The following is a 114,684-nucleotide window of genomic DNA, read 5'->3' on the forward strand; positions in this document are numbered from 1 at the left end:
GCATGGGTCAACGCGCGCGAGGGCCATTGACGGTCAGTCAGATCAACGAGTGGGAACGGACGATATTTCTGTGAGGGATCAGTCAGCATGGAAGGTGCTCTTGTTGGCGTAAGTGTCACCCGATCCCCTGGCAAGAATGCTGACTGTGGTCGGGGTCAGGGGAATCAGGATGGGTCACTACGCAAGCAAATGCGTACTGACCCCGACCGGAGGTCAGGCGTACTAGCCGGTATGAGTAAATGAGTGGCGACATCTGCTGAATGAGCCCTGAACGTAAAGAACGCCCATATTAGCCTTGCACGCAGTGTCCATCTCAATAAAAATAGACATTAACTTTATCAATAAGGACAGAATAGCCGATATGGGCTATGCCTCCCCCGCAGATGGCGGCCATCATCTTGACCTGGGTAGTACGCCGACCGCCGAGCTGGCGGTCAGCGGTGTTGCCGTCTGCTATCCGCAAGGCCATGTCGTTCCCACGCACCAGCACTGCAGCGGACACCTGATCTACGCAGATCAAGGGCTGCTGCGGGTCGAAGCCGAGACCGGCCAGTGGCTGGTGCCTCCCACCTCTGCCGTGTGGCTGCGCCCACAGGTGCCACACCGGCTAGTGGTCCCAGTCGCGTTGCAAGCCCATGGGATTTTCGTGCGCGAGGATGTCTGCGCCAACTTGCCGCTGACGGACTGTGTTATGCAAGTGTCCGGATTGGCCCGGGAACTCATTGTGAAGCTAACGTCCTTGGACGCCGCAGCGCCATTCTCGCGCCATGCTTATCTGCTGGGAGAGTTGCTGATTGAAGAACTGCGCGCGACGCCGCCGCGGCCCTTTCATCTACCCTGGCCCGAGCACCCGCAGATACGGGACGTCTGCCAACGACTGACAGATGACCCGGGGCATATCGGCACAACCGAAGACTGGGCCAACAGGCTAGCCATCAGCGCAAAGACCTTCCAACGCCGCTTTCTGAAGAGTACCGGCATGACCTTCGGCAGATGGCGCCAACAACTGCGCCTGATGTCGTCACTGAGCTTGCTGATACAAGGTACGCCCATCACACAAGTTGCTTTGGCAAGCGGTTACGACAGCCACAGCGCTTATACGACGGCGTTCAGGAGGCAATTCGGTCAGTCGCCCTCTGCCTTTCTGAGCAGCAGCGCCCAAGCCAAGTGAGCGCGAGCCAGTCCGGAAAGAGTCAAGAAGTAACTAGATTTGGATACCGCAGTAGGCAAGGGGGAATGCAAGCACTCCAGCGACAGAATGCTTCCACCTCCTTCACAGATCAGCCCTTGGGCTTCATCGCCTCCAGCATCCGCCCCATGGCCGCATGAATGGCGTTGACCGCTTTCAACGGCCGCACCATGACCTTGAAGTCGATGATCTGCCCGGCGTCGTTCCACTGAATCATGTCGACGCCGTTGATGATGATGCCGTCGATTTCGGTCTGAAACTCCAGCACCGCGTTGTTGCCGTCGATCACTTCGCGCAGGTATTTGAAGTGGCCGGGCGCGTTCAGCGTTTGCATGGCGGCGGCCAGATAGAGTTTGGTGATGTGCTTGCCCACCTGCGGGGTGTGCACTACGGGCGAGTGGAACACCACATCCTCAGCCAGCAGTTTGTCCAGCCCGTTGGCGTCCAGATTCTCGACGATGTGGTGCCACTGTTCGATTACGCTACTCATGCCGTGCTCCTGTCTGGTCTTGTTGTTCTGAGTCTGGCTCATTCTTGAGCCTGTTCGGCCTGACGGGCAAGGGAGATTCAGCGGCTGAATCAGGCGTCAAGCGGATCAGACTGTTCGCCGTATGGGTCTGCACGTTGCTGATCGGCCCACAAGCGGGCGTAGGCGCCGTTGTGCATAAGCAGCTCAGCGTGGGTGCCCTGCTCCACCACCCTGCCCTGATCCAGCACCAGAATGCGCTCGGCGTGTACGATGGTCGAGAGCCGATGGGCAATCGCCAAGGTGGTGCGCTTGCTGGCAACCAGGTTCAGGGCATCGAGGATGCGCCTTTCGGCGTAGCTGTCGAGCGACGAGGTCGCCTCGTCCAGGATCAGGATAGGCGGGTCCTTGAGCAGCACGCGGGCGATGGCGATGCGCTGTTTCTCACCACCGGAAAGTTTCAGGCCGCGCTCGCCGACCGGCGTCTCCAACTGTTGTGGCAGACCGCGTACAAAGTCTTCCAGCTGCGCCAACCGCAATACTCGCCAGATATCCTCTTCGCTCGCGCCCGGCGCCCCATAAGCCACGTTGTAACCGATACTGGCGTTGAACAGCACGGTATCTTGCGGAACCACACCTATGGCCTGGCGCAGGCTGTGCTGGGTCAGGGTGCGCACATCCTGGCCGTCGATTTGGATGCTGCCTGCCGCCACGTCGTAGAAGCGAAACAGCAAACGCGCCAGGGTGGACTTGCCGGCGCCGCTGGGTCCGACCACGGCCAGCGTATGCCCGGCGGGAATACTGAAACTGACGTCCTGCAGTATGGGCCGCGCGGGATCATAGGCATGCGCCACCTGCTTGAACGCCACGCCACCACCGTTCAGTTGCAGCGGCACGGCATCAGCGGCGTCCACAACCTTGGCTGGCGCATCCAACAGGCCGAACAGCCGCTCGATATTGGTCAGCGCCTCGCGGATTTCACGGTAAATGAAACCCAGAAAATTCAGCGGCACAAACAGCTGGATCATGTAGGCGTTGATCATCACCAGTTCGCCTACCGTCATGCTGCCAGCACTCACTTCCCCTGCGGCCATGAACATCAGCAGCGTTACCGCAGCCGCGATAATCAGCGCCTGGCCGGAGTTGAGCGCAACCAGCGACAGACGGTTTTTCATCCGCGCCGCTTCCCAGCTTTGCAGGTTGCTGTCGTATTGCTGCGCTTCAAAACCCTCGTTACCGAAATACTTGACCGTCTCGAAGTTGAGCAAGCTATCGATGGCGCGGGTATTGGACAGGTTGTCCAACTGATTGCTTTCGCGCACAAAGCGGTTGCGCCACTCGGTACACCAGATGGAAAACCCGCAATACAACACCACAGCGCCCAGCACCGCCAGCGCGTACCAGACGCTGAAGTTGACCAGCAGAATGACGGTGATCAGACCAATTTCAATCAGCGTCGGCAGTATGTTGAACACCATGAAGCGCAGCAGAAAACTGATGCCCGTAGTGCCCCGCTCAATGTCCCGCGCCAGCCCGCCGGTACGCCGCGACAGGTGGAAGCCCAGATCAAGCCGGTGCAGATGCTCGAATACGCGCAGGGAAATGCGCCGCATGGCGCGCTCGGCCACGCGGGCAAATACGGCATCGCGCAGCTCACCAAAAAAGACGGAGGAAAAACGCACTATGCCGTAAGCCGCCAGCAACGCCACGGGCACCAGTATCAGGGCGTCGGTAGCCGAATCGAAGTGATCCACGATCAGCTTCAGCAACCATGGCACCGTGACGCCAGCCAGCTTGGCCACCATCATGCACAGCATGGCCAGCAGCACCCGGCCGCGAAACTCGGTCAGGTAAGGCAAGAGGCTGAGGATGATTCGCCAGTTGGTGGGGCCGGAGGCGTATTGGTTATCGGAACGGGGGCGCATGATTAGCGGACTCGGCTGGAAGCTGGAAGCTGGAAGCTGGAAGCTGGAAGCTGGAAGCTGGAAGCTGGAAGCTCGGCAGTGTGGTTACGCCGGATACCCTGGTCAAGTATCCCGGCGCATTACTGACTATATTCCAGCACTCGTTTTCAACCTCCAGCCGCCGTGAAGCGGCTTTAGTCCTCGTGCGGTATTGGGTCGCTGTTGCGATCCCAGCCCACCATCAGCACTGTGGCGACAACACCCAACGCCAGACCGGTCCAGGGATCGAAGAAGGCCAGGCCCGCACCGATCAGCAGCACGGTACCGCGCGAGGTGTTGTTGCGCGGGATCGACATGGCCACATAGGCGCAGGCAAAGGCCGTGAGCATCAACGTAAGTGCCAGCGCGACGTACAGCAAAGGTTGCAGCCCGGTGAGCAGCGGCTTGAGGAAAAACAACAGCGGGATGCCCATCATGTAGTAGCTGATCAAACCGCTGTGCAGGCTGTCCATGCTGGCTTTGCCCTGCGCCCAGCGCTGCACGATGATCACCTGCACACCGGTCCACATGGCGCCCTGGGTCGGGAAGAAGGGCGCGAACATGCCCAGCAGGCCGTTGCGGATGCCCACCGACAGATGCGTGCGGGTAGGGTTGATGTCAATGTGCTCGTCGTTGCGCTTGGTCATGCCGTCACGAATCACCTCGTTACCGGTGACGATATCGCCAAACAGGATAACGTAGGTAATCACGGCCAGAGGAATGGCCTGCACAAACATCTCTACGCTGGGCCAGCCAATGGCAAAGGGCGACATCTTGGCGAAGGCGTCTGCCACCGGCGGAAACAGAATGCCCCACTGCAGGTTGTAGTCGATCTCGCCGACGAGGGGGCCAACCAGCGCGGCGACAAAGAAGCCCGGCAACAGGCCAAGCGCAGCAATGAGTGCGATCGCCCTGGATTTTTCCTTGAGCTTTTGCAGCGGGAGCGAGAACGAAAAAATCAGACACACGCCACAAGCCAGAATGATGCTGACCGGCTGGTGCGAGATGATCGAGGGGCTACTTTCATCGCCCACAAATACCCGGTAGACCGCGGCGATGGCCGCCCCGAGAATGATGCCGGCTTTCAGCGTATCGGGTAGCCAGATGACAAACTTTTTCCCCAGGCCGGTAATGCCCAGCAAGATGAGCAACACCGCAAAGTTCAGCGATAGTGCCGTCATGGCCTGGAACCGACTGACCGGGTCTTCATAGCCGGTGAGCACGAAGGTCAGTACCAGCGGCAGCGCCGGCGTGATCCAGCCCGGGGCGTAGGGTTCGCCGAAAAAGATCAGCGCCGAGCCAATCAGAATGGAGTGAATCATCGACACGGCGATGGCTTCTTCAAAGCTCAAGCCAAAAGCGCCGGTCATGATGGGAACCAGGGCCAGACCGGTAGCAGCCGCTACAAAGAAACCCTGCAGCGCTTCCTGCCAGTGGAAGCGGGTGTGATAAAAGGGCAACCGAAAGGTAAAGGGGCCCCAGCGCCAGCCGGGCTGTTCAGGTCGAGACATTGCATTCTCCGGGTCGATGATTGTTGTTTTTGTTATTGGCAGTCGGGCCGCCTGTGTAACGCATTATGCCGGTGTAAAACCCTCTACGTCAGGCATTTGCACGGCTATCACTCAAAACTATGGCGCCTGTGCCGGCATACTTATGACGTTGCGCTAGACTGGCTCAGTCGGCGCGTGAATGGCTACCCTGCTCTGCCGCCAAGCGCTGGGCAGTGGCCTGGGGTGAGCCGGTACCGCGGGCCAGAAAACTGTATAAAACCGGGATCACGAACAACGTCAGCAACATCGACATGCTCACACCCGAGATCACCACAATACCGATCACGGCGCGGGTTTCTGCGCCAGCGCCAAATGCCAGTACCAGGGGTATCGCACCCGCTACCGTAGTTACGCCAGTCATCAGAATCGGGCGCAGGCGCAGCACGCTGGCCTCGGTCAACGCCAGATCAAAGTCCATGCCTTCATCTCGCAACTGGTTGGCAAATTCGACAATCAGGATGCCGTTCTTGGCGGCCAGGCCAATCAGCATCACCAGTCCGATCTGACTGTAGAGATTAAGGCTGTTGCCGGTCACCCAAAGTCCCAGTAACGCTCCGCCAATAGCCATGGGCACACCCAGCATGATGATAAAGGGATGCACAAAACTTTCGAACTGGCCGGCCAGCACCAGAAATACCACCAGCAGACCCAGAATAAAGATAAACAGCATGGAGCTGCCGGCGTTGCGCAGATCCAGTGAGTCGCCCTTGTAATCGAGCACCAGCGTTTCCGGCAACAGTTCCCGCGCCATCTGTTCGACCTTCTCGAGCGCGGCGCCGAGCGGGACACCGTCCACCAGAGAAGCGCTGATGGTAATGGCGCGGGCGCGGTTGTAACGGTTCAGCGTAGTGGAGCCAGCCTGATCACGTAGACTGATAAGGTTGGACAGAGGGATAAGTTCGCTACTGGTATCGGAGCGTACGTAAATGTTCTCCAGCGCAGCAGGACTACGCTGACTGGCACGCTCGCCCTCCAGAATAACGTCATATTCTTCACCGTCGTCGATGTAGGTAGTGACGCGTCTGGAGCCAAACATGGTTTCCAGCGTACGACCCACCACGCTGACGTTGACGCCCAGGTCTGCAGCGCGGTCGTAGTCGATATCAACCTGCAGTTGTGGCTGGTTTTCCTTGTAGTCGGTATCGATGTTTTCCAGCCCCGGATTGTCCTGCTGGATGCGTGCGAGCAGCAGGTCTCGCCATTGGGCCAGTTCGTCATAACTTCCTGCCCCACCGATAACCAACTGAAACGGTTGCAACTGCTGCCCGCCAAACCCCTGCCGCATGATGGGAATGACTCGCACACCGGTCAGATCGGCCATGTCAGCCTGCACGTTCTGCATGATTTCCCAACCGGAGCGGCGCCGCTCCCAGTCATCCAGTACCACTATCACCATGCCGGTATTGAAGGTGGTTACCCCGCCGAAGGAGCGTGGCGCGCGTACCAGCATGCGGGTGACCTCACCCTGGTCGACATAGCGGGCCATGCGCGCTTCAATTTCGCTCATGTAGTGGTTCATGTATTCAAAGGTCGCGCCCTCGGGACCATTGACGATGATGAAGAACGCACCGCGGTCTTCACGCGGGGTATATTCGGTCGGCAGCGTCTGAAACAGCCAGCCGGTGCCGCCAGCCAGCAGTATAAAGACCACCAGCGCCACCCAGCGCAGACGCAGGACAGCCGACAGCATGCGGCGATAGATCTTCCGGCTGAGCTGCAGCACGTGCTCCACCAGACGGCTGAGCCGACCTTCGTCATGCGGTTTGAGCACCTTGGCTGCCAGCACGGGCGACAAGGTCAGCGCTACGAAACTGGAGAAGGCCACCGCTGCGGCCATGGTCAGCGCGAACTCGGAGAACAGGCGACCCACGTCGCCCTTCAAAAAAGCGATGGGGACAAACACGGCAATCAGTACCAGGGTGGTCGACACCACCGCGAACGCCACCTGCCGGGTACCGTAAAACGCTGCTACCAAGGGCGTTTCACCCAGCTCGTCGATTCGCCTGCGCACGTTTTCCAGCACGATAATGGCATCGTCCACCACCAGACCTATCGCCAGCACCAGTGCCAGCAGGGTAAGCAGGTTGACGGTGAAGCCGAACAGCGACAAGGCGATAAAAGTAGCCATGATCGACACCGGCAGCGTCACCGCCGGGACCAGGATTGCCCGCGGACTGCCGAGAAAGATAAAAATCGCGACCACCACCAGTATCAGCGCTATAACCAAGGTGCTGTAGACCTCCTTGACCGCGCCTTCGATAAAGACGGCGCTGTCATAGCTGGGGAGAATCTCCATGCCTTCGGGCAATGTCGGGTTGAGTTCCGCCACCAGTTGCTTGGACGCGCGCGACACCTCCAGCGTGTTGGCGGTAGATTGCCGCGTCAGGCCAACACCCACCATGGGCACGCCATTGCCGCGGAATAAGTTGCGACTCTCCTCCGTGCCGCGCTCAACCCGCGCGACCTCGCCCAGGCGCACCAGGTAATTGTTGTCGCCACGCGCCACGACCAGACGATTGAACTGCTCGGCATTGCTGAAGGCGCGCGTTACCCGCACGGTGAATTGTCGGTTGATTGACTCAACCGAGCCAGCCGGCAACTCTACGTTCTCGCGGCGCAGCGCCTGCTCCACGTCCTCGGTGGTCAGATTGCGCGCCGCCAATGCCTCAGCATCCAGCCACACACGCATGGCGAAGCGTTGTGAGCCGCCCACCCGTACCCGCGCCACGCCGTCGAGAGTCGAGAAGCGATCCACCAGATAGCGCTCGGCGTAGTCGGTCAGTTCGGGCAGGGACAAGCGATCACTGGTCAGATTCCACCAGACGATGACATCTTCGTTGGCGTCGAGCTTTTGTACCTCGGGGGGCTCGGCTTCGACAGGCAGATTGCCAGCGGCGCTGGAGACGCGATCACGTATGTCATTGGCGGCTTCATTGATATCCTTGTCGATGGCAAAGCGCACGGTGATCTGCGAGCGACCGTCTTCGCTTTGTGCCTCGATAAACTCGATGCCTTCGATACCCGCTATGCGCTCCTCGATCACCTGGGTGATCTGCGAATCAACCACACTCGATGAAGCGCCAACATAGTTGGTTTCAATAGTCACAACCGGGGGATCGATGTCCGGGTACTCGCGCAGCGGCAGCTCGTTAAACGCGACCAGACCAAAGACCACCAGTAAAACGGAAAGAACCGTCGCAAATACCGGACGCAGCACTGCCGTGTCGGAAAGAATCATCGCTCGCGCCTCAAGGTGACGCAGGCGCGCTGAGCGCCGAACGAACCGGGTCGCCCGCCGCCACTTCGGCTTTTATCCGCACCGCCTGACCGGAAGCGATGCGAAAGCCGCCATGGGTCACCACGCGGTCACCCAGTTGCAGTCCGGAGACGATTTCAACTACGCCCGGCAGCCGCTCACCGATTTCCACCCGCACACGTTGTGCATGGGGAGCTTCGACGGGCCCTTCCAGACGCATGACAAACTGCTTGTCAGCCGAGGGCAACAGCGCTTCTTCGGGAATGACCAGCGTCTGGCGCGGCGCACTGGCCACATTGACGCTCATCAGCATGCCGGAGCGCAGGATACGCCCCGGGTTGTCCAGGTGCGCCCGCACCAGGATGGCACGGGTGACAGGGTCCACTCGATTGTCCAGCGACACTACGGCGCCGCTGAAGGTCTGCCCAGGAAACGCGCTGGCCGTTGCCAGTACGCCCAGACCGGGCCGCAGTTGCCCCATGCGCGTTTCCGGGATACTGAAATCCAGCTTCATCAGGCTGTCATCCAGCAGCGTGGCCACCGGTGTGCCCGGCGACAACAAGCTACCCACGCTCACCTGCCGCAGCCCCACCACGCCGGCAAAGGGTGCCTTGATCAGACGGTCTGCCAGGCGCGCTTCCACCGCACCCAGCCTGGCCTGCGCCAATTCGAATTCGCGCTGACGCAGATCAAGCTCCTGAGACGAAACAAAGCCTTTGTCGACCAGTTGCCTGGACCGCTGTAACTGGCGCTCGGCATCATCCTGAGCAACTCTGGCCTCGTCCAGTTCAGCCAGTTGTTCATTGTTAGTGAGCTCAACCAGCACCTGCCCGGCCTGGACCCGCTGACCATCATCGAAATTAATGCGCGAAATGATTGCTGAAATCGGGCTTGCCAGTTGCGCCGTTTCCTTGGCCTGCAACGTGCCCAGGGCGTGGATGTCACTGTTGAGGGTTCGCTCTTCGACTGACGCCACTATGACCGGAAAACGGGCTTCCTGCGCCGCAACCAGCGTAGGAAGCAGGCTTATTACCAGCGCCGCCAAAAATCCTTTCTCTTTTACAAACATCAAGTTACCCACCGGCGTTCATGTCATCCCTGAATTGATGGCGCTGTCACGCTATTCAATCAGGGCTTGAGCACCTCATTGAAAAACTGCCGCATGGCGCCAAAGGCCCGTTTCGCCACCACCGGGTGATACTCGGCCTTGCCTGCCATTTTGGCGTAGGGATCGGAGAACGAGTGCACCGCCCCGCCATAGCTGATCAGTTGCCAGTCGACGTCGGCCGTGCGCATTTCTTCTTCAAAGGCGCTGACCTGCTCGGGGGGTACAAAAGGATCATCGGCGCCGTGCAGTACCAGCACCGGCATCTTGATAGCCTGGGCGTCTTTCGGGTCTGGCGTATCAAGGTTGCCGTGGAAGGAGACCACGCCCTGAATCTCGGTACCCGAACGAGCCAGTTCCAGCACGGTGCCTCCGCCAAAGCAGAAACCAATGGCAACCAGATTGTCGGTCTGCAAGGGCATCTTGGCGGCTTGTTGGCGCAGCACATCCAAGGCCGCATTGACGCGGTGGCGCATCAGCGGCCGGTCTGAGCGAACCTTGGTTGCTGCCGCGCCGGCCTCATCGGCATTGGCCGGACGAATATCCTTGCCATACATGTCGGCGACAAAGACCACATAATCAGAGCCGGCTACCTTGGCGGCTTTCTCTGCGGCCTGCTCGGTAACGCCCATCCAGTTGGGTACCATGAGCACGCCAGGGCGAGGTTCGGCGATGCTGTCATCAAATACCAGCATCCCTTCATAGGCTTCGCCGTCGATCTCATAGGCCACACTCTGCACGGTCATCTCGGCCTGCGCCATGCTGGCCAGCCCGGTCATTACCAGTGTGCTCAGGGTCTTTTTCATCTGCCATCTCCTTTCAGCATCCGCGAGAAAGACCCAAGCATAACCCCATACGCATAAAAAATGCCTGCTTACGCAGGCATCATTCGTAACATTGTCTGTGGCAACTGGCGGCTACCCGCCAGTTGCCTTTCAGCCGCTTAGCGGCTGAGCTCAACCAGCAAGCTGTTGAGCCGGCGCACATAGGCAGCCGGGTCCTGAAGGGACTCCCCTGCGGCCAGTGCGGCCTGATCGAACAGAATCCGGCTGAGGTCGCCAAAGCGCGCCTCGTCCTGCTCGGCGTCCAGCTTGTCGAGCAGCGGATGGCTGGTATTGATCTCCAGAATCGGCTTGCTCTCCGGTGCCTTCTGGCCGGTGGCTTCCAGAATCTTGCGCATCTGCAGGCCCATATCATCTTCATTGATCACCAGCACGGCCGGCGAGTCGGTCAGACGGTGGGAAACGCGCACTTCCTGCAGTTCATCCTTGAGCACATCCTGAATGCGCTTGACCAGATCGGCCTTGGCTTCGGCCTGCTTTTCCTGCTCCTGCTTGTCTTCTTCGCCCTCAAGCTTGCCCAGATCCAGATCGCCGCGGGCGATATCGACAAACTGCTTGCCGTTATATTCCGTCAGATGGCTCATCAGCCACTCGTCGATACGGTCGGTCAGCAGCAGTACTTCGATGCCCTTCTTGCGGAAAATTTCCAGGTGCGGGCTGTTCTTGACCTGGTTGTAACGCTCACCGGTGAGGTAGTAGATCTTGTCCTGACCTTCAACCATGCGCTCGAGGTAGGCATCCAGGCTGACCACTTCACTGTCATCGTTCTGCTGGGTGGAGGCAAAGCGCAGCAGGCTAGCGATCTTCTCGCGATTGGCGAAATCTTCAGCCGGCCCTTCCTTCAAGACGCTGCCGAAGGCCTTCCAGAAGGTGGCGTACTGCTCCGGCTCGTTTTTGGCCAGTTTGCCCAGCATGTCGAGCGTGCGCTTGGTCAGCGCCGATTTCATGCTGTCGATCGCCGGATCTTTCTGCAGGATCTCACGCGAGACGTTGAGCGACAGGTCGTTTGAGTCCACGACGCCCTTGATGAAGCGCAGGTAGAGCGGCAGGAACTGCTCGGCGTCGTCCATGATGAACACGCGCTGCACATACAGCTTGAGGCCACGCGGCGCTTCACGCTGATACAAATCAAAGGGCGCACGGCCCGGCACGTACAGCAGACTGGTGTATTCCAGCTTGCCTTCGACCTTGTTGTGGCTCCAGCTCAGCGGGTTCTCGAAGTCATGTGCCACATGCTTGTAGAACTCCTGGTACTCCTCGTCCTTGACCTCGGTACGCGAACGGGTCCAGAGCGCGCTGGCGCGGTTGACGCTTTCCCACTCGGGCTCGGTGGGCTTGTCGGCCTCATCTCCGTGGTGCTGCTTGGGCAGTTCGATGGGCAGGGAAATGTGGTCGGAATACTTGGTGATAACGTTGCGCAGGCGGAAGCCATCGGCAAACTCGGATTCAGCACTCTTGAGGTGCAGCACAATGCGGGTGCCACGCTCAGGCTTTTCGACATTTGCGATGCTGAACTCGCCCTCGCCCGCCGATTCCCAATGGACGCCTTCGGCAGCGCTCAGACCGGCGCGACGGGTAAACACCTCAACCTTGTCGGCAACGATAAAGGCACTGTAGAAGCCCACGCCGAACTGGCCGATCAGGCTGGCGTCTTTCTTCTGGTCGCCGGTCAGCTGCTGCATGAAGGCAGCGGTGCCGGATTTGGCGATGGTACCCAGGTGGTCGATCACTTCCTGACGCGACATGCCGATGCCGTTGTCTTCGATGGTCAGGGTGTTGGCCTTCTCATCGGAGCTGATGCGAATGCGCAGGTCGGGCTGATCTTCCAGCAACTCGGGGTTGGCGATCGCTTCAAAACGCAGTTTATCTGATGCGTCGGATGCGTTGGAAACCAGCTCGCGGAGGAAGATCTCCTTGTTCGAATACATCGAATGGATCATGAGATGCAGCAGTTGCTTCACCTCAGTCTGGAACCCGAGCGTTTCCTTTTGGCTTTCCACGGTCATGTCGAATTGTCTCCATAGCGTTCGATTGAAACGTGGCCCTACCGAATAGATAGGACCGGCAATGGAGAGGATTTGGGGGCGGTGATTTTTTTTTCAAGGTCTGCACCAGCGCGGAGCATAAATTGATCGCTACGCTGGACGCGCAAGCCAAACTGGCCACCACAGTCCAGCGGCTACCCACCGCTCAAACAGAGTAAGGCTTGCGTCTGCATCCGATCACTGACGAGGACGCGCTTGCAGCCGTTGTATGTCCACCGGATGAAACTGGAAGTCGACCTGATTGGCGCCCTGCGGCAGTGCCAGCACCACGCGTTTGTCATCAGTAACGGCAGTGAGAGTGCCGGCAAACTCCTTGCCTGAGGTCGTTGTCAGTCGCACGGCCTGCCCCACATACATCTGCGGCTCATCCAGCAGCGCCAGTATGCTGACTTCCTGCCAGGTGCGGGAAGGCTCCGGCGCGGGTGCCGGTTCAGGCGCAGGCCGTGGTTCAGGTACCGCAGCGGATTTCCCCAACCACTGCGGTTGGCCGTCGATCACCACCACGCCAGTCAGACGGGTACCGAATTCTGACGGCAGATGCAGATGCACCACCATTTCGGTTTGCCCTGGTCCTTGAGCTGCCAGCGCCAGGCTCATACTGTAGCCGCCATCGAGTCGGCGCAAGCCAGGTTGCTCAAGAGCGCCGGTGTACCATTGCAGGACCAACTCAGGCCAGGGACCCGTATCGCCGGGCAAAAGATCTATGGCGGTGCCCTGCAGCAAGGCTTCAGCACGGTCGAATTTAACTACCAGAGAACGGCGTATACGCTCCCCCGCCTTCTCTGCAAAAATCAGATGTTTACCCTGCCAACGCACATCATTGGGCACAAAGGGTTGCTGCATGAGTGTACCGCTCAAGGCGCTGTCGCTCGGCTGCGTGACCCAACTACCGGAGATCAACTGATCGAACTGCTCTGGCTGCTCCCGATACAACAGGGCTACACCTGCTGCGCTAATCAAAATTCCTGTGAGCAGTAGCAGGCGAGCCGGCCGCGAGTAACCCTTTCTCCGCAACAGCAGGGTAAGCATCGGCAACGCGAGCGCCACTACAAAAAGCCCCACGGGCAACCGGCGGCTGGTGACTGCCAACCATACCCAGGCGCACAGAAAAACGACCGCGCCACCCAGTATCAACAAGGCCTCCATGTCTTTGCACTACTCCCGTTGGCTGCTAATCGAGCTTGAAATGCGCCCTGGCGGTGGCTATCGGCTCCTTGGAGCGCGTTTGCCAGGCCGTGATCGCCACATTGCCCACGCGCCGGCCCTGGCGCCAGACCTGGCAAGTGGCATAGGTATCACGGTACAGCCCGGCCCGCAGGTAATCTACCGAGAAGTCGATGATTTTGGGAAATACCGCACTGTTCATGAAAATCATCAGATGCAGCATGGCCGATTGTTCCATGAAACCGGCAATCACGCCGCCGTGCAAGGCAGGCAATACCGGGTTGCCGATATTGTCTTCCGACTTGGGCAGGCGGAATACGGCCTCATCACCCAGGCGGGTCACTTCCATGCCGATCATGCTGGCGTAGGGGATCAACTCGACCAGCGGGCTGTAATCTCCGCTCTGGTGCGAGCTGGCCACCACCTGCTGAACTTTCAGTTCATCCAGGCTCATGGCTGTGAGTTCGTTCGGACTCATGGCTGGCCTCCATCGACCTTGCCGCTCAACTCGCTCTGCTTTGCCGGCTTGCCCATGCGCATGAAGGTACCCACCACATGCGCTATGGGTTGCTCACGGTCATCCTGATAGGCAATACCCCGGGTAAAGATCACCGTAGGGGTAACCCGATAACACTCGGCAAATCCGAAGATGGGCTGACCGGGCTTGGCGGGCCGCATGTAGTCGATGCGCAGATCAAGAGTGGGGCATATCTCGAAACTCGGCAGATAACAGACGGTAGAAATGCCGCAGCAGGTGTCCATCAGGGTAGTGATGGCGCCACCATGAATCAGTCCGGTTACCGGGTTGCCCACTATCTTGTCACTGTACGGCAACTTGATGATCAGCCCATTCTCATCAGCCTGTTCAACGCTCATGCCAAGGTGTTGGCAATGCCGCAGCACCGATAGGAAATTCTGCGCTCGCTCTAGAATACCGCTCATCTGTTCTTCCGCATCCATACCGCCCGTGGCAGCCTGTATTTATAAGAAGAGCATAGTACCCAGATCACAGTTTCGACTCCAGAACACAGAATCAACGGAACTTCGGTTAACCGCGGTGGCCTATATGCCTGACATTCAATCATCTGTATGGAGAATTACGATGAAGAAATTAGCCGCAGCAGCTATCTTGATGGCGGGCATGGGTTTGTTGGCAGGTTGCCAGGATGAGCCGGAAGACAAGATGGAAGACGCAGCAGACTCCATGTCTGACGCCGTAGACAACTTGGGTGAGGCTACCGAGGACACCGGTGAAGCCATCGAACAGAAAGCCCAAGAAGCGCAGTAATCGATAAAAACCATTATAAAGATGAGCCTGTTTTCATCTTCAAGGAGATTCAGATGAAAAAACTGTTTGCAGCTGCGATGCTGGTCAGTGCCGTAGGCCTGGTAGCAGGTTGTCAGGACGAGCCGGAAGACAAGATGGAGCGCGCCGAAGAAAACGTCTCCGAAGCGGTCGATAATCTGGGCGAAGCCGCGGAAGAAGCTGGCGCTGCCACCGAGCAGAAAGCTCGTGAAATGACCAACAATGAGCAGACCACTGGCGAAGTGATGGAAGAGAAGATGGACGCCGCTGGCGAGAACATCGAAGACGCCTACGACACTTCAGCTGACTACGTCGAAGACAAAAGCGAAGCCGTCAAGGACGCTGCCGTAGAATCCAAGGAAGATCTGGAACGCGCTATGGAAGAGTAATTGATTGATCGACCGGGGGCACGCCATTGGCGTGCCCTTTCCTTGCACAACATTCCTTGCATAATCCCGCTACGATTGACCTCGCAGGCCTCTTCAGACTATTGGTCCCGCGCTCAGCAATCGCCTTACCCCGCCCTACTCCGAACCTGCGCTACCGCCACTGTTCAACGCAGCGCCGGCAGCACCAGCATGATCAGACAACTGACAAAGCCTATACCCCATACCAGACTGCGCAGGGTTGAGCGATCAGCCAGATACAACAAGGTATAGAGCACCCGCGCAACAATAAATACCGCAGCCAGCACGTTGGCCAGCATGCCGATGCTTCCAGACACCTGTACCACCAGCACGGCTGCGGCAAACAGGGGGAACGCCTCGAACATGTTAGCGTGCGCCGCCATCGCCCGCGCGCCCCATCCAGTCAACGCGTTCTGCTGGGCACGCGGATGGGAATTGTCGTAGCCCTTCTCGTCACTGCGGGCCATTGCAATGGCAACCGGCACCTTGGTGAAAACCAGCAGCAGGGCCGCGAAAAACAGACACCATAGGGGAAAACTCATTCAACCTTCTCCTGATTCACTGCAGTGGGCACCGGCGCCGGGCTGAACATCATGATATTCAGCACATCCGAACGAAACTCGCGTCGGTACAGTACCACCACCACTCCGGCCGTGGTGATGATAAACAACAGCGGATTGATGAACCAGGTCAGGGTACCCAGCGCAAAGTAATACGCCCGCAACCCCAGGTTGAACTCATTACCCGCCATGGAAATGACCCGCGCCATGCGCTCGGCGTACGCATTCTTCTCCGCCTCGGTTACGTTTTTTTCACCTAACAGCGGAGCCGAGCCAAGTAGTACCGAGGCAAAATTGTACTGCCGCAGACCCCAGGAGAAGGTGAAAAAGGCATAAACGAAGATGGTGATCAGCACCAGCAACTTGAGCTCGGAGATTTCCCGGCTGACATGCGCCACGAAGGGCAACTCGTGCAACAGGTTCTGGGCCCGGTCGGTAGCGCCCAGCACAGTAATCAAGCCAGCCAGAATCAGCAACGTGCTGGAGGCGAAGAAAGACGTGTTGCGCTCGAGGTTACCGATCACACTGGCATCTGACATGCGTTGCTCACGCAGCAGCAGACGGTTCATCCAGTCACGTCGATACAAGTGCAGGACACTGGCCAGGCAGGCGGTATCGCGCCCCTTATGCTGTGCGTAATAGGTATAGCCTACCCAGCAAAACAGAAACCAGCTGATGGCCAGCAAGTTGACCCAAAGACTACCCGCATCCGGAAAAGACAGCATTTATTCTCCCTGCGTTCATTGAAAAAATCGGTCTTTGCAACGCACCGCGGTATCATTCTGCGCTGCGCCTTAAACGTCCATGGCGCAGATACTCCACCAGTATAGCCAGCATAAGCGTGATCAAGACCGGCATCAGCCAGCCAAGGCTCTGATCTGCCAGCGGCAAGGCATCCAGCCAGCCACCCTCTGTGGCCATAAAGCCCGCAGCCTTGAGGCCGTCGACCACACCGAATACCAGCGTGACCAGCATCACCGGTCGCAGAACATTCTGCGGTCTGGCCCAGCTGTGGCCCACCAGACTCAGGCATACCAGCACAATCGCCAGCGGGTACAAGCCAACCAGTACCGGAATGGACACCTGAATCAGCGAATCGAGCCCCTGATTGGCCACCAGCATGCTGAACCCGCCCAGCAACCAAACCACCTGAGCGTAACGCACCGGTAGCAGCTTGCTGAAGAACTCTCCGCAGGCGGTCAACAACCCTACTGCCGTGGTCATGCAGGCAAGAATGATGACGACCGCCAACAAGAGGCTACCGGCGGTGCCAAAACGGAACTGCACATAGGCTGCCAGTATGTCGCCGCCATTGGCCTGCGCGTCTACCAGCTCGCTGCTGGTGGACCCAAGATAGAACAGCGCCAGATAAACCAGCGACAGCCCCAGCGCCGCAATCAGGGCCGCCACTACCGTATATCTGGTAATCAGACGCTCGGTACTGATGCCGCGGTCACGAATGGCTGTGGTGATCACGATGCCGAACACCAGAGCGCCCAATGTATCCATGGTCAGATAGCCCTGCACAAAGCCCTTGAGCATTGCGCCCTCGCGGTAGGCCGCACTGGCAGCGGCCATCTCGCCGGCCGGAAACAGCACCGCTGCCGCCCCCAGCAGCGCCAGCCCAAGCAGCAGGATTGGCGTTATGAACATACCCACACGTTGCACCAACTGACCCGGTTTCAGCGCCAGAAAGATCACCGCAGCGAAATACAGCACGCTGTAGCAAAGCAGCGTTTGCCAGCTGTCTTGCACGAAGGGCACGACACCCAGCTCGTAAGACACCACCGTCGTGCGCGGCGTGGCAAACAAGGGCCCGATGGCCAGATACACAGCTACGCTCAACAACAGGCCAGGCCAACGCCCCAGTGGCGTGGTCAATTCAGCCAGGCCACCACCGACCCGCGCGAGCGCGATCAGCGTCAACAACGGCAAGCCAACCGCCGTCAGCATGAAGCCCAGGGCGGTTGGCAACATGTGCTCACCTGCGGCCAGACCGGCACTCGGCGGGAAGATGACGTTACCCGCGCCGAGGAACAGCGCAAAAGTCATAAAGCCAAGGGCCAGCAGGTCAAACGCTTTCAATGTTTTCATCAGTTTTCAGTTACCTGTTCGCTGCACGAGTACCACGTCCATGCGCCTCGAACGCATTCATTATTACCGGCTCAGTCGCAGTCAGTCTGTTCCCAGAGCACGGTGGTGATTCGTCTGCCGTTTATCGACAGATCTTTGCGCGCCTTCGGCACCAGTTCGATCTCACCGGCAACCACCGCGTCAAACAGCGTAGCGGCATCCAGCCCCGCAGCACCGCAGTCGCCACCCAAATCGATATTGCCGGCCTGTCGCCAATCGCCATTGACCGAGCCTTGCCACAACATGCCATGTGGGTAGGCCGCAGCATTGCGACTGAGCAGTAGATAGCGCATCGGCCCGTTGTCGCTGAGCTGCAGTTGCCAAATCAGGCAGGCATTGCCGGCGTTTGGATCAGCAACGCAACCAGCCAGGTCAGGAGTTTCGGCCAAGGTTTCCAGCAACCCGGACGGTGCGACAACGCCAGCAGGAAATACCGGCAAGCTACTGATGATGGCCAATAGGGCCTCACCGGGAGAGTCGTCGGCACGCTCCAGCGCGTCGCGCGCGAGGGCGGCGCGTACCGCCGCAGCACTGCCCGGATCGTCGGTCTGCTTGGCCAGCCGGAGCAGCGCCGCGGTGCCAAAGCGACCGCCGTCACGGGCCAGAAAACGCACCAGCCCCGCGTTGTCCAGCTCAGGCTCCGCCAGGCGTGCCATCTGACCGGCAACGCTGATGCGCCGCGGATCAAGCGGACCGCCGAGCATCAGCAGGATGCCAAGCACCACCACCCCAGCGGCGCAGGCACTGGTTACCCGCAACCAGGGAGATGTAGCGCCGCGCGCCGACTTCAGTGCATGCAGCAGATAACCCATCACCATGACCGCCAACACCAGATTGACGAACATGGCCCAGATACGGGCCGGCGTGAGCCCATACTGCTCCACCCGCAGCCCCAGCGCGTAGCCCGCGACAGCCACCATTGGCAGCAATGCCAGTGCGCCGGCGAGCATCATCCAGCCAACCCAGCGAGGCGGCGCAGTGTCATCAGCCGCCTGCACGCTGAGAATCAGCAACAACAGATTCAGCGTCACAAACCACAACAGCAGGTTGGCAGCGTGCCCGGTCGCCAGCAGCGTAGTCACGCCCTGCAGCAGCCAACTGAGTACGAAACCCACGCTCAGCGCCACCGCGAGCGGATAGAGCCAGCCGCACAAACGTCCCGCATGCGCAGTGAGATAATCAGAAACACTGTGACTGCGTACCGCCAGCGATACGCCGTGCGAGAACACCAGCACACTGAGCGGAATCGAAAACCAACTGCGCTCGATCAACTCCTGGAGGAACACCAGACCGATCAAGTCAAATAGCGCCGAGGCCGACAGCAACACCGCCCAGAACAGCCCCAGCACCAGCGCTGCCTGCATCAGCAACTGGGCGTTCTGCTGCAGCGCTTGCATCCACTGCGGGTATTCCATGCGCACTCCACGCCGATACAGCGCCAGCGCCGGGACCAGCAGGAATAACGCCAGGCCGAGGATCAGCGCCGGCATCAGATAATCGCCCGGATGGTCCGGAGACCAGTCCGCGCCCAGTACCGCGCCATTGACGGCCAGGCCGCTGACGGTCAAGCCCTGATACAGGCCGATCGCCGAGGCCAGCAAGGCAACGGCAAAGCTGATCAACCAGCGCCGTACCGTGAGCGCGCGGCTGGCACAGTAAAATCCGAAGGGAAAAAACAGCATGAGCATGAACAGCGGTATGAAGGCAGCAGCGTGCGTTGCCGGCCACACAGCTCGGTCAGCCGCCTCATACAAACCGTAGGCAAGCACTGCCTGAAAACCGCCTACCATCAGATGCAGGCTGTTGATGCGGTCAAACCCCGGCATCATTGGATCCTTATGGGTTGCTTTGCCGTGGCAAACAATGGGTGTTTGCTGGTTATAGCTCAGTTGGCGTCAGGCTGCCCTGCCGCCGAAATAGGATACGGGAAAAACAAAACCCCGCCTTGGCGGGGTTTTGCTCAGCATCTGACGGAATCAGATGTTTACTTCATGGCCCAACCGGTCAGCTCGGACAGTGCCTTGCCGATGTCGGCCAGCGAACGCACGGTCTTCACACCGGCGTCTTCCAGCGCGGCAAACTTCTCGTCGGCAGTACCCTTGCCGCCGGAGATGATCGCGCCCGCGTGGCCCATGCGTTTGCCTGCCGGAGCAGTCACACCCGCAATGTAGGACACAACCGGCTTGCTGACGTTGGCCTTGATGTAGGCAGCGGCTTCTTCTTCCGCGCTACCGCCGATCTCGCCGATCATGACGATGGCTTCGGTCGCCGGATCCTTCTCGAACATTTCCAGAATGTCGATGAAGTTGGAACCCGGAATCGGGTCACCGCCGATACCAACACAGGAAGACTGACCAAAACCGGCGTCAGTGGTCTGCTTGACCGCTTCATAGGTCAGGGTGCCGGAACGGGAAACGATACCGACCTTGCCTGGCAGGTGAATGTGACCGGGCATGATGCCGATCTTGCACTCGCCGGGGGTGATTACGCCGGGGCAGTTGGGGCCGATCAGGCGTACGCCCAGCTCGTCGCAACGTACCTTGGCGTCCAGCATGTCCAGGGTAGGAATGCCTTCGGTGATGCACACGATCAGCTTGATGCCGCCGTTGGCTGCTTCCAGGATGGAATCCTTGCAGAACGGCGCGGGCACGTAGATCACGCTGGCGTCAGCGCCAGTGGCTTCTACCGCTTCACGTACGGTGTTGAAAACCGGCAGGCCCAGGTGCGTGGTGCCACCTTTGCCCGGGGTAACGCCGCCGACCATCTTGGTGCCGTAGGCGATAGCCTGTTCGGAGTGCATGGTGCCCTGCGAGCCGGTGAAGCCTTGGCAGATTACCTTGGTGTCTTTGTTGATCAGGATGCTCATTATTTACCCTCCGCGGCCTTGACGACTTGCTGGGCAGCGTCGGTCAGACTGGTTGCAGCGATGATGTTCAGGCCACTTTCGGCCAGTACCTTGGCGCCGAGATCGGCGTTGTTGCCTTCAAGGCGAACGACCACAGGGACTTTGACGCCCACTTCCTTCACCGCGCCGATGATGCCTTCGGCAATCATGTCGCAGCGAACGATACCACCGAAGATGTTGACCAGAACCGCAGCGACGTTGGAGTCGGACAGAATGATCTTGAAGGCTTCGGTCACGCGCTCTTTGGTCGCGCCGCCGCCCACATCCAGGAAGTTGGCAGGCTTGCCACCGTTCAGGTTGACGATGTCCATGGTACCCATGGCCAGACCGGCACCGTTGACCATGCAACCGATGTTGCCTTCAAGGGCAACGTAGTTCAGTTCGAACTTGGCAGCGTGGGCTTCACGCGGGTCATCCTGAGACGGGTCGTGCATGGCGCGCAGCTTGGGCTGGCGGTACATGGCGTTGCCGTCGATGTTGATCTTGGCATCCAGGCAGTGCAGGTTGCCGTCTTCCTTGATCACCAGCGGGTTGATTTCCAGCAGTGCCAGATCGTAGTCGGCAAACAGCTTGCCCAGGCCTACGAAGATGTTGGTGAACTGCTTGATCTGATCGCCCTTCAAACCCAACTGGAAAGCCAGATCGCGGCCCTGGTATGGCTGCGGGCCAACCAGCGGATCGATAGTTGCCTTGAGGATCTTCTCGGGCGTTTCTTCAGCCACTTTCTCGATTTCAACACCGCCTTCGGTGGAGGCCATGAAAACGATGCGACGAGTGGAGCGATCGACTACGGCGCCCAGATACAGCTCTTGAGCGATATCAGTGCAGGATTCAACCAGAATCTTGCTGACCGGCTGACCGCTGGCATCAGTTTGGTAAGTTACCAAACGCTGACCCAGCCACTTCTCGGCGAAGGCTTTGGCTTCTTCCTTGCTCTTGATCAGCTTTACGCCACCAGCCTTGCCGCGACCGCCCGCGTGAACCTGCGCCTTGACGACCCACATGTCGCCGCCAATCTTGTCACAGGCTTCTGCCGCTTCTTCCGGAGTGTCAACAGCAAAGCCCTTGGATACTGGAAGACCGTATTCAGCGAACAGCTGCTTCCCCTGATATTCGTGAAGATTCATGCTTATCTACCGTTTTGATCGTGTAGGAATTACTTTCTAGCCGCCACTCTGCGAGTTGCCGCCACCGATGCCGTCCTGCCGGAAGCCTGTCAGCCCGAACATGGTAAACACTGCTTACCACTCTAGGGTTACATTTTGTAACCGCTGGCGCCCTGAGGGCCTCGGGAACACCTGTTTCCAGCCAGGTTGGCTGACCACCTCGTTGTGGCCTGACCGATCACTCGGTCAAAGTTGTTCTTTGCGCAAGACCGGAGGGTCACTGCGTAACCGTCCGGTCTCTGGGTCGCTATATTAACGCTTCTTGCGGTTGGCGATGTGAATCGCGTGACCATTGACCGCCAAAGCAGCTTCGTGAAGCGCTTCGGAAAGCGTGGGGTGAGAGAACACCATCATGCCCAGGTCTTCAGCACTGGTGCCGAATTCCATGGCAATCGCGCCCTGCTGCACCAGTTCGGCTGCGCTTGGCCCGATAACGTGAACGCCCAACACGCGGTCGGTCTTGGCGTCGGCAATCATCTTGACCATGCCGCCGGTATCGTTGGCGGCCACAGCACGGCCGCTGGCCGCGAACGGAAACACACCCACGTTGTACTCGACGCCTTCGGCCTTGAGCTGCTTCTCGTTCTTGCCGACCCAGGCGATTTCCGGATGGGTGTAAATCACCGAGGGGACCAGGTCGTAGTTCATCGCCGCCTTGTGGCCGGCGATGCGCTCGGCAACCATCACGCCCTCTTCCGAGGACTTGTGGGCCAGCATTGGGCCACGCACCATGTCGCCCACAGCATAAACGCCGGGTACGCTGGTAGCGCAGTAATCATCAACAAACACCATGCCGCGCTCGTCCAGATCGACACCGCAATCGGAGGCCAGCAGATTTTCGGTGTAAGGACGACGGCCAACCGCGACAATCAGCTTGTCAAAGGTCAGCTGCTGCTCGCCTTCAGAGTCGGAGAAGGAAACCACCACCTGCTTGCGCTTGATTTCGGTGCCGGTGACGCGGGCGCCCAGACGCACCTGCAGACCCTGCTTGGTGAAGGTCTTGAGCGCTTCCTTGGCCACCTGCTCGTCGGCCAGGCCGAGGAAGGTATCAAGGGCTTCAAAAACCACGACTTCAGCCCCCAGACGACGCCATACCGAACCCAGCTCCAAGCCAATCACACCCGCGCCGATAACGCCCAGCTTCTTGGGTACGGCGGTGAAGTCGAGCGCGCCGGTAGAATCAACGATAATGTCGTCGGTCAGGGGTGCTGGCGGAATGTTGATCGGCACAGAGCCCGAAGCGAGAATGACATTCTCTGCATCGATGACGCTGGTAGAGCCATCCGGTGCCGTCACTTCCACCTTCTTGCCGGCCAGCAACTTGCCGTGACCTTCAATGCTGGTCACGCCGTTGGCCTTGAACAGAGTGGAAACACCGCCGGTAAACTGCTTGACGATCTTGTCCTTGCGCTCGACCATCGCCGGAACATCCATATTGATGCCCTTAATGTCGATGCCATGAATCTTGAAGCCCTCTTTGGCTTCGTGATACTTCCAGGTGCTGTCCAGCAGGGCCTTGGAAGGAATACAACCGACGTTGAGGCAAGTGCCGCCGAGCGCCTGCTTGCCATCCTTGCCTACATACTTTTCGATACAGGCGGTTTTCAAACCCAGCTGCGCAGCGCGGATAGCCGCGACATAGCCGCCGGGACCTGCACCAATAACTACCACATCGTATTTCTGACTCATAACCAAATCCTCTGTTGGCAGCAATAATCCGAAGGCTGCTCAACACACCGGAGGTGTCGAGCAGCGTCTAGTGTTGCCGCTGAAAGCGTGCAGCCGTATCAGACGTCCAGAATCAGGCGCGCCGGATCTTCCAGCAATTCCTTGATGGCGACCAGGAAGCTCACCGCTTCCTTGCCGTCGATCAGGCGGTGATCGTAGGACAGCGCCAGGTACATCATCGGCAGAATCACCACCTGGCCGTTCTCGGCCATCGGGCGCTCCTGGATCTTGTGCATGCCAAGAATGGCGGCCTGCGGCGGATTGACAATGGGAGAAGACAACAGGGAGCCGAAAACGCCGCCGTTGGAAATGGTGAAGGTACCACCGGTCATTTCTTCCATGGTCAACTTGCCGTCGCGCGCCTTGCGTCCGTAGTCGGCAATGGTGCCTTCGATCTGGGCCAGACCCATGTGCTCGGTGTTGCGCAGAATCGGCACAACCAGACCACGATCGCTGGATACCGCTACACCGATGTCCTGATAGCCGTGATAAACAACGTCGTTGCCATCGATCGAAGCGTTGACCGCCGGGTAGCGCTTGAGCGCTTCGGTAGCCGCCTTGACGAAGAAGGACATGAAGCCCAGACGCACGCCGTCGTGCTTCTTCTCGAACAGGTCCTTGTACTTCTTGCGCAGATCCATGATCGGTTTCATGTTGACTTCATTGAAGGTAGTCAACATCGCCATGCTGGACTGAGCATCCACCAGACGCTCGGCGATACGGGCGCGCAGACGGGTCATGGGAACGCGTTTCTCGACGCGATCACCCTCGCCCAGCGCCACGCTCGCAGCCGGAGCAGCAGCGGCCGGCTTGGCAGCGGGCGCAGCGGCAGGTGCATTCTTCTTGGCTTCTACGGCGTTGAGTACATCTTCCTTGGTGACGCGACCGCCCTTGCCGGTACCGGTAATGTCGGCAGCAGCCAGACCGTTCTCTTCAGCCAGCTTGCGCGCAGCGGGAGACAGCATGGGCTCTTCGGCAGACTCAGTGGCAGCAGGTGCAGCCTCGGCCTTGGCTTCAGCGGGTTTGGCAGCTGGTGCCGAAGCCGAAGCGGCTTCTCCGTCTTTCAGACTACCCAGCACTTCACCACTGAGTACGGTGTCGCCTTCGGCCTTGGCGATATCGCCCATCACGCCGTCAGCTTCGGCCAATACTTCCAGCACCACCTTGTCGGTTTCGATGTCGACGAGCAGGTCGTCACGCTTTACCGCATCGCCCGGTTGCTTGTGCCAGGTAGCGACGGTGCCGTCGGCAACCGATTCCGGAAAAGTAGGGGCCTTGATTTCAATAGCCATTGTCGATCCTTATAAATTCTCTGTTGTCGCCGTTGCTCAGGCAGTAAAAGCGTCTTGCAGGAGCTTTTCCTGCTGTTCCGCGTGCATGGAAGGATGGCCGCAGGCCGGCGCGGCAGAAGCCTCTCGTCCAGCGTAGTCCAGATACAGATTTTTGGTCTTGTGTTCAGCAAGTACCCGACGCATGTGATGCTGGCTGCAATACCAGGCACCCTGGTTCATCGGCTCTTCCTGACACCAGATCACTTTTTTCAGGTTCTTGTAGGGGGCCAGCACTTCGCCCAGGTCATCCTCGGGGAAGGGATAGAGCTGCTCGATACGCACGATGGCAATATTCTCGAGCTCTTCCTTGCGCCGTTTTTCAAGCAGGTCGTAGTAGACCTTGCCGCTGCACATGACCACGCGGTCAACCTTCTTCGGATCAATCGCATCGACCTCGGGGATGACGGTCTGGAACGAGCCTTCTGCCAGATCTTCCAGCGTTGAGGTCGCCAGCTTGTGACGCAGCAGCGACTTGGGCGTAAGCGCGATGAGCGGCTTGCGCAGCGGGCGTATCACCTGACGACGCAGCATGTGATAAACCTGCGCCGGCGTGGACGGTACACAAACCTGGATGTTGTGTTCCGCAGACAGTTGCAGGAAGCGCTCCAGACGAGCCGAGGAATGCTCAGGCCCCTGCCCTTCATAACCGTGCGGCAGCAGCATGGTCAGACCGCAAAGACGGCCCCACTTGTGCTCGCCGCTAGTGATGAACTGGTCAACCACCACCTGTGCGCCATTGAAGAAGTCACCAAACTGGGCTTCCCAGATGACCAGCGCATTGGGCGTGGTGGTCGCGTAACCATACTCGAAGGCCAGTACTGCTTCTTCGGACAGCAACGAATCATAGATGTCGAAACGTGGCTGGTTGTCGCTCAGCTTACGCAAGGGTACGTAGGCTCGGCCATCGTTCTGACTGTGCAGAACCGCGTGGCGATGCGAGAAGGTTCCACGGCCCACATCCTGACCGGTGATGCGAATTGGGTGCCCTTCATGCAGCAAGGTGGCGTACGCCATGGTTTCGGCAAAACCCCAGTTCAGCGCGAGCGCGCCGGCGGCCATTTTGCGACGGTCTTCGACGATCTTGCTGACCTGACGCTGCAGTACCAGGCCATCCGGCAGGTCAGTCAGCTTGTTGGCCAACTCCTGCAGGGTCTTGAGGTCGAAGCTGGTATCGTGACGCGCGGTCCACTTGTGGTTCAGGTAGGGAGCCCAATCGACGAAAGAGCTGCTATCGGGCTCCTTGACCAGACTCTTGACTACGTGATCACCATTGTCCAACGCGTTGCGGTACTCCTCGAAGTACTCCTGAACCTCATCCTTGGTCAGGATGCCTTCGCTTACCAGACGGTCAGCGTAGATCTCGCGAGTGGTGGGGTGTTTGGTGATGATGTCGTACATCAGCGGCTGGGTGCCGGACGGCTCATCCGCTTCGTTGTGACCGCGACGACGGTAGCAGACCAGGTCGATCACCACATCGCGCTTGAACTGCATGCGGTAATCGACCGCCAGCTGGGTAACGAACAGCACGGCTTCCGGATCATCGCCGTTGACGTGAAAAATCGGCGCCTGAATCATCTTGGCCACGTCGGTGCAGTACTCGGTAGAGCGCGCATCGTCCTGGCGGCTGGTGGTGAAGCCTACCTGGTTGTTGACCACAATGTGGATGGTGCCGCCGGTCTTGTAGGCCCGGGTCTGTGACATCTGGAAGGTTTCCATGACCACACCCTGACCAGCAAATGCCGCATCGCCATGGATGCTGATCGGCAACACCTTGTCGCCGGTGGTATCCAGACGACGGTCCTGACGGGCACGCACCGAACCCTCGACTACCGGAGAAACGATCTCCAGGTGAGATGGGTTGAATGCCAGCGCCAGATGCACTTCGCCGCCAGAGGTCATGACGTTGGAGGAGAAGCCCTGGTGGTACTTGACGTCACCCGAGCCCATGTCCACTTTCTTCTTGCCTTCGAACTCGTCGAACAGCTCGCGCGGGTTCTTGCCAAGGGTGTTGACCAGCACGTTAAGGCGACCGCGGTGGGCCATGCCCAACACGACTTCCTGGTTGCCGTAGGAGCCTGAACGCTGAATGATCTCGTCGAGCATGGGGATCAGGCTTTCACCGCCTTCCACACCAAAGCGCTTGGTACCGGGGTACTTGGTACCCAGATACTTTTCCAGCCCTTCTGCGGCGGTCAGGCGCTCCAGGAGATGGCGCTTGGTGTCGGCGCCCAACTGCGGACGACCGCGCACACTTTCCATGCGCTGCTGAAACCAGCGACGCTGGCTGGAATCAACGATGTGCATGTACTCGGCGCCAAAGGTCGAGCAGTAGGTGGTCTTCAGACCTTCGAGGGTGTCACGCAGGCTTGCTTCACCCGTTCCGAACTGCAGTTCACCGGTACGGAACACGGTGTCCAGATCAGCTTCGGTCAGGTCGTAGTCAGACAGCGTAAGGTCAGCAATCTCTTCGCGCTTCCACAAGCCCAGGGGGTCGAGCTTGGCAGCCTGGTGGCCACGCATGCGGTAGGAGTGGATCAGGCGGAGGACGTCGACCTGCTTTTTCTCGTGCTCGCTGCTGACCTGGCCAGCGGTGGCCTGCGGACGTCGATTGCCCTTGGAAAGCGAGAGAAAATGGTCGCGAATAACGGAATGAGGAACATCGGATCCGGCATGACCGTTGACTTGCGGCAGCTTCTGGAAATAGCCGCGCCACTCTTCGGCAACACTGTTCGGATCTTGCAGGTAGAGCTCATAAAGCTCTTCAACATAGGAGGCATTCCCACCGGATATGTGAGACGTGCTCCACAGCTGCTGCATTTCGCTGTCTGGCATGCTTGGTCACCCTTTTATCGGGGACACCATCTGGCGCAAAGACCATTAATTGGCAAGTAACGCTCTGCCATCCGCGCAGAAATATGTGTTGTGGTCGCGGGGGCAGTGTCGCTGCCTCCTGCCTTGCTGCCACATATTCCGTCGTACGGAAAATTGCCGGCCCCGACAGATAGTTCGGGTGTTACCCGATTGCCCCTGTTGGTTTAGGTACATACAAACCGCGGCTTTTTGGGCTAGCGGTCCGTCTTAAAACTGTCCGACTCCTTGTAGCAGGAGTCGGCTCAGGCCAACTTAATGCAATTACAGCCGATCAGGTACCGCTTTGCAGCAACATGTTGCGAATATGTCCAATGGCCCGCGTCGGGTTGAGACCCTTGGGGCAGACATTGACGCAGTTCATGATGCCACGGCAGCGAAATACGCTGAACGGATCATCCAGGGATGCCAAACGTTCATCAGTCTTCTCGTCACGGCTATCCGCGAGGAAGCGGTAAGCCTGCAACAGACCAGCGGGACCAATGAACTTGTCCGGATTCCACCAGAAAGAAGGACAGGAGGTGGAACAGCAGGCACAGAGAATGCACTCGTACAGGCCATCCAGCTTTTCCCGCTCTTCGGGAGACTGCAGACGCTCGATAGCCGGCGCCGGCGTGTCATTTTGCAGATACGGCTGAACTTTTTCGTACTGCTTGTAGAAGATGCTCATATCTACAACCAAGTCACGAATTACCGGCAAACCGGGCAAAGGACGCAGTACCAGCTTGTTTTTCTTCACTACAGCAGACAGTGGCGTGATGCAGGCCAGACCGTTCTTGCCGTTGATGTTCATGCCATCGGAGCCGCAAACGCCCTCGCGGCAGGAGCGGCGATAGGCCATGCCCACGTCCTGCTCCTTGATCAGCGCCAGTACGTCCAGAACCATGACATCCTTGCCACCGGTGTCGACCTGGAAGTCCTGCATGAACGGAGCGCTGTCGGTTTCGGGGTTATAACGATAAACACTTACTTGCAACATATCGGTCACCCTTAGTAGGTACGCACTTTAGGTTCAAAGGCAGGCACTGTCTTCGGCGAGAAGTTGACTCCACGCTTCTCCAGCTGCTTGGTCTCGGGCATGTACAGGCTGTGGCACAACCAGTTCACGTCGTCGCGATCTTCGTAATCTTCACGCGCATGCGCACCGCGGCTTTCGGTGCGGGCCTCCGCGGCGATCGCAGTGGCCTCAGCCACTTCCAGCAGATTCTGCAGTTCCAGCGCTTCGATACGCGCAGTGTTGAATGCCTGACTCTTGTCGTCGATCTTGACGGTAGCAATGCGCTCACGCAAATCGGCCAACTGAGAGATACCCTTCTGCATGAACTCGCCGGTACGGAACACACCGAAGTAGTTCTGCATGCAGTTCTGCAGCTCTTTACGCAGTGGCGCAACCTCTTCACCGGCGCTACGCTCGTTCAGGCCAGCGAGGCGGGCCATGGAAGCGTCGATATCCGATGCAGAAGCGGCACGGTAGTCGATACCTTCTTTCAGTGCGCTTTCCAGATGCAGGCCGGTCGCACGACCAAATACCACCAGATCAAGCAGCGAGTTGCCGCCCAGACGGTTGGCACCGTGCACCGATACGCAAGCCACTTCACCTACCGCGAACAGGCCTTCGACGATCTTGTCGTTGCCGGCGGCGTCGCGGGTAATCGCTTGACCATGGATATTGGTAGCGACACCACCCATCATGTAGTGACAGGTCGGAACCACCGGAATGGGGGCCACAACAGGGTCAACGTGGGCAAAGGTCTTGGACAGCTCACAGATGCCCGGCAGGCGGCTGTGCAGCACTTCTTCACCCAGGTGATCCAGTTTCAGCATCACGTGGTCGCCATCCGGGCCACAGCCGTTACCGGCGAGAATTTCCTTGACCATGGAACGGGCAACCACGTCACGACCGGCAAGATCCTTGGCGTTGGGCGCGTAGCGCTCCATGAATCGCTCGCCATCCTTGTTGATCAGGTAACCACCTTCACCACGGCAACCTTCGGTCACCAGGGTGCCGGCGCCAGCAATGCCGGTGGGGTGGAACTGCCACATTTCGATATCCTGCACCGGCACACCAGCGCGCAGCGCCATGCCAATACCGTCGCCCGTGTTGATCAGGGCATTGGTAGTAGAGGCGTAGATACGGCCCGCACCACCGGTGGCCAATACAGTGGCCTTGGAGCGAATGTAGGCAGTCTCGCCGGTTTCGATGCAGATCGCGATCACACCGACGATGGCGCCGTCCTGGTTCTTGACCAGATCGACCGCATACCATTCGTTGAGGAAGGTCGTGTTGTGCTTGACGTTGTTCTGATACAGCGTGTGCAGCAGCGCGTGACCGGTACGGTCAGCAGCGGCGCAGGTACGGGCAGCCTGGGTAGGATTGTCCGGCCCCTTGGACTGACCACCGAACGGACGCTGATAGATGCGGCCCTGCTCGGTACGCGAGAACGGCAGACCCATGTGCTCAAGCTCGAATACCGCTTCCGGACCAACGGAGCACATGTATTCGATAGCGTCCTGGTCACCGATGTAATCGGAACCCTTGACGGTATCGTACATGTGCCAGCGCCAGTCATCGTTCGGATCGGCAGAAGCGATGGCGCAGGTAATGCCGCCCTGGGCGGATACGGTGTGCGAGCGCGTCGGGAACACCTTGGTTACCACGGCCGTCTTGTGACCGCCCTGAGCCAGTTGCAGCGCTGCGCGCATGCCGGCACCGCCACCACCAATGATGATGGCATCAAAAGTCAAAGTACGCATGTTAGACATTTATTGAATTCCCCACAGGATCTGCACGCCCCAGACAAACAATACAAACATGGCAAGACCACAGGCCGCCTGGAACAGGAAGCGGACTACGGTGGCAGATTTGCCCAAGGCCATGGGAGTCAGGTAGTCGGTGGAAATGGTCCACATGCCGACCCAGGAGTGAACACTGAGGGCAACCAGGGTGAGCAGACTGAAGATGCGCATCCAGTTCTGGCTGAACAACCCCTGCCAGTCGGCGTAGGTCAGGTTGGGATGAGCAATCAGATAACCGAGCAGAAAAAGCACATAGGCGGCGAGCAGAACGGCAGACACGCGCTGTGCCATCCAGTCATACAAACCACTGCGCGACAGGTTGGTGACGCTGGTTACCATATCCACACCCCCACAAGAACAATCAGAATGACAGAAACAACGAGCACTATCTTCGAGCCGAGGATGCCGCTCTCGAGCCCTTCACCTACGCCAGCGTCCATTATCAAATGGCGCACACCGGCGACCAGGTGATAGAGCAGCGCAGAGAGAATGCCCCAAATGACCAGCTTGGCCAGGGGGTGCTGAAGACAATCCTGTACCTGTTCAAAACCGCTTTCAGAACTCAGGGAAACATCCAGCATCCACAGCAGAATCGCAATGGAAAGAAACAGGATGATGCCCGAGACGCGGTGAAGAAATGAGGTAACGCCTGTGACAGGAAGTTTGATTGTCCTGAGGTCTAGGTTGACGGGTCTTTTGCTATTCACGGCTATATTCACACTCATGGCCCTGTGGGCAGGGCTGGATTATAGGAAGGTGTGCAACCCTGCACTGCAGCCACTGTTCAGAGGCCCTGCGAGTCACTTTGCCGGTCAAGGAGTATAGAGACTTGGGTCATTGATTACAATGCAACAGCTTGTTGCAGAGCGCTTAGAATCGCCGATACCCGCTATCTGCCAAAACACATTTACAAGTCCATTAAAAGCTTTTAATTGGGCTTATTTCCTTTCACTATCGGTACAATTGACAAACCGATTTATCACCTTATAGTGATGCGGGCCCTGCGTGGGGGGTCACCTTTTCGATACAGCAAAACAGGAGGCCATCAATGGCTGACAAAAAAGCGCAATTGATCATCGAGGGCGCTGCCCCCATTGACCTACCGGTCTATTCAGGGACCATGGGTCCCGATGTTGTGGACGTTCGCGGCCTCACTGCAGAAGGCGTATTCACTTTCGACCCTGGCTTTATGGCCACTTCGTCCTGTGAATCCAAAATCACCTATATCGACGGCGAGAAGGGCATACTTCTGCACCGCGGCTATCCTATTGATCAGCTTGCAGAAAAAGCCGACTTCCTGGAAACCTGCTTCCTGCTGCTCAAGGGCGAACTCCCCACCGACGAAGAAAAAGCCAAATTCGACAGCACCATCAAGAATCACACCATGGTGCACGAGCAACTCAAGACTTTTTTCAACGGTTTCCGCCGCGATGCGCACCCGATGGCCATCATGTGTGGTGTGGTTGGCGCCCTGTCTGCCTTCTATCACGATTCGCTGGACATTAATGATGCTCACCACCGTGAAATTTCGGCCATTCGCCTGATCGCCAAGATGCCGACCCTGGCTGCCATGGTGTACAAGTATTCCATGGGCCAGCCCATGATGTACCCGCGTAACGACCTGAGCTATTCCGAAAACTTCCTGCACATGATGTTCAACACACCCTGTGACGAGAAGCCGATCAGCCCGGTACTATCCAAGGCGATGGACCGCATTTTCGTGTTGCACGCAGATCACGAACAGAACGCCTCCACCTCCACCGTACGACTGGCCGGCTCTTCCGGCGCCAACCCCTTCGCCTGTATCGCAGCCGGCATTGCCGCGCTGTGGGGACCAGCTCACGGTGGCGCGAACGAAGCCGTACTACGCATGCTGGATGAGATCGGCGATGTATCCAACATCGAGAAGTTTGTTGCCAAGGCCAAGGACAAGGACGATCCATTCAAGCTGATGGGCTTCGGTCACCGCGTTTACAAGAACTTCGATCCGCGCGCCAAGGTCATGAAAGAGACCTGCGACGAAGTGCTGGCCGAACTGGGGATCAACGATCCGCAGCTGGAACTGGCCATGAAGCTGGAAGAGATCGCGCGCAACGATCCCTACTTCAAGGAACGCAACCTGTATCCGAACGTAGACTTCTATTCGGGCATCATCCTCAAGGCGATCGGCATCCCGACCGAGATGTTCACGGTCATCTTCGCCACCGGCCGCACGCCGGGCTGGATTGCCCACTGGAACGAGATGATCAGCGGGCCGTACAAGATTGGCCGTCCGCGCCAGCTGTACACTGGCCCAACCCAGCGCGACTACCCTTCCAAGTAAATCGCTGCCTGGCAATAAAAAACCCGCTCCGGCGGGTTTTTTATTTCGTGAGCCCCGTGGCAGGGGCTGCACCAAGCTCCGCTTTCTAACACCAATATTAGAGCCCTACCGCAGTTAACGGCCTGACGGGCGCTTCATATAGCGATAAAGCGTTCGCACCCCGCGCGCTATTGCCTTGCAAAGACCAAAAGGTGGCATGGCCGGCATATAGAATTCATGCATTGGCCGTTGAACGGGCATCTCTCTTTTTTCGGTATCGTTTTTTTCCTCGACTCCCATGCTGGCAACCTCTTCTGGTAATGAAATGCCAGCTTCGCGCGCCTAGCTTGTTCAATCCAACGAATTTAAATAACATGAGCTTTCAATTTAATTGAACGAGACCTCCGTGACTCTTCCCGCCAACGCCGCCCTCCCCCTGCTTGAGCTGGATGTGCTGCGAAGCTTTGTCGCCATCGCCGAGACCGGCAGCTTCACGCGCGCCGCCCTGCAAGTCCATCGCACTCCTTCCGCCGTCAGCATGCAGATGAAACGCCTGGAAGAGATGCTTGGATACCAACTGCTGCTGCGCGAGCCACGGCGTGCCAGAGTCACCACCGAGGGTGAAGCATTGCTGGGCTTTGCCCGGCGCATGCTCAATCTCAACGAAGAAGCCTTGAGCCAGTTCCGTCATCCCGAACTCACCGGCCGCGTTCGTCTTGGCACATCCGACGACGTGGGCACACGGATACTGCCCACCGTATTGAGCGGCTTTGCCCGTGCCTATCCCGGCGTGCAGGTGGATGTGGTAGTGGGACGCAGTCTCGACATGCTTGAGCAGGTCAACAACGCCGAGCTGGACCTCGCATTGATAACCTCTGGAATGCCTTCCGCCAGCGGCAGGGTGGTATATACCGAACAGTTGGTCTGGGCCGAATGCATCGGCGGCCAGGCGGCCAATCGCAGGCCTTTGCCGCTGTCGCTGGCCGCCTCCGGTTGCGTATGGCGAGAGGCCGCGCTGGCGGCACTTGACGGTGCCGACATCGCCTACCGGATCGCCTATGTAAGCGAGCATTGCACGGGGCAACGCGCAGCCATGCTGGCTGATCTGGCGATAGCGCCCTTTCCGCGTGGACTGATCAGCAAGCCACTAAAGATAGTGGATTTGGCAGCGGGGCTGCCGCCGCTCGGGAGCTATCAGATACTGTTGGAACAAGGCAGCAATACCGGCCCATTGATCGATGCCCTGAACCGCTTCGTCAGCCAAAGCTTCGAAACGCTGTAGACCTCGCCAGCCTATGCGCGCCTACTACGCGCCCAGGGCTCCATGAAGCACCTCCCTGGCGCAGAATGCCGCGCCCGTTACAGCACAACCGCCCCCCCTGCCACCGACACTGTACAGGTGTTTGCGGGCGCCACTGTATCGCAGCAGTGCCACTCAGACATGCTTGTATAAGCCGCTGACTAAAGCCTTTCATCCCGGAGCCTGCCGCACCATGCCCGCCAGAGATCTCGGATTCGCCATGCTGGTTATCTTGGTATGGGGACTCAATTTTGTCGTTATCAAGCTCGGCCTGGACGAGCTGCCGCCGATGCTGCTGGGCGCTCTGCGCTTCACGCTCGCAGCCATTCCAGCGGTATTTTTCATTCGCCGTCCGAAGATACCCCTGCGCTGGTTACTGGCTTACGGACTGACCATCTCCTTTGGCCAGTTTGCTTTTCTGTTCTCGGCCATGTCGGTGGGTATGCCCGCCGGCCTCGCCTCTCTTGTGCTGCAGTCGCAAGCCTTTTTCACGCTGTTGTTTGCTGCCATGGTGCTGGGTGAGCGTTTCCGCGTACACAACCTGATCGGGCTGCTGATTGCTGCTGCCGGACTGCTGCTGATCGGCCTCAACAGCGGAATCGGCATGACGCTAGCCGGCTTCATGCTGACCATCTGTGCTGCCGCAATGTGGGCCATGGGGAATATCATTACCAAGCGCGTGGGCCAGGTCGACCTGGTCAGCCTGGTAGTCTGGGGCAGCCTGGTGCCCCCACTGCCCTTTCTGGCGATGTCGCTATTACTGGAAGGGCCGCAGCGCATAGGTGATGCTCTGACCAACCTCAGCCTGCAATCGGTTCTGGCGCTGATTTACCTGGCGTTCGGGGCGACGCTGCTGGGCTACAGCCTGTGGAGCCGTCTGTTATCGCGCTACCCGGCGGCGCAAGTCGCGCCCTTTTCCATGCTGGTACCGGTGATAGGCCTGAGCTCTGCCGCACTGCTATTGGGAGAGCAGCTTGGTCAGTTGCAAATGTTCGGCGCACTCATGGTCATGGGTGGGCTGGCGGTCAATGTATTTGCCGGCCGCCGCCGCGTGCCCAGCGTGGTCACCCAGAACAGCTGAATGCAACGCTCAAACAGTTTCTGCTTCCAGCCACGTGATGATGCGCATGGCATCCTCGAGGTTTTCCCCACAGATCGCCGGCTCGGCAGCAAAGCCGGCGCAGACCGCTGGACGCGCTGGCGAGTGAAAGATGGCGCAGCTCCGATCCGCCTGCAAATGCAGGCAGCGCACCCCCGCCGGCTTGCCATTAGGCATACCCGGTAGCGGCGAACTGATGGACGGGGCGATGCAACAGGCACCGCAACCCTCTCGACACTGCATTGAAAGACCTCTTGAGATGCGCTGACCCGGTCAAGGGCCGCGCATTCTAGTGCTAGCGCTTGAGTCGCGCAATCAGACTTGAAGTATCCCAACGCCCACCGCCCATAGCCTGTACGTCAGCATAGAACTGATCCACCAGCGCGGTCACCGGCAGTTGCGCTCCGTTGCGCTGTGCTTCGGCCAACACTATGGCCAGGTCCTTGCGCATCCAGTCAACCGCAAAGCCGTAATCGAATTCGCCTGCCAGCATGGTCTTGTGGCGATTTTCCATCTGCCAGGATTGCGCCGCACCCTTGCTGATGACGTCAACTACCGCCTCGCCATTCAGCCCGGCGTACTGCGCAAAATTCAATGCCTCCGCCAACCCCTGGACCAGGCCGGCGATGCAGATCTGATTGACCATCTTGGTCAACTGACCACTACCGACTGGCCCCATCAACTGCAGCATGCGGGCATAGCCCTTGATGATCGGGCGCACCAGGTCGAACACCGCCTCATCACCGCCCACCATGATGGTCAACTGGCCCTTTTCTGCACCGGATTGCCCGCCCGATACCGGCGCGTCGAGAAAGCCAACGCCCTGTTTGGCCGCAAGCGCGGCCAGCTCGCGCGCAACATCTGCCGAGGCGGTAGTATGATCAACCAGCACCAGGCCGCTGCGCGCACCCTTGAGCACGCCATCCTCCCCGGCAACTACGGCGCGGAGGTCGTCATCATTGCCCACACACAAGATCACGTAGTCCTGGTCGACCGCTGCCAGCGCAGGCGTATCGGCCGCGCTGCCGGCGTGCTCGGCCACCCACTGGCGTGCTTTGCTGGCCGTACGGTTGTACACCGTGACGTTGTGCCCGGCATGCTGCAGATGCCCTGCCATGGGATAACCCATGACGCCCAGACCGATAAAACCGATATTTGCCATGTCCTTGCTCCTACGGCCCGCCATGGCGAGCAATCCAGGTCATTTTTAATCGCCGGGCAATTGCCGGAAGCCTCGACCGCTCGGCATAATGAGCGCCCTTTCCTTCCAGGAGTATGCCCCGTGTTTCAGGTAAATCAGTATTTTGACGGCAAGGTCGCGTCCATCGCCTTCCAACAGCCAGAAGGCAGTGCCACCGTGGGCGTCATGGCGCCGGGCGAATACGAGTTTGGCACCAGCCAGCTGGAAATCATGCACGTGATCAACGGCGCCCTGACGGTCAAGCTGCCCGACGCCGAGAGCTGGACCACCTATGCGGCTGGCGAGCAGTTTACGGTTGCCGCCAACAGCCGCTTCAATCTCAAGGTCGAGCGCGACACTGCCTACCTGTGCGAGTACCGCTAAGCCCGCGCCAAGGTTGAGGTTTACTCGGGGCTGGCTTCGGTCAGCCCCTTGCCGTACTGCTCGATAAACACCTCTGGCATCCGCTTGGGTCGGCCGCTACTCAGTTCGATACAGACAAAGGTAGTACGCGCTCTGAGCAGCGTCACGCCATCGCGCTTGCGGCAGAGCTGAAAGTGCCGCGTCATGCGCAGTTTCTTGTCCCAGTGAACAATCCAGGTTGCCATCACCAGCTCATCACCTTCGTAGGCGGCAGCCAGATAATCGATTTCGTGGCGCAATACCGCCATCGCCCGGTCCAGCTCACGGTATTCAACCAGCCCCAGCCCCAGCGACATCGAGTGCTCCCAGGCGCAGCGCTCCAGCCAACTAACGTAAACGGTATTGTTGGCGTGCCCCAGCTCGTCTATGTCCGCGGCGCGAACCAGAATATCCAGCGTATGCGGATTGTGCAGATCCCAATTCAAAAGCGCATCTCCTAGGCACACGTGACCGGGTACGGCCACCTTGGTTGGATGTCCGATGGTACTACAAAGACACCTCTTTAACGGCCTTGACGTAGGCAAGACCGGGCAATCTGGCATAGGCTGAGCACATACTCACACATGCACAAGGCTGTTATGTTCAAGCACCTGAATTTCCCTATTCTGGTCATCAACCCCGCTATCGGCTTGTCGAATGTGGCAGGCACGCAACTGGACGCCCTGTTCAAGGCGCTCGATGGCGAAGGCTTTGAAGTGCTGGGCGCCGAGTCACTGGATGAAGGCCGGCTGATTGCCGAAGCCCATCGCGGACTCTCCTGCATTCTCTTTACGCCCGACAGCGACGTGGCCCTTGATGAGGTCGAGGCTCTGTTCAGCGCGGCCCACAGCCGCTCGCCGGAACTGCCGATCATGGCTCTGAGCACGCGCCAGAGCATCGCGCCAGAATTGCTCGCCGAACTGCGCGAGCTGCACCAGATTCGCGGCATCATCTACCTGTTTGAAGATACCCTGCCCTTCATCGCCGGCCAGATTGCCCGCACCGCGCGCAGCTACCTGAGCCAGCTGTTGCCGCCGTTTTTCAAGGCGCTGCTCGCCTACACAGCGCGCTCCAGCTATTCGTGGCATTCGCCCGGTCACGGCGGTGGCGTCGCCTTTCGCAAGAGTCCGGTGGGGCGCGCCTTCCACGACTTCTTTGGCGAAAACACCCTGCGTTCGGACCTTTCCGTCTCCGTGCCAGGGCTCGGCTCGCTACTCGATCACACCGGCCCTGTCGCCGAAGCCGAAGCCAATACCGCACGCACCTTTGGCGCCGACCACAGCTTTTACGTCGTCAACGGTACCTCCACCTCCAACAAGATCATCTGGCATGCCTATGTCACCCGCGATGACCTGGTGCTGGTCGATCGCAACTGCCACAAGTCGATTCTGCATGCGATCATCATGACCGGCGCCATACCCATCTACCTCAGTGGCTCGCGCAACGATTACGGGATTATTGGCCCCATTTGCCGCGAAGCCTTCAGCCCTGCTGCGCTGCAGCAACTGATCGCCCAGCACCCGCTACTTGACGGGCGCAAGCGCAAGATCAAGCTGGCCGTGCTTACCAATTCCACCTACGACGGCCTTTGCTACAACACCGAGATGATCAAGGAGCAGTTGCAGGACAGCGTCGACGTGCTCCACTTTGACGAGGCCTGGTACGGCTACGCCGCCTTTCACCCCTTCTATCACGGGCGGCACGGCATGAGCGAGCAGCCCGGCGCGCCGCGCACGCAGCACCCGCTGGTGTTTGCCACCCAGTCACCGCACAAGGTACTGGCCGCGCTCTCGCAGGCCTCGATCATTCTCGCCAAGGACAGTGCCGAGCAGCAGCTCGACCATGAGCGCTTCAACGAAGCCTACATGATGCATACCTCCACTTCGCCGCACTACGGCATGATCGCCTCCATCGACGTAGCCACCGGCATGATGGCCGGGCCGGCGGGCAGGTCATTGGTGCAGGAGACGCTCGACGAAGCCCTGTCGTTTCGCCGCGCCATGGCGCAAACTGCCGAGCAGATGCCCGAGGAGCAGTGGTGGTTCGATGTCTGGGAACCGGAATCGGCGCTCGCGAAAACCGAACTGCAGGCGACCGACTGGACCCTGGACGATCAGGCGGAATGGCACGGCTTTGGGCACATGAGCGACAACTTTGCCATGCTCGACCCGATCAAGGTCAGCCTGCTGACGCCCGGCGTGGAAGAAAAGGGCCGCCTGGCGAAGACCGGCATTCCCGCCGCACTGGTTACCCGCTTTCTTGCCGAGCGGGGCCTGGTAGTAGAGAAAACCGGCCTGTACTCCTTTCTGATCCTGTTTTCCCTCGGCATCACCAAGGGCAAATGGAGCACCCTGCTTTCGGAGCTGCGCGAATTCAAGCGTCTTTATGATCAGGACGCACCGCTGGAAGTCACCCTGCCCAGCCTGGCACAGCATCCGCGTTACCAGGGCCTGGGTTTGCGCACCCTGGGCGAGCGCCTGCACCAGTGCTACAAGAAACACAGCCTGATCAGATTGATGCGGCAGATGTACACCACGCTGCCGCAGATCAGCCTGCGCCCCGCCGACGCTTACCAGCAGATGGTCAGAGGCCAGGTGGAGTCAGTCCCTGTCAGCGCACTTGCGGGTCGCCTCAGCGCGGTCATGCTGGTGCCCTACCCGCCGGGCATACCGGTGATCATGCCCGGCGAGCGTTTCCCGCACGACAACAGCTTCATCGCGGATTACCTTGCAGCCGCCATCGAGCTTGAAGAGCAGTTCCCGGGTTTTGCCAATGATATTCATGGGCTGCGCATGGAGCAGTTTGATGAGCAGGTGAATTGGCGGGTGGATTGTTTGATTGAAGCTTGAAGCTTGAAGCTTAAAGCTTAAAATCAATGTAGGGTCGTTAGAAATACTGGCCACTCAACTAGTGGAGCTTGGCTAATTTTTTGTTTTCGCCTCTAGGCGAGCCAAGGGGGCATGCTTGCCCATGCCCCCTTAGCAATCCCCCAGGGCACCCAGCTGCGCGGCCCTGCGGGTCCGCTGCGTTGCTCAAGCTGCCGGGGACGCTTGCAAACTCGCTTCGCTCAGACACCGCAAGCGCCTTTTTCCCGGCAGCTCTGCGCTACTCGCCCCCTCAGATGGGACTATGCAGTCCGTGCAGCTGCGGGTTTTGAAGTTCAAGATTGGACCAAATAACCAAACCCGAAAGCCATACAGATCTCCAGCCTTTCGTCCCCGTTCCAAGCTGTCGAGTAACGCAGGGGTTGGGCGAATAGCGGGGCGGACTGTTTGAGCGAAGCGAGTTTCCGCGACGCCGCCCAACACCGAGTAACGCAGAGAAGCCGAAGGCCAGCTTGGGGGGGGGGTGGATTTCTTTTGGTTACCTTTTCTTTGGCCATTCAAAGAAAAGTAACTCGCCGGCAAAGGCGAAAGGCCGGCTACAAAAAGCGGCACGGAAATGAGCTAGCCACTAAACATGATCGGCAAAACGTTTAAAGCTCGCTCCAAAAAAACCAACTGCAAAGCCAAAAAAACAAACAAAAAAAAGCCGGCATAAATGCCGGCCTTATAAAATGGTGGAGCTAAGCGGGATCGAACCGCTGACCTCCTGCATGCCATGCAGGCGCTCTCCCAGCTGAGCTATAGCCCCAGGTCTTGCGACCCTGACACACTCACATGTGCCGGTAAAAATGGCGTCCCCTAGGGGACTCGAACCCCTGTTACCGCCGTGAAAGGGCGGTGTCCTAGGCCACTAGACGAAGGGGACGTATCCGGACTTCTCTGTGCCGAGGTGTTAACCCTGGCTACCTGCTGCGTGTTGTTCGCTGCAAGTGGCGCGCATTTTATGCATGGTCTGAAATATCGTCAACCCCTCAACCCAATCTTTTTTCAGGTTTTTTTCTTCAGGACCAAGCCAACAATCTGACACTGCAGATAAAGCCGCGTCAACCGAGGGCCTGAGGCAAATCGGTACAGAAGGCGGCCATCGGACCAACGGTAGAAAAAAGCTTGTCCGGTGTTGCTGTCTCAGCCATGATGCGAAAGTGATAGCTCATAGCAGAGCAAGGCGATTCAGCGCTCTGAGCGCAGGGCTATCAGTGGCGAGCGAGTGGGTAGCGGCTGAACCCGCTCCTGTAGAGAACCCGCTCGGAACCTAGGACACATAAAAGAGAGAAGAAAAAGTGTCACCACTTCTAATTGGCGGTTTGCTGGCAGCCGGGCTGCTGGTTCTTATCAGCATCGGGTTCATCAGCCACGGATTGGAACGCGCTCGCCTGGAGCGCGCGCGCCAAGCGGCGGAGATCTCTGCCCGTATCAAGATTGGCAACGGCATCATGGCTGCGTTGCCCGGTCAGTTCCTGCCAGCAGAACTCGGCACCCTGCTGCTGCACATTGAGGTCCAATTGCTGGAGAAGCTGGCGCGCATCAACAAGAATGCGGAGGACGTCAACAAACGTCTGGCCGCTTCTCGCGCGCAGCTTGAGCAGAACCAACCCCCGAGCAACGCGCCAGTCACCTTGGATACCGAAGCAAAGGGCAAAGAGGCCCGCATCCAGCTGGAGAATCTGCACAAACAGCTACAACAGGCCGAGGCCGATGGCCTGATCGACAAGGCGGCGTTGAAAAAGTGGTCGGCACAGATCCGCCAATATCTGGTGACAGCCACTCTCGACACCTTCAATGCTACCGCCAAGCAAGGCATGCAACAGGGCAAGCCTCGCGTTGCCAAACTCCAATACGAGCGCGCCATTGCCTACCTGACCAAACTGAACAACCCGGCATTCAATGAGCATCTCAAGCAGTACCATGCGTTGTTGCAGCGCGCCCAGGCAGCAGTGATTGCGCAGGACCAGGCACCTACCGGAGCGCCCAGCGAACTGGATGCCGGCATGGAAGAAATGGAGAGCGCTGACGATCTCTGGAAAAAGAAAGCCGTTTACGACGATTAACCTTCAAATGCGGCGGGTCCTGGCCCGCCGAGCCCGCAGATAGCCCATACGGAAAACCCAATGGCCCTGACCCTCTACGGCGCCATACTGTCGCCCTTTGTACGCAAGATTCGCATCCAGCTCGCCGAGCAGCAAATCGAATACCAACACCAACACATTCCGCCGCGTGGCAAACCCGACTGGTACACCGAGATCAGCCCGCTTGGCCGCATCCCCGCAATCAAGGACGGTGATTTCACCCTGGCCGACTCCGCCGTTATCGGCCAGTACCTGCAGGACAGTCGCGGCGGTGAGCCACTGTACGGAACCACTCCGGTTCAGAGTGCCCGCGTGCGCTGGCTGGAAAAATACGCCGATTACGAGCTCGCGCCCTTCAGCACCTTCGCGGTGTTTTTTCAGCGGGTGGTGGCGCCCAACTATGGCGAGCAGACCGATCAGGCATTGATTGACGCAGCGCTGCAGCAGCATCTGCCGCCGCTGCTGGATTATCTGGAAAGCGAGTTGGGCAATGGACCCTATTTTCTGGGCCAGCAATTCAGCATGGCGGATATAGCGGTAAGCTGTCAGCTGATCAACATGGCGCACGGTGGCGAGCTGATAGACGAGTACCGCTGGCCCGGACTCTCATCTCTGCTCAGCCGGGTAACGTCGCGCTCCAGCGTCTCTGGTCTGCTGCCGGCGGAACATCAACTGGTAGCCAAGCTCACCGGTCGGCTTTAAATCTGTAACAACGCGGGGCCCACAGCCCCGCACTATCAGCCCAACAACTGCCGCCCTACCCAGGCACGGGCAAACTGGTAGGCGCAGCGCCCATTGCGGTTGCCACGCCCGGTTGCCCAGCGGATAGCCTCTTTCTGCAACTCCTCGGTCCACTCCCACTGCAAAGCGTGCTCCTGCGCCAACTGCGCGAGCCAATGCTGCACCACGTTCAGATAGTGCTCCTGCGAGAAAGGGTAGAACGACACCCAGAGACCGAAGCGATCCGACAGTGCCACTTTCTCCTCGACCGCCTCGCCCGGGTGAATCTCACCATCCACCTGGCGCGCTGCCAGATTGTCGCTGGCCTGCTCCGGCAGCAAGTGCCGCCGGTTGGAGGTGGCGTACAAGAGAATGTTTTCCGGGCTGGCCTCAACTGTTCCATCAAGCACCGTTTTCAGTGCTTTGTAACCGCTATCGCCCGCCTCGAAAGCAAGATCGTCGCAGAACAGCACAAAGCGCCAAGGCTGCCCGGCCAGCAGCGGCAGCAAAGGCGACAGGTGCACCAGATCTTCCTTGTCGACCTCGATCAGGCGCATACCCTGGCCGGCATATTCGCTCAGCAGCGCCCGCACCAGTGACGACTTGCCAGTGCCCCGCGCGCCCCACAGCAACGCGTTGTTGGCCGGCAGCCCGGCAACGAACTGGGCCGTATTGGCCTGCAGCATTGATTTCTGTCGCTCGACCCCAACCAGGTCCGCAAGCCGCGTCTGCAGATCGACCTGCAACGGCTTGAGCGACACCCGGCCCGCTTCAAAGCTCCAGCGCGCGGCAAAGCAATGTTCCCAATCAACGGACTCAGCCACCGCCGGTAGCGTGGTTTCAAAGCGCTCGATAAAATCCATTACCCGCTGCATGAAAACCGGCGCAGTTACTTCAGACATTGCACTCTCCTGGCACGCCAAATCATGCAAGAATGCCACGCCGCAGCAAAACCGGCCAGCCAGGCACAGCATGGGTCTGCATAGGACCGATAGTGCGCTAAGCTTCTGAGATCGAACCAAAAGGATCGTAGTTGCCCATATGGACATCCGCCTGACCAACCGCCTGTCATTCAAGCAGACCCGCCTCGGGGTGCTGGCAGCATTTATTCTCGGCACCTTGTTGGGGCTGATACAGGTGATGGTCGATTATCGCTCCGAAGACGCCGCCATAGACGAGGCGGTGCAGGCGCAGATCAACGTCAGCCTGGGGCCGGCTTCGCGCATTGCCTACAACATCGACGCCGAGCTGGCGCTGGAGCTGGTGAACGGCTTGCTGCAAGCGCCGCCGGTGATTCGCGCCGAGATCATCGACAACAATGGCATTGCCCTGGCCAGTGTCAGCCGCCCGATGGCCACCAGCCGTTACCGGGTTGTCAGCGATGCGCTGTTCAAGCGCCGCCGCGACTACTCGCATCCGCTCTATGTAGAACACGCGCCCAACGAATTGCTGGGCCACCTGGTGATCGAGGTAGACACCTTCCACCAGGGCGCCAGCTTTTTGCGCCGCGCCGGGCTGACCATGCTCTCGGGCTTCATTCTCAGCCTGGTGCTGTCGCTGATTCTCATGGTGCTGTTCTACGGCATGCTGACCAAGCCGCTGGTACGCCTGATCAACGACCTGTTGAACATGAAGACCGAAGGCGAGCGTAGCCGCCTGCCCTGCCCCGATGGTCACGAGCGCGACGAGATCGGCGCTCTGGTCGAGGTAATCAACCGTCAGCTGCAAAGCATCGACGTCAACATGCGCCAGAAGTTGCGCGCCGAGGAGCGCCTGCGCAAGTACCTGGAAGAGCTCGAAAGTATCGTCGAGTCGCGCACCAATGAGCTGCAGGAAACCAACGCCCAGCTGCGTCGCTCGAACCAGGATCTGGAGTATTCACGCGAAGAGGCGCTCGACATGGCGCGCGCGCGTTCGGCATTTCTGGCCAACATGAGCCACGAAATTCGTACGCCGATCAATGGCCTGCTGGGCATGATCGGCCTGACGCTCGACAGCCCGCTGAACAACGAGCAGAAACAGCAACTGTCCATCGCCTACGATTCCGGCAAGGTACTGGTCGCACTGCTCAACGACATTCTTGATCTGTCCAAGTTCGAAGCCGGCAAACTGCAGCTCGAACGCATCCCCTTCGATCTTGGCGCGCTGCTGGAAGAAACCGCCAGCCTGCTGTCGCAGAATGCCGGCAAGCAGGATATCGAGCTGACCTGCCGCATTGACCCGCGCCTGCCCGGCATGCTGCTTGGCGACCCCACGCGCATCCGGCAGATCGTCAGCAATCTGCTGTCCAACGCGCTGAAGTTCACCGAACAGGGACATGTGGCATTGACGCTCGGCCTGGAGCGCGGCGGCACTGCCGATCAGCACGTGCGCATCACCGTCTCCGATTCCGGCATAGGCATCGCCGAAGATGCCCTGGAGAGCATATTCTCGCCCTTCACCCAGGCCGATGCGCATATTTCACGACGCTTTGGCGGTACCGGTCTGGGCCTGGCGCTGTGCAAGAGCCTGACCGATGCCATGGCGGGTGATCTGACCGTCACCTCGACCCTGGGTCAGGGCAGCAGCTTCAGCGTATTGATTCCGCTGGCCTCCTACGAACAGCAGCCGGCATTCCCAACCCCAGCGCCGCGCTCGGTGCTGATCTGGAACCAGAGCAGCCATTTACAGGGCCAGGTGCTGGACGAGTTACTGCGCAGTTGGGGCATGACCTGTCAGCTGATTGATTACCAACCGCTGAGCCCCCTGCCGCAGGTATCCGACAATATCGATTTCTGGCTGATTGACAGCCCCATACTGGCGCAACGGCTCGCGGCATTGCAGCCAGATACACCGCGCCTCCTGGTTTGCAGCTACAGCCGCCTGCTGCCTGCCGACAAGGCCCAGCAGTTCGGGATTCGCCAACAGGTTGCCTCACCGCCTTCCCGGCGCCGCCTGGCGCAGGCAATAGATGAGCTGTTCGGCGTTCTCAGCGACAAGCAACCGGCAAACGAAAATACCGTACTGCCTATCGGCCAACGCCTGCTGCTGGTAGAGGACAACGCCGTGAACCAGATGGTCGCCAAGGGCATGCTCAGCCGCCTGGGCTACGAAGTAGACCTGGCCGAACATGGCGAAATCGCGCTGAGCATGCTGGAAGAAAATGATTACGCGCTGGTCCTCATGGACTGCAACATGCCGGTGCTGGACGGTTACGAAACCAGCCGCCGCATGCGCGCCGATCCGCGCTGGCAGCACTTGCCGATCATTGCGCTCACAGCCAACGCGCTGCATGAAGATCGCCAACGCTGCCAGGAAGCTGGCATGAGCGATTACCTGGCCAAGCCCTTCAAGCGCGAAGATTTACAAAGCATTCTGCAGCGCTGGCTCAGCAAGCCGCCGGGCAACTGAGCCAGCTTTGTTGCTGAGAGTTCAGCTCAACAACGCCTCGATATCGGCGCGCAAATCTTCCGGTTTGGTGGTGGGCGCATAACGCTTGACTACCTTACCTTGGCCGTTAACCAGAAACTTGGTGAAATTCCACTTGATGCCCTTGCTGCCCAGCAAGCCCGGCGCCTGGGATTTGAGCTGCACAAACAGGGGATGCGCCTGGTCGCCGTTCACGTCGATTTTCTTGAACAGCGGAAAGCTCACACCGTAATTCAGCTCGCAAAACTCGGAAATCTGGCCCTCATCACCCGGCTCCTGCGCGCCAAACTGGTTGCACGGAAAGCCTGCCACCCGCAGCCCCTTGGCCTGATAGTCCTGCCACAAAGCCTCCAGCCCCTTGTACTGCGGGGTAAAGCCGCACTTGCTGGCGGTATTGACCACCAGATAGGCCTTGCCATCCAGGTCGGCCAGGCAGCTTTCACGGTTGTCGATGGTGGTACAGGGGATCTGTAGCAGTTGGTCCGCCATGGGGGATGCTCCTTGGGAGTATTGTTAGGTGAGGTCAGTACAGCTTAGCGCATATTAACTTGCATGCAATTTATTTGCGCGCAACTTAAAATAGGCATGGCGGCGCTCATAGAAAGCGCACGCAACCGGCGGCTGCTTTTCTCTGGCAAACTCAAGCACCAGTTAGGATTTGAATCAGCAAGAAAGCCCTGCAGTTGTTTTCCTGTCTCTAAGCGATGTGCTTTGCTGGTTCGATCACCTGCAATGCTGATGCGAATGAGGACTGGCTGAATCGCACAGCGACGAGTTTGTGAGCGGCCGGCGAGGTGTATCCCCGGCGGATCGAGCAACGCAGCGAACCCGTAGCGCCGCGCAGCTGGGTGCCCTGGGGGATTGTTAAGGGGGCATGGGCAAGCACGCCCCCTTGACTCGCCTAGAGGCGAAAACGCTGATTAGCCTACCGCCGCAAGTTAACACAGTGCTTCGCAGCCTCCGTGCCTTTATGCATTTCAGTCAAAACCCACAAACACCAATACAGCTGCACACTTTCTGCATTTTCCCCACCCAGAATCACTAACACAGGCTTTCACAGGTAGCCACGCAAGACGTATGATGGTCGTTTTCCAATCGCTCAGGGATGGCAGTCCATCACCCCCTCCCTGACATGCTCATCAGCCCTGGATCCACAAGGTAAGCACCATGCAGGTTAGCAAGTCCAACAAATTGGCCAACGTCTGCTACGACATTCGCGGCCCAGTGCTGCGGCACGCCAAGCGCCTCGAAGAAGAAGGCCATCGCATTCTCAAGCTGAACATCGGCAACCCTGCGCCCTTCGGTTTTGAAGCGCCGGAAGAGATCCTGCAGGACGTTATCCTCAACCTGTCCACGGCCCAGGGCTATAGCGACTCGCGCGGTCTGTTCTCTGCCCGCAAAGCAGTAATGCACTACACCCAGACCAAGAACATCCCCAATGTCGGCATTGATGACATCTATCTGGGCAACGGCGTGTCCGAGTTGATCGTCATGGCCATGCAGGGCTTGCTCAACAACGGTGACGAAGTGCTGATCCCGGCGCCGGACTACCCGCTTTGGACCGCTTCTGTCAGCCTCTCCGGCGGCAAGCCGGTGCACTATCTGTGCGACGAGCAGTCGGACTGGTATCCCGACATTGAAGACATTCGCAGCAAGATCACCAGCAACACCAAGGCGCTGGTGATCATCAACCCCAACAACCCCACCGGCGCCGTGTACCCGCGCGAGGTGCTGGAGCAATTGGCCCAGGTAGCGCGTGAAAACGACCTGATTCTGTTTGCCGATGAGATCTACGACAAGATCCTGTACGACGGCGTCGAGCACGAGTCAGTCGCGGCCGTGGCACCGGACGTGCTTTGTCTGACCTTTAACGGGCTGTCCAAGTCGTACCGGGTAGCTGGCTTTCGTTCAGGCTGGATGATCATCAGCGGGCCCAAGCAGCACGCCAAAAGCTATCTGGAAGGGCTGGAGATTCTCGCCTCCATGCGTCTGTGCGCCAACGTGCCGGCGCAGCACGCGATCCAGACTGCGCTGGGCGGCTATCAGAGCATTAACGATCTGATTCTGCCTGGCGGTCGCCTGCTCGAGCAGCGCGACACTGCCTGGGAGTTGCTCAACGAGATTCCCGGCGTCAGCTGCACCAAGCCCAAGGGCGCGCTCTATCTGTTCCCGCGGCTCGACCCCAAGGTCTACCCGATTCACAACGATGAAAAGATGGTGCTCGACCTGCTGCTGCAGGAGAAAATCCTCATCGTGCAGGGCACGGCCTTCAACTGGCCCTGGCCGGACCATTTCCGTATTGTCTCGCTGCCGCGCAAGGACGATCTGGAAATGGCCATCGGGCGTATCGCCAACTTCCTCAAGACCTACAAGCAGTAAGGCGCTGCGTGGCTGACCTGCACATAGAAGACTTCCACCAGGATGTGGCGCGCATCCTGGTGGCGCTGTACAACCGCTTCCCGCAGCCTGCGGCGCTCTTTGTCAGCGATCTGATTGGCGAACACGAGCCCGATGCCTTCGGCGTGCCCGCCCCGCGTCAGTTGGCCTGTTTCAGCGCCATGCTCTGGCTCGCCGACGAAGGTTTCTTGCGCTATGGCGACACCATCCGCCAGGAAGCCATAGACCAGGCCTGCCTCAGCGAACGTGCATTCGTATTGCTCTCACGCGCCGAGCCTGGCGAGCGTGACCCCGCCCTGCCGGCCAGTATTGCCCGTCAGCGCGCCACCCTCGCCCAACAGCTGCGCGACGCCATCAACAGCGGCTCCAGCAGCCTGGTGTACGAGACGGTGCAGCGCTGCTTTATCCGCAACAGCTGAGCACCATCCTCTATCCAAAACCGGCCATGACATTTTTTGTCATAGAGTCGACGTTGAAAGCTCACCTCTCGTGCCCAATATAAGCTCAGAATAGAGCCTCGCCTGCATCGTCCGGCGAGCAGATTTATCTACATACAGGAAAGATTCAAATCATGATGCGCATTCTATTGTTTCTGGCGACCAACCTTGCCGTAGTGCTGGTGGCCAGCATTACCCTGAGCCTGCTTGGCGTGGGTAATATTCACGATGGCCAGGGCGGCATGAACCTGCAGGCGCTGCTGATCTTCTGTGCCGTAATCGGTTTTGCCGGCTCCTTTGTCTCGCTGTTTCTGTCCAAATGGATGGCCAAGCGCAGCACTGGTGCCCGTGTGATCGAGCAGCCACGCACCCAGCAGGAGCAATGGCTGGTCAAGACCGTGGAAGAACTGGCCCGCAACGCCGGCATCGGCATGCCGGAAGTCGCCATTTTCCCGTCCCGCGCGCCCAACGCCTTCGCCACCGGCTGGAACAAGAATGCTTCTCTGGTCGCGGTTTCAGAAGGCATGCTGCAACGCTTCAGTCCGGCGGAAATCAAGGCCGTAATGGCGCACGAAGTTGGCCACGTAGCCAACGGCGACATGATTACCCTCACCCTGATTCAGGGCGTGGTAAACACCTTTGTCATGTTCTTTGCGCGCATCATCGGCAATTTTGTTGATCGCGCCGTGTTCAGGAACGAAGGCAGCGGCCCCGGTATCGGCTACTTCATCGCGACCATTTTTGCAGAGATGATTCTCGGCATTCTGGCCAGCATCATCGTCATGTGGTTCTCGCGCCAGCGTGAGTTCCGCGCAGACGCCGCCAGTGCGCAGCTGGTGGGCGCTGGCTCAATGATCGCCGCACTGGAGCGTTTGAAAGCCGAGCAAGGCATCCCCGTAGAAATGCCTGGCGAAATGACCGCCTTTGGTATCAACGGCGGTTTGAAACATGGCCTGGCCGGTCTGCTGATGAGCCACCCGCCGCTGGATGAGCGTATTGCGGCGCTGCGCGCGGGCAACTATCGGTAAGCCGCTCGCGCGGCCGTATGAAAGCTGAAAGAAAAAGGCTAGATGCAAAGCGGGATCAGGATTCAAACCTGATCCCGTTTTTTTTTGCACAGCGCCATAACGGCCTGCGATACGTCAGGGAAGGCTATCGGAGCTCTGACCCTCAATTTTCTCTGAACTTCTGCACTACCCCATTTTCGTACCCAGTGAGGGCACCTGAAATGGTTTGCTTGCGCAAACCTGTTTGGTAGCTCCTTGATATCACTCATATTTTGCTAATCGATAGGAGATGCAACATGTCGAACAGAGATGGCATGAACCGTAGTGAAGCTGGCAAGAAAGGGGGTCAGCAGACCGCCTCAACCCACGACAAGGAGTTCTATCAGGACATCGGCAGCAAGGGCGGGCAAAACAGTGGCGGCAACTTCGCCAATGACCCGCAGCGCGCATCGGAAGCCGGCAGCCAAGGAGGCCAGAACAGCGGAGGTAACTTTGCCAACGACTCCCAGCGCGCATCGGAGGCAGGCAGCAAGGGCGGCCAGAACAGCGGCGGCAATTTTGCCAATGACCGTGAGAAGGCTTCCGAAGCTGGCCGCAAAGGCGGCCAGAACAGCCACAGCGGCGGACGTAATAGCTGAGGCTGAACGGGCGGGGTTAGATTCCCCGCCCGACTTTTTGTTCTGCGAGCCTCGGTCAGATTGGCTAGGCTGTCATCAAGGATAGTCAAACCGCTCCCAGCCAACCGACACTCGCAACCCCACGGAGAAGCCCATGACCTGTCATGTGATCACCTTCACCGCGCCGATCAATTCCAGCAGCTGCGGCCAGTTAATCAGAAAGTGCTCCGAGGCCATCAACCACGATGCCACTGAGCTGACCATCAAGATCGCCACCATGGGCGGTGACTGCAGTTACGGCTTCACCCTCTACAATTTTCTTCTGGCCCTGCCCGTTCCCGTGCATACGCACAATCTAGGCACCGTGGAATCCATGGGCAACATCATCTTTCTAGCCGGTGAGCGACGTACCGCAGCGCCCATCAGCAAGTTTCTGTTCCATCCCTTCCACTGGTCGCTGCACGGCTCGGTGGATCACGCTCGCATGTCGGAATACGCCATGAGCCTGGATTACGATCTGGACCTGTACACCCGCATCGTCGATGAACGCACCGAAGGCGCCGAGCAGCCGTTGGATGTGCGCAGTTATCTGACCGCCTCACCACGTATTCTCAGCGCAGATGAAGCCTTGGGCACCGGCCTGATAGACGCGGTTGAGCATATTCCTCTGGCCAAGGATTCGGTTACCTGCGTTATCCATTCGTAACCCGATCAGGCCGGCGGCTCAGTCCGCTTGCCTGAACCAGAACTCCACCTCGTCTGACTCTTGCTCAAAGTCTGCCGCGTGTTCCACACCGGCTGGCACGTGGTACCAATCGCCCACGCCAAAGCGTTCCACCTGCCCGTTCATGGTCAGGATCAGCTCGCCGCGAATAATCACGCCGTAGTTGTCAGTCTCGTGGGTATGCGCAGCAATGCGGGTGCCAGCCGGGTAGGACGCAAACAGCACATCCGCGCCCTCTGCCGCCAACTTGTAGGCCTCAAAGCGGCCATCGTACAGCGGTAAACTTCTGATCTTGTCTGGGTACTTCCCTGCCACGGCAAATTCCTCTCATTGGCGCAACGATAGATAAAATGGCTCGCGTCACGGCGCTCACCGTCAGCATGGGCGGCGCTATACCATGCGCCAACCGAATGCCCGCAATTGGTGGCTGCTACTCAGCCGCCTGCGGCGGACTGAAAGCCTTGCTGTAGAAGCCGGAAGGGTCAAAGCAGCATACTCGCTTCTTGCCGGAGGCGAGCATATCGCAGGCATCGTTGATGCGCTTGGCGCGGGTTTTTGTTTGCTTGGCGGAGGTAATCCAGTGAATCCAGTCCAGCCGCGCGACCGGCGTGGTCTGCTGCCAGGTCACCAACGCCTCAGGCCAGGCTTGCAGCGCTGCAGTGAGATCGCTGGGCACCTCGGGTTCCGGCTCCTGATCGACCGCGCGTACCTCGAACTCAGCCACCTGGTCGTAATCCGCGCCGGCCGTCTTGAGCAGCTGAGCCTCTATCTTCAACCAGTGGCTCTTCTGCCCATCCGGCTCCAGCAGCGCCTGAAACCCCTGCCCGTTGATGCAGCCCGCCACCGTGGTGCGGCCGCGCCTGGGCAGCTTGGCGCTGACCTCTTTGGGGAGAACGATAAAAGCCCATGCGTCTCCGCCCTCGCCTGCTTCGCGCGGGCGGCGCAGTCGAGCACTGAATTCCGAGTGGGTGTCATGTTGCGTCATAGGCTTTGTTCCTGACGTCGTACCTGCTCCAGGTTGCGCTCGTGTGTTTGGCCGGAGGGGGCTGGCTATGGCAATGGCCTCTAAACACACCAGCGCGTGACGATGATGACTCTGCTGTGCCCTTGCACGCCCACCAGTCGCCCTACCCGCGCCGCGCAGCTTCAATGGCCGCCACGTCTATCTTGCTCATGGTCATCATCGCATCAAAAGCACGCTTGGCCACGGCTCGGTCGGGGTCGCTGATTGCCTGGGTCAAGACCAGAGGCGTGATCTGCCAGGAAATACCCCACCTGTCCTTGCACCAACCGCAGGCACTCTCCTGTCCGCCGTTATCTACAATGGCGTTCCAGTATTTGTCGGTTTCTGCCTGATCAGCAGTCGCCACCTGAAACGAAAACGCTTCATCGTGTTGAAAAGCCGGCCCGCCATTCAAGCCCAGGCAGGGAATGCCCATAACGCTGAACCACACCGTAAGCACATCGCCTTGCTTGCCCGCAGGAAAGTCGCCGGGCGCGCGGTGAATCTCACCCACCCAGGAATCCGGAAAAGTCTCGGCGTAAAAGCGCGCAGCCTCTTCTGCGTCGCCGTTGAACCAGAGGCAGATTGTGTTTTTGGCGGGGTTTTGCATAGAGCCTCCCTGAAGTCGGTTAGCTGAAGTCAGCGTCACAACGGAGTGTAGCCGCTCTGTATTGGCATACTAGGTTGATAGCTCTTGAAGCAAAGTAACCGCTCAACAAACCGTAGATCAGGCTTAGCGAGACAACAAACCCCGTGGAGCTGGTCACCTGCGCGTCGAGCGCATGCATGACCGCGAACAGGTACTTGGCAAAGAAAATTGCCATGATGACCGCCAGAGGGACCCAGCTACCGGGAATAAAGAAGGAACGGCTGGAAGGGCTGAAAACAACGCTTTTTTCCCGCAGGAATAAATAGCCAATGAGGGTGATACTCAGCAGCCCAAAAGCCCACATTGCCAAGGGCACGAGCTGCATGCCGAAACTTGACCCGATACCCGATAAGGAAAGCGCGACCATTCCCACCGGCAGCAGGAAGGCCAGAAACACATTGACGTTGCGGCTGCGCGTCTGCTGCAAGCCAAATACGAGCAAGCCAACAAAAAGACCATAGACCCAGAGCGGTGTGTGCACGAGTATTTGGGTGATCAATTTAATGGTCCTGGGTGGGGTTAGAAAGAATAAATTCGACTGCAGTATTGATGAAGCCGAACCGAATCAAGGCTGCCCAAAAGAGGGCCGACGCCAGAATAGCTCGTTGCGCATGTACCGGCAGGAAAATCTTTCGCCATACCGCGCTAGCGTGTTCTCGGCTAGCCTCGCCACCTGCGCAGAGAGCATGATGCGGGCTGACGTTTGGAAGCTCGCCTGACATGGTCACGTTCTGATACTCAGGACCGGATTACTCATAGTCTGACCACTATGAGGAAAGCAACTTGCCGCCCTGAAGAGCAAAACACCGCAGGCCTGACATATCCGTAATCAGGGAACATTTCAATGAGCGCCTCGCGTTGCGAAGGATATCTTTCCGCAGAATGATTCGCTCAGAGTGTATGGCGCTTAATGCCGCCGGCAAGCGAGGCGCTGATGGGCAGCAAGGGAATCACGGTGGCCTGGAAGGCATGGTAGAGGTCTTCGCGCAGCGGATAGATCCTCCAGGAGCGCTGCCCTGCTCGATCCACTTCCAGGCGCCATCCGCCTTTGTCGTCGATGAAGGTGCTGGCAATATAGTCCCAGACCATCCGGTAGATTGTTTCAAAGCGCGCATCACCGGTGCGCCGCAGCAACATATAGGCGGTATTGGCGGTCTCCGCCTGTACCCACCACGGCCGATTGGCGATGGACACCTGATTATCCCAACCGAGGGTATAAACCATGCCAGGTGCACCGTCCGCACCCCAGCCATGCGCCAGCGCACTGTCAAAGAGTCCAACCGCATCCTGCAACAGCCAGCCTGGCACGTCGCGTCCGTGCGCTGTCAGCGCAGCCTCCAGCTTGAGCAACAACCCGCTCCATTCCGCGAAATGCCCCGGCGTCATACCCCAGGGCCGCAGTTCATCGGCTGGCTGATCGCGGTGATAATCTGGCATCGCCTGCCAGTTACTATCGAAATGCTCCGGCAGCCGATAGCCGTGCGTACGCGCAATATCGTGACAGAACCGCTGCGCCAGACTCAGCGCCCGATCCAGCCACTGCGCATCACCTGTGGCATCGGCCAGCGCAAGAAAAGCCTCTGTGGAGTGCATATTGGCGTTGGCGCCGCGGTAGTTTTCTCCATCGTGCCAATCTGCACCAAAGCTCGGCGCCACGACCTTCTCGCCAGCGAGCCAGAAGTGCTGATTGATAACCGAGACAACCGCAGCGCACAACTCCCCTGCGCGCGTGCGATGCGCCATCACGGCGCTCGCTGCAGCAAGCGCGACGAAGGCATGCGCGTAGGCCTGTTTGCGACTGCCTTGGCTCTCGCTCTCGAACCAGCCACCATGCTCCTGATCGCGCAGCGGGCCATCGAGCAGCGCGGCCACGCCGTGGTCGGCCAGCGGCCCAGCGCCAGGCACACCCATGAGCGCGGCAACGCTGTAGCAGTGGACCATCCGCGCCGTGACTATGGTGGCGGCCGAAGGGCTTTCCAACTGCGCGTCATCGTTCAGCTTGCCAAACCCGCCCGCCACCTGTGCCCCTTGGTAGTGCTGCAACAGGCTTTGGCCCTGGCTTATCAGCCAGGCGCGGTGCGCGCTGCGCTCTGGCCACAGACCATGGTGCGCGTGCTCGCCCATTGGCACCTCAGCCATTGACGATCATGCCGCCATTCACGTGGATGGTTTGGCCGGTGACAAAGGCGCTGTCTCTACAGGCGAGGTAGACATAGGCCGCGCCCAGCTCGCGCGGCTGGCCGACACGCTGCATGGGCGTCATCTTGTCCATGTCTTTCAGTATGTCTTCGTCATAGTCCTTGAAGGTCAGCTGGATGCCGGTGACCACGGGGCCGGGCGCCACCTCATTGACGCGAATGCCCTTGCTCGCCAATTGCAACGCCAGTGCACGGGTAAAACCGTTAATGGCCCCCTTTGTTGCCGTGTAGGGCACCAGATGTTTGTTACCGGCAAAGGCATTGATGGAGGTGGTGTTGATGATGCTCGCGCCCTCGCCCAGGTGCGGTAACGCGGCGCGGGCCAGATAGAACATGCCATGGATATTCACATCAAAGTGCGCGGTCCACTCTGCATCGCTGATGTCGCTCAAGCTGGCAAAGGGCTTTTGGAAACCGGCGTTGTTGACCAGCACGTCCAGCGCGCCCCACTCATCCATCACCTGCGCGATGGCAGCGTTGCAATCAGCGCTGCTGCCTACGTTCCCCTGAATTACCAGTGCGTCCGCTCCCTCCGCTTGAATACCCTTGCGCGTGTGTTCCGCCGCCTCGGCATCACTGTGATAAATGATCGCGACCTTGGCTCCTTCGCGCGCAAAATGCAGCGCAATCGCACGGCCAATACCACTATCGCCGCCGCTGATCAGCACGGCTTTACCCTTCAACTTGTCCGAGCCCTTGTAGCTATCGTCAATAAACTCGGCGGGGGGCAGATTCTCATCAATCTGTTTGCTCATGGTGTCTCCTTTACATCGGCATTGGTCCGAGCGCAGGCTCGTTGCAGGCCATACGTCAACGGCGTGACGTAGGTATTTCCCTGTTGAACACGGCACAAAAGGAAAGGTTCAGCTTAATGAGCGCGCGGTCGCTGGCACGTAAAGACCTGATGTAGAGCCAAGCCCCCGCCTTTACTGACATCCCGTTTCGTTAAGCGCGAATTTCGAGGCCGACACCGCATAGCTGGCAGGGTCTGCAGGTTCTCCGCAGAGAGAAGCCCACGTGCGGGGCGGTATCGGCGTAAATGAATTATCAGTTCATTTGACCAGGGCAGCGACTGCCAGAAGCACCGCTGCGGCAGACGTGCCCAGGCTGACAAAAAGTAGCCTTCTATAGGTGGCAATCTGGCGCTTAGCCATTGCCGCCGCTTCGTCAGCACCGTCCACTACCTTCTTCAAGTGTTCGGCGAGCGCATGCAGTTCTTTTGCGTTGGCGGTCGATGCGTCCTGAAGCTCCTTGATCTGTTGAGCTAGAACGGGGTCTTCCTTGGCTGCCTCGGACTTTTTTGAGGTGAATGCAGGAATAGCGGCGCTCGCGATCGAGGCCACGATGGGCGTAAGGGCTTTGATAAGCGGAACCAGCTGTATTGCCATAGGGTTTCCCTGAGGGTCGGCATAATAAACACCGCAAGCGCGCGGCTTGATGGAGGCTCAACTGCAGCTGCAAGGCTGTCGCTGTGCCTGGCCTTGTTACCTTTGATATCGGCTGACGAGATAGATAACCCCGGCAATGCAAAGCGCAATTGCCGCAACTACATCTGCAATAACAACCTTGCGGATGGCTTCATTGTAGCCGCCAACGGACCAGGCGATTGCCATGAAGGACACCACACTGAGCAAACCTGCCAGGAGTGCCAGCGGCTGAAGGGAAGGTTTGAATGCGGCGTACACCATAAACAGCCCCAGCAGACCGAATAACACAGCGCGATGGCGCATGAGAATCGCAAGGTTTGGGTCACCGAGGGCCACACCGTATAGAGCCGATAGGCGCTCGGCGCCAAGAACGCCAGAAACGGGTAACAGGTGAATGATACCTACCAGCACCAGCAGACCCGCGACGATTTTTTCCATGGTTCCGTGATCTCTTTATGGTTACGCTTGAATGAAACCAAGGCTGGCTTGCAGGGCTTGGTTCTCTCAATGGGTTAGGCAGCAGGTTACTGTAGCTTGATCGGCAACGCTGTTCCGTACCGTTCTGGGGACTCGACAGTCACCGGCAGGCCGCGCGCGTCGTGGTTGGCTCTTCTCCAGACCTTAACCAACCACCTTGCGGCGCAGTCTGTAAGGGTGTCCCCGACATCGAATTCGTTACCTTCCATAAGCGGCAAGTTTGGGACTAGACCATCAGGCGTCATAAAGGTATCGAACAAGATTCTATGAGCATGGATCGACTTGTTTAGCACGTACAAGTTCGGTCCACCAAGTCCGACTTGAACCGTTAGAAAGCCTTCCGCTCCCTGATCAACCATCACGTCGAGCGTTACCACCTGCGCGATCTCGGGGAGTAGATCAAGTACGCGACGCAATGTTTCCACTGCAGATTCAGTGTGCTCCGTTAGAACCGCGTCCACAGTTTGGATGTATTCTGGCTGGTTCATTGGTTACGCCTAATGCTATATAAAATGCGCGCCTTGAAATGCAGCCGAAGCGGCAATATAAAAAGACGTCGTGCATGCCCCGATTGAGCGCAGCCTAACGCGATAGTTGATCACGTACTTCCATTAACGCAAACCCTAATAGATTAGAGCCTTTCCACAGGTTTGGGTTTTCGCAGGCCGAATCACCTTTTTCCAACCCAATCCCCCAAATCCTGTCCACTGGACTAGCTTCAACGAGAACTCGGCTTCCCGTGTTAAGCAAAAACTCTTTAAGCTCAGGATGGTAGCTAAACTTGGCTAAATTGCCGGAGACCACTATTTCAAAGCGACAAGCTTCCCACTTTTCTTGATCGAAACCCTTGACCTCTCGCCCGATGGCTTTCGCTTCTCCGGGATTGCTCGCGTTTAAAACTCTCTGTGCAGCATCACTATCACCAAAAAGTAACGCCTTGCGATACATCATGTAATGCTCAGCCGTCATGAACTGTATGCCGTTGCATTCAAATCGCACCTCGTACCACTGGCTAAAACAGCTTTTTGATACGCCAGACGCTGACTTCTTGTGCCCCCAAAAAAATACGTACTTCACGCTATTACCGTGATTTACATATTCCGCGAGCTCTTCTCTACTTTTGAATTTCAACTCTCCCCCCTGTAACAGTTCACCTAGGCCTAGAGCCTGCGAAAATTGGGATCGGCTTGACTCAATGGTCATGCGTCACAATCCACCACCAGACGAAGGGTTGCTAGAATGGAAATGATTAGCTGGCGTCAGATGAAAATTTAAATCAGAAATTTTCATCTGACGCCGTTTTTTTTCAGCCTCAAAGATTAAGCTAAGGGGCCGCGGCACGTGGTCCCGGCGAGCGAGGTGAGCGAGGTGAGCGAGGTGAGCGAGGTGAGCGAGGTGAGCACTTGTTATGCTATTTACATTCCATAGTATTTGGAACTAAATGCCACTGTAAGCGGCGCTCCATCATAAAGGCATGAGACACTGACTTTGAGCTTTCTTCTATGGTCATAGTAGGTGTGGTAATGGGTTTTCTTCCTTTCTAAATCAAGTTCCGTCAATCCAATGCTTAAAGCACCAAGAACGGGCTCTGAGTCGAACTCTTGATTTTGGTTATGCGGAGCAGTGGCTTTCAGATCAACTTCTACATAGCTAATGAAGTTTCCTTCAGCCTCTAGGATCATTCTGCAATCATCATTCTCGACGATAATGTTACCTACAGAGTTCGCAGTAGCTCCAACCTCTACTTCAGCCTTGTGAATGGGCATCCCCATATACTGAAATGGCCTGTGGAAAGGTCTTGACATTAGAGGCAAACTTTTCAAGAAAGCTTTATCTAGCGCCGTACCAAGACTGTTTAAGCTTCTTTCAGAGTTCATAACGCTTTTATTGAAGACTAAACCGATACTGTTAATGAGCGTTCTAAATGAGTCTTCGTACTGAGCTTCTCTCTGAAAGTCTCCATAAAGCTTCCCAACCAGAAATCCGGGAAGCTCGCACTCTTTGAGCAGAATAGGGAGCACTTTAATAGGCTTTCCGTTTATCTGGTGATTAATAGCAACATCAAGCTCATTTACGACCCAAGGTGCTTCAACAGAATTAGGAGATAAGACAACGGCGAAGAAGTCTACAAAATCAATACCTTCTCGTATTTTCTGTATCAGTGAATCGCCTATTTTCATTTCCGCTTCATCAAGCCAATAACGAACACCATGGCTCTCCAAGTCTCTCGCAAGCTTTCTTACAAAATCCTTGTCGCGATGGTTATGACTTAAAAACACGCTTACCGTCATCTAAAATTTTCCTTTATTCGCATAACGCACAAAGCAGCGGCGCCACGGGTCCGCTGCCTTTGCTTGTTAGTTTTTAGACTCTTGGATTAGTTCGTAAATTGCCTTGCTTCTTGTGATACGGCTGCTTCTGTCGTTACTGGCTTGAAGTGCGGAGTTGTAATACTCCTGTGCTTGCTTATCATCAGCAAGCTCCCCAGCCGCTGCCCGGTCCACCCGAACATAGAAATTATCTAGGCGGCCCCTTAATACACTGACATTTATAGAAAGTCCGCTTTTTACTATAGCTCTGTGAATTTCGACGAACAAGGTGTAGAAATCGGCCTTTTTAAAGGCCCTAGAGTTACTATCAAAATTCAGGCGATCTATGAACTCAAAAACCGCGGATATTTCCGTATCTACTCGGTCTTTTTCGGGGAACTCTTCGTTGAATTTTTCGAGATATAGCTCTAGCTCTTTGTCTCGATTGAAATAGGTAGTCATAATCGTGATTATCAGGCCGAGACAAAATTTGACATCATTCATCCGTTTAATATCGGTAGAAGTGAAAACCCTATTGCGCTCGAAAACTTCGGCCTTGGATATTTCTTCAGCAAATTGCTTAAATTCACCTCCGAACCGAGAATTATGCAACTCCATTGCATTCAATCCATAGCTCGTCGAATTGATTCGCTTGAATACCTCTTTGATATGCTCGATGGGCATATTGCCCATGTCTCTGATAACAACCTTATATTCAAGGAAGGCAATCTGTTTGTCTTCGTCAAGATCAGAGTAAGCTGGCAGACTGCTACCTAATCTGATATCTGGTGACGCTTTGAAATACTGATATAGCGTTGTTATGCGCTGCTGGCCGTCTACAAGAACCTCCGAGCCTTCGCCTGTTTTAGTGTCTACTTTACCTGCAGCTATATAGATCTCAGGGAACGGATAGCCTTCTAAAACTGTTTTGATGAATTCAATTTTATCCTTGTTAGTCCAGACCAACCGCCTTTGGAAGTCTGGCTGAGGAATAAGGGTTTTATTACCAATGCCAGTCAAAAGCACTCGAAGGCGCCGATTTGAAGCTGATGTGTCCATTAAGATGCCTCCTGAATGCACTGTTCAATGCATATTATTTGATATTCTTGTAAGAAAAAATTTGAATGGTACAAGCCACCACGCACCTTAAACGGTCCAAATCTATTACTACTGGTTAAATTGTTGAAAAAATTCCACCAGTCAGCCGTAAACTCGAAGTAGCTGCTTGGTGGAAGTTTATCGGGACGTATCCATCCTTCAGAAAGATACTTGAAAAATTTGTTTGAAGATGGCCAGTCTGCGCCGCTCTTTTTAAACAAATAAGCCTCTTGCCAAATTCGCTCGAAGAGTTTCGTTGATACGATAGCGATATCTATATCAGAGTCATCATTAAATATTCCAAATCTTCGCGAAGGCTTTATGCTAAACCCCAACTTACCTGACCCAACCATAATCACATCGTTAAACTCTATTTCAAATTTTTCACAGATGGTTTCGCGAATTTCAAACAACCGGTGATTATCAAGGAGATGGCAATCTCCCCCAAGAACGTACTTTCTGTAGATTTGAAGGCTGCTTAAACTTTTAAGGTCAGCCTTGAATTCATTAATCATTTTGAGTTATCCGTTCACTCGGCTAAGAACTAACGTTCAAGGTCAGGGGCGCTGCGCGGCTTCACTGCGCAGCGTCCCCTGCACCGCCGGGTTCGGCATCATCTGCATCATCGTCCGCAAAATCATCATCAATGTATTCGGCGTACTCCCGTTCGTAGGCAATTGCTGGCGTCTTATGCACCCATTTGTTGGGTTGAGCGATTAGAAGGGGACTTGCCCGAACTAGAGTGACCTTATCAGCTTGCAGTTCAACAGTACGTACAAGGCAATAGATGATGTAGCGATTCTTGCCACCAATTCGGGTGATGGCTGACATAGACATCATGAAGATGGGATCTAGTATCCATTCAATACGAAGGTGCTTTCGTGAGTAGTGAAGCAGGATGGTCGGCGTACTCGCAGTGATAGGCAGGTCCGGCCCTTTAGCACAGACACCGCCGATGAAGAATGCATACCGCCCTTCACTCGCCTTCAGGGCGGAATGCCCTGCGTTAGCAGTTTCATCTAGATCGATGAAGTTAGTTACCGTGGCAATCTTCTGCATCAGTTGTTTGTAGTGCTCTGTCTCTTGGTGCGTGATGTAGTCGAATAGGTAGCGCCCTCCCGACAAGTGTGTCTGAACATACTTCTGGTCAAAGGAGCCACCAGCCCCCAAAATCCCTGCCCTGCGAAGGCTGGCTGCAAGCGTTGTTTGAGGTATCTTCTTGAAGAGACGAACACACAACTCTTCGATGCGTTTCACATTGACGTAGTCAATTGCATCGTCATTCACGTCGATTAATTGCGCTGCTCTTTGCGCATTCGCCACCTCGACCTGTTTTTCCCACTTCGTTTTTGTTGTGCGCAGCTGAGATTCGGTAAGCCTTAGGGTGAGGCCGCCTTGGTGCGCGAGGTCGTGATCGACGGGGCAAAGGACAATAAGATTGTTGTAGGTGTTGTCCTGAGTCTTTTCGTATTCGACTATGTGGTGAATGACGTAAGAAGGCCCCTTTTGACCTTTGCACACACTGCATACGAAGTTACTGCTTTCCAGCAGTAACTGAACAATTTGCTCGTCGATTGATTCCCGCCGTACACAGTGGCTCAAGGTCATCGCTTCAGCCTCGGAAAGACCGAACTTTGAAACCATATCCTTCAGGCTAAGTGATCTCGCCTTGGTCACAGTTAGCCCAGCTAAGTTAGCCTTTTCGGCCAGATCGCTAGCAACACCGTATTGAAGCAGAGTACCTAGAGTGCGTGCATTCATGGGGTCAGTCGCCTCGGAGCGAGTGTGTTGATGCCCAACAGCTTACTGGACCGGCGGCTTTATGATTGCATATCAGTCGCTTCCGCATATCAAGACTCCTTTTAGCCGGCCAACCATAAAGAAAACATTAAAACTCGATAACTTAGATATGCACCCCCAAGCGCCAGATGTATTCGCGTGACTGCCGTATTTTGTGAATCCAATAATACTGGATGAAATGTCAGGCCTCATGCTTTCACGCGCATTCGTGCCGCTAAGCGGGTGCGGGCGCTCGCCCGTTTGAGATACAGGTTGGTTGGCTTTGAAGCTCAAGAATGAAGATGAGCACCCAGCGAGGGTGACTACGCTGCTGTCTATTGCGAGAAGGGTACGGGCCATCCATGGGCTCCTGCGAACTGGCTTATTGCTTTAACCCGAAGGTAACGCCACGGCGATCTGCGGTAAAGAAAATATTATGGCTGCGCGCCCTACTCCGCTTTCCAGCTTGCCGGATACAGCATCTCTTCCCGATACCCACTCAGTACCCGGCGCAGGCCGGTGAGCTGCTGGTCCAGCTCGGCATCGCCGCTGTCGACCAGAAAGGGGCGGCCTTCCAGGGTGGTGAGTTTGGTTTTGGTGGCGACCACCAGCAGATTCTCCAGCCCGACGGCGCGGAGGATGCGTGGGGATATCTGCTGGTTGCCGCGGCCGAGTATGTGGCCCTGGCCGCCGATGGCGGTGACCAGGATGCGCCAGTCGCCACCTTGCTCCAGTAATGCCCAGAGTTGTTGTTCGGTGGCGTCTTGCAGCAGCAGTTCGCCGCCGCGCAGTACGTCTACGCCTAGCAGTGTGCCCTCCAGCCCCATGGCTTCCAGCAGGCCGAGGTTGGTGGAGCCGGGGCCGAGGATCCAGCCGGTGTTTTCATCCTGCTCTTCCTGCAGCCAGGCGGCGATGTCGTCCAGGACCATGGTTTCCACTTCACGGCCGCCCTGCTTTACCTGCTGCACAAAGCGGCCTTCTTCGGGTACCGAGAGTTCGCCGTAGTGGCGGGTTTTGACCTGGCCCTGGCGGAAGGCGGTTTCGTCTATATCGCGCACGTCGGCTTCACGCAGGCGTACCAGCTCGCCCTTGACCAGCAACGCGACCAGTTCGCCGGCGGCGCGCGGGTTGACGGCGTAGACGCCGGAATGAATCTTGACGCCGGCGGGAATGCCCAGCACCAGTTGACTGGCGCTGACCTGGTTACAGATATTGCGGGCGGTGCCGTCACCGCCGGCGAACAGCAGCAGATCTACGCCGGTCTGCTGCAGGGCGGCGGCGCAGCGCTCGGTATCCTCGGCGCTGGTTTGATCGGGGTCGCTCAGCTCGCCGATAACTTGATGCGCAAAGCCCATTTCGGTCAGCAGGTCGCTACCCATGGGACCGGGTGCGGCAAATATCTGAAGCTGATCCCGCAACGGTAGCAGCTGTTCCAGCGCATGGGCTACGCGGCGCTGCGCCTGCGGCAGCACGCCCTGCGCCAGCGCTTGCTGGGCGACGCCATCGGAGCCCTTGAGCGCGGCCTGGCCGCCTACACCGGCCAGTGGATTGATGATGAGCCCGAGTCTGAAAACTGCCTGCATTGAGTCTATCCGTTCCTGTCTGATTGCTGCCGGGTTGTCACAAAGCCGTCATGCCAGTGCCATATCCTGCCCTCAGCTGGTCACCGGGAGGGGTGGCCAGTTGACTCAGCAAGACGATTCAGCGACGTGATTCAGCGACAACCCAATGGGAGATGACCATGAGTGTACATGCCATGCAGACTTGCCGTGATAACGCCGAGATTCTGATTCATCCATCATCCTGTACCGGCGGTTACCTGCTGGATGAAAACGGCCGCGAAGTAGCCATTACCGAGCAGATGGTGCAGCAGGCCTGCGCCGAGCTGGAACACCAATGGGTGCCGGCGCCCCGCTACGCTAGCAACTGAATCCGGCTGCGGCCCAGTCTAGCGGGGCATCGGCGCCAGCAGTGCTCAGCAGCCGCAGATGCGAGCACTCCCGGCGCAACGGGTAGTGCTTGCGCAGTTGATCAAAGCGCTGCGCTATTTGCTCATCCCCCTCGTTCAACCCTGCCACGGCGGCGCGAAAGCGCGCATCGTCGTCGCGCACGTCGTATACCAGCCGCAGCGCCTTGGCCAGGCTCCAGTCCGCTGGTGTTTGCGCATCCAGCGTTAGCGTTGCCAACCCTGCGCTCGGTGCCAGTGTGCTCAGACTCAAGCTGGCTGGCTGCTGAAAGTGCGCGCAAAAGGCCTGATAGATCTGCTCGGTGCCGCGCAGTTTGCCGTCCAGACTGTAGCCGGCAACGTGCGGGCTGGCCAGCGCGCAGCGGGCGGCCAGCGCCAGGTTCACCTGGGGCTCGTGCTCCCACACATCCAGCGCTACCTGCAGGTCGGGACGTTGCGGCAGCAGGGTTGCCAACGCCGTATTGTCAATCACCGGGCCCCGGCTGCTGTTGATCAGCCAGGTCCCGCGCTTGAGGCTGGCCAGACGTTCGGCATCCAGCAGATGATGGGTGGCGTACGCGCCCTGCTTCTGTAGCGGCACATGGCAACTGATCACATCCGCCTGCGCCAGCAGCGTATCCAGACTGACAAAACCCTGCTCGCCACGTTCGGCACGGGGCGGATCACAGCGCAGGCAATCAACGCCCAGCGCGGTGAGCGTTTCTGCCAGCCGCCCGCCCACCTCACCCACGCCAATGATGCCGACGCGCTTGCTGCGCCACGGCTGGCCGGTGCGCTCGGCAAGGGTCAGCAGACAGCTCAATACGTATTCCACCACGCCGCGCGCGTTGCAGCCGGGCGCGCTGGCCAGGCTCACGCCAGCGGCTGTCAGGCCGGGCAAGTCCAGATGGTCGGTGCCTATGGTACAGGTGCCGACAAAACGCACCGGGGTGCCAGCCAGCAGCTTGGGGGTCACCTGCGTGACGGAGCGCACCAGCAGGGCATCGGCCTGCAGCAAGTGCTCGCGGCTGATGGCGCGACCGGGGTGAGTGGTCACCTCGCCCTGGCCGGCAAAAAACGCCGTCAGCAGGGGAATGTTTTCGTCGGCAACGATACGCATGCGGCACCTTTGAATAGCAGAGTCTGGGCATTGTCGGGGGTGCCCTGCGGCCTGTCCAGCCGCCGGGCAGATTGCTGTAAAGAAACTGCAAGAATGCGCTTGCACGCAATCGGCGACGCTGCTTTACTGAGCGCAACAGGTCCGAATGTGGCCTGATGGTCAAAACATTATTTCAAGCGTTCCCGAGGGGTGTCCACCTCTCCCTTGCAGGACCTGCCTGAGCCCATGGTCAATCCGCGCAACGCCCATTGCGCCGATCTTGCGGCTGTCCTCACCACCCTGTCGCCATAACCACAAGCAATGTTGTCTGCAACAGACGATGCCTTGGCGTGTTTCGTTTTTCGGCCTTTTTTGCCAGCAACTGCCCTGTATGACGTGCCGCAGCGGCGCGTCCAGCCAACGCCGGAGACAGGGAATATGAAACCAGAGCACCAGGTGATCGAAACACTGGGGATGTTTCGCATCCATACCCACTATTACGCCAGCCCCGCGCCACGCGGAACCGTCATGCTGGTCAATGGCTCGCTTGCGACTATGGCGGCGTTTGCCCAGACCCTTCGTTTTCTGCAGCCACACTTCAATGTGGTGCTGTTTGATGCGCCTTATGCAGGCGAATCCAAGGCTCACAACACCCACCAGCGGCCTATCACCAAGGAGCAGGAGGCGAGCATTCTGCTGGAGCTGATCGCGCACTTTCAGGCCGATCACCTGCTGTCGTTTTCCTGGGGCGGCGCGTCAGCCCTGCTGGCCCTGTCGCAGCGCCCGCCAACCATTCGCAAGGCGGTGCTCATGGCCTTTTCGCCCTTGATCAACAGCGCCATGCGCGGCTATCTGGAATCGGGCGTTGATCTGCTGATGAATTACGAACGCCGCAAGCTGGCACTGTTGATGAACGAGACCATAGGGGAGCACCTGCCATCGCTGGCCAAGCGCTACAACTTCCGCCATATCATCAGTCTGGCTGACCACGAGTACCAGCAGATGGCCTTTCACATCAGCCAGCTACTGACCCAGGACAATCACTGCTACCTGATGGACAGCGCCAACATTGAGGTGCCGGTACTGTTCATCAATGGCGATCAGGATCGTTACACGACGCCGGCGGACGCACAGCACTTCAATCGCTACCTTCGCCATTGCAGCTTTGTGTCGGTAAGTGGTGCGGGTCATTTCCTGGATATGGAAAGCCGCGAAGCCTGGACGCAAACCCGTGAAGCTGTGCTTGGTTACCTGGCTCCGCAGTTGTTTGGTGCAGTTACCCGGCCCATCTATACACGCATCACACTGGATCAAAACGCGCCGCTGGCGGGCTGAGTTGGGAGCAAAGGCCGCCTTTGCATTGCCGCTCAGCGAGCCGGGGAATCAGCTCAGCTGCGCTGCGGTCAGTGCTGCGCCAGGCCGGTAGAAAGCCAGCAAGGCTTCAACAAAGCGCGCCGGGCGCGCCGGCAGAGCGGCTTGCAGGTAGGCCAGCGCCTGCGCATGCACTTTGGCACGAAATGGAGCTGCGTCGGTTGTCTCTCCATTGAGGTTATCGGTACTCACATCAAAGCGGTGCCCGGCTGCGGCGCAAAACAGCCATTCCAGCGCTTGCGGCTTGACTTCTACCTGCTCGAAGGCGCCCTGCTCCTCTGCGCTGCGGCCATCCGGGGCGTACCAGTAACCAAAATCCGGCAATAACCGCCGCTGCGGTCCGGCCACGCACCAGTGCGCCACTTCGTGCAGGGCGCTGCGAAAGTAATCACGGGTGAAATGGATGCGATGGTAGCTCGCCTCGGCATCTGCGGGCAGGTATTCCGGCTCGCTAAAACCGCCCTGCAGCCGGGTGTTGTAGTCACCGGCAAAACAGTGGTCAAACAGGGTTACAAGGTCGTCGCAATGGTACTGCATTGGCTGGTAGACAATATCTGGCAAGTTGATAGGATGAAGCGCTTTTTCCAAGGCATACCCGGTAATGACCAGCACACCCAGTGACTCCAAATGGCCGCGCATTGTAGCAGAACTGCGCGCGCTCATCGTTCTCGTGCTGCCCATAGTCGCAGCACAGATGTCGCACACGCTGCTGGGCTTTGTCGATACTGCCATGGCCGGCCGCGTGAATGCCGAGGCCCTGGCAGCCGTGGCGCTCGGCAACTCCTTCTGGATTCCTACCCTGCTGTTTCTCACCGGCGTGATGATGATAGTCACCTCCAAAGTGGCGGCCGCCAACGGCGCCGGCCGCCTGGCCGACACTGGCCCGCTGGTGCGTCAGGGCGTCTGGCTGGGGCTATTTATCGGGCTCGGCTGCACGCTGTTTCTGAATCTGGTGCGACCGGTGCTGGTGGCGATGGAAATTGGCGACAATCTCATTCCCGTTACCATGGATTATCTGCTAGCCATCTCGCTGGGTTTTCCCGCCGTGGGCATCATGCTGGCGTTGCGCGGACTATGCGATGGCCTGTCACGCACCAAACCGGCGATGCTGATCGGTTTTATCGGCCTGGCGCTGAACGTGCCCGCCAACTACGTACTGGTGTATGGCAAGCTTGGCTTCCCGGCCATGGGCGCGGTGGGTTGCGGTGTGGCCACCGCCCTGGTGATGTGGGTCATGCTGGGTTGCCTGCTGATGCATCTCAAACGCTCGCCCAGCTACCGTGAATGCGGGCTGTTCGAGCGCTTCGACTGGCCCAGAGCGCGCACCCAGGGCAATCTGTTTGGCCTGGGCTTTCCCATTGGCATCGCGCTGTTCGCCGAAACCAGCATGTTCTGCGTGATTGCACTGCTGATTGGCGGCATGGGCGCAGTGGTGGTGGCCAGCCATCAGGTGGCAATCAACTTTTCATCGCTGGCCTTCATGGTGCCCTTCAGCCTGGGGCTGGCGATCACCGTGCGGGTTGGTCATAACCTGGGCAAAAGTGGTGCCCGTGATGCGCTCTTCTCGGCCAAGGTGGGCGCTGTCGTGGCATTGGGGTTTGCCACCATCGCCGCTGCCGGCATGTACTTTTTTGCCGCGCGGATTCCGTTGCTCTATACCACAGACGCCCAGGTCATCAGCCTGGCCGCCAGCCTCTTTGTGCTGGCCGCGCTCTATCAGTTCTCCGATGCCATTCAGGTGGCCTGTGCCGGCGCGCTGCGCGGCTTTCAAGACACTCGCCTGCCCATGCTGTTGACCATGATCGCCTACTGGCTGATCGGTCTGCCAGCCGGCTATCTGCTGGGGATCAGTGATCTACTCGGGCCGCCGCGCGGGCCCGCCGGTTTCTGGATGGGGCTGATCGTGGGCTTGAGCAGCGCTGCCCTGTTCCTCGGTATACGGCTCTCCATCGTCGGCAAGCGCGAGAAGCTCAGGTTCCCGCGTCCGTCAGCGACAAGCGCCCCCGACTGACCATGCGCACTGCAGCTGCCGAGCGCCATCGGAGCTGCCATACTGCGCGCATGTCTAGTTTGATCCGCAATCTGCCGCTATCTGAGCGCGCCGCTCTGCTGCTGGCGCTGCTGCTCGCCCTGGCCGGCTGCCAGCGCGCGCCCGAGGCCGAGCGCCAGATGCAGAACTACCTGGAGCGCGTCGCGCGGGTGCTGAAACAGGACTGGCAAACTTTCGAGCCCGATCAGCTCGCCCGGTACCGCTTTGCAGCCCGCCGTGAACGCTTGATTGCTATTGCGCCACTGCGAATCAGTCTGCTTGATCTGATCGTCGACACCGGCGACTGCCGCGTGCTGCAGCAGCGTATCAGCGAGCGCAATACTGTGCTGGGCAAGGTCGCACCCTGGAGCCACAGGCTGGCTTACGATGGGCAACTGCTACGGGCGCTGGATCAGTGCACCGCACTGCTGAAAGCACAGCCAGAACAACAGCCCTTGCGCGAGCAGTTGAAGAGCATCGCCAACAGCAAACGCGCCACCCTGACGGCTACCTTCTGGAATGCGCTGAATGCCAGCGAAGAGTTCGAGCAGTACCTGCGCTTTGCCAGCCGCCCCCTGCCCGTCAGCCCAGCCCCGCTGACAGACCGCGCCGCGATCGAAGCCCTCAATCAGCTGGCCGAGATAGGCGCTAGCCTGCCCCGGCATCTGCCACCCGAACGCGCACAGCTAGATACGCTGCTGCAGGCGCTGCAATCCAGTCAGCGCGGCGGCGAGTTGATTACCAGCCTGGCGCAAAGCATCCACGGCCTGCAGCAGGCCACGGCTATGCTGCAGGCCACAGATGCGCGGCTGTTGTGCCCAATGCAGGCACCTTCAGCGCGCTCGAAAATTTTGCTGAACGTCTTCGTGCGATTTTACGCCGGCGAGATACAGCCTTATCTGGCCCAGTTGCAACGCCTGGGCCAGCCCTGGGCCGATGCCATTCTGACGCTGCGCGCTGTACCGGGCATACCAGCGGCCACCGCAGCAGGGCTGGACCGGCTGGTGGGTGACGAAACAGCGCTGTGGCAGCGTTATCAAAGCGCCGTCGCGGCGCACACCCAGGCATGGCAGGACTTGCTGGGCGCCTGTCAGTCGCAGCCTGGACAAAGCGGTTGGCAACTGCGCGCTGCGAACTGAACCGGTCTTGCGCAGCAAAGCGGCGGGCAACCCTGCCCGCCCTCAGCCCTCAGAAGTGGAAGATGGCCGCCACACCGCTGGTGGTGGGCATGCGTTGGCCTGAAACCACAAGCACTTCGGCGCCGTTGCGCAGGGCGCAGAGGGTGATATCTTCCAACAAGTTGGCGTCGGTATCTTCATTCAGCCCAACCTCACCACTGTCCTGGTCCAGAGCGCCAGGAATGCTGCGATCCGCTTCAACCAGCAGCGTGGCAATGCGGCCAGCAAGCGCTGCCTTGCCTACCTCGCGCAAATCCTCGGAAGTGCGGTTCTCACCCTGGGCAGCGCCGTATTTGTCGTGCACCTCATTCAACTGCTCGACTTCCCGATGCGCCATTGTCTCAGCTACGCGCTCGCGGATGGCCTCGGCGTCAAGCGCGCCGGGGTCGATTTCCAACCGCTCTTCGAGCAGCCGTTGATTGTGGCTGACCTGGCGAAAGAAGCTCTGATTCTCCGGCAGCGCTACCAATAGCAGCGGCAGGCCGCTGGGCTTGGAGTGATGCTCTTCGATGGCACGGTCAACCGCGCGGAAAAATTTCTCGCGGTCCTTGTCGATTTCCGCCTGTTTGCCCGGCCCACCAGCGGCGTGCATCATCGAATCACCGCGCTCACCGGCCGGGCCAAAGCCGTCGGGGTGGCCGGATTGATCGGCGGAGGTCAGCTCGGTGCCCAGGGCATCATTCTGCGTTTGGGGTACGCGGGGATCCAGTTCCACCGCATGCAGGCCATCCTTGTGCCCTTCCAGCAACCGCACGTGGTCACGAGAAAGGCAGAGTATCTGAAACAGGTCACGCGCCTGGGTGATAGTCAGCAAGGGCGAGAGACAGGGCTGGTCGTCGACCACCACCCGTTCGGTGACCGGGCGACTGAGTTTATACACCTGGAAGAACATCTCACCACAAAGCACGGCGAGCCCGTCGCGGGGCGTCTGCCAGAAATCATGGTCCTGCTCCAGGCGCTCGAAAGGCGCCAGCATGGTGGCGTGGTAAGCGTCGGGAAAACGCACCGGCAACTGCTCGCGTAGCTGTCCGAGCAGGTTCTTGTAGCGGGTGATGTTCTGGCTGGAATCGGGGAAGGCCCGGTAAGTTGGCATATACAGCGACAGGCAGATTTGCCGCGGATAGTTGATCAGTTCGGTCAGATTATCTCGGGTGATATGTGCGGACATGGCGACAAGTCCTGTTTGGTCGGGTGTATGGCAAGCCCTGCATCACAGCGGGCAAGGTTCATAGGATTTATGACGGACGCGGTGGCGAATGAGTTCACCCTGCCTTTGCCACCCAATGTGGCGTTGTGGCTAAGGCTTAGAAACAGCAGAGCCAGGTCTGAGGAGATACGCTTCTCCAGACTCAGCCTGGGAAGCGTCGAGCATTGGCTAAACGGAGGGGATTGGTTTGATATGCGCCGGGGCAGTTGAACCGCCACCCGCTGGCAGCGCCAATGCGCCGAGCAACGACCGCGTCACACCCCGCAGCCTGCGGCTCGCCGGGTATGCGCGGTGCTGGCAGCTCAACCGCCGGCCACTCAGTCTGCTCTGACGTTCTGGTAGAGCATCAGCCGCGAGGTTTCGTGCAGGCCGCGGGTCAGCTGCTCCAGGCGCTGAAACTCCTCCGGATACTGGTCTGCAACGTCGGTCAGCGGCTCTTGCGAGGCCAGATCATGCAGGGTCGGCTCGCTGCCGTCGTGCTGCATCTGCAACAGAAAATCCTTGGTTACCCCGCCGATCAGCGGGAAGGTGCCTTCGCGCAGCACCAGCGGCACCATGCGCTCTCCCTCTGGTGCGGGCTGTTGAATATCGCGGCCCATGGCGCCATTGGTGAACTCCATGCCTGCGATGCCCAGTACCGTGGGCAGCAGGTCTGCCAGGCCCACGGCCTCTTCTATCACCCGTGGCTGCAGCAGTTTGGGGGCATGAATCAGCATGGGCACCTGGTTACTTTCCAGCCCTAGCTGCGCGAACGCCGGCGGCATGTGCGGTATCTGGCTGATGCGCGTGTTGTGGTCGCCAAACATCACGAAGATGGTGTTGTCGTACCACCCGCCTTCCTGGGCGATCTCCATCAAGCGGCCTATGTCGAAGTCCAGCAGGCGCACCGCATTGTACTGCGCCAGACTGCGAGAGCCTGCGTTCTGCACCGTCTCGAGCGGCAGGTCGAGCGTTTCAAAGCCATCGTTTTGCGCCGGTATGGTAAAGGGGCGATGATTGCCGGCGGTCTGGATATAGGCGAAGAACGGCTTTTTCTCTGCGCGCTTGCTCAGGATACGGTCAGTTTCCTTGAACAGGTCCAGGTCGGATATACCCCACACATCGACCATGGGCGAGCGCCAGTGCTGCTCTTCGAACAGCTGAACCTGGTCGATACTCTGACGAACCAGCGCGTTCATGTTGGCCCAGCCCGAGTTACCACCAATCATGTAGTACTTTTCATACCCCGCAAAGGCATTGATCAGCGTGTGCTGGCGGGTGATCAACGGATTGCGGGTGGAAGTCTCGCCGCGCGAGACATCCGGCACCCCGGTAATACTGGCCCACACGGTTTTTGCTGTGCCCGTGACTGGCACGTAGAAGTTCTTGAAGAACCAGCTCTGCTTGGCCAGCCGATCGATGTTGGGCGTGGGGTTCAGCGGATTGCCATAGGCGCCTACCGCGCTGGTGCCCAGAGACTCGAGCATGATGAACACCACGTTCGGTGGCGGGCTTGCGGCAATGGCGTAAGGCTGCGGGCCCTGATGGCGGATGAAGTTCAAGCTCTGCGCATCGGGCTGATCTACCCCCAGATAGCGGCTGACCACATCATAGTGCGCTGCCACCTGCTCGCGGTCATAGGTTTCATTAGTCGCTTGCAGGGTGTCGTAGAGGAAAATCACCGGGTTCAGACCCAGCGCGGAAATGCGATTATCACCGGAGAAGAATGCATCGCTCCAGCGCAGCGGCACCGGGTTTTCCAGGTTGATATCGGTAAAGCGACCCAGTATGCCGAGAAACACCAGCACCACCATCAGCGCACTCCCCCACACCAGGGAAAAACGGCTGATCGGCTTTGCCGGACGCGCCAGGGTTACCCGCTCAAGCAGCACCAGCAGCCACAGGGTAAGGGCCGTTGCTGCCAGCCAACCCAGGGTAATCCAGATGACCGGATAGCTTTGCCAGACCATGTCGGTAGAGATCTGCGCGTCACCAATGAAACGCAAAATAGTGGCGTTGATGCGCACACCCAGGTAGGCGTAGTGGCCAAAATCGAAGATATAAACCAGAAAAACCGCACCTAACGCCAGCGCCAGATACACCCGCGCCAGCCAACGCAAGGCGCGCACGCGCACAAGGTTCCACCTGGGAAACCAGGCAAGCAGGGCCACGGGCAACATCACCAAAATTGCCAGGCGAAGGTCAAACAACAAGCCGATGCCAAGCGTTGGCGCGACGGCATCGCTGTCACTCAGCGCGCTGAATTCAAAACCCGAGAAGCCAATGAAGAACAACGCCCGCAGCGCGGCCAAGGCCACAAATACTATTGCTATCCCTGCTAACCAGTAGTGCAAACGCCGCGAGTGAAGCCAACCCATTGTCCAGACCTCAAAATTCAAAGGATGTAAATCGGACTGTGACCGGCCTCAAGGCTGAATCGACAGTGCATCTTGTGTTGTGGTCTTGCGTCGCCAAAGGCCTTTGATGGCATAGCCGATAACAGCGCCGCAGCTGTACAGACCGATGAAGGGGTCGATCAGGTAATCCCAGTAATTGGGCGACGGCTTCAAGCCGACGCTGAACGCCAGTGTGGCCAGGGCAAATAGCGCGGCGCCGAGCCGGTTCTTCAGCGCCAGCAAAGCAAAAGCCAGCACTGCAATCAGCACAATCAACGGGCGCGGCTGGTATCCCAATCGGTAGGGGTCAAGGGCGCTGAGCCCCATGGTGGCCGGGTACAGAAACACGGCCAACGCCGCCATCACCAGCATGATCTGCACGGTAGCCTGGCGCCGCAGCGGCTCAGCCAGCCCGGCGCGCACCGCCACCAGGTAGCCTAGAAGCACCAGGGTGGTAATCGCCGTGTCACCGGTAAAGCTGCGCACATAGGCCGCCAGGGAAAGGCCGTCTACCGGGATGAAGCTGATAGCCAGCAAAACCAGCAGGCGCAACCCTTGCCAACCTGGGTTGGCGCCAAAGCCGGGAGTAATCAGAAAAACGAACAAGGCAAACGTCAGGTGCGCCTGCCACCACATGTCGATCATAGCTGCGCCCTCAACCAGGAGTCATTGAAGCTGACGTGTTTGATAAAGGTGTTGTTCCACGAGTACACCAGGTGGTAGATCCCGTCGGCGCTCTTGATGAAATAGGGATATTCGTACTCGAAATCGCAGCCCCGCAAGGCGCAAACGCGCTGATCCAGGTGGGTCAGAAACTCGTCAAGCATGTCCTGGCGTCGCGGGCCACTGGACAGCTGAAACTTGTCGCCAATGATCTCGCGATACACCTCGGGGCTGAACGGGTGGCCCAGTGGGTCGGGCGACTCATCCAGGTCAATCACTGGCTTCCAGAGGTCCAAGCCTTCGTCGGTGCCCATCAGGCGCAGACGAAAACGCCCGTCTTCAAGATCGTTCAGCGCCACCAGCAAACCGTGGGAGGGTGTGGCGACAGCCGCGAGCGACGAGTTGGGGTTGGCCGGGTCCTCCGGGTAAGGCTCGCTCCAGCTTTGCCCGGCATCTTCTGTTCGGCTGGCCAGCACCCGGTGATGCTCGTCGCCGGCGTAGCGCAAGAGCGCGATGGCGCCAAACTCCCCGGTGGGTACTACTGTGGGTTGCAATGAATGCTTGCCCCAACTGATACGGCTCTTGTCGAGCACTTCACCGCTGGGGCTGATATACAGATATTCGGCGAACTTACCCAGAAACTCGTGGTAGACGGGCAGGCCAATGGTGCCGTCACTATGAAACACCGGGGCGTTGCGCACCAGGGTGCTGATATTCAGAAAAGGGGTGGTGATCAACTGCTGCGGGCTTGACCAGGTGCTGCCGAAGTCATCGGAATACATGGCGTTGATGGCGCTGCCAGCCCACCCGCCAATGGAGACGGATACGTAAAACAGCCAAAGCCGGTCGTCGGGGGCGAGGGCAATCACCGGATTACCCAGCTTGCGGATGTGGCGTTGCGTCGCCTCGCTGGTTGATTCCCGGGTGGCCAGAATCAATTCATCGCCCCATTCCGAGGTGATGGGGTCATAGCGCGCGGCTCTGATCTGGACGTCTGCCGCGCCTTCGCGCGAGCCGGCAAACCATACCGCCATCAGCTCGCCTGAGGGCAAGGATGTGACTGATGACGCATGCACGAACTCGTCAAGGTCAGAGGAAGCAAAGCGGCTGCGATAGAAAGGCGCTTGCAGACTGGTGACAAGCGGATCGTCTATCGGCACCGCCAAGGCAAAGCCAGGTACAACGCGATCCGGATGCAACCACCAGGCAGAAGCAAAAATGCTGGAAAGAGCAATTACAAACAGGCAGGACCTGAACCAACTAGATTGAAGCGCACGCATTGAAGAAGCCATGTCCAAATAGAAACTCCATGCGTCCTTGGGTAAAACGGGCGCACTAGAAACAAACCCCGATAACGAGAGACTTGGCAGTAAGTCATGGGTGGCTGGATTTCACAAGCGCCCTACTCGGCCAAAAAGGGCCGAGCGGTGACCAAAGGACAGGTACCGTCAACCTTGGGATAATCTGGCAACGGCGCCTCATATGCAACCCACCGGCTCATCTTTTATTGTCGGCAATCGCTGCCGAACTGGTCGGGATACGCAAACCAGGGCGCTAAACCGGTGCCTGCACTGACCTTCTGCTTCAGCCTCAAAGAACTCAATTACAACATCCGGCCAAAAAAATCGTGCTGCGCCAATCAATGCTGCAGTTAACCTACTTCGCTAAAGGCAGGGGCGACATCTCAGCAACCTGGGCAAGATAGGCGCAGGTGGTCCGTCAGGCACTGGTCTTGCGAATCAGATAGCGATATACCCCTGCCTCTTCACCCTGCTCTACCAACTCATGCCCGAGAAAGGCACAGAATCTGGGAATGTCGCGCTGGGTAGAGGGGTCGCTTGCCAGCACCTGCAACAACTCACCAGCGGCCAGATCGCGCACGGCATTGTGCAGCAGCATGACCGGCTCCGGGCACATCAGGCCTTGGGTATCCAGTAGTGAAGCTGTGCAATGTTCACTCATTGTCAGGGCTCATCGAAGAAAAGAGTGATTATCCAGAATTAAGCTGGCACTTGCCAGACGCGCCCACAACGCCAACACTTGCCTTAGCAGCACATGACAAGTCGAAAAGACGACACACCAACACCCGGCCACGGTAAGGGATGATTAATGATCAAAGTATTGATTGAGCGTGTAATTGCCGAAGGTTTAGAGCAACCCTATGAAGAGGTCGCCCGTCAGGTGCTCTCTGCGGCGATCCAGTCGCCTGGTTTTATCTCTGGCGAGTCCTTTCGGGATCTGGAGCAGCCCAACCACCGCATTATCACGGTGACCTGGCAGAACCGGCATTCCTGGGAACGCTGGGAAAATTCCGAAGCACGCAAGAACAGCATCGGCGCCTTCGCCCCAATACTGCTGGAACAAGAGCGCATTACGCTGCTTGAGCCACTGTGAACCGCGCCCAGGCGCCGGCGCTGGCTCGAGTGCCGGTAATCCTGGTGCGGTTAAGCATAAAGTGGTGGAAAGCTTCGCGCGTTCCACCCTCCCGACCTGTGTCAGTAACCGCGTGAGATGGCGCGCACGTGGCACGTCACCTCTTCGCGGTCGCTATACAGCTGCTTGCAGGCGATTTCTGCCTTGACGCCCGCCTCGTCCAGCGCGTCCTGGATGTGCTCCAGGCACTGCATCACTTCCTGATAGCGGCGCTTCATCGGCAGCTTGAAGTTGATGATGACCTCGCGGCACAGGCGTTGACCAATCCACTTGGACACCAACGCACTGCTGCGCGCGGGCTTGTCTACGATGTCACAGACCATCCAGTCGACCGTGTATTTTGGCTTGTACAGATAACCGTCGGCCTGTATGTGCTCCACCTGCCCGCTGTCCATCAGCTTGCGGTCCATGGGGCCGTTATCCACGGCAATAACGTTCATCAGCCGGTTGACCAGTTGCCAGGTCCAGCCACCGGGCGCCGCGCCCAGATCAACGGCCGTCATGCCGGCTTTCAGGCGGCTGTCCCAATCATCGCGCGGAATGAAATGATGCCAGGCCTCCTCCAGCTTCAGGGTTGAGCGGCTGGGCGCATCCTTGGGTACCCGCAAACGCGGAATACCCATGGGCCAGGGCGCGGCATTATCCGCCCAGGACCAGCCGACGAACACACGCTGCCCGCTTTCAAAGCACAGGTGCAGGCGCGGCAGCTCGGGCTTGTTGGGGCGCACGAAGCGGGTTTTGGTGAGCGAGCGCTCAAGCGGCGCGCGCAGCTTTTTGGTCAGCGCCGCCATCGATTTGCCATCGTTGGTATCGGCGGTTTCCAGCCACAGCTGGGACGCAATGGGACCCTGTGCGCAGGCAGTGATAATGGGGGTAATGCGGTCTTCCGGGTCGACGTCCAGCCAGCTGCCCACCGCCCATTGGCGGGCGAAGATCAGGTGACTGAAGGGAATCGCGCGCATCAGCTGCTCGGCCTCGCCTGTCTGCGGGCAAACGAAGCGCACCAGCGCGGCACCGTCCTGCGCTACGGCATAACCGGCGATACCCTGCTCGGCCGCCAGCTCCTGCATTTCTGCAGCGGCTTCCCCTTCAAACCCTGGACGACAATGTAGCAACAGTTCTTGCATGACGCGCTCCCGCTCGATGACCGGCCGCTACTCTACAGGCTGCGCGGGAAGGGTAGAAGCATTCCGAGGCAGCTTGGGCCGGTTTAGTTGTACTGCTTGCGCCCAGGCCCATCATCATGAGTATTACTAATGCTTGACTACAGAACTCTTCATTTTTCTTCAAGCCCCGCTCGTACTTACACTGTGCCTCTTTCCTAGCCATAGACAAGACGTCTGATCGTTATGCCCGAGATACTGCAAAGCAGGCGCAAGGATCACATCAGATATCAGGACAACAGGTCACCATGAGCACAGAATTTAGCTTCAGCATTAAAAGTACGTGCTTCGACGAGAACTACCAACCCGCCGAGGATACGCGCATCACTACCAACTTCGCCAACCTGGCCAGAGGGACGAGCCGCCAGCAGAACCTGCGCAACACGCTTGCCATGATCAACAACCGGTTCAATGCGTTGGCGCAGTGGGACAATCCCGAGGGCGATCGTTATGCCGTGGAGCTTGAGATTATTTCTGTCGAGATGGTCATCGGGGCCAAGGGCAATGGCGGCGGCTTTCCTGCGATAGAAATACTGAGAACGCACATTGTTGACAAGCAAACCGGCAAACGCATTGAAGGCATCGTCGGCAACAACTTCTCTTCCTACGTGCGGGACTATGATTTCAGCGTATTGCTACTTGAGCACAACAAGGGTCAAGCCGCATTCAGCGTGCCGGACAACTTTGGCGAGTTGCACGGCAAGCTCTTCAAGCACTTCGTCCATTCAAGCACATACAAGCAGTACTTCAGCAAGGCGCCGGTGATCTGCCTCAGCGTCTCGGACAACAAGATATACCAGCGTACCGAGAACCAGCATCCGGTACTGGGCTTCGAATACCAGGCCAATGAATCGTCGCTGACGGAGCGTTACTTCAAGAAAATGGGCTTGCAGGTTCGCTACTTCATGCCGCCGAATAGCGCAGCCCCGCTGGCGTTCTACTACTTCGGCGACCTGCTCAACGACTATACGAGCCTTGAGCTGATCAGCACCATCAGCGCGATGGAGACATTTCAGAAGATCTATCGCCCCGAGATTTACAACGCGAACGCTGCCGCAGGGCAACGCTACCAACCCAACCTGAAAAATCAGGATCACTCGCTCACGCAAATCACTTATGACCGCGAGGAACGCGGCCAGCTGGCCATTGCACAGGGGCGTTTTGCTGAAGAGCATTTCATCAAGCCGTACCACCGCGTTCTTGAGCAATGGTCTGCCAGCCACGCCAGCCAATCCGGATCACAGGCCCAATCATCATGAAAAAACTACTCCCCACCTCCTCCGCTGGCAGCTTGCCCAAACCGGCCTGGCTGGCACAACCCGAGACACTTTGGTCGCCCTGGAAACTGCAGGATCAGGAGTTGATCGAGGGCAAGCAAGACGCATTGCGCGTCTCGTTGCAGGAACAGCTACAGGCGGGTATCGACATCGTCAGTGATGGCGAGCAAACGCGGCAGCACTTTGTCACGACCTTTATTGAACATTTGGACGGGGTTGATTTCGCGCAACGTGAGACGGTCAGAATTCGCGACCGCTATGACGCCAGCGTACCCACGGTGGTGGGTGCGGTAGCTCGGCAAAAGCCGGTTTTTGTTGAGGACGCCAGATTCCTGCGTGCGCAAACCAGCCAGCCCATCAAGTGGGCTCTGCCAGGCCCCATGACGATGATCGACACGCTCTACGACGCCCACTACAAAAGCCGCGAGAAACTGGCCTGGGAGTTCGCGAGGATTCTCAATCAGGAAGCCAGAGAACTGGAGGCCGCCGGTGTGGATATCATCCAGTTTGATGAACCAGCCTTTAACGTGTTCTTTGATGAGGTGAACGATTGGGGGGTTGCCACCCTGGAAAGAGCAATCGAAGGCCTCAAGTGCGAAACCGCCGTGCATATTTGCTATGGCTACGGAATCAAAGCCAATACCGACTGGAAAAAGACGCTGGGCTCCGAGTGGCGCCAATACGAAGAAGCCTTTCCCAAACTGCAAGAATCCAGCATCGACCTGATCTCACTGGAGTGTCATAACTCCCATGTGCCGATGGATCTGCTCGAACTGATTCGCGGTAAAAAGGTAATGGTAGGCGCCATTGACGTAGCAACCAACGTCATCGAGACACCTGAGCAGGTCGCCAGTACGCTGCGAAAGGCACTTCAGTTTGTCGATGCCGACAAGCTCTACCCCTGCACCAATTGCGGCATGGCACCTTTATCTCGCCCGGTAGCCCGAGGCAAGCTCAAGGCGTTAACTGCAGGCGCCGAGATTGTCCGTAAGGAGCTCGCGGACCAGCGCGGCTAATGCGCGAAGCAACGAATGGGAGAGTGCAAGACAGCGGTGCGCCTCAAAAAACCGAGCTCGGTCAGCATGAGCGAATTGCTTCAGACACTCCCCGACACCTTACCTGAGCCGAGCAGTGAGGAGCTGGTTATGTCATTGGCCACGACCGTTATCGAACCGATTAGCTTTCGCGAAGCGCTTGGACACTATGCGTCCGGCATTACGGTGATCACATCAGAAGCTGAGAACCAGCCACTTGGCTTCACCTGCCAGTCCTTCTATAGCGTTTCGATGGACCCGCCGCTGGTGTCATTCAGCGTAAAGGCCAATTCATACAGCTACCCGCACATTCGTCAGGCAGGTCGATTTGCGGTGAACATACTGTCAGGCAAGCAGGCCGGCATTGCCAACCAGTTTGCCAGGCAGGGCTCGGACAAGTGGCGCGGCGTCAAGTGGCAGCCATCGCCGCTGGGCAACCCGCTCATTGATGGCAGCCTGCACTGGCTTGATTGCGAGGTTCACGCGGAGTACGCCGCCGGTGATCATCTGATCGTGATTGGTGAAGTCAAAGCATTGAAATTACAGCACTTTTTGCCGCCCTCCTTACAGCACTCCTTCCAGCATTCAGCGGCTACGCAGCCGTTGCTGTATTTCAAAGGGCAATACTGCAGCCTTGCCGAGCCTGCAAGCCTTTGAGGGTCGACCCCACAGCGCTGTATTCTCTGATCGTGATAATACAACGCCGCGACAGGTGGCAGCTTTGTAACTGAATCACGCTCATGTGTGCCGTGGTATAGTCCGCTTTCATTCATACACCCGGTCCTGCCATGCTCGAACTCCGCCATCTGCGCACCCTGGTTACCCTGCGTGACGCCGAAAGCCTGGTCGAGGCGGCTGAGCGTTTGCATCTGACCCAATCGGCTCTGTCGCATCAGCTGAAGGACCTGGAAGAGAAGCTTCAACTGAGCCTGTTCGTGCGCAAAAGCAAACCGGTGCGCTTTACCAGCGCCGGCCTGCGTCTGCTGCGCCTGGCTGAAAGTGTGCTGCCGCAGATGCGCCAGGCAGAGCGGGACCTCCAGCGCTTGGCAGGCGGCCAGGCCGGTCGCCTGCACATGGCCATCGAATGCCACAGCTGCTTTCAGTGGCTGATGCCGACCATTGACCAGTTCCGCAACGCCTGGCCGGATGTGGAAGTCGACTTTGCCTCGGGCTTTTTCTTCGCCCCGTTGCCGGCGCTGGCGCGCGGCGATCTGGACCTGGTGGTCACCTCCGACCCGCTGGACCTCGCCGGCATAGCCTATGTACCGCTGTTCACCTACGAGGCCCTGCTGGCGGTCAGCAACCAGCATCCATTGGCGGCGCAAAACCATGTGCTGCCCGAGGATCTGGCCAGCGAAACCCTGATCAGCTACCCGGTCGATCGCGAGCGGCTGGACATCTTCAAGCAGTTTCTCGACCCCGCCGGCATAGAGCCCGCCAGCCTGCGTACCGCCGAGATGACCGTGATGATGATGCAACTGGTCGCCTCCGGCCGCGGCGTCTGCTGCCTGCCCAACTGGGCCATGGCCGAGTATCTGCACAAAGGCTACGTCAGCGCCCGCAAGCTGGGGCCGGAGGGATTGTTTGGCACGCTTTACGCGGCGGTGCGTGAGGACATGCTGGAGATGTCGTATCTGCAGGACTTTTTGCTGACGGCGAAGGATACGTCCTTTGCGACGCTTGAAGGGGTGAGCGCCAAGCGGAGTGAGTGAGTAAGCGGTTCTCGCACGAACGTTCGGGTGGGTAGCGCCAGAGGCTTACCACCATGGTGGATGCCACCCTAGATTTCTGGCGGTCTTCACTCGCCGTGTTTAGCTCACTATCGCTTTCGCCTCTAGGCGAGCCAAGGGGGCATGCTTGCCCATGCCCCCTTAGCAATCCCCCAGGGCACCCAGCTGCGCGGCCCTTCGGGTTCGCTGCGTTGCTCGATCTGCCGGGGGCCCACCTGGCCGGCCGCTCACAAACTCGGCGCTACGCACCTCAGACACCGCGAGGACCTTTTTCCCGGCAGCTCTGCGCTACTCGCCCGCGCAGATGGGACTTGAGTCCGTGCAGTAGTGGTTTTTGAGCTTCAATCTTGGGCCAAACAACCATCCCTGAAACCACGGCGGGGCTTAACTTTACGTCCCCCTTCCAAGCTGTCGAGTAACGCAGGATTTGAGCGGGAGAGCCGAGGACTGTCTGAGGTGCGGAGCCTGCGGAGCGCCGAGTTCCGCAGGCGCGCTCAAATCCGAGTAACGCAGAGAAGCCGTAGGCCAGCTTGGTCGGGGTGGATTTCTTTTGGTTATCTTTTCTTTGGCCACTCAAAGAAAAGTAACTCGCCGGCAAAGGCGAAAGGCAACCGAGAAGAGAGCTCAAAAAGTAGCTTTGAATACCCATTATCGAAGTACTGAAGCTCACCTCTAGAAGGTCGAACCAAACAAAAAAACCGCCAAAAATGACGGTTTTATATCGGCAAAACACAGCTAAATCAAAACCTTATCCACACTTGCTATCACCACAACTCAAACAGGTAAGACACCCATCCATCTGCACAGCCGCCTTGGTATGACACTTGGCACACATCTGCGCACCCGCCGGATACGCCGAGGCACTGTCGTCACAATCAGCATCGGCCGGACTCTGCGGCTTGAGGCTGTTGAACTCGGCACGCTTCTGCTCAAGGTAGGCTGCCTGATGCTCGTCCATCTCGTCTTTCAGCATGCCAATGCGCTTGAGGTGCTGGTCCAGCACGTCGCCGATCTCGGCTACCAGCGACGGCATCCAGCGACCGCCGCGCTTCATGTAGCCGCCCTTGGGATCGAACACGCTGCGCAGTTCTTCCACCAGAAAGGTGCAGTCGCCACCCTTGCGGAACACGGCAGAGATAATCAGCGTGAGAGCTGAAATCCACTGATAGTGCTCCATGTTCTTGGAGTTGATGAAAATCTCGAACGGACGACGGGTTTCGTGATCGCTGCCGTGGTTGAGCACTACGTCGTTGATGGTGACGTAGATGGCGTGCTCGGAGGTCGGCGTCTTGATCTTGTAGGTAGAACCTTCAAGAAACTCGGGACGCTTGAGTTTTTCATGCATTTCTTCAATTGCCGGGGCGGTGTTCTTGACGTCCAGCGCCTTGGCCGGCTCGTCGGGCTTCACCACAGAGTAGTCGACAATCTTGCTGTTGATCTTCAGTGCCATGTAACGCTTTCCTCGCTGCGCGCCTGCGCAGCCATCAATTCAATCATATTCAGTACGCCGCGGCGCAGCTTATCAGAACTTGCCGTAGTAGCCTTCTTTCAAGGCATCGTACAGGTTGGCGGCGGAGTGCATCTCGCCATCGTATTCGATCTCATCGCCGCCCTTGGCTTCGATGAAGCTGCCATCTTCCAGCTTGAAGCGGTAGGTAGTGTTGGCCAGATCCTGCTCCTTGACCAGCACGCCCTGGAAGGCTTCGGGGTTGAAGCGGAAGGTAGTACAACCCTTCAAACCCTTGTGGAAGGCGTACAGGTAAATATCCTTGAAATCTTCGTAGGCGTAGTCGGTCGGGACGTTGGCGGTCTTGGAAATCGACGAATCGATCCACTTCTGCGCGGCGGCCTGCACGTCCACGTGCTCGGTCGGTTTCACGTCGTCAGCGGCGATGAAATAATCCGGCAGGTTGCGGGTACCCGCTTCCATGCTCGGCAGCGCGTCGGCATTGACGAAGTGACGGTAAGCCAGCAGCTCGAAGCTGAATACATCTACCTTCTCTTTGGACTTCTTGCCTTCACGAATGACGTTACGGAAGTAGTGATGCGCAAAGCTCGGCTCGATGCCGTTTGAGGCGTTATTGGCCAGCGACAGCGAGATGGTGCCGGTAGGAGCAATCGAGCTGTGGTGGGTGAAACGTGCGCCTTTCTCGGCCAGGTCTGCGGCCAGCTTGGGATCTTCTGCGCCAACCTGCTGCATGTAACGGCTGTACTTGGCCCAGAGCACCTTGCCCGGCAGCACATCGCCTGCTTTCACGCCGTCTTTGGCCATTTCCGGGCGCTTGGCCAGCATGGCTTCAGTGACAGTGAACTCCTCATCCATGATGGGCGCTGCGCCCTTCTCTTCCGCCAGTTCCAGCGCGGTGCGCCAGCCCTGCATGGCCATTTCCTTGGAGACTTCTTCGGTGAACTCGAGCGATTTCTCTTCACCGTACTTCATGCACAGCATGGTCATGGTCGAACCCAGCCCCAGGAAGCCCATGCCATGGCGGCGCTTGCGGAAGATCTCGTTGCGCTGCTGCTCCAGCGGCAGGCCGTTGATCTCGACCACGTTGTCCAGCATGCGGGTGAAGATGTCGACAACGCGACGGTACTCGTCCCAGTCAAACCGGGCCTTTTCGGTGAACGGGTCACGAACGAACAGGGTCAGGTTGATCGAACCCAGCAGACAGGCGCCATAGGGCGGCAGCGGCTGCTCGCCACAGGGGTTGGTGGCGCGGATCTCTTCACAGAACCAGTTGTTGTTCATCTCGTTGACGCGGTCAATGAGGATGAAACCCGGCTCGGCAAAGTCGTAGGTGGAGGCCATGATCATGTCCCAGATCCGCCGTGCCTTGATGGTGCGGAAGATGCGGCACGCCACCAGGCCGTCTTCACGGGTAACGTAGCGCTCGTTGCTGGGCCATTCACGCCAGATGACCTGCTCGGGATCATCCACGTTGATGCCATCAGCCAGCAGCTCGGCGGCGTTCAGCGGGAATGCCAGCTTCCAGTCGGCATCGGCTTCCACGGCTTTCATGAATTCTTCGGTGATCAGCAGCGACAGATTGAACTGACGCAGGCGACCGCCCTCGCGCTTGGCGCGGATGAAGTCCATCACATCCGGGTGGCCGACATCGAAAGTCGCCATCTGCGCGCCACGGCGGCCACCGGCAGAAGACACGGTGAAGCACATCTTGTCGTAGATATCCATGAACGACAGCGGGCCGGAGGTGTAGGCGCCAGCACCGGAGACATAGGCGCCCTTGGGGCGCAGTGTGGAAAACTCGTAACCTATGCCGCAACCGGCTTTCAGCGTCAGGCCAGCTTCGTGCAGCTTGGACAGAATGTCGTCCATCGAGTCGCCGATGGTGGCCGACACGGTGCAGTTGATGGTCGAGGTCGCCGGCTTGTGCTCCAGCGCACCAGCATTGGACGTGATACGGCCAGCGGGGATGGCGCCGTGGCGCAAGGCCCAGAGAAATTTTTCGTACCACTCTTCGCGCAGTTCGGGCGCTTCAACATCAGACAAGGCGCGCGCAACGCGCTGATAGGTATCATCAACCATACCGTCGATAGCAACGCCATCCTTGGTCTTGAGTCGATACTTGGTATCCCAGATATCCTCCGAGGCGGGCTGCATGGGGATATTGGTGACCACGTTGCGCAGGCGTTGAACCTTGGCTGTCTGACTCATTACTCTCTCCTGAAACTCTCGACCGAACCCGCCAGGGATTGACTTGCAGGCTTTTGGCCTGTAAGCACGCCCTCGCGTACCAAACACTAGTTATTGTGCGTTTGGCGAATCCTAGACCCACATATGGTAAATATCAACCGCAAAAAATGCCTCCAGGAGGCATTTTTTGATTGACTTTCAGGGCGCTTCAAACAGGGTCGACAGGTGCGTGGACCCGCGCCCAGCAATAGCGCCATAACGGCGGTGGAGGGCTATCGAGAACCGTCTATCGGGAAAAATTCACCGGCGCTCCAGACGCCGAGACGAGCCCGGTCACCCTCGCCTTTTTCAACTGCTCGCTCGGCCAGCTCATAAAACAGGTTGCGACTGATCAAGGCTTCCAGATTGCCGCGCACCAGCACGTACGGAGAAGGCTCGCCCGTTTGCCCATCGACCTCGACGCGAATCGGGTGCTCGGCATCCACGGTCACTTCATCTTCCAGGTTGGTGGTAAATATCAGCCGCTGCCCTTGCCCCTCGCCGCTGACCTGCAGGCGGGTGGCCACGAAAGGTACATCGTCTACCTGAATGCCCCAGCGCTCCACCGGCGTCACCAGATAATAGCGACCATCGTCGTCCAGCCGCAGAATGCTGGCGAAGAGCTGCGATAGCGCCTTGCGTTCGATGGGGTCACCTTCGTGATACCAGGTGCCGTCGCGGGTGATGCGCATATCCATTTCACCACTGAGTTCCGGAGTCCACAGATGCACCGGGGCCGGTTCGCGCCGCTCCGCGGCGCCGCGCTGGGGAATACTGTCGAGCAGAGATTGCGCCGGCAAAGGACGATCAGCCATATCATCACTCCTTGGAGAAATACGAGAGAGCCGGGCTCGCTGTTTCAGCCCGGCTGAATTGCTTCTGACTCAGCGGCGGCCCAAAAGTTGCCGCGTATAGTCCTGCAGCGGAGGGCGCAGCAGATCTTCCGGGCTGGCTTTATAGAACTGCAGGAAGCCGCCTTTGGTCTTGATGGTGGCAAAATCCACCAGATGACGAGTGCCGACTTCCATCAGGATCAGTTGCAGCACGCCACTGTCTGCGCCTATGTCTTCCCAGCGCTCGGAGGCTTCCCATTGCTCCCGACTGCCGACCTGATCCTCGGCCGACGCAAACCGGGTGTACAAGAGATAGTCGTACTGATAGCTGCGCGCCTCCAGCAAGGCTTCTTCCAGACCCAGCGGCTGCTGCGCGCGGCGCACCATCGGAAAGATCTCGACGGCGGCGGCGAAAGCTTCCTCCGCCACCACATTGGGGCGCGCATAGGGGTTGCCCACGGGCAGAAAGTGGCCTTGGGCGATATACAGCTTGGAGTCTGACTGTAAACGCCAGGTGTTACTGCGCTTGATCTCGTAGTGATCAAGCACTCCGGCGTCACCCAGGTAGTAACCAGCCTGCTGTGTCATGTCCGAGGGCTTCATGCAGCCGGCAAGCATTGCCAGCAACAACATCATACCCAAACGCCTCATGCACCTTCTCCTGTCTGCATTGACCAGCCGGGTTACAGCCCGCGCATCCACTCAGGCCGCAGTTGTGCTCGCTCGGGCCTAGTGATGGCATTGTCGATCTGTGCCAGCAACCGCGCCTTGTCGGCTCCGAGCACGCCCTTGAGCACCAGGGCGTTGGAGGCATGGTCGCTGCGAAACACCGTGTTGTCCAGTTCCAGCGCGCCGACAAACTGCTGCAGCTCGTTGAACAACGACGTCTGATCCAACTCGACAAAATCGGGATATAGCGCCTTGAATCGCTCCATACCCTGCGGGAAGTTCACTACCAGCGTAGACACAAACTCGGGCTGCGTCAGGTTCATCAACCGCGCCGAGTTAGCAGCGTGCTGCTGGCTTAGCGCCTGGCCACCCAGACCATTGAGAATCATCACCGAGCGCTGCAGACCGGCCTCGCCGGCCTTGATCAGGGCATCGGCAGTAGAGGCGAAGGTTTCACCCTTGTTGACCCGCGCCAGCACCTCGTCGTCGCCCGACTCTGCCCCCACATAGAGCATCTGCAAGCCGGCCTCGCGGAGCTCGCGCAGCTCCTCCACACTTTTACGCTTGATGTTTCGCGGCAGACAGTAGGAGGTGACGCGCTCGACGCTGGGGATCTCATCGCGAATGGCCTCGAGGATGCGCAGCAGGCGCCGTGTTGGCAGCACCATGGCATCGCCATCGGCCAGGAAAATGCGCTGCACAACGTAACGCTCACCCACGCGGCGAATCTCATCCAGCACCTCGGCCTCATCGCGCGCGCGAAACTTCTTCTGCGGCGCGGTGTACATCTCGCAGAAGGTGCACTTGTTCCAGGAACAACCGTTGGTGACCGGCAGGATCAATGAATGCGCTTCGCTGGGTGGACGAAAGACCGGTTCGATATAGCTGACAGGAAAATCCTGCTCAAGGGGCATGCAGATACTCCAGAGTGGCGTAGGCCGCCAGCCTGCGCTTGCAAGGGTGGCGGTGGTTCCGCGCGCAAACTCGCGATGAGCTGGCGTAGTAAAACCGCAGAGCTTAAGCAATTATCAGCGCCAATCCAATCCCCACCCGTTTGGAATAGAGGGCATCAGATTTCGCTGAAAAGAAGAGCATTCGTGCTATCAACTACCAAGATACGATGCCCTCGACGAGTTGGTAATGTCGGTAGATCAAGTCGAGATGGAAGCAGTCAGGCTCTCAGGCTTGAAACTCCACGACGCAGCTTGCGTATCCAATGATCGTGATAGGTTTCCGCAAAATGAACCACCATGGTTGCGCGAATGAAGCGCGGATCTATTTCGCCATTGGCGTGAAGGGTGCGATTGCCGTTAAAGAAATAGATGTTTCCCGGTTGAAGTTTTAACCGAAGGGAATCTGATGAAGCACGTTTTTTTGCCCGTGTTTGCGCCCCTCGCCGCTCTAAAAGGAACTTCTCGATCATATTCACCAGATAGCTGCGGCGGCGCGCCCGCGCGTTGGGGAACATGAACAGCTCCCCGGATGGCTCTTGCGATGGGATCAAAATCGGAACCAAGGCGGTCAGCTCAAATGAGTCGTAGTGAAAATAGAAGCAGTGTTTAAGCCCACTTTTTCCCGTGAGACAGCGCAAAACTTGCTTTGTTGAAGGATCGCGAAGCCTGATGCCCTGATAGTGGCATAATCGATGACATAGCTGTGAAAACTCTTCCCTCGAAGTCAACTCTTCCAGTATTGCCCCTGAAAAAGCACCGCTCCCCTCGCGCCCTGTATACTCCCAGTTGGCTTCTTCCGTAATCGCTAGGGCCTGCGCCCCTGCCTCGTTAACCTCTTCTGGCGTAAAAAACCCTGGCAGGCAGACAAACCCATTTGTCTGGATTTGGGCAGCCATGATCCTAATCTGCTCGTCTGTTATATCTGACAGTGCGAAACCATTCATTGCGCTTCCTCGCCACCGTGGAGATCGCCCGACAATACGCTTTCGGAGAAAACTCACCCATGCCCAAAAGGGAAGACGGAAACCATCCTGGGGATTTATTCTAACGATAGTTCGAGAATGTTTTTTACCAAGTTAAATTCTCGAAAAAATCAGCTGGATATTTCTTTTTTGGGTACCTCGTCAAAGCTAAGCTTGCCGCAATCCTATACACCACAGGGGCCGTGCAGGCAGCACCATGGCATCGCCATCGGCCAGGCAGATGCGCTGCACGACATAACACTCACCCACGCGGCGAATCTCATCCAGCACCTCGGCCTCATCGCGCGCGAAACTTCGTCTGCGGCGCAGTGTACATCTGGCAGAAGGTGCACTTGTTCCAGCAACAACGGTTGCTGACCGGCAAGGTCAGGGAATGCGCTTCGCTGGGTGGATGGGAGAACGGTTGCAGGAAAACCCTGCTCAAGGGCATGCCGAGACTCCAGAGAGGCGTAGGCCGATAACCCGCGCATCTTGCGAAAAGACGGATATTACGCGCGATAGCCAATTGATCAACTGGCCGGATAAAACCGGAAAGCATAAGCAAATATCGCGACCAAGCCAATCCCCCGCACGGGTTTGGAAACTGTCGACTGCTTCACATATAGTCCTTAAAGAGCCTGATCACTTCTTCTATGTGTCTCGCCAAGCCCCACAGATAGCGCAAAAAACCGCATAAAAACAAAAGCTAACGCGAAATGGAAAGAACAATAATGAAAGAAACCACTCCCCAAAGCCGCCCCGGCTTTGTGCTCAAGACCCTTACCGCCTCCATGCTGGCCGTTACCCTCTCAGGTTGCCTGGGCGGCGGTGGCGGCAGCGATGACGAAGCAACTCCCGACCCTCTGGCTGTTACCACGACAGAAGGGGACATCAGGGGCGTGACCATTGACGGCATGGAAGGCATCCGCGTATTCCGTGGCATCCCTTATGCTGCAGCCCCGGTAGGCGAGCTGCGTTTTGCACCGACTGAACCGGCGCTCGAGCGCAGCGAAACGCTGGAGCTGAGTGAGGAGTTCGGCAATATCTGTCCGCAAAGCAATATCACGACAGGGGCAGCCCAGGGCGATGAAGATTGTCTCTATCTGAACGTATACGCTCCCAGCGACGCCGCCGAACTGCCGGTCATGGTATGGATACACGGCGGAGCCTTCGTATTCGGCAACGGTGGCGGCGAATACGACCCTACTCGCCTGGTCAACGAAGATGTCGTTGTTGTCACCTTGAACTACCGCCTGGGCAACCTGGGCTTTCTGGCGCACCCCGATCTTGGCAACGGCGATGGAAACTTTGGCCTGATGGATCAGCAGCAAGCGCTGCGTTGGGTCAAGAATAACATCGAGAGCTTCGGCGGCGATCCCGCCAACGTCACGGTATTTGGCGAATCCGCCGGTGGCCATAGCATCATGAGCCATATCGTCTCGCCCAGTGCGCAGACCGAAGAACTATTCCAGCGCGCGATAATCCAGAGCGGCTCCTACGCGCCAGACCAGGCTCCTCTAAGCGCCGCGCAGGCGGGTGGACTTGCCCTTGAGGCAGCCGCCCGCATGGCAGATGACACTTGCGACGATCTGAGCGCCGCCGAGTGTTTCCGAGCACTTAGCGTCGACCAACTGCTGGCGTTGCAGGGTAGCCAAAGCATCCCCACCAACGGGGGCAGCTTTCTGCCTCGTTCCATCAGGGTCGGTCTGGCATCCGGCCAATACGATAACAATCTGGACATTCTGATGGGCAGCAACCAGGATGAAGGCACTCTGTTTGTCGCTCTGGACGAGTTGACCAATGGCCTGACCTCCCTCGACGCCATGGGGGTGGATGAGTACCGCGACCGGGTCCACGCGCTGTTCGCACCCTATCTGGGCGTCATTCCCTACGACACGCGCAAGATTGCCGATGACTATATGGCCCGCTACGACGGCAATCCTAGCCAGCTTTCACTGGCACTGTCGGCCGTATGGACCGATTTCATGTTTGCCTGCAACAGCAAGAATCAGGCAGCCACCTTTGCGGCGAACAACCTGGATACCTTCCAGTACTGGTTCCGTGACACCAATGCGCCCTGGACGCTGATCCCGCCGGCGGTGCCCGTCCCAGGGGTGGGTAACGTGCCGATCAGCTTCCCGCAGGGCGCCAGCCATGCCAGCGAAATCCCCTATGTGCTTTATCCGGAGCAACTGATGCGAGATCGCTACAAGGGTACCGATGAAGCAGTAGACAGCTTAGCCGCCGAGATGGTGACCTACTGGACCCAGTTCGCCAAATACGGTGATCCAAATGCCAGCGACGGCGCTACCACCACCTGGCCACAAGCCGGTGACAATCAAATCATGCAATTGAACGTGCCTGCCACCAGCACCGCCAGCAAAGCTGACTTCGAGGCTTATCACTGGTGCGACTACTGGGCAAACCCACCGCTGGCACCGCTATGACATTTGTCGGCTGAACTGAAAAAGCCCGATATCAAATGATATCGGGCTTTTTTTCGTGCGTTCGAATGCTGCCTATTGTGCTGATTTGCCCTCCGGCAACACCGCCAGAAAGTTATCCCGCGCCACCTTGTGCGCAACCTCTGCCGACAAGGCATCCAGAAACACATCAAAGCCATGCATGTACTTGCCAACGCTATCGAACTGCCCCACCACATCCGAGCCCAGCATAAAGCGATTCGGATAGGCCTCCACCAGCTTCACCCAGTCTTCGTTGGGCTTGCCGTCCGCGTTCAACAGGTAGGGCTCGCGCACTGTCCAGGACAGATCGATATACAGGTTTGGATAGGCCTTGAGCATGCGCTCCAGCGTAGGCAGCAGAAAATCAAGCTTGGTCTGATGGCGATGGATCTCCATGCTGGTGCCTGCATGTGCCCAGATGAAGCGCACCCGCGGATGATTGCGCAGCGGCTCTTCCACCTCCTGCAAGTACAAGGGGTTGCGTTCGCGCTGGGAGGTAATGTTGCTGTGCACCATGACCGGCAAGTCGTATTCGGCTGCCAGGGTATAAACCCGGTCCATGGCTTCGCTATTGGCCCGTGGTGGCTCGCCATGAATCAGGGCGGTGAGGTCGTCGTGCCGGGTAAAGACCTCACCCAGCCCTTGCCACAATCCCGGATACATCTCGAGCATGCGCCGGATGTGGGCATCGGCATTCTTGTCGTTGGGATTGAAGCCCGACAGAAAAGGGTGGAAGCGAACTTGCTGCTCTTCGTTCAGCGATTTATACGCCTCTGCGACCAGCACGTCAGTCGCGGTAAACCAGTAGGCACTCCCGTCGTCACCCGCGTAGTAGCGCGGCCGCTTTGGCTCATTCTCGCTCCACTTTTTGGCTACCGGAATGCCGGACAGCATGACGTGCTCTACGTTGTTTGCATCCATTTCTTGCAACAGCGCCTGCATACCTTCGGTTTCCTGAAAGAAATCGACGTAATGCAGATGGGCATCGGAGTAAACGTAATCTCGGGCCAGCAACGGCAGGGAGAGACAGCAGGCAAGGACACCGCAGGTGATACGCGAAAGGGTCAAGGGAAACCTCCTGTATAGGCCCGCAGCATAGACACTTGGGAACATACAGGAGTTCATTAACCGCCGGCATTCAGCCACACGGAGTTCGTCAGCTTCAGGCTTGGGGTTCGACGAGCTCCAGGTCTTTCTTGCGCTTGGAGCGGTTCCCCATGCGCACCCCTATATCCATCAGAAACTGCATGTAAGCGTCCTGATCCTTGATCACATCTTTCCAGAAGGGCGAGTGATACATGGCCATGGCACCGTGAACCAGGGCCCAGGCCGCGCAATAATGAAAGTAGGCCGGGACATTTTCCAGCTTGCCGTCATCAATACGCGTCTGGATCACACCGGTCAGGTGGTTGAAATTGGAAGCACGAATGGCGTGCAGCTCTTCTACCAGCATCGGCAACTGATTGGACTTGACCACCTTTTCTTCCAGACGATCGAACAGCCGGTAGCGCTCAGGGTCGCTCATGCGAAAGGCAAAATACTCACGCGACAGTGCTTCCTGATCACGTTCGATATCCTTCGAGTGCAGCAGTGCCGCTAGATCGCCCTCATAGTCGAGCATCAGGCGCAGGTAAATTTCAGCCTTCGACTTGAAGTGCTTGTAAATGGTGCCCTTGCCGATCCCTACCTCGTCGGCGATCATCTCAACGGTAACGCTGTCTTCTCCCTGCTCTAGAAACAGACGTAGCGCGCTATCCAGGATTTCCTGCTCCCGACGACGAAATTCGCGAACTTTACGTGACTCTTTCTGCATTAAGACACCTGAAACTCAGACTGTGGAATGTCGCCCATTATGCCAAGGTGATGACCAGATGCCCATATTTGATTAAAAGCTGACCCATGGGTTCAAGACTGTCCGAATGTGCCTATGTGCTGGCCTGCGTTCAGGCAAGCAATCTAGCCTGACGTAGTCTGGGCACCTTTGTCCGATATGCCCTGTTCACGTTGCGCGGCACGCGAACGTGACCCGCAATGCGTCCAGCCGTTATGCTGGCAACAAAGGAGGCCCATATGAGCACCCCAAAAACTTGGCTACACGAGTTCCCGCTCGATCCGGCGATCTGTTATCTGAACCACGCGGCGGTGGCACCCTGGCCGCAGCGCGCCGCTGATGCGGTGACGCGGTTCGCGCAGGAAAATGCACTGCAGGGGGCGCGGGACTACCCCCGCTGGTCCAAACTGGAAAAGCATTTGCGCGACCAACTGCGACATTTGCTCAACGCGCCCTCCCCGGACGACATTGCGCTGGTGAAGAACACCTCCGAAGCCCTGTCGTTTGTTGCGCAGGGTATTGACTGGCAGCCGGGCGATGAAATCATCACCAGCAATCAGGAGTTTCCGTCCAACCGCATCCCCTGGGAAGCCCTGGAATCGCAAGGTGTAACGCTGAAACAGGTGGCTCTGGACGCGGCCGATCCTGAACAGGCGCTGATCGATGCCATGACCGCACGGACCCGATTGCTAACCATCAGCTCGGTGCAGTATGCCAGCGGGTTGAGGATGGACCTGGCCCGACTGGGCGCTGCCTGCCGTGCGCGTGGCGTGCTGTTTTGTGTGGATGCCATTCAGTCACTCGGCGCGCTGCCCTTTGATGTGCAAAAGATAGATTGCGATTTTGCCATGGCTGACGGCCACAAGTGGCTGCTGGGACCCGAAGGCCTTGGGGTGTTCTATTGCCGGGAAGCGGTGCGCGACCAGCTTCGCCTGACCCAGCACGGCTGGCACATGGTACAGGCCATGGGCGACTATGATCGGCAGCAATGGATGCCTGCCAGCTCGGCGCGGCGCTTTGAAGCCGGCAGCCCCAATACCCTGGCCCAGCACGCCCTTTCTGCCAGTCTTGAGCTGTTGCTGGAGGTGGGAATGACGGATGTGGAAACCTTGTTGCAGGAGCGCGTGGGCTATCTGATTGACCAGTTGCACCGGTTGGAGGGGATCCAGCTGCTCAGCCCAGCAAGACCTGAACGCCGCGCGGGCATAGTGACCTTTGCCATCGCCGACACAGATCATGGACGGTTGCACCGCGAACTCATGCAGACGGGCGTGATCGGCGCGCAGCGTGGCGGTGGCATCCGCTGGTCGCCTCACTTTTATACTGCGCAGTCCACGCTGGATCAGGCCTTGCGCCAGCTAGAGAAACTCATTACCGGCGCAAACAGCTAAAAGCGCTTCACGATAAAGCGCCGCTCACGTATTCCAAATGGGTTTATAAAAAAAGGCGCTGGGGCTGGAAAGCCGCGGGATTTCAACAATACTCAGATTATCAGATGCGGCATCTCCCCCAAGTGCCGCTCTGAGCTGAGCAGGGTTTACTCTGCATCAGTATCACTCCTAATGGTCTTAACCCGAACTCATCCCCCAGAGTTCGGGTTTTTTTTGCGCCATATCAGCGTGTTTTACCCTTGCGGGGCGATCCCGCGCCCGTTTAGCCTGCCGTCAGCGGAAACAGGCGATGGAAGTTATCGCCGGTCTGTTGCCACAGGGCTTGCTCGGATACGCCGCGCAATTCAGCCAGAAAAGCGGCAACGTCGCGAACAAACTGCGGCTCATTGGGTTTGCCGCGGTGGGGTATGGGCGCCAGATAGGGGGAGTCGGTTTCCACCAGCAGTCGGTCGGCCGGCACCTGTCGGGCCACATCACGCAGCGCGTCTGCGTTGCGGAAAGTGACTATCCCCGACAGCGATATGTAATAGCCCATGTCCAGCGCGGCGCGGGCCATGTCCCAATCCTCGGTGAAGCAGTGCAGCACGCCGGCATTCGGCAACTGGGCTTCACGCAGTAAAGCCAGGGTGTCGGCCCGCGCGGCACGCGTGTGTATGACCACCGGCTTGCCCGTCAGTTTGGCCGCCTGCAGGTGCACCGCAAAGGATTCACGCTGCTGCTCGGCCAGTTCCGGCTGGTAGTGATAGTCCAGCCCGGTTTCGCCGATAGCCACGGTACGCGGGTGTGCCAGCGCGTTCAGTAGCCAATCGAGATCAGTCTGCGCGCTGTCCTTCAGATCCAGCGGATGCACGCCTACGCTGCAAAATACATCCTGGTACTGCTCGGCCAGAGCCTGGACGGTAGGCGCGTTACTTGCGTCGACACCAATACACAGGAATTTACCGACGCCCCGCGCGCGCGCCGCATCAAGCGCCGCATCAAGCGAGCCGTTGTAGGGGGAAAGATCAAGTCGATCAAGGTGGCAATGCGAGTCTATAAGCATGAATTACATGGTATGAGTGGGACGATCCGACTTCAGCGCGCCGGCCAGATAGGTTTCAATTTTGCTGCGCGCGGTGTTGTCCTGATCGCTGAACTGCACGCCGATGCCGGCGGCGCGATTTCCCTGCGCGCCCTTGGGGGTGACCCAGATAACCTTTCCGGCTACCGGGATCTTTTCCGGCTCTTCCATCAGATTCAACAGCATGAAGACTTCATCGCCCAGGCGATAGCTCTTGTTGGTAGGAATGAACAGACCGCCGTGCTTCACGAAGGGCATATAAGCCGCGTAAAGCACTGACTTGTCCTTGATGGTCAACGACAGGATGCCGTTACGCGGACCCGGGGCAGTGGGATTGTTCATCACTCTATCCTTGTTGGAAGCGTACTATTCATATCAGGTTAACGCCTTTCCAGCAGATTTTTCCACTGCACCAGCGCCTTTTCCAGAAAGAGTACGCGATTCAGGTTGGCTTTGCTGGCAAATAGCCTGCGGTGCTCCAGCAACCAGTCCTGCCAGGCCAGCAGCTGCGCTATCTCCACCTTCTTTGCCATATAACCGAGCACCTTGTCCATATCGGCGCTTGCGGCAGTCTCAACGGCGCCTTGCTGCAATTTGAGCAGATCAAGCGTCCAGGCACAGAACCAGTCCAGCAGCAGCTCGATGGGCAGCGGATTCCATTGTTCGGCAAGACGCGATGGAGCAATCTGTCCTTTTAGCAGTGCCTTGATGCCTTCGACCACTTTTTCACGCTGCGACAATGCATCCAGTTGAGCCAAGGCCATAGCGCGCAAAGGCGCACCACCCGCCATTTGCAGTAGCAGGCTGCAGTCTTGCGCTGAACGCTCGGGCAACTGCTCGCTCAGCCAGACCGCTGCCTGCTCAGGCGCCGGCAGCTCCAGCGGTTGGACGCGGCAGCGGCTGCGAATGGTTGGCAACAGACGGCTAGGCTGGTCACTGACCAGTAGCAGATAGGTTTCTGCGGAGGGCTCCTCCAGCGATTTCAACAGTGCATTCGCCGCGTTGAGATTCATCGCCTCGGCGGGTCGCAGCAGCACAACCTTGCGGCCTCCCTGCTGCGCGGTCTGCGAGATGAAATCGACCAGCTGGCGCACCGCATCAACACGGATCGCCTTGCCCTCCTCTTCCGGCTCAAGTAGCAGCAAGTCGGGATGGCTACCCGCCAATCGGAGGTGGCAGCTGCGACATTGGTCGCAGGCTATACCTGCCGCCGGAGCATCGCATAGCAGAAAAGCAGCAAAGGCAGTGGCGAAGCGGCGCTTGCCGCAGCCAGCCTGCCCACTGAAAAGATAGGCGTGGGCAAAGTGCTGCTGCATTGTCAGACTCTGCCACGTCCCCTGGTGCCAGGGTGCCGGTTCGCGCACGGCCTCAAGCATGCCAGCGCTCCAGTATCAGCGCTATGGCAGGTTCCAGCGCGGCCTGTACAGATTCGAGCGGGCCGCCTCCGTCAATCACCCGGTAGCGCGCCGGTGCTGCAGCGGCGCGCGCCAGATAGGTGGAACGCACGGCATCGAAAAAAGCCCGGTCCTGCTGTTCGAATCGGTCCAGCGCGCTGCGCGCCCGCGCACGCGCCAGCCCCTGCTCTACCGAGATATCGAACAATAAGGTGAGATCAGGGCGCAGTGCGCCCTGCACCCAGTTTTCCAGAGCTGCGATACGCTGCGTATCTATGCCTCGGCCACCGCCCTGATAGGCGTAAGTGGCATCGGTGAAGCGATCACTGATTACCACCCGCCCCTCTGCCAGCGCCGGACGAATCACCTGATCCAGATGCTGCGCGCGCGCGGCAAACATCAGCAGCAGCTCGGCGTCATCGCTCATGGCTTCGTCATGATTTGCCAACAGCAAGCCGCGAATCTGCTCTGCGATCGGCGTGCCACCGGGTTCGCGGGTCAGTAGCGGATCGCAGCCGGCGGCCCGCAGGCGTTCGGCCAAGTATTGCAGATTAGTCGACTTTCCCGCGCCTTCGGGCCCTTCAAAGGTAACGAACAGGCCGCTCATTCGGCGCTCTCCTCCACTGGCGCCGGCGCAGGCGATGAGCGGTAATCCGAACGCCGCTGTAGCTGATACTGACGCACCGCTCTGTTGTGTTCAGCAAGACTGTTGGAGAAGACATGCGAGCCATCGCCCTTGGCGACAAAATACAGACTCTTGCCTGGCTTGGGGTTCACCGCCGCCCGCAGCGCCCCTCTGCCCGGCATCGCTATCGGCGTCGGTGGCAAGCCGTCGATAACGTAGGTGTTGTAGGCGGTGGGCTGGGTCAGGTGACGGCGGGTGATTCTGCCAGCGTAATCCTCGCCCATGCCGTAAATAACGGTGGGATCGGTCTGCAGGCGCATGCCGATTTTCAATCGGCGAGTGAATACGCCAGCAATCTCGGGACGCTCGCTGGGCACGCCGGTCTCGCGCTCCACAATCGAGGCCATGATCAGCGCCTCATAGGCCGTATCGAAGGGAAGGTCCTTGGCGCGATCTTCCCAGGCCTCGGCCAGTTGCTGCTCCATTCGCTGATAGGCGCGGATCAGCAGATCCCGGTCGCTCATGCCCAGGGTGTATTGGTAGGTATCGGGGAAGAAACGACCCTCCGGGTGCACGCCGGCTAGATCCAGGGCATCCATGACCTGCTCATCGCTCCAGTCTTCCGGCAGCGTCTGTTGCAAGCGCTCAGCCCCGCGCAACGCGGCACGCACCTGGGCAAAATTCCAGCCCTCGACCAGGGTCACATGTCTCTGCAGCACGTCACCACGCTCAAGCATGTGCAGCAGTTCAGCGGCAGTCATCTCGGGCTGCAGTTCGTACTCGCCGACATGCAGCACAGCGCCTTTCATCCGCCACTGCCAGTAGCGCCGCAGCCAGGCGCTGTTCTCCAGTACCTGGTCGCGCTCCAGCGAAGCGAATACGCCCGCCGGTGTACTGCCGGGCGGCACATCAAGAGTGCGCTGTTCCTGTAATTGCAACGACTGGTGCAGCGCCGTTTGCAGCGTCAGAAAGCCCCAGAGTCCGCCGCCAAGCACCAGCAAGGTAGCGGTAACGAACAGGAAGATAATGATCTTGCCAAGAATTTTCACAAATAAGCCTGTTTTGCCAAGGATTGCATCCGGCGAGTGTGCGGACCTACCGCCCAGCGCCGGTCTTCCAGCTGCACCACCGGCCATACGCCGAATAGGGTGTTGCAGCACATGACCTCGTGGGCCGTGAGCAGTTCCGGGAAGCCGACCGGGCGCACCTGCACCGGATCACCGGCCTGGGCCGCCGCTTCGATCAACAGATCTCGCATTACACCCTGTACACCACATTGCGTCAGCTCCGGCGTTACCCAGCCCTCTGCCAGTCGCAGAAACAGATTGCTCATGGTGCATTCCACCGGCTGCCCCAACTGATCGCATACCAGCCCCTCGGCGTACTGATCACACTGCCACTCGCTACGCGCCAATACCTGTTCCAGCCGGTTCAGATGTTTTATGCCGGCCAACAGAGGCTGCTGCGCCAAGCGCGTCTGGCAGGGAAATAGCTGTACGCCTTCTTCTGCATGAGCCAAGGGATAAGTTGGCGCCGGCAAGGCGTAAAGGATGCGTGTGGGCTGCGTCTCGGACGGTATGGCGTAACCCCGCGGACCACTGCCTCTGCTAAGCACCAGCTTGATGACCCCATCGCCCAGGCGCAGCGCCATCGCCTCGATCTCTGCGCCAAGTTCCACTGCCGGCAAGTCCAGTCGCAACGCCTGACACCCGCGGCGCAGACGCCTCAGGTGCCGCGACCACAAGGGCACCCCGCCGGCAACCACCCGCATGGTTTCGAACAGTCCGTCACCATAGGCCAGGGCACGATCGCTCAACGGCAGACTGTCAGCAGCCTGGCCGTTGATCAGGGTAGACGAGACCGCGCCAGGCATTGCCGCGTCCACTTTCATTCGCAGCGGCGAAAGACCAGACTGCCGTTGGTACCACCGAAGCCGAAGGAGTTGGACAGCGTTACATTCAACGAGCGCTGCTGCGCCTGGTGCGCCACATAGTTCAGGTCGCAGCCCTCATCCGGGTTGTCCAGATTGATGGTCGGCGGCGCGACCTGATCACGCAGGGCCAGCACACTGAACACCGCTTCTACCGCACCGGCGGCGCCCAGCAGGTGACCCGTCATGGATTTGGTCGAGCTGATCGCCAGCTTGTGCGCGTGATCACCGAACACCGTCTTCACCGCGCGCGTCTCGGCCAGGTCGCCAGCAGGGGTCGAGGTGCCATGGGCGTTGATGTAGTCCACCTCATCGGCGTTCATACCGGCATCCTTTAGTGCATTGGCCATGCACTTGGCGCCGCCACGACCGTCTTCCGGCGGCGCGGTCATATGATAAGCATCGCCGCTCATGCCGAAGCCGACCAGCTCGGCGTAGATATTGGCACCACGGGCCTTGGCGTGCTCGTACTCTTCCAGGACCATGGCGCCGGAACCATCGGACAGTACGAAACCGTCGCGATCCTTGTCCCAGGGACGGCTGGCACCCTGTGGATCTTCATTGCGCGTGCTCATCGCCCGTGCGGCGCTGAAGCCGCCCAGACCCAGCCCGCTGGTGGCCATTTCCGAGCCACCGGCAACCATGACGTCAGCCTCGCCATAGGCAATGTTGCGTGCCGCCATGCCGATGCTGTGGGTACCCGTGGTACAGGCCGTGGTCATGGCGTAGTTTGGCCCCTGCAGGCCATACTGAATGGACAGATAGCCGGCAACCATGTTGATGATCGAGCCCGGCACGAAGAAAGGCGAGATGCGCCGCGGGCCGTTGGTGAGCAACTGCTCGCAGTTCTTTTCGATATTGGTGAGACCGCCAATGCCGGACCCCATGACCACGCCGATGCGGTCGCGATTCTCGTCATTGATCTCGATACCCGAGTCCTTGATGGACTGGATACAGGCGGCCAGGCCATACTGGATGAACAGGTCGAGCTTGCGGGCTTCTTTTGCCGCCATGTACAGCTCAACATCAAAATCCCGAATGGAACCGCCAATGCGCGTATTGAAGGCGCTGACATCCATATGCTCAATGGTAGCAATACCGCTCTTGCCAGCCAAAGCGGCCTGCCAACTGCTCTCTACCGTATTCCCCAACGGTGACAACATACCCAGACCGGTTACCACAACACGTCTGCGCGACACAGCGAACTCCTTATTCAACTCTTGTAGCAACGACAGCATCAGCACTGTGGCCCAAACCGCTGCCGCGAATCTGCCGTATTGTCGGCGCAAACGCGCCGGGCAGCAAGACGCCGTACCTCAGCCTACGTATCACCCTGTTTCGGACATACAAAAAAGCCGCAGTAACTTGAGAGCACTGCGGCTTTTTTCGACCTGTCGGCAGACTGCGTGATTACTTCTGGTTGGAGTTCACGTAGTTGATTGCTTCCTGGACGGTGGTGATCTTCTCGGCTTCTTCATCCGGAATCTCGGTCTCGAATTCTTCTTCGAGAGCCATCACCAGCTCCACGGTGTCCAGGGAGTCAGCGCCAAGATCTTCAACAAAAGAAGCACTGTTGGTTACTTCTTCTTCTTTGACACCGAGCTGCTCGGCAACGATTTTCTTGACGCGTTCTTCGATGGTACTCATACCTTGTTCTCACTCCTATTTGCAGTTCCGAGAAGCCGGACTGCGGGTAGTTTATAGAAACAAATTGCCTGGTTTCAAGCGTGAATCGTTCCTATCGTAAAGGGTGCAAAGCCTGCGGGGCTTGTACCCGGCAAAAAGTCATGCAAAAACATCATTGTAGCTCAGATGGAAATACCATCTCAGCTCATGTACATACCGCCGTTGACCGGCAGTGTAGCGCCGGTAATGTAGCCTGCCGACTCGCTGGCAAGAAAACCTACTGCGGCAGCAATTTCATCCGCCTGACCCAAACGGCCTAGCGGAATCTGCTCCAGCATCACATTGCGCTGGCTGTCATTAAGCGCACGCGTCATGTCTGTGTCAATAAAACCTGGTGCAACGGCGTTCACAGTAATGGCACGCGAACCCACTTCACGCGCCAGTGCGCGGGTAAAACCTTCCATGCCAGCCTTGGCTGCAGCATAGTTGGACTGGCCAGCATTACCCATACCGCCCACCACCGAACTGATGTTGATGATACGCCCCCAACGGCCTTTGGTCATGCCTCGCAGCACTGCCTTGGACAGGCGGTAGACCGAACCCAGATTGGTGCTCAACACATCATCCCATTCGTTGTCTTTCATGCGCATCAGCAGATTATCGGCGGTGATCCCGGCATTGTTCACCAGAATAGCCGGTGCGCCGTAGCTCTCGGTAATGCTCGCAAGCACAGCGGCGACCGACTCGGGATCACGCACATCCAGCTTCATGCCTGTGCCTTGGTAACCCGCTTCGGCGAGTTTATCGGCTATTGCCTGCGCACCCTGATCACTGGTTGCGGTACCAATAACAACGGCGCCCTGAGCAGCGAGGTTATGTGCAATGGCCTGACCGATGCCCCGACTCGCACCGGTAATCAGCGCTACTTTTCCTGCAAGACTCATGTCGAATTCCTTATGCAAAGTGTTCGCTGAACGCGGTAAAACCTGTAACGCTGTCCAGACTGTAGTTGTTGATGGCCTTGGCGCAACGCTTGTTCAGGCCGCCCAGCACTTTGCCGGGACCACACTCTGCCAGATCGGTGACGCCTTGCTCGGCCATGTAGACCACCGATTCCACCCAACGCACGGGACTGTAGAGCTGCTCCACCAGCAACTGGCGCAGGTCGGCCACATTGGCGGCAGGTTGCGCGGTGACGTTTTGCACCAGGGTAATGGAGGGCGCTTGCCAATCAAGCGCGGCAAAGTCCGACGACAATTGTTCGGCGGCGGGCTGCATCAGGGCGCAGTGTGAGGGAACACTGACCGGCAGCGCTATAGCGCGCTTGGCACCAGCGTTCTTGCAGGCGTCAATCGCGCGCGCAACGGCATCGGCCTCGCCAGCAATCACCACCTGGCCAGGCGCATTGAAATTCACAGCGCTGACCACCTGCCCCTGCGACGCAGCCGCGCAGAGCTCGATAATCTGTTCATCCTCAAGGCCCAGAATGGCCGCCATGGCGCCTTTGCCTTCGGGTACAGCCTGCTGCATCAACTGGCCGCGGCGCTCGACCAGACGCACCGCATCAGCGAAGGACAACACCCCGGCGGCAACCAGGGCCGAATATTCACCCAGGCTGTGACCGGCAACGAAAGCAGGACGCACCGCACTGGTTTGACACCACAGGCGCCAGAGCGCAACCGAGGCCGTGAGAATGGCGGGCTGAGTTCGATCAGTTCGATTCAGATCGGCTTCCGGACCATTCTGGCTCAACGCCCAAAGGTCATATCCGAGCGCGTCTGAGGCTTCGCCAAAGGTTTCCTTGATGACCGCATGCTGCTCGGCCAACTCGCCTAGCATACCAACCGCCTGCGAGCCCTGGCCGGGGAAAACGAAGCCAAGAGAATTAGTCATACCATCTTCCTGTTATCCAATGAATGAGCAGAGTCTAGACACATGAGTGTGACAATGGAATTTGGATGCCTTGCACCGCCCCGAGGTCACAGACTCTCATCGGGACTGCAAGCGTTGGGCAATGCGCTCGGGCAGACCCGCCTCACAGGCTTTCACCGCCTTGCCAATCGCTACCAGCATGGCCTGCTCGCCTGCACCACCGTGACTCTTGACCACGACGCCTCTCAGACCCAGTAGACTCGCACCATTGTGGCGCGCCGGATCGTTGCGCTGGCGCATGGGCCTGAGTGAGCGAGCAATGATCGGAGAGACCCAGCGCACCAGCCGGCTTGCGCGCATGGCGTCGCGCATCTCGGCCTGCAGATAGTTGGCTACGCCTTCGCTGGCCTTGAGCAGCACATTGCCGACAAAACCATCGCAGACCACTACGTCTGCCTCACCACGAAAGAGCCCATCGCCTTCCACATGGCCCACATAGTTGAGCTGCGTGCTGGCCGCCAGCAACGCGCCTACGGCGCGCACTTCGCGCCCGCCCTTGTGCACCTCATGGCCGATATTCAGCAGCCCTACGCGCGGGTTGGGCTTGCCGGTCAACTCAGCCACTGCCGCCGACCCCATCAGAGCGAACTCGAACAACTGCTCGGCGGAGCAATCGACATTGGCTCCCAGGTCGAGCACATGACAGTCATGCCCGGCAACCGGCAAAGCCGCCATGATGGCCGGCCGTTGTACGCCGTCCAGCATGCCCAGCACGGAGCGCGCCAGCACCATGAGCGCACCCGTGTTACCGGCACTCAGACAGCCGTCGGCCAAGCCATCGCGGACCTGCTGCAATGCCACGCGCATGGAGGCATCCGGCTTGCCACGCAGCACACTGGCCGGCGGATCATCCGCCAGAATCTGCTCTGATGTCGACAACAGGGTGACGCGTTCGGAAGGATAGCGGGCAGCAGCAATCAGCGGCGAAATAGCGTCCGCAGAGCCAACCAGAATGAGATGCAGGGAGGGGTAAAGCGCGAGACTGCGAAGCGCAGCGGGGACAATGCAACGGGGACCGAAGTCCCCGCCCATCACATCAATCGCCAGGCGAATTGACGTGGACAAAACTTATTCGTCGTTGTCCTTGTTTACAACCTGACGACCACGGTAGAAACCGTCAGGAGAAACGTGGTGACGAAGATGGGTTTCGCCAGTGGTCTTGTCTACAGACAAGGCAGCGGAGGACAACGCATCGTGTGAACGACGCATGCCGCGTGCGGAACGGGACTTTTTGTTCTGCTGAACAGCCATGACTAATAAGCTCCTAAGCTCAGGTATCGCGTTTTAACTTGGCCAGCACGCTGAAAGGATTAGGCTTCTCAGACTTTTCCTCCAGCTCCGCCGTCTCAGGGCGATACCCTGGCGGATGCTGACATGTGTCCTGCGGGTGCATCGGAACTGCAGGCAAGGCCAGAAGCAGTTCGTCTTCGATCAGAGATATCAGATCGAGCGGTTCTTCACCCACAATAACCGGTTCATAAAGACGGGGCAGCTGTTTGGCAGCCTCATCACTTTCGACAAAACCTACATCACACTCGCTGTCGAGCGGCACAATCACCTGCTCGAGACAGCGCTGGCAGATCAGCGGTGCATTGGTCTGATAATGACCATGCATGGTGCCGATCCCCTGTTCGTCGCGGGCAAAATGCAGTTCAACCTGCACGTCATCTGCGGGAGCAGCCAACACTGCCGCCAAACGCTGCATGCTATCGGCCTTCACCACGCCTTTCAGGGTGATTTGGCGATCAACAAGCCGTGCCGGCTCAATGTATGAGGGTATGGTTCCAGACATAAGCGCGCAATTCTAGGGACAGCAGCCCCATCTGTCAAAACTATTTGCAAGTAAACCCAGGACTGTTCGTCGGCTTGCCTGCCTGCTCGTCAGCCTGCTGACAGCCGGGTAACATCAAGAACCTTGTAACCACCCATTGCGCTGACACCAGCGCAAACTGTAAACAGGATGCAAACCTTGCTACCGCTGATTCTGGCCTCCAGTTCACCCTATCGCAAATCCCTGCTGGAACGCCTGCAACTGCCCTTTCAGAGCGCCAGTCCAGACATCGACGAAGCCGTCTTACCCAACGAGCACCCGGAACAGCTGACGCAGCGCCTGGCACTGACCAAGGCGAAGGCACTGCAATCACACTTCCCGGCCCACCTGATCATCGGCTCGGACCAGGTGGTACTACTCGACGGGCAACCGGTCAGCAAGCCGGAGAACCATGATGAGGCGTGCCGGCAGTTGCAGCGCAGCAGCGGCAAGACCCTTACCTTCTTTACTGCACTGTGCCTGCTCAACACCAGCAATGCGCAGCATCAGTTGATTGTCGAACCCTATGAAGTGACCTTTCGCCAGCTCAGCGACGCGCAGATAGAGCGCTACCTGCGGTGCGACCAGCCATACGACTGCGCCGGCAGCTTCAAATCAGAGGGTTTTGGTATCAGCCTGATCGAGCACATGCGCGGCGATGATCCGAACAGCCTGATCGGTTTACCCCTGATCAGGCTTTGCCAGATGCTGGCCAGAGAGGGTATCCATCTGCCCTGACCGTCTATCTCAACGCAGACTGGGACCGGAAAACCCCAACTCGGTAGCGATTGCCGCCCCCATGCTGGCACCGAGCTGACGAGTAAAGCGCTTGAATGGCGACTCCTGATGAGTGAAATCCACCAGCTCTTCGGCGCCAATGACATCACGCGCGACTGCCGAGGTGCTGGACAGACCATCTATCAGACCCAGCTCCAGCGCCTGCTCTCCAGACCAGATCAGGCCGCTGAACATGTCAGGGATCTCCTTCAACCGGTCGCCGCGACCCGCCTTGACCTGATTGATGAACTGCTGATGAGTGGTATTCAGCACACCCTGCCAGAACTGGCGCTCCTCCGGCTTCTCAGGCTGGAAGGGATCGAGAAACGCCTTGTGCTCGCCAGCGGTGTAGGTGCGCCGCTCCACGCCCAGCTTCTCCATGGTGCCGACAAAACCAAAGCTGGCAGCTGTCACTCCAATGGAACCCACCAGACTTGCCTTGTCGGCATAGATCTCGTCCGCGGCCGCCGCAATATAGTAGGCACCGGATGCGCCCAGGTCGGTGATTACCGCATACAACTTGATGTCGGGATGCAGCGCACGCAGACGCTTGATCTCGTCGTACACGTACCCCGACTGCACCGGGCTGCCACCAGGGCTGTTGATCCTCAACACCACGCCCTTGGTATTGACATCCTCGAAGGCCTCACGCAACGCACCCACCAGATTATCGGCACTGGCCTCTTCCTGATCGGCAATCATCCCGCGCAGCTCGATCACCGCCGTATGCGGCCCGCCCACCGCGCTCGACTCCATGTTCGCCAGAGGCGAGAACAGCATGATGGCGCCAAACAGGTATATAAAGGTCAACAACTTGAAGAAGATTCCCCAGCGACGCGAACGGCGCTGCTCCTTGAGCGATGCCTGCAACGTATCCTCAAGCAACCGCCAAGCCTTCTTGTCCTCGGCAGCCTGGGCTCGGGTCTCCCGGGAAACCATCTCGCCTTCGGTCCATTGATCATTGTGCATCAAGCTTCCCCCATCACGGATTTTTGGCCAACACGGCCAGCCTTGCTTAACCAAACCCCCAACTCACTGAACTCGTCGATGCAGTGCACCGGCCTGCAGCGCAACAACTGATCGCGACTCTGCGCCCCATAGGTTACAGCCACGGCGCGCATATCGGCATTGGCAGCCATATCCAGGTCAAAGGAACTGTCACCGACCATCAAGGCGCGCGAGGGCGCAGCGTTCAGCTCGCGAAGAATTTCCTGCAGCATGCGCGGATGCGGCTTGCTCGCCGTTTCATCAGCGCAGCGAGTACTTTCAAAAAAGCCCAGCAGATCGTGCTGCCGCAACATGCGATCAAGACCCGTGCGCCCCTTACCGGTCGCCACCGCCAGGCGATAGCCCTGAGCGCGCCATGACTCCAGCGACTCCAGCACACCCGGAAACAGCTGCAAGGGTTGTGCTGGCTGGTTGCGGTACTGGGTCCGATAGCCAGCCAGAACCGCGTCCAGACGCTGCTGGTCCTGCTCCTGCGGATAGAGCGCGGCCACCGCCTCGGGCAACCCCAGCCCAATGATACCGCGCACTGCCAGCGCATCGGGTATCGGCATACCCGCCTGTTCGGCTGCGCAGCGCATGGTGCTGACGATATGACCAACCGAGTCCGAGAGGGTGCCATCCCAATCGAAAATCAGCGTATCCACTTCACCCATTGCGCAACCGCCCTAAGGTGTCATCCCACTGCTTGCCCGGTTGCGCCTCCACCTTCAGCTCCTGACCGTCCGCCATGACCACGCGTAGCGAGCGCGCATGCAGGAACAAACGCTTGCCACCCAGTTCACGCACTACGCGGGAAAAGTCGTCGTCACCGTACTTGGGGTCACCGGCGATCGGGTGTCCAGCGTGCCTGGCGTGCACGCGAATCTGGTGCGTGCGACCGGTAATGGGTCTCGCCTCCACGAGCGTCGCCAGTTCGCCAAAGCGCTCCAATACGCGAAATTCGGTCAGGCTTTCCTTGCCTTCAGTGTTCACCTCGACCATGCGCTCGCCGGAGCGCAAGTTGCTCTTCTGCAGCGGCGCATGCACCTTTTTGGTTGACGCGGGCCAGCGACCACGGACCAGCGCTTCATAGCATTTGGTCACACCGTCACCACGCAGCGCAGCATGCAGATGCCGCAACACACTACGCTTCTTGGCAATCATCAGACAACCGGAGGTATCACGGTCCAGCCGATGCACCAGCTCCATCTGCGGACAGTCAGGGCGCATCTGGCGCATCGCCTCGATCACCCCAAAGTTCAGACCGCTGCCGCCATGCACAGCCAGACCCGCTGGCTTGTTGACCACAATCAGCCCCTTGTCTTCAAACAGAATGCCGGCCTCGAGCGCATTGAGAATACCCTGCCCCACCAGCGCCGGTTCGTTGGGCGCGGGCAGCCGCACCGGCGGAATCCGCAGAGTATCGCCGGCTTGCAGGCGGTAGTCTGGCTTGACCCGACCCTTGTTCACCCGCACCTCCCCCTTGCGCAGGATGCGATAAACGAGGGTCTTGGGGGCACCCTTGAGGCGGGTAATAAGGTAGTTGTCGATGCGCTGGCCGGCCTGATCAGCATCGATCTGATCAAACTGGACCTGGACAGGAAGTTCGCTGGGGCTGTTTTTCATCCGCGCATGATACATTTTTTCATTCAATTGAAGCACTTAAAAAATGCTGCTATAGTCCGGCGAGCTGCCGCGTTTGCAGCCGGGGAGTCCAGCCCATACAAAGCTGCCGAGCCCCAGAAACAAAGCCATACAGTCTCCGCCAACAAACGAAAACGAATGATCGGCGCGACTTATGTTTGCAACACTGCCTGCCATGAGGGCACGCAGAAAATCAACCCGCTCGCGGACAACCACGCTGAGCGGCACCCGATTCAGATGGGTAAGTGTTTAGGTGGAGATGCACAGCTTCAGGATAATGTGACGAGCGCTGACACTTGCCATTCAATGTGTCCCCGTTACCAGTCCAGCTGATTCCTCCCTAAGGACGCCTTGCAGCAACATCCGGGCATTACGTGAAGCCGGCCAGACCGCTGATCCGCAGACCCTGCGTTGACAGCCACATGACCGCCACCCGGCAGCATAAAAGCCTGCCGCCGTAGCCAACCCTCTTGTTCTTGCAGGACAGTCCCCAAGCAGTTTCTCTGTAGAAGTAACAGATAGAACTGTCGTTGACGCTGCCAACCAGCAGCAATGCGATGTGAACTCTGCACCAGGGCGATCCATGCCCAGGCCAGAAACACACCTGACACCGAACGCATGAGTCGCAGGTGCCGTACACGTGATATCCGTCTAGCCCTGGAATCACAACGGTACTTCATGAAAAGAATGCTAATCAACGCAACTCAACCCGAAGAGTTGCGTGTCGCCCTGGTAGACGGCCAGCGCCTTTATGACCTCGACATCGAATCCGGTGCTCGCGAACAGAAGAAGGCCAACATCTACAAAGGTCGCATTACCCGCGTCGAGCCCAGCCTCGAAGCTGCCTTCGTCGACTTCGGCTCCGAACGCCACGGCTTCCTGCCCCTCAAGGAAATCTCCCGCGAATACTTCTCCAAGCAGGTAGAAGGTCGCGTGAACATCAAGGACGTCCTAAAGGAAGGCCAGGAAGTCATCGTTCAGGTCGACAAGGAAGAGCGTGGCAACAAAGGCGCCGCCCTGACTACCTTCATCAGCCTGGCTGGTCGCTATCTGGTGCTGATGCCGAACAATCCCCGTGCTGGCGGCATCTCTCGCCGCATCGAAGGCGAAGAGCGTAACGAACTGCGTGAAGCGCTGAACAGCCTGAATGTGCCTGCCGACATGGGCATGATAGTGCGTACTGCTGGTCTGGGCCGCAGCGCAGAAGAACTGCAATGGGATCTCGACTACCTGATGCAACTCTGGGACGCCGTGAAAGGCGCCTCCTCCGAACGCAGTGCCCCCTTCCTGATCTATCAGGAAAGCAACGTCATCATTCGCGCCATCCGCGATTATCTGCGCCAGGACATCGGTGAAGTGCTGATCGACAGCGAAACCGTGAAGGAAGAAGCGCTCAATTTCATCAGCCAGGTGATGCCGCAGTACGCGAGCAAGGTGAAGCTGTATGAAGACAGCGTTCCTCTGTTCAATCGCTTCCAGATCGAAAGCCAGATCGAAACCGCGTTCGAACGCGAAGTGAAACTGCCCTCCGGCGGCTCCATCGTGATTGACCATACCGAAGCCCTGGTTTCTGTAGACATCAACTCCGCGCGTGCCACCAAGGGCGGCGATATCGAAGAGACCGCACTGCAGACCAACCTGGAAGCGGCTGAAGAAATCGCCCGCCAACTGCGCCTGCGTGACATCGGCGGCCTTATCGTTATCGACTTTATCGACATGAGCCCGGCCAAGAATCAGCGCGCCGTAGAAGAGCGCGTACGCGAAAGTCTGGAAGCGGACCGTGCCCGCGTACAGGTGGGTCGCATCTCCCGTTTCGGCCTGCTGGAAATGTCCCGTCAGCGCCTGCGGCCCTCGCTGGGCGAGACCAGCGGCATCGTCTGCCCGCGCTGTAATGGCCGCGGCACCATCCGCGACGTCGAGTCACTGTCCCTTTCCGTACTGCGACTCATTGAAGAAGAAGCACTGAAGGAGCGCACCGCTGAAGTGCGCGCACACGTACCCGTCGCGGTCGCCACCTTCCTGCTGAATGAAAAACGCGAAGCCCTGGCCAAGACCGAGGCACGCACCAAGATTCGTATCCTGATCCTGCCGACGCCGCACATGGATACGCCGCACTTTGAAGTGCAGCGCCTGCGCGACGATCACGAATCCGTACTGAATCACGAAAGCAGCTTCACCATGAGCAGCGAAGTGGAAGCGGAAGAGCCAACTCCGGTTAGCCAGACCCGCGCCATCGTGCGTCAGGAAGCCGCCGTCAAGGCCCTCTCCCCTGCTCGCCCAGCGCCTACTCCCCCAGCACCGGTAGAAGCCGTGCAGGCAGCTCAGCCGAATCTGTTCAAGGGCCTGATCAAGTCTCTGGTGGGCCTGTTTGCCCATGACGACACGCCGAGCGCCCCCGCCAAGGAAGTCGAAGAGACTCCAGCGGCCAAGCGTCCGAGCCGTGACGGTGGCAACCGCAACAGCGATGAGCGCCGCAACAACCGCAATCGCCGTCAGCGCCCTGACCGCAACGAGCGCGGTAACCGTGCCGAGCGCCCAGAACGCGCAGAACAACGCCCCGAGGCTGAGCGCAAGCAGGCGCCGCGCAACGAACGCCCCGCCGAGACCGTGACTGAGACCCCGGCCGACAGCGCGCCAGCGCAGAAGCCGTCCAACTCACGTCGCCGCCGTCGCCCAGCCGATGCCGATCAACAGCGCACGCCACGCGATGATGACAACCAGGCCCGCCAGCAAACTCGCGAGCGTCGCCCGCAACGTCAAAGCGAGCAGGAGCATGAAGCCGAAGACATCAGCGTAGAGACTACCACTGCTACCGAGAACCTCGAGCAGGGTAACGAAGGCAATGAGGCCGATCGTCCCAAACGCCGCTCACGCAGCAGCCAGCGCCGTCGCAGCAACCGTCGCCGTCCGCAGCAGGAAGGCACCGAGGGGAGCGAAGGAACTTCATCCGAGCAGAGCACGGACGAAGCCCAGGATAGCCAGAAGGCACCTATTGCCGCCGCTGTGGTCAGCGCCGATGCCGTTGCCGCGGAAACCGCAGCAGCGCCTACCGCACCCGCTGCGGAAGACGCTGACAGCACGGCCGTCACCGATGTTCAGGCACCGGTAGAAGCCGGCCTGAACGAAGCCGCCAGCAAGGTGGAAGCGTCCATCGAAACCGCGGTTGAAGCCTTTAGCCAGGCGCAGCCAGGCGAGCAGCTGGATGCCGAAGCGGCAACAGTCGGCGAGCCCGTATCGCCAGCCGAGCCAACCGCAGAGTCTGAGCTGGAGCCGGAACAGGCAGACGCTCCGCGCCCGCCACGCCGTCAGCGCCAGGAGCGCAAGAAGCCCGCAGCAGTCGAGGAGACTCAACCAGAATCGACGCAGCCAGCCGAAACAGCAGCAGAAGCCGCCAGCGAGCCAGCCCCCGCAGCCGCCAAAGCCGAAGAAGCGCCCATTGAAGCTGAAGCAATGCCGGAACCTGCCGCGGTAGAAACGCCCGCTGCTACCCCCGAGCAGGCCAAGGAAGAAGTCCAGACGTCGGTTGCTGACAGCACTGCCAAGGCAGAAGACAGCATCCCGGCGCTGACTGAAAGCGGCCGCGCCTATAACGACCCACGCGAGATCCGTCGCCGCCAACTGGAAGCCAAACGCCAAGCTGAAGCCGCAGCGCAAGAGCCTAGCACTCCCGTCAGCGAGCAGCAGTCCGAGGCCAAGCCGGCAGCGGAACCTGGTGCTGACGCCGAAGCAGCCAAGCCGGCGCCAGCGAGTGCGCCGGTCGAAGCCGAGTCCGAAGCTCAACGCCCTGTCGCTGAAGAAGCACCTGCAAAAGCGCTCGCAGCAGAGCCTCAAGCAGCCAGCCAGCCGACACAGGCAGACATGCTGGACGCTGAGACAGCGCAGCCTGAAGTCGCTGCCGAAGCAGCGAGCGAGGCCGCTGCCGAGACCGGGGCCAAGCCAAAAGCGCCAGCGCAGGATGCCCAAGCGGAGGTTCAACCTGCGGAGCAGCCGGCCGGGCCCGACAGCGATATCAGCAAGTCGTAACAGGTTGTAGCAACAACAAAAAAGGGATGCCTCGGCATCCCTTTTTTGTCTCTGCATTGCGTTGTATCAGCTCGCTTCCCGCTCCCCTGTGCCAGACCCGCCGGCCGCTGGTCTCAGGCGCGCAGCGTTCCCAGCAAGGGAGGCTCCTGCTCAAGCACCACGCCAAAACGCTGCTGTACCTCGGCGGCAATGTCTGCCGCCAGGGCCAGAATCTCACTGCCCCGCGCCATGCCGTAATTCACCAATACCAGCGCCTGGGCCTGATGCACGCCCACGTCGCCGCGCCGAAAACCCTTCCAGCCCGCCTGTTCTATCAGCCAACCGGCAGCCAGTTTGCACAGACCGTCCGGTTGCGGAAAGTGCGGCATACCCGGATGACGCAGCAGCAGGGCGTCGGCAGCAGCTTGCGACACCAAGGGATTCTTGAAAAAGCTGCCCGCGTTCGGCAACACGGCAGGGTCTGGCAGTTTGTCACGCCTGATGGCACAAACCAGCTCGCTGACCACCCGTGAATCCGGCGATTGCAAGCCCGTGGCCTGCCAGGCAGCCGCCAGAGGGGCATATTCCACGTTGATATACGGGCGTAGTGACAGGCGAAAACGCACTCGCAAGATCACATAACGCCCCGGTGCACGCTTGAAGCAGCTGTCGCGGTAGGCAAAGCCGCATTCGGCCAAGGAGAAACTGACCACCGCCCCGGTATGTCGGTCGAGCGCGTCCAGGCTGACAAATACGTCTTTTACCTCAACCCCGTACGCGCCGATATTCTGCACCGGTGCTGCGCCTACCGTGCCCGGAATCAGCGACAGATTCTCCAGGCCGCTGAGCCCCAGATCCAGCGACCAGCGCACAAAGTTGTGCCAGTTCTCCCCCGCAGCCGCCTCCACCACGACCATCGAGGACGAACGCGACAACACTCGCCGCCCACGGCTTCGCATCAATACCACCAGCCCTGCTACCGGGCCAGCGAGCACCAGATTGCTGCCGCCGCCCAGCAAGGTCAGCGGCCAATTGTTGCGGCTGGCCAGTTGCACGGCAGCCAGTAGTTGGCGTTCGTTTTCCACCACCAGCAGGTGCTCCGCCTGCTCGCTCACCGCCAGCGTGTTATAGGGCCGCAGATCGACCTGCGATTGCAGCACGCTCAAGACTGCACCTGTTGATCCAGCCAGGCATCTGCCGCCTGCTCAAGCATATCCAGTACTTGCTCGAAGCCGTCGGCGCCACCGAAATAAGGATCAGGCACTTCCTCGGGCCCTTGCGGCAAGATACTCATGAACAGCTGAATTCTCGCCTGAGTCGAAGCCGGCGCCCGGGCGAGCAGATTCTGCAGATTGCTCTTGTCCATCGCCAGGATAAGGTCGAAATCGACAAAATCGCTGTCGCGCACCGCGCGCGCGCGCTGAACAGACAGATCGTAACCCCGCTTGCGCGCGGCAGCCGTGGCGCGCTTATCCGGCGACTCACCCGTGTGGTAACCGCCAGTGCCGGCAGAATCCACTACAAAGTTCTGCTGCAGGCCCCGTTCGTGCAGGCGTGCTTCAAACACGCCCTGCGCTGTCGGCGAACGGCAGATATTGCCCAGACAAACAAAGAGTACCCGCGTCGGTGCCGGCGTCATGCCTGCCCCAGCAAGGCGCGTACCCGATCCAGATCTGCCTGGGTGTCTACCCCGGCAGGCAACAGCTCACAAGCGGTTGCAACATGAATTCGCGTGCCAAACCAGAGCGCACGCAGTTGCTCCAGCGATTCGGCAATCTCCAGCGGACTGGCAGGCCAGGTGACATAGTCGTGCAGAAAACCGACCTTGTAGGCGTAAATGCCGATGTGCCGGTTGAAGGGTATTCCCGCCGGCAGTGGCCCAGGCCCGGCAGCGAAGGCGTCCCGACACCAGGGCATGGGCGCGCGGCTGAAGTAAAGCGCGAAACCCTGATGATCACAGACCACCTTCACCGCATTCGGATTGAACAGGGTCTCGGCATCGGCAATGGGCTCGCAAAGAGTGGCCATCCCCGCTTCGGGGTGCGCCAGCAGGTTTCCGGCTACCTGATCTATCACCGCCGGCGGTATCAGCGGCTCATCACCCTGCACGTTGACCACACAGGCATCGGCAGGCAGCCCCAGAGCACTGACAACCTCTTGCAAGCGATCCGTACCGGAGGGGTGATCTTCACGGGTCAGCAATACCTGGGCACCAAAGGCCTGACAGGCATCAACTATGCGCTGATCATCGGTGGCAACGGTCACCGACAGAGCCGAGCTCTTGCGCGCCTGCTCCCAGACATGCTGCACCATGGGTTTGCCGGCAATCAGTTGCAGCGGCTTACCCGGCA

At 58.5% G+C, this 114,684-nt stretch carries 108 protein-coding genes, 2 tRNA genes and 1 pseudogene (2 of these 111 cut by a window edge); 29 read left to right on the plus strand and 82 right to left on the minus strand.

Annotated elements, in window-relative coordinates; translation table 11 throughout:
• Window positions 1-89, minus strand: partial view of a 2-isopropylmalate synthase gene (locus V7756_RS03850; protein WP_335608832.1) — the 5' portion only. 1,588 nt of this gene lie to the left of the window's left edge; the window shows 89 of its 1,677 coding nt (coding positions 1-89); it begins with the start codon at window positions 87-89; its stop codon lies beyond the left edge, outside the window.
• Window positions 90-304: 215 nt separating this feature from the next.
• On the opposite strand from V7756_RS03850, the gene V7756_RS03855 reads away from it, so the two are divergent.
• Entirely contained in the window at window positions 305-1,171 is an 867-nt protein-coding gene (locus V7756_RS03855) for an AraC family transcriptional regulator (protein ID WP_335608952.1), read from the plus strand.
• 109 nt (window positions 1,172-1,280) lie between these two features.
• Here the strand turns inward: V7756_RS03855 and V7756_RS03860 are convergent, their stop codons facing one another.
• From V7756_RS03860 to V7756_RS03905, 10 genes are all read right to left on the minus strand, one after another.
• Window positions 1,281-1,679, minus strand: coding sequence for a nuclear transport factor 2 family protein (locus V7756_RS03860; RefSeq protein ID WP_335608833.1), 399 nt, complete (start codon window positions 1,677-1,679; stop codon window positions 1,281-1,283).
• 89 nt (window positions 1,680-1,768) lie between these two features.
• Window positions 1,769-3,580 carry an ABCB family ABC transporter ATP-binding protein/permease gene (locus tag V7756_RS03865; protein ID WP_335608834.1) on the minus strand — a complete coding sequence of 604 codons (1,812 nt, stop codon included), beginning with the start codon at window positions 3,578-3,580 and terminating at the stop codon, window positions 1,769-1,771.
• A gap of 173 nt (window positions 3,581-3,753) precedes the next feature.
• Window positions 3,754-5,109: a hypothetical protein gene (locus V7756_RS03870; protein ID WP_335608835.1), complete on the minus strand. Its 1,356-nt coding sequence runs from the start codon at window positions 5,107-5,109 to the stop codon at window positions 3,754-3,756.
• Window positions 5,110-5,272: 163 nt separating this feature from the next.
• On the minus strand, window positions 5,273-8,386 hold the full coding sequence (locus tag V7756_RS03875) for an efflux RND transporter permease subunit (RefSeq protein WP_335608836.1): 3,114 nt from the start codon (window positions 8,384-8,386) through the stop codon (window positions 5,273-5,275).
• Between the two features lie 10 nt (window positions 8,387-8,396).
• Window positions 8,397-9,473: an efflux RND transporter periplasmic adaptor subunit gene (locus V7756_RS03880; RefSeq protein WP_335608837.1), complete on the minus strand. Its 1,077-nt coding sequence runs from the start codon at window positions 9,471-9,473 to the stop codon at window positions 8,397-8,399.
• 59 nt (window positions 9,474-9,532) lie between these two features.
• Window positions 9,533-10,315 (minus strand): dienelactone hydrolase family protein, encoded by a 783-nt coding sequence (locus V7756_RS03885; protein WP_335608838.1) that lies wholly within the window; start codon window positions 10,313-10,315, stop codon window positions 9,533-9,535.
• Between the two features lie 137 nt (window positions 10,316-10,452).
• Window positions 10,453-12,357, minus strand: a complete 1,905-nt coding sequence (gene htpG, locus V7756_RS03890) for a molecular chaperone HtpG (RefSeq protein ID WP_335608839.1) — start codon at window positions 12,355-12,357, stop codon at window positions 10,453-10,455.
• 216 nt (window positions 12,358-12,573) lie between these two features.
• Window positions 12,574-13,542, minus strand: a complete 969-nt coding sequence (locus V7756_RS03895; RefSeq protein ID WP_335608840.1) for a hypothetical protein — start codon at window positions 13,540-13,542, stop codon at window positions 12,574-12,576.
• A gap of 25 nt (window positions 13,543-13,567) precedes the next feature.
• Window positions 13,568-14,014, minus strand: coding sequence for a PaaI family thioesterase (locus tag V7756_RS03900; protein WP_335608953.1), 447 nt, complete (start codon window positions 14,012-14,014; stop codon window positions 13,568-13,570).
• Between the two features lie 20 nt (window positions 14,015-14,034).
• Window positions 14,035-14,502, minus strand: a complete 468-nt coding sequence (locus tag V7756_RS03905) for a PaaI family thioesterase (protein WP_335608841.1) — start codon at window positions 14,500-14,502, stop codon at window positions 14,035-14,037.
• 160 nt (window positions 14,503-14,662) lie between these two features.
• On the opposite strand from V7756_RS03905, the gene V7756_RS03910 reads away from it, so the two are divergent.
• Window positions 14,663-14,848 carry a hypothetical protein gene (locus V7756_RS03910; RefSeq protein ID WP_335608842.1) on the plus strand — a complete coding sequence of 62 codons (186 nt, stop codon included), beginning with the start codon at window positions 14,663-14,665 and terminating at the stop codon, window positions 14,846-14,848.
• 53 nt (window positions 14,849-14,901) lie between these two features.
• Window positions 14,902-15,255: a hypothetical protein gene (locus V7756_RS03915; RefSeq protein ID WP_335608843.1), complete on the plus strand. Its 354-nt coding sequence runs from the start codon at window positions 14,902-14,904 to the stop codon at window positions 15,253-15,255.
• Window positions 15,256-15,419: 164 nt separating this feature from the next.
• On the opposite strand, the gene V7756_RS03920 is transcribed toward V7756_RS03915, so the two are convergent.
• The 13 genes from V7756_RS03920 to sdhC all read right to left on the minus strand — a co-directional run bounded on the left by V7756_RS03920 (window position 15,420) and on the right by sdhC (window position 31,479).
• The gene (locus tag V7756_RS03920; RefSeq protein WP_335608844.1) at window positions 15,420-15,815 is read right to left on the minus strand and encodes an MAPEG family protein; all 396 of its coding nucleotides are present in this window, start codon (window positions 15,813-15,815) and stop codon (window positions 15,420-15,422) included.
• Window positions 15,812-16,558, minus strand: coding sequence for a DUF599 domain-containing protein (locus tag V7756_RS03925; protein ID WP_335608845.1), 747 nt, complete (start codon window positions 16,556-16,558; stop codon window positions 15,812-15,814). The genes V7756_RS03920 and V7756_RS03925 overlap by 4 nt, the downstream gene beginning before the upstream one ends.
• 52 nt (window positions 16,559-16,610) lie before the next feature.
• Window positions 16,611-17,927 (minus strand): branched-chain amino acid transport system II carrier protein, encoded by a 1,317-nt coding sequence (gene brnQ / locus V7756_RS03930; RefSeq protein WP_335608846.1) that lies wholly within the window; start codon window positions 17,925-17,927, stop codon window positions 16,611-16,613.
• 71 nt (window positions 17,928-17,998) lie between these two features.
• Window positions 17,999-19,792, minus strand: a complete 1,794-nt coding sequence (locus tag V7756_RS03935; protein ID WP_335608847.1) for a hypothetical protein — start codon at window positions 19,790-19,792, stop codon at window positions 17,999-18,001.
• Window positions 19,793-19,950: 158 nt separating this feature from the next.
• Entirely contained in the window at window positions 19,951-20,832 is an 882-nt protein-coding gene (sucD, locus tag V7756_RS03940) for a succinate--CoA ligase subunit alpha (protein ID WP_092283133.1), read from the minus strand.
• Complete coding sequence (gene sucC / locus V7756_RS03945; RefSeq protein WP_335608848.1) at window positions 20,832-21,998, minus strand: ADP-forming succinate--CoA ligase subunit beta; 1,167 nt, start codon at window positions 21,996-21,998, stop codon at window positions 20,832-20,834. The genes sucD and sucC overlap by 1 nt, the downstream gene beginning before the upstream one ends.
• Before the next feature lie 291 nt (window positions 21,999-22,289).
• A complete protein-coding gene (gene lpdA, locus V7756_RS03950; protein WP_335608849.1) occupies window positions 22,290-23,726 on the minus strand; it encodes a dihydrolipoyl dehydrogenase in 1,437 nt (478 codons plus the stop codon).
• 98 nt (window positions 23,727-23,824) lie between these two features.
• A complete protein-coding gene (gene odhB, locus V7756_RS03955) occupies window positions 23,825-25,057 on the minus strand; it encodes a 2-oxoglutarate dehydrogenase complex dihydrolipoyllysine-residue succinyltransferase (protein WP_335608850.1) in 1,233 nt (410 codons plus the stop codon).
• A gap of 36 nt (window positions 25,058-25,093) precedes the next feature.
• Window positions 25,094-27,928, minus strand: a complete 2,835-nt coding sequence (locus tag V7756_RS03960) for a 2-oxoglutarate dehydrogenase E1 component (protein ID WP_335608851.1) — start codon at window positions 27,926-27,928, stop codon at window positions 25,094-25,096.
• 310 nt (window positions 27,929-28,238) lie between these two features.
• Window positions 28,239-28,943 (minus strand): succinate dehydrogenase iron-sulfur subunit, encoded by a 705-nt coding sequence (locus V7756_RS03965; RefSeq protein WP_335608852.1) that lies wholly within the window; start codon window positions 28,941-28,943, stop codon window positions 28,239-28,241.
• 11 nt (window positions 28,944-28,954) lie between these two features.
• Window positions 28,955-30,727, minus strand: a complete 1,773-nt coding sequence (sdhA, locus tag V7756_RS03970; RefSeq protein ID WP_335608853.1) for a succinate dehydrogenase flavoprotein subunit — start codon at window positions 30,725-30,727, stop codon at window positions 28,955-28,957.
• Window positions 30,728-31,099 (minus strand): succinate dehydrogenase, hydrophobic membrane anchor protein, encoded by a 372-nt coding sequence (gene sdhD, locus V7756_RS03975; protein ID WP_335608854.1) that lies wholly within the window; start codon window positions 31,097-31,099, stop codon window positions 30,728-30,730.
• Window positions 31,093-31,479, minus strand: a complete 387-nt coding sequence (sdhC, locus tag V7756_RS03980; RefSeq protein WP_335608855.1) for a succinate dehydrogenase, cytochrome b556 subunit — start codon at window positions 31,477-31,479, stop codon at window positions 31,093-31,095. Before sdhC ends, sdhD begins: the two co-directional genes overlap by 7 nt.
• Window positions 31,480-31,808: 329 nt before the next feature.
• Here sdhC and gltA point away from each other — a divergent pair, with 329 nt between their 5' ends.
• The 3 genes from gltA to V7756_RS03995 all read left to right on the plus strand — a co-directional run bounded on the left by gltA (window position 31,809) and on the right by V7756_RS03995 (window position 35,443).
• Window positions 31,809-33,083 (plus strand): citrate synthase, encoded by a 1,275-nt coding sequence (gltA, locus tag V7756_RS03985; protein ID WP_335608856.1) that lies wholly within the window; start codon window positions 31,809-31,811, stop codon window positions 33,081-33,083.
• A gap of 385 nt (window positions 33,084-33,468) precedes the next feature.
• Window positions 33,469-34,344, plus strand: coding sequence for a LysR family transcriptional regulator (locus V7756_RS03990; protein ID WP_335608857.1), 876 nt, complete (start codon window positions 33,469-33,471; stop codon window positions 34,342-34,344).
• A 211-nt stretch (window positions 34,345-34,555) separates the two neighbouring features.
• Window positions 34,556-35,443, plus strand: a complete 888-nt coding sequence (locus tag V7756_RS03995; RefSeq protein WP_335608858.1) for an EamA family transporter — start codon at window positions 34,556-34,558, stop codon at window positions 35,441-35,443.
• A 9-nt stretch (window positions 35,444-35,452) separates the two neighbouring features.
• Here V7756_RS03995 and V7756_RS04000 read toward each other — a convergent pair whose 3' ends face one another.
• Window positions 35,453-35,704, minus strand: coding sequence for a YkgJ family cysteine cluster protein (locus tag V7756_RS04000; protein WP_335608859.1), 252 nt, complete (start codon window positions 35,702-35,704; stop codon window positions 35,453-35,455).
• 52 nt (window positions 35,705-35,756) lie between these two features.
• Window positions 35,757-36,623 (minus strand): NAD(P)-dependent oxidoreductase, encoded by an 867-nt coding sequence (locus tag V7756_RS04005; protein ID WP_335608860.1) that lies wholly within the window; start codon window positions 36,621-36,623, stop codon window positions 35,757-35,759.
• 120 nt (window positions 36,624-36,743) lie between these two features.
• On the opposite strand from V7756_RS04005, the gene ppnP reads away from it, so the two are divergent.
• Window positions 36,744-37,025 carry a pyrimidine/purine nucleoside phosphorylase gene (gene ppnP / locus V7756_RS04010; RefSeq protein ID WP_335608861.1) on the plus strand — a complete coding sequence of 94 codons (282 nt, stop codon included), beginning with the start codon at window positions 36,744-36,746 and terminating at the stop codon, window positions 37,023-37,025.
• Window positions 37,026-37,045: 20 nt separating this feature from the next.
• On the opposite strand, the gene V7756_RS04015 is transcribed toward ppnP, so the two are convergent.
• Window positions 37,046-37,489 carry an acyl-CoA thioesterase gene (locus V7756_RS04015; protein ID WP_335608862.1) on the minus strand — a complete coding sequence of 148 codons (444 nt, stop codon included), beginning with the start codon at window positions 37,487-37,489 and terminating at the stop codon, window positions 37,046-37,048.
• Between the two features lie 138 nt (window positions 37,490-37,627).
• Between V7756_RS04015 and V7756_RS04020 the strand changes: the two genes are divergently transcribed.
• Window positions 37,628-39,892, plus strand: coding sequence for an Orn/Lys/Arg decarboxylase N-terminal domain-containing protein (locus V7756_RS04020; RefSeq protein ID WP_442908945.1), 2,265 nt, complete (start codon window positions 37,628-37,630; stop codon window positions 39,890-39,892).
• Window positions 39,893-40,600: 708 nt separating this feature from the next.
• Here the strand turns inward: V7756_RS04020 and V7756_RS04025 are convergent.
• Both V7756_RS04025 and V7756_RS04030 read right to left on the minus strand, forming a co-directional pair.
• A tRNA-Ala gene (locus tag V7756_RS04025) sits at window positions 40,601-40,676 on the minus strand.
• 41 nt (window positions 40,677-40,717) lie between these two features.
• Window positions 40,718-40,793, minus strand: a tRNA-Glu gene (locus V7756_RS04030).
• Between the two features lie 415 nt (window positions 40,794-41,208).
• On the opposite strand from V7756_RS04030, the gene V7756_RS04035 reads away from it, so the two are divergent.
• Together V7756_RS04035 and V7756_RS04040 are read left to right on the plus strand one after the other, a co-directional pair.
• Window positions 41,209-41,976 (plus strand): hypothetical protein, encoded by a 768-nt coding sequence (locus tag V7756_RS04035; protein WP_335608863.1) that lies wholly within the window; start codon window positions 41,209-41,211, stop codon window positions 41,974-41,976.
• A 60-nt stretch (window positions 41,977-42,036) separates the two neighbouring features.
• Entirely contained in the window at window positions 42,037-42,696 is a 660-nt protein-coding gene (locus V7756_RS04040; RefSeq protein WP_335608864.1) for a glutathione S-transferase family protein, read from the plus strand.
• 35 nt (window positions 42,697-42,731) lie between these two features.
• On the opposite strand, the gene V7756_RS04045 is transcribed toward V7756_RS04040, so the two are convergent.
• A complete protein-coding gene (locus tag V7756_RS04045; protein WP_442908946.1) occupies window positions 42,732-43,616 on the minus strand; it encodes an ATP-binding protein in 885 nt (294 codons plus the stop codon).
• A 139-nt stretch (window positions 43,617-43,755) separates the two neighbouring features.
• On the opposite strand from V7756_RS04045, the gene V7756_RS04050 reads away from it, so the two are divergent.
• Window positions 43,756-46,104 carry an ATP-binding protein gene (locus V7756_RS04050; protein WP_335608865.1) on the plus strand — a complete coding sequence of 783 codons (2,349 nt, stop codon included), beginning with the start codon at window positions 43,756-43,758 and terminating at the stop codon, window positions 46,102-46,104.
• A 21-nt stretch (window positions 46,105-46,125) separates the two neighbouring features.
• Here the strand turns inward: V7756_RS04050 and V7756_RS04055 are convergent, their stop codons facing one another.
• Window positions 46,126-46,611: a glutathione peroxidase gene (locus V7756_RS04055; RefSeq protein ID WP_335608866.1), complete on the minus strand. Its 486-nt coding sequence runs from the start codon at window positions 46,609-46,611 to the stop codon at window positions 46,126-46,128.
• 678 nt (window positions 46,612-47,289) lie between these two features.
• Between V7756_RS04055 and V7756_RS04060 the strand changes: the two genes are divergently transcribed.
• From V7756_RS04060 to V7756_RS04080, 5 genes are all read left to right on the plus strand, one after another.
• Window positions 47,290-48,501, plus strand: a complete 1,212-nt coding sequence (locus tag V7756_RS04060) for a pyridoxal phosphate-dependent aminotransferase (protein ID WP_335608867.1) — start codon at window positions 47,290-47,292, stop codon at window positions 48,499-48,501.
• Between the two features lie 8 nt (window positions 48,502-48,509).
• A complete protein-coding gene (locus V7756_RS04065; protein ID WP_335608868.1) occupies window positions 48,510-48,938 on the plus strand; it encodes a hypothetical protein in 429 nt (142 codons plus the stop codon).
• A 152-nt stretch (window positions 48,939-49,090) separates the two neighbouring features.
• The gene (gene htpX, locus V7756_RS04070; RefSeq protein WP_335608869.1) at window positions 49,091-49,984 is read left to right on the plus strand and encodes a protease HtpX; all 894 of its coding nucleotides are present in this window, start codon (window positions 49,091-49,093) and stop codon (window positions 49,982-49,984) included.
• 275 nt (window positions 49,985-50,259) lie between these two features.
• Window positions 50,260-50,601, plus strand: coding sequence for a general stress protein (locus tag V7756_RS04075; protein WP_335608870.1), 342 nt, complete (start codon window positions 50,260-50,262; stop codon window positions 50,599-50,601).
• A 133-nt stretch (window positions 50,602-50,734) separates the two neighbouring features.
• Window positions 50,735-51,286 carry an ATP-dependent Clp protease proteolytic subunit gene (locus V7756_RS04080; protein WP_335608871.1) on the plus strand — a complete coding sequence of 184 codons (552 nt, stop codon included), beginning with the start codon at window positions 50,735-50,737 and terminating at the stop codon, window positions 51,284-51,286.
• A gap of 18 nt (window positions 51,287-51,304) precedes the next feature.
• Here V7756_RS04080 and V7756_RS04085 read toward each other — a convergent pair whose 3' ends face one another.
• From V7756_RS04085 to V7756_RS04155, 15 genes are all read right to left on the minus strand, one after another.
• Complete coding sequence (locus V7756_RS04085) at window positions 51,305-51,619, minus strand: cupin domain-containing protein (RefSeq protein WP_335608872.1); 315 nt, start codon at window positions 51,617-51,619, stop codon at window positions 51,305-51,307.
• A gap of 115 nt (window positions 51,620-51,734) precedes the next feature.
• Complete coding sequence (locus V7756_RS04090) at window positions 51,735-52,289, minus strand: YdeI/OmpD-associated family protein (protein ID WP_335608873.1); 555 nt, start codon at window positions 52,287-52,289, stop codon at window positions 51,735-51,737.
• Window positions 52,290-52,431: 142 nt separating this feature from the next.
• Window positions 52,432-52,917, minus strand: coding sequence for a VOC family protein (locus V7756_RS04095; RefSeq protein WP_335608874.1), 486 nt, complete (start codon window positions 52,915-52,917; stop codon window positions 52,432-52,434).
• Window positions 52,918-52,936: 19 nt separating this feature from the next.
• Window positions 52,937-53,455, minus strand: a complete 519-nt coding sequence (locus V7756_RS04100; protein WP_335608875.1) for a DUF6622 family protein — start codon at window positions 53,453-53,455, stop codon at window positions 52,937-52,939.
• A 392-nt stretch (window positions 53,456-53,847) separates the two neighbouring features.
• On the minus strand, window positions 53,848-55,095 hold the full coding sequence (locus V7756_RS04105) for an AGE family epimerase/isomerase (protein ID WP_335608876.1): 1,248 nt from the start codon (window positions 55,093-55,095) through the stop codon (window positions 53,848-53,850).
• A complete protein-coding gene (locus V7756_RS04110) occupies window positions 55,088-55,909 on the minus strand; it encodes an SDR family oxidoreductase (protein WP_335608877.1) in 822 nt (273 codons plus the stop codon). The genes V7756_RS04105 and V7756_RS04110 overlap by 8 nt, the downstream gene beginning before the upstream one ends.
• A 297-nt stretch (window positions 55,910-56,206) precedes the next feature.
• Window positions 56,207-56,542 carry a hypothetical protein gene (locus V7756_RS04115; protein ID WP_335608878.1) on the minus strand — a complete coding sequence of 112 codons (336 nt, stop codon included), beginning with the start codon at window positions 56,540-56,542 and terminating at the stop codon, window positions 56,207-56,209.
• A gap of 96 nt (window positions 56,543-56,638) precedes the next feature.
• Complete coding sequence (locus V7756_RS04120) at window positions 56,639-57,019, minus strand: phosphopantetheine adenylyltransferase (protein WP_335608879.1); 381 nt, start codon at window positions 57,017-57,019, stop codon at window positions 56,639-56,641.
• 86 nt (window positions 57,020-57,105) lie between these two features.
• The gene (locus V7756_RS04125) at window positions 57,106-57,546 is read right to left on the minus strand and encodes a DUF6389 family protein (RefSeq protein ID WP_335608880.1); all 441 of its coding nucleotides are present in this window, start codon (window positions 57,544-57,546) and stop codon (window positions 57,106-57,108) included.
• 94 nt (window positions 57,547-57,640) lie between these two features.
• Window positions 57,641-58,261, minus strand: a complete 621-nt coding sequence (locus tag V7756_RS04130; protein ID WP_335608881.1) for an NADAR family protein — start codon at window positions 58,259-58,261, stop codon at window positions 57,641-57,643.
• A gap of 212 nt (window positions 58,262-58,473) precedes the next feature.
• On the minus strand, window positions 58,474-59,349 hold the full coding sequence (locus V7756_RS04135; RefSeq protein ID WP_335608882.1) for a toll/interleukin-1 receptor domain-containing protein: 876 nt from the start codon (window positions 59,347-59,349) through the stop codon (window positions 58,474-58,476).
• Window positions 59,350-59,415: 66 nt separating this feature from the next.
• A complete protein-coding gene (locus V7756_RS04140; protein ID WP_335608883.1) occupies window positions 59,416-60,426 on the minus strand; it encodes a DUF262 domain-containing protein in 1,011 nt (336 codons plus the stop codon).
• Entirely contained in the window at window positions 60,426-60,980 is a 555-nt protein-coding gene (locus tag V7756_RS04145; RefSeq protein WP_335608884.1) for a hypothetical protein, read from the minus strand. Before V7756_RS04145 ends, V7756_RS04140 begins: the two co-directional genes overlap by 1 nt.
• Window positions 60,981-61,041: 61 nt before the next feature.
• Entirely contained in the window at window positions 61,042-62,226 is a 1,185-nt protein-coding gene (locus tag V7756_RS04150) for an HNH endonuclease signature motif containing protein (RefSeq protein ID WP_335608885.1), read from the minus strand.
• A 467-nt stretch (window positions 62,227-62,693) separates the two neighbouring features.
• Entirely contained in the window at window positions 62,694-63,827 is a 1,134-nt protein-coding gene (locus tag V7756_RS04155) for an ATP-NAD kinase family protein (protein WP_335608886.1), read from the minus strand.
• A 158-nt stretch (window positions 63,828-63,985) separates the two neighbouring features.
• Between V7756_RS04155 and V7756_RS04160 the strand changes: the two genes are divergently transcribed.
• Window positions 63,986-64,174: a PA1571 family protein gene (locus V7756_RS04160; protein WP_335608887.1), complete on the plus strand. Its 189-nt coding sequence runs from the start codon at window positions 63,986-63,988 to the stop codon at window positions 64,172-64,174.
• Here V7756_RS04160 and pdxB read toward each other — a convergent pair.
• The gene (pdxB, locus tag V7756_RS04165; protein ID WP_335608888.1) at window positions 64,164-65,309 is read right to left on the minus strand and encodes a 4-phosphoerythronate dehydrogenase PdxB; all 1,146 of its coding nucleotides are present in this window, start codon (window positions 65,307-65,309) and stop codon (window positions 64,164-64,166) included. The two genes, V7756_RS04160 and pdxB, sit on opposite strands and share 11 nt — an antisense overlap.
• A 417-nt stretch (window positions 65,310-65,726) precedes the next feature.
• On the opposite strand from pdxB, the gene V7756_RS04170 reads away from it, so the two are divergent.
• The gene (locus tag V7756_RS04170) at window positions 65,727-66,623 is read left to right on the plus strand and encodes an alpha/beta fold hydrolase (RefSeq protein WP_335608889.1); all 897 of its coding nucleotides are present in this window, start codon (window positions 65,727-65,729) and stop codon (window positions 66,621-66,623) included.
• 48 nt (window positions 66,624-66,671) lie between these two features.
• Here V7756_RS04170 and V7756_RS04175 read toward each other — a convergent pair whose 3' ends face one another.
• Complete coding sequence (locus V7756_RS04175) at window positions 66,672-67,196, minus strand: elongation factor P hydroxylase (RefSeq protein WP_335608890.1); 525 nt, start codon at window positions 67,194-67,196, stop codon at window positions 66,672-66,674.
• Between the two features lie 64 nt (window positions 67,197-67,260).
• On the opposite strand from V7756_RS04175, the gene V7756_RS04180 reads away from it, so the two are divergent.
• Both V7756_RS04180 and V7756_RS04185 read left to right on the plus strand, forming a co-directional pair.
• Window positions 67,261-68,670 carry an MATE family efflux transporter gene (locus V7756_RS04180; RefSeq protein ID WP_335608891.1) on the plus strand — a complete coding sequence of 470 codons (1,410 nt, stop codon included), beginning with the start codon at window positions 67,261-67,263 and terminating at the stop codon, window positions 68,668-68,670.
• A 50-nt stretch (window positions 68,671-68,720) separates the two neighbouring features.
• A complete protein-coding gene (locus V7756_RS04185) occupies window positions 68,721-69,827 on the plus strand; it encodes a DUF3080 family protein (protein WP_335608892.1) in 1,107 nt (368 codons plus the stop codon).
• A 49-nt stretch (window positions 69,828-69,876) separates the two neighbouring features.
• Here V7756_RS04185 and V7756_RS04190 read toward each other — a convergent pair whose 3' ends face one another.
• The 5 genes from V7756_RS04190 to tusA all read right to left on the minus strand — a co-directional run bounded on the left by V7756_RS04190 (window position 69,877) and on the right by tusA (window position 76,073).
• On the minus strand, window positions 69,877-71,034 hold the full coding sequence (locus V7756_RS04190; protein ID WP_335608893.1) for a baeRF3 domain-containing protein: 1,158 nt from the start codon (window positions 71,032-71,034) through the stop codon (window positions 69,877-69,879).
• Between the two features lie 356 nt (window positions 71,035-71,390).
• The gene (locus tag V7756_RS04195) at window positions 71,391-73,430 is read right to left on the minus strand and encodes an LTA synthase family protein (protein ID WP_335608894.1); all 2,040 of its coding nucleotides are present in this window, start codon (window positions 73,428-73,430) and stop codon (window positions 71,391-71,393) included.
• Window positions 73,431-73,478: 48 nt separating this feature from the next.
• The gene (locus V7756_RS04200; protein WP_335608895.1) at window positions 73,479-74,093 is read right to left on the minus strand and encodes a hypothetical protein; all 615 of its coding nucleotides are present in this window, start codon (window positions 74,091-74,093) and stop codon (window positions 73,479-73,481) included.
• A complete protein-coding gene (locus tag V7756_RS04205; protein WP_335608896.1) occupies window positions 74,090-75,391 on the minus strand; it encodes a sialidase family protein in 1,302 nt (433 codons plus the stop codon). The genes V7756_RS04200 and V7756_RS04205 overlap by 4 nt, the downstream gene beginning before the upstream one ends.
• Before the next feature lie 439 nt (window positions 75,392-75,830).
• Window positions 75,831-76,073, minus strand: a complete 243-nt coding sequence (gene tusA, locus V7756_RS04210) for a sulfurtransferase TusA (protein WP_335608897.1) — start codon at window positions 76,071-76,073, stop codon at window positions 75,831-75,833.
• Window positions 76,074-76,220: 147 nt separating this feature from the next.
• Here tusA and V7756_RS04215 point away from each other — a divergent pair, with 147 nt between their 5' ends.
• Window positions 76,221-76,505, plus strand: coding sequence for an antibiotic biosynthesis monooxygenase family protein (locus V7756_RS04215; protein ID WP_335608898.1), 285 nt, complete (start codon window positions 76,221-76,223; stop codon window positions 76,503-76,505).
• A gap of 101 nt (window positions 76,506-76,606) precedes the next feature.
• Here V7756_RS04215 and rlmM read toward each other — a convergent pair whose 3' ends face one another.
• Window positions 76,607-77,671, minus strand: coding sequence for a 23S rRNA (cytidine(2498)-2'-O)-methyltransferase RlmM (gene rlmM, locus V7756_RS04220; RefSeq protein ID WP_335608899.1), 1,065 nt, complete (start codon window positions 77,669-77,671; stop codon window positions 76,607-76,609).
• Window positions 77,672-77,955: 284 nt separating this feature from the next.
• On the opposite strand from rlmM, the gene V7756_RS04225 reads away from it, so the two are divergent.
• From V7756_RS04225 to V7756_RS04240, 4 genes are all read left to right on the plus strand, one after another.
• Complete coding sequence (locus tag V7756_RS04225; RefSeq protein WP_335608900.1) at window positions 77,956-78,966, plus strand: DUF1852 domain-containing protein; 1,011 nt, start codon at window positions 77,956-77,958, stop codon at window positions 78,964-78,966.
• Window positions 78,963-80,000: a methionine synthase gene (locus tag V7756_RS04230; protein WP_335608901.1), complete on the plus strand. Its 1,038-nt coding sequence runs from the start codon at window positions 78,963-78,965 to the stop codon at window positions 79,998-80,000. The genes V7756_RS04225 and V7756_RS04230 overlap by 4 nt, the downstream gene beginning before the upstream one ends.
• Window positions 80,001-80,129: 129 nt before the next feature.
• The gene (locus tag V7756_RS04235; protein ID WP_335608956.1) at window positions 80,130-80,675 is read left to right on the plus strand and encodes a flavin reductase family protein; all 546 of its coding nucleotides are present in this window, start codon (window positions 80,130-80,132) and stop codon (window positions 80,673-80,675) included.
• A gap of 131 nt (window positions 80,676-80,806) precedes the next feature.
• Window positions 80,807-81,730, plus strand: coding sequence for a LysR family transcriptional regulator (locus V7756_RS04240; RefSeq protein ID WP_335608902.1), 924 nt, complete (start codon window positions 80,807-80,809; stop codon window positions 81,728-81,730).
• A 766-nt stretch (window positions 81,731-82,496) separates the two neighbouring features.
• Here the strand turns inward: V7756_RS04240 and V7756_RS04245 are convergent.
• From V7756_RS04245 to V7756_RS04275, 7 genes and pseudogenes are all read right to left on the minus strand, one after another.
• A complete protein-coding gene (locus V7756_RS04245; protein WP_335608903.1) occupies window positions 82,497-83,198 on the minus strand; it encodes a TSCPD domain-containing protein in 702 nt (233 codons plus the stop codon).
• A 72-nt stretch (window positions 83,199-83,270) separates the two neighbouring features.
• On the minus strand, window positions 83,271-85,424 hold the full coding sequence (locus V7756_RS04250) for an adenosylcobalamin-dependent ribonucleoside-diphosphate reductase (protein ID WP_335608904.1): 2,154 nt from the start codon (window positions 85,422-85,424) through the stop codon (window positions 83,271-83,273).
• Window positions 85,425-85,675: 251 nt separating this feature from the next.
• Complete coding sequence (locus V7756_RS04255; protein WP_335608905.1) at window positions 85,676-86,257, minus strand: DUF1285 domain-containing protein; 582 nt, start codon at window positions 86,255-86,257, stop codon at window positions 85,676-85,678.
• A 69-nt stretch (window positions 86,258-86,326) separates the two neighbouring features.
• Entirely contained in the window at window positions 86,327-86,926 is a 600-nt protein-coding gene (locus V7756_RS04260) for a DUF4823 domain-containing protein (RefSeq protein ID WP_335608906.1), read from the minus strand.
• A 32-nt stretch (window positions 86,927-86,958) separates the two neighbouring features.
• A complete protein-coding gene (locus V7756_RS04265) occupies window positions 86,959-87,858 on the minus strand; it encodes a radical SAM protein (protein ID WP_335608907.1) in 900 nt (299 codons plus the stop codon).
• A gap of 257 nt (window positions 87,859-88,115) precedes the next feature.
• Window positions 88,116-88,841, minus strand: coding sequence for a hypothetical protein (locus V7756_RS04270; protein WP_335608908.1), 726 nt, complete (start codon window positions 88,839-88,841; stop codon window positions 88,116-88,118).
• 204 nt (window positions 88,842-89,045) lie between these two features.
• Window positions 89,046-89,310: pseudogene (locus tag V7756_RS04275) on the minus strand (radical SAM protein); the annotation flags it as partial.
• A gap of 280 nt (window positions 89,311-89,590) precedes the next feature.
• On the opposite strand from V7756_RS04275, the gene V7756_RS04280 reads away from it, so the two are divergent.
• Window positions 89,591-91,306, plus strand: a complete 1,716-nt coding sequence (locus tag V7756_RS04280; RefSeq protein WP_335608909.1) for a carboxylesterase/lipase family protein — start codon at window positions 89,591-89,593, stop codon at window positions 91,304-91,306.
• 72 nt (window positions 91,307-91,378) lie between these two features.
• Here V7756_RS04280 and V7756_RS04285 read toward each other — a convergent pair whose 3' ends face one another.
• Complete coding sequence (locus V7756_RS04285; protein ID WP_335608910.1) at window positions 91,379-92,392, minus strand: amidohydrolase family protein; 1,014 nt, start codon at window positions 92,390-92,392, stop codon at window positions 91,379-91,381.
• A 94-nt stretch (window positions 92,393-92,486) separates the two neighbouring features.
• Entirely contained in the window at window positions 92,487-93,137 is a 651-nt protein-coding gene (locus V7756_RS04290; protein WP_335608911.1) for a TetR/AcrR family transcriptional regulator, read from the minus strand.
• 257 nt (window positions 93,138-93,394) lie between these two features.
• Here V7756_RS04290 and V7756_RS04295 point away from each other — a divergent pair, with 257 nt between their 5' ends.
• On the plus strand, window positions 93,395-94,546 hold the full coding sequence (locus V7756_RS04295; protein WP_335608912.1) for an aminotransferase class V-fold PLP-dependent enzyme: 1,152 nt from the start codon (window positions 93,395-93,397) through the stop codon (window positions 94,544-94,546).
• 262 nt (window positions 94,547-94,808) lie between these two features.
• Here the strand turns inward: V7756_RS04295 and V7756_RS04300 are convergent, their stop codons facing one another.
• From V7756_RS04300 to V7756_RS04360, 13 genes are all read right to left on the minus strand, one after another.
• Window positions 94,809-95,588, minus strand: coding sequence for a TatD family hydrolase (locus tag V7756_RS04300; RefSeq protein ID WP_335608913.1), 780 nt, complete (start codon window positions 95,586-95,588; stop codon window positions 94,809-94,811).
• 3 nt (window positions 95,589-95,591) lie between these two features.
• Window positions 95,592-95,948 carry a PilZ domain-containing protein gene (locus V7756_RS04305; protein ID WP_080050506.1) on the minus strand — a complete coding sequence of 119 codons (357 nt, stop codon included), beginning with the start codon at window positions 95,946-95,948 and terminating at the stop codon, window positions 95,592-95,594.
• 38 nt (window positions 95,949-95,986) lie between these two features.
• The gene (locus V7756_RS04310) at window positions 95,987-96,970 is read right to left on the minus strand and encodes a DNA polymerase III subunit delta' (RefSeq protein ID WP_442908953.1); all 984 of its coding nucleotides are present in this window, start codon (window positions 96,968-96,970) and stop codon (window positions 95,987-95,989) included.
• Window positions 96,971-96,974: 4 nt separating this feature from the next.
• Window positions 96,975-97,607, minus strand: coding sequence for a dTMP kinase (gene tmk, locus V7756_RS04315; protein ID WP_335608915.1), 633 nt, complete (start codon window positions 97,605-97,607; stop codon window positions 96,975-96,977).
• Window positions 97,604-98,668 (minus strand): endolytic transglycosylase MltG, encoded by a 1,065-nt coding sequence (mltG, locus tag V7756_RS04320; protein WP_335608957.1) that lies wholly within the window; start codon window positions 98,666-98,668, stop codon window positions 97,604-97,606. Before mltG ends, tmk begins: the two co-directional genes overlap by 4 nt.
• Window positions 98,669-98,670: 2 nt before the next feature.
• Window positions 98,671-99,498 (minus strand): aminodeoxychorismate lyase, encoded by an 828-nt coding sequence (gene pabC, locus V7756_RS04325; protein WP_335608916.1) that lies wholly within the window; start codon window positions 99,496-99,498, stop codon window positions 98,671-98,673.
• Window positions 99,499-99,512: 14 nt separating this feature from the next.
• Window positions 99,513-100,754: a beta-ketoacyl-ACP synthase II gene (gene fabF / locus V7756_RS04330; protein ID WP_335608917.1), complete on the minus strand. Its 1,242-nt coding sequence runs from the start codon at window positions 100,752-100,754 to the stop codon at window positions 99,513-99,515.
• A 211-nt stretch (window positions 100,755-100,965) separates the two neighbouring features.
• Window positions 100,966-101,202, minus strand: a complete 237-nt coding sequence (gene acpP, locus V7756_RS04335; RefSeq protein ID WP_092284417.1) for an acyl carrier protein — start codon at window positions 101,200-101,202, stop codon at window positions 100,966-100,968.
• A gap of 179 nt (window positions 101,203-101,381) precedes the next feature.
• Window positions 101,382-102,125, minus strand: coding sequence for a 3-oxoacyl-ACP reductase FabG (fabG, locus tag V7756_RS04340; protein WP_335608918.1), 744 nt, complete (start codon window positions 102,123-102,125; stop codon window positions 101,382-101,384).
• A gap of 10 nt (window positions 102,126-102,135) precedes the next feature.
• Window positions 102,136-103,074: an ACP S-malonyltransferase gene (gene fabD, locus V7756_RS04345; protein ID WP_335608919.1), complete on the minus strand. Its 939-nt coding sequence runs from the start codon at window positions 103,072-103,074 to the stop codon at window positions 102,136-102,138.
• 96 nt (window positions 103,075-103,170) lie between these two features.
• Complete coding sequence (gene plsX, locus V7756_RS04350; RefSeq protein ID WP_335608920.1) at window positions 103,171-104,178, minus strand: phosphate acyltransferase PlsX; 1,008 nt, start codon at window positions 104,176-104,178, stop codon at window positions 103,171-103,173.
• A gap of 3 nt (window positions 104,179-104,181) precedes the next feature.
• Complete coding sequence (gene rpmF / locus V7756_RS04355; RefSeq protein ID WP_065335934.1) at window positions 104,182-104,364, minus strand: 50S ribosomal protein L32; 183 nt, start codon at window positions 104,362-104,364, stop codon at window positions 104,182-104,184.
• A 19-nt stretch (window positions 104,365-104,383) separates the two neighbouring features.
• Window positions 104,384-104,905 carry a YceD family protein gene (locus V7756_RS04360; protein WP_335608921.1) on the minus strand — a complete coding sequence of 174 codons (522 nt, stop codon included), beginning with the start codon at window positions 104,903-104,905 and terminating at the stop codon, window positions 104,384-104,386.
• A gap of 168 nt (window positions 104,906-105,073) precedes the next feature.
• Between V7756_RS04360 and V7756_RS04365 the strand changes: the two genes are divergently transcribed.
• On the plus strand, window positions 105,074-105,661 hold the full coding sequence (locus V7756_RS04365; RefSeq protein WP_442908947.1) for a Maf family protein: 588 nt from the start codon (window positions 105,074-105,076) through the stop codon (window positions 105,659-105,661).
• A gap of 9 nt (window positions 105,662-105,670) precedes the next feature.
• On the opposite strand, the gene sppA is transcribed toward V7756_RS04365, so the two are convergent.
• The 3 genes from sppA to rluC are packed head-to-tail and all read right to left on the minus strand — an operon-like array spanning window position 105,671 to window position 108,313.
• A complete protein-coding gene (sppA, locus tag V7756_RS04370) occupies window positions 105,671-106,639 on the minus strand; it encodes a signal peptide peptidase SppA (RefSeq protein WP_335608959.1) in 969 nt (322 codons plus the stop codon).
• Between the two features lie 29 nt (window positions 106,640-106,668).
• Window positions 106,669-107,361: an HAD-IIIA family hydrolase gene (locus tag V7756_RS04375; RefSeq protein ID WP_335608922.1), complete on the minus strand. Its 693-nt coding sequence runs from the start codon at window positions 107,359-107,361 to the stop codon at window positions 106,669-106,671.
• Window positions 107,354-108,313 (minus strand): 23S rRNA pseudouridine(955/2504/2580) synthase RluC, encoded by a 960-nt coding sequence (gene rluC, locus V7756_RS04380; protein WP_335608923.1) that lies wholly within the window; start codon window positions 108,311-108,313, stop codon window positions 107,354-107,356. The genes V7756_RS04375 and rluC overlap by 8 nt, the downstream gene beginning before the upstream one ends.
• Window positions 108,314-109,009: 696 nt before the next feature.
• On the opposite strand from rluC, the gene rne reads away from it, so the two are divergent.
• Window positions 109,010-112,354, plus strand: a complete 3,345-nt coding sequence (rne, locus tag V7756_RS04385) for a ribonuclease E (RefSeq protein WP_335608924.1) — start codon at window positions 109,010-109,012, stop codon at window positions 112,352-112,354.
• Between the two features lie 113 nt (window positions 112,355-112,467).
• On the opposite strand, the gene murB is transcribed toward rne, so the two are convergent.
• The 3 genes in view from murB to kdsB are tightly spaced (each overlapping or abutting the next) and all read right to left on the minus strand, a layout consistent with a single transcriptional unit that may run on beyond the window.
• Complete coding sequence (murB, locus tag V7756_RS04390) at window positions 112,468-113,499, minus strand: UDP-N-acetylmuramate dehydrogenase (RefSeq protein ID WP_335608925.1); 1,032 nt, start codon at window positions 113,497-113,499, stop codon at window positions 112,468-112,470.
• Window positions 113,496-113,972 carry a low molecular weight protein-tyrosine-phosphatase gene (locus V7756_RS04395; protein ID WP_335608926.1) on the minus strand — a complete coding sequence of 159 codons (477 nt, stop codon included), beginning with the start codon at window positions 113,970-113,972 and terminating at the stop codon, window positions 113,496-113,498. Before V7756_RS04395 ends, murB begins: the two co-directional genes overlap by 4 nt.
• Window positions 113,969-114,684 carry the 3' portion of a 3-deoxy-manno-octulosonate cytidylyltransferase gene (gene kdsB / locus V7756_RS04400; RefSeq protein ID WP_335608927.1) on the minus strand. It continues 43 nt past the right edge of the window, so only the last 716 of its 759 coding nucleotides appear in the window; its start codon lies beyond the right edge, outside the window — the gene reads right to left on this strand; its stop codon occupies window positions 113,969-113,971. The genes V7756_RS04395 and kdsB overlap by 4 nt, the downstream gene beginning before the upstream one ends.

Origin of the sequence: Halopseudomonas sp. (genome assembly GCF_036961105.1) — a bacterium.
Classification (GTDB): domain Bacteria; phylum Pseudomonadota; class Gammaproteobacteria; order Pseudomonadales; family Pseudomonadaceae; genus Halopseudomonas.

What these genes read in the sequence shown, in the direction of transcription:
- V7756_RS03860 (WP_335608833.1), bottom strand. Translation starts at nt 1,679, where the DNA reads ATGAGTAGCGTAATCGAACAGTGGCACCACATCGTCGAGAATCTGGAC.
- V7756_RS03865 (WP_335608834.1), bottom strand. Translation starts at nt 3,580, where the DNA reads ATGCGCCCCCGTTCCGATAACCAATACGCCTCCGGCCCCACCAACTGG.
- V7756_RS03870 (WP_335608835.1), bottom strand. Translation starts at nt 5,109, where the DNA reads ATGTCTCGACCTGAACAGCCCGGCTGGCGCTGGGGCCCCTTTACCTTT.
- V7756_RS03875 (WP_335608836.1), bottom strand. Translation starts at nt 8,386, where the DNA reads ATGATTCTTTCCGACACGGCAGTGCTGCGTCCGGTATTTGCGACGGTT.
- V7756_RS03880 (WP_335608837.1), bottom strand. Translation starts at nt 9,473, where the DNA reads ATGTTTGTAAAAGAGAAAGGATTTTTGGCGGCGCTGGTAATAAGCCTG.
- V7756_RS03885 (WP_335608838.1), bottom strand. Translation starts at nt 10,315, where the DNA reads ATGAAAAAGACCCTGAGCACACTGGTAATGACCGGGCTGGCCAGCATG.
- htpG (WP_335608839.1), bottom strand. Translation starts at nt 12,357, where the DNA reads ATGACCGTGGAAAGCCAAAAGGAAACGCTCGGGTTCCAGACTGAGGTG.
- V7756_RS03895 (WP_335608840.1), bottom strand. Translation starts at nt 13,542, where the DNA reads ATGGAGGCCTTGTTGATACTGGGTGGCGCGGTCGTTTTTCTGTGCGCC.
- V7756_RS03900 (WP_335608953.1), bottom strand. Translation starts at nt 14,014, where the DNA reads ATGAGCCTGGATGAACTGAAAGTTCAGCAGGTGGTGGCCAGCTCGCAC.
- V7756_RS03905 (WP_335608841.1), bottom strand. Translation starts at nt 14,502, where the DNA reads ATGAGCGGTATTCTAGAGCGAGCGCAGAATTTCCTATCGGTGCTGCGG.
- V7756_RS03910 (WP_335608842.1), top strand. Translation starts at nt 14,663, where the DNA reads ATGAAGAAATTAGCCGCAGCAGCTATCTTGATGGCGGGCATGGGTTTG.
- V7756_RS03915 (WP_335608843.1), top strand. Translation starts at nt 14,902, where the DNA reads ATGAAAAAACTGTTTGCAGCTGCGATGCTGGTCAGTGCCGTAGGCCTG.
- V7756_RS03920 (WP_335608844.1), bottom strand. Translation starts at nt 15,815, where the DNA reads ATGAGTTTTCCCCTATGGTGTCTGTTTTTCGCGGCCCTGCTGCTGGTT.
- V7756_RS03925 (WP_335608845.1), bottom strand. Translation starts at nt 16,558, where the DNA reads ATGCTGTCTTTTCCGGATGCGGGTAGTCTTTGGGTCAACTTGCTGGCC.
- brnQ (WP_335608846.1), bottom strand. Translation starts at nt 17,927, where the DNA reads ATGAAAACATTGAAAGCGTTTGACCTGCTGGCCCTTGGCTTTATGACT.
- V7756_RS03935 (WP_335608847.1), bottom strand. Translation starts at nt 19,792, where the DNA reads ATGCCGGGGTTTGACCGCATCAACAGCCTGCATCTGATGGTAGGCGGT.
- sucD (WP_092283133.1), bottom strand. Translation starts at nt 20,832, where the DNA reads ATGAGCATCCTGATCAACAAAGACACCAAGGTAATCTGCCAAGGCTTC.
- sucC (WP_335608848.1), bottom strand. Translation starts at nt 21,998, where the DNA reads ATGAATCTTCACGAATATCAGGGGAAGCAGCTGTTCGCTGAATACGGT.
- lpdA (WP_335608849.1), bottom strand. Translation starts at nt 23,726, where the DNA reads ATGAGTCAGAAATACGATGTGGTAGTTATTGGTGCAGGTCCCGGCGGC.
- odhB (WP_335608850.1), bottom strand. Translation starts at nt 25,057, where the DNA reads ATGGCTATTGAAATCAAGGCCCCTACTTTTCCGGAATCGGTTGCCGAC.
- V7756_RS03960 (WP_335608851.1), bottom strand. Translation starts at nt 27,928, where the DNA reads ATGCCAGACAGCGAAATGCAGCAGCTGTGGAGCACGTCTCACATATCC.
- V7756_RS03965 (WP_335608852.1), bottom strand. Translation starts at nt 28,943, where the DNA reads ATGTTGCAAGTAAGTGTTTATCGTTATAACCCCGAAACCGACAGCGCT.
- sdhA (WP_335608853.1), bottom strand. Translation starts at nt 30,727, where the DNA reads ATGTCTAACATGCGTACTTTGACTTTTGATGCCATCATCATTGGTGGT.
- sdhD (WP_335608854.1), bottom strand. Translation starts at nt 31,099, where the DNA reads ATGGTAACCAGCGTCACCAACCTGTCGCGCAGTGGTTTGTATGACTGG.
- gltA (WP_335608856.1), top strand. Translation starts at nt 31,809, where the DNA reads ATGGCTGACAAAAAAGCGCAATTGATCATCGAGGGCGCTGCCCCCATT.
- V7756_RS03995 (WP_335608858.1), top strand. Translation starts at nt 34,556, where the DNA reads ATGCCCGCCAGAGATCTCGGATTCGCCATGCTGGTTATCTTGGTATGG.
- V7756_RS04000 (WP_335608859.1), bottom strand. Translation starts at nt 35,704, where the DNA reads ATGCAGTGTCGAGAGGGTTGCGGTGCCTGTTGCATCGCCCCGTCCATC.
- V7756_RS04005 (WP_335608860.1), bottom strand. Translation starts at nt 36,623, where the DNA reads ATGGCAAATATCGGTTTTATCGGTCTGGGCGTCATGGGTTATCCCATG.
- V7756_RS04020 (WP_442908945.1), top strand. Translation starts at nt 37,628, where the DNA reads ATGCACAAGGCTGTTATGTTCAAGCACCTGAATTTCCCTATTCTGGTC.
- V7756_RS04040 (WP_335608864.1), top strand. Translation starts at nt 42,037, where the DNA reads ATGGCCCTGACCCTCTACGGCGCCATACTGTCGCCCTTTGTACGCAAG.
- V7756_RS04045 (WP_442908946.1), bottom strand. Translation starts at nt 43,616, where the DNA reads ATGTCTGAAGTAACTGCGCCGGTTTTCATGCAGCGGGTAATGGATTTT.
- V7756_RS04050 (WP_335608865.1), top strand. Translation starts at nt 43,756, where the DNA reads ATGGACATCCGCCTGACCAACCGCCTGTCATTCAAGCAGACCCGCCTC.
- V7756_RS04055 (WP_335608866.1), bottom strand. Translation starts at nt 46,611, where the DNA reads ATGGCGGACCAACTGCTACAGATCCCCTGTACCACCATCGACAACCGT.
- V7756_RS04060 (WP_335608867.1), top strand. Translation starts at nt 47,290, where the DNA reads ATGCAGGTTAGCAAGTCCAACAAATTGGCCAACGTCTGCTACGACATT.
- htpX (WP_335608869.1), top strand. Translation starts at nt 49,091, where the DNA reads ATGATGCGCATTCTATTGTTTCTGGCGACCAACCTTGCCGTAGTGCTG.
- V7756_RS04075 (WP_335608870.1), top strand. Translation starts at nt 50,260, where the DNA reads ATGTCGAACAGAGATGGCATGAACCGTAGTGAAGCTGGCAAGAAAGGG.
- V7756_RS04080 (WP_335608871.1), top strand. Translation starts at nt 50,735, where the DNA reads ATGACCTGTCATGTGATCACCTTCACCGCGCCGATCAATTCCAGCAGC.
- V7756_RS04090 (WP_335608873.1), bottom strand. Translation starts at nt 52,289, where the DNA reads ATGACGCAACATGACACCCACTCGGAATTCAGTGCTCGACTGCGCCGC.
- V7756_RS04095 (WP_335608874.1), bottom strand. Translation starts at nt 52,917, where the DNA reads ATGCAAAACCCCGCCAAAAACACAATCTGCCTCTGGTTCAACGGCGAC.
- V7756_RS04105 (WP_335608876.1), bottom strand. Translation starts at nt 55,095, where the DNA reads ATGGCTGAGGTGCCAATGGGCGAGCACGCGCACCATGGTCTGTGGCCA.
- V7756_RS04110 (WP_335608877.1), bottom strand. Translation starts at nt 55,909, where the DNA reads ATGAGCAAACAGATTGATGAGAATCTGCCCCCCGCCGAGTTTATTGAC.
- V7756_RS04115 (WP_335608878.1), bottom strand. Translation starts at nt 56,542, where the DNA reads ATGGCAATACAGCTGGTTCCGCTTATCAAAGCCCTTACGCCCATCGTG.
- V7756_RS04120 (WP_335608879.1), bottom strand. Translation starts at nt 57,019, where the DNA reads ATGGAAAAAATCGTCGCGGGTCTGCTGGTGCTGGTAGGTATCATTCAC.
- V7756_RS04125 (WP_335608880.1), bottom strand. Translation starts at nt 57,546, where the DNA reads ATGAACCAGCCAGAATACATCCAAACTGTGGACGCGGTTCTAACGGAG.
- V7756_RS04130 (WP_335608881.1), bottom strand. Translation starts at nt 58,261, where the DNA reads ATGACCATTGAGTCAAGCCGATCCCAATTTTCGCAGGCTCTAGGCCTA.
- V7756_RS04135 (WP_335608882.1), bottom strand. Translation starts at nt 59,349, where the DNA reads ATGACGGTAAGCGTGTTTTTAAGTCATAACCATCGCGACAAGGATTTT.
- V7756_RS04140 (WP_335608883.1), bottom strand. Translation starts at nt 60,426, where the DNA reads ATGGACACATCAGCTTCAAATCGGCGCCTTCGAGTGCTTTTGACTGGC.
- V7756_RS04145 (WP_335608884.1), bottom strand. Translation starts at nt 60,980, where the DNA reads ATGATTAATGAATTCAAGGCTGACCTTAAAAGTTTAAGCAGCCTTCAA.
- V7756_RS04150 (WP_335608885.1), bottom strand. Translation starts at nt 62,226, where the DNA reads ATGAATGCACGCACTCTAGGTACTCTGCTTCAATACGGTGTTGCTAGC.
- V7756_RS04155 (WP_335608886.1), bottom strand. Translation starts at nt 63,827, where the DNA reads ATGCAGGCAGTTTTCAGACTCGGGCTCATCATCAATCCACTGGCCGGT.
- V7756_RS04160 (WP_335608887.1), top strand. Translation starts at nt 63,986, where the DNA reads ATGAGTGTACATGCCATGCAGACTTGCCGTGATAACGCCGAGATTCTG.
- pdxB (WP_335608888.1), bottom strand. Translation starts at nt 65,309, where the DNA reads ATGCGTATCGTTGCCGACGAAAACATTCCCCTGCTGACGGCGTTTTTT.
- V7756_RS04170 (WP_335608889.1), top strand. Translation starts at nt 65,727, where the DNA reads ATGAAACCAGAGCACCAGGTGATCGAAACACTGGGGATGTTTCGCATC.
- V7756_RS04175 (WP_335608890.1), bottom strand. Translation starts at nt 67,196, where the DNA reads ATGCAGTACCATTGCGACGACCTTGTAACCCTGTTTGACCACTGTTTT.
- V7756_RS04180 (WP_335608891.1), top strand. Translation starts at nt 67,261, where the DNA reads ATGACCAGCACACCCAGTGACTCCAAATGGCCGCGCATTGTAGCAGAA.
- V7756_RS04185 (WP_335608892.1), top strand. Translation starts at nt 68,721, where the DNA reads ATGTCTAGTTTGATCCGCAATCTGCCGCTATCTGAGCGCGCCGCTCTG.
- V7756_RS04190 (WP_335608893.1), bottom strand. Translation starts at nt 71,034, where the DNA reads ATGTCCGCACATATCACCCGAGATAATCTGACCGAACTGATCAACTAT.
- V7756_RS04195 (WP_335608894.1), bottom strand. Translation starts at nt 73,430, where the DNA reads ATGGGTTGGCTTCACTCGCGGCGTTTGCACTACTGGTTAGCAGGGATA.
- V7756_RS04200 (WP_335608895.1), bottom strand. Translation starts at nt 74,093, where the DNA reads ATGATCGACATGTGGTGGCAGGCGCACCTGACGTTTGCCTTGTTCGTT.
- V7756_RS04205 (WP_335608896.1), bottom strand. Translation starts at nt 75,391, where the DNA reads ATGCGTGCGCTTCAATCTAGTTGGTTCAGGTCCTGCCTGTTTGTAATT.
- tusA (WP_335608897.1), bottom strand. Translation starts at nt 76,073, where the DNA reads ATGAGTGAACATTGCACAGCTTCACTACTGGATACCCAAGGCCTGATG.
- V7756_RS04215 (WP_335608898.1), top strand. Translation starts at nt 76,221, where the DNA reads ATGATCAAAGTATTGATTGAGCGTGTAATTGCCGAAGGTTTAGAGCAA.
- rlmM (WP_335608899.1), bottom strand. Translation starts at nt 77,671, where the DNA reads ATGCAAGAACTGTTGCTACATTGTCGTCCAGGGTTTGAAGGGGAAGCC.
- V7756_RS04225 (WP_335608900.1), top strand. Translation starts at nt 77,956, where the DNA reads ATGAGCACAGAATTTAGCTTCAGCATTAAAAGTACGTGCTTCGACGAG.
- V7756_RS04230 (WP_335608901.1), top strand. Translation starts at nt 78,963, where the DNA reads ATGAAAAAACTACTCCCCACCTCCTCCGCTGGCAGCTTGCCCAAACCG.
- V7756_RS04235 (WP_335608956.1), top strand. Translation starts at nt 80,130, where the DNA reads ATGTCATTGGCCACGACCGTTATCGAACCGATTAGCTTTCGCGAAGCG.
- V7756_RS04240 (WP_335608902.1), top strand. Translation starts at nt 80,807, where the DNA reads ATGCTCGAACTCCGCCATCTGCGCACCCTGGTTACCCTGCGTGACGCC.
- V7756_RS04245 (WP_335608903.1), bottom strand. Translation starts at nt 83,198, where the DNA reads ATGGCACTGAAGATCAACAGCAAGATTGTCGACTACTCTGTGGTGAAG.
- V7756_RS04250 (WP_335608904.1), bottom strand. Translation starts at nt 85,424, where the DNA reads ATGAGTCAGACAGCCAAGGTTCAACGCCTGCGCAACGTGGTCACCAAT.
- V7756_RS04255 (WP_335608905.1), bottom strand. Translation starts at nt 86,257, where the DNA reads ATGGCTGATCGTCCTTTGCCGGCGCAATCTCTGCTCGACAGTATTCCC.
- V7756_RS04260 (WP_335608906.1), bottom strand. Translation starts at nt 86,926, where the DNA reads ATGAGGCGTTTGGGTATGATGTTGTTGCTGGCAATGCTTGCCGGCTGC.
- V7756_RS04265 (WP_335608907.1), bottom strand. Translation starts at nt 87,858, where the DNA reads ATGCCCCTTGAGCAGGATTTTCCTGTCAGCTATATCGAACCGGTCTTT.
- V7756_RS04270 (WP_335608908.1), bottom strand. Translation starts at nt 88,841, where the DNA reads ATGAATGGTTTCGCACTGTCAGATATAACAGACGAGCAGATTAGGATC.
- V7756_RS04280 (WP_335608909.1), top strand. Translation starts at nt 89,591, where the DNA reads ATGAAAGAAACCACTCCCCAAAGCCGCCCCGGCTTTGTGCTCAAGACC.
- V7756_RS04290 (WP_335608911.1), bottom strand. Translation starts at nt 93,137, where the DNA reads ATGCAGAAAGAGTCACGTAAAGTTCGCGAATTTCGTCGTCGGGAGCAG.
- V7756_RS04295 (WP_335608912.1), top strand. Translation starts at nt 93,395, where the DNA reads ATGAGCACCCCAAAAACTTGGCTACACGAGTTCCCGCTCGATCCGGCG.
- V7756_RS04300 (WP_335608913.1), bottom strand. Translation starts at nt 95,588, where the DNA reads ATGCTTATAGACTCGCATTGCCACCTTGATCGACTTGATCTTTCCCCC.
- V7756_RS04305 (WP_080050506.1), bottom strand. Translation starts at nt 95,948, where the DNA reads ATGAACAATCCCACTGCCCCGGGTCCGCGTAACGGCATCCTGTCGTTG.
- tmk (WP_335608915.1), bottom strand. Translation starts at nt 97,607, where the DNA reads ATGAGCGGCCTGTTCGTTACCTTTGAAGGGCCCGAAGGCGCGGGAAAG.
- pabC (WP_335608916.1), bottom strand. Translation starts at nt 99,498, where the DNA reads ATGCCTGGCGCGGTCTCGTCTACCCTGATCAACGGCCAGGCTGCTGAC.
- acpP (WP_092284417.1), bottom strand. Translation starts at nt 101,202, where the DNA reads ATGAGTACCATCGAAGAACGCGTCAAGAAAATCGTTGCCGAGCAGCTC.
- fabG (WP_335608918.1), bottom strand. Translation starts at nt 102,125, where the DNA reads ATGAGTCTTGCAGGAAAAGTAGCGCTGATTACCGGTGCGAGTCGGGGC.
- fabD (WP_335608919.1), bottom strand. Translation starts at nt 103,074, where the DNA reads ATGACTAATTCTCTTGGCTTCGTTTTCCCCGGCCAGGGCTCGCAGGCG.
- rpmF (WP_065335934.1), bottom strand. Translation starts at nt 104,364, where the DNA reads ATGGCTGTTCAGCAGAACAAAAAGTCCCGTTCCGCACGCGGCATGCGT.
- V7756_RS04360 (WP_335608921.1), bottom strand. Translation starts at nt 104,905, where the DNA reads ATGTCTGGAACCATACCCTCATACATTGAGCCGGCACGGCTTGTTGAT.
- V7756_RS04365 (WP_442908947.1), top strand. Translation starts at nt 105,074, where the DNA reads ATGCAAACCTTGCTACCGCTGATTCTGGCCTCCAGTTCACCCTATCGC.
- sppA (WP_335608959.1), bottom strand. Translation starts at nt 106,639, where the DNA reads ATGGTTTCCCGGGAGACCCGAGCCCAGGCTGCCGAGGACAAGAAGGCT.
- V7756_RS04375 (WP_335608922.1), bottom strand. Translation starts at nt 107,361, where the DNA reads ATGGGTGAAGTGGATACGCTGATTTTCGATTGGGATGGCACCCTCTCG.
- rluC (WP_335608923.1), bottom strand. Translation starts at nt 108,313, where the DNA reads ATGAAAAACAGCCCCAGCGAACTTCCTGTCCAGGTCCAGTTTGATCAG.
- rne (WP_335608924.1), top strand. Translation starts at nt 109,010, where the DNA reads ATGAAAAGAATGCTAATCAACGCAACTCAACCCGAAGAGTTGCGTGTC.
- V7756_RS04395 (WP_335608926.1), bottom strand. Translation starts at nt 113,972, where the DNA reads ATGACGCCGGCACCGACGCGGGTACTCTTTGTTTGTCTGGGCAATATC.